This is a genomic window from Vibrio sp. YYF0003 (genome assembly GCF_036350715.1).
Lineage (GTDB): Bacteria > Pseudomonadota > Gammaproteobacteria > Enterobacterales > Vibrionaceae > Vibrio > Vibrio natriegens.
On record NZ_JAZDWA010000003.1, the window covers coordinates 57,672 to 173,014 of the forward strand.

At 46.0% G+C, this 115,343-nt stretch carries 96 protein-coding genes, 1 other RNA gene and 1 other annotated feature (2 of these 98 cut by a window edge); of the genes, 32 read left to right on the forward strand and 65 right to left on the reverse strand.

Annotated elements, in window-relative coordinates; genetic code table 11:
* The 5 genes from lysS to xerD all read right to left on the reverse strand — a co-directional run.
* On the reverse strand, positions 1-225 hold the start of the coding sequence (gene lysS, locus V1U08_RS10585) for a lysine--tRNA ligase (RefSeq protein WP_330470568.1). The gene continues 1,293 nt to the left of window position 1, outside the view; the window shows 225 of its 1,518 coding nt (coding positions 1-225); it begins with the start codon at positions 223-225; its stop codon lies beyond the left edge, outside the window.
* A 42-nt stretch (positions 226-267) separates the two neighbouring features.
* Positions 268-1,366 (reverse strand): peptide chain release factor 2 gene (prfB, locus tag V1U08_RS10590; RefSeq protein WP_118117739.1). Its coding sequence is split into 2 segments (ribosomal slippage): positions 268-1,290 and positions 1,292-1,366, totalling 1,098 coding nucleotides; the frame shifts between segments, so codons are not numbered across the junction.
* Between the two features lie 161 nt (positions 1,367-1,527).
* On the reverse strand, positions 1,528-3,267 hold the full coding sequence (gene recJ / locus V1U08_RS10595; RefSeq protein WP_014230848.1) for a single-stranded-DNA-specific exonuclease RecJ: 1,740 nt from the start codon (positions 3,265-3,267) through the stop codon (positions 1,528-1,530).
* Positions 3,268-3,311: 44 nt separating this feature from the next.
* Entirely contained in the window at positions 3,312-4,100 is a 789-nt protein-coding gene (gene dsbC / locus V1U08_RS10600) for a bifunctional protein-disulfide isomerase/oxidoreductase DsbC (protein WP_020335915.1), read from the reverse strand.
* 58 nt (positions 4,101-4,158) lie between these two features.
* A complete protein-coding gene (xerD, locus tag V1U08_RS10605; RefSeq protein WP_330470569.1) occupies positions 4,159-5,076 on the reverse strand; it encodes a site-specific tyrosine recombinase XerD in 918 nt (305 codons plus the stop codon).
* A 168-nt stretch (positions 5,077-5,244) separates the two neighbouring features.
* Here xerD and fldB point away from each other — a divergent pair, with 168 nt between their 5' ends.
* On the forward strand, positions 5,245-5,763 hold the full coding sequence (gene fldB, locus V1U08_RS10610; RefSeq protein ID WP_239949782.1) for a flavodoxin FldB: 519 nt from the start codon (positions 5,245-5,247) through the stop codon (positions 5,761-5,763).
* Between the two features lie 81 nt (positions 5,764-5,844).
* On the opposite strand, the gene brnQ is transcribed toward fldB, so the two are convergent.
* Entirely contained in the window at positions 5,845-7,155 is a 1,311-nt protein-coding gene (gene brnQ / locus V1U08_RS10615) for a branched-chain amino acid transport system II carrier protein (RefSeq protein ID WP_065296358.1), read from the reverse strand.
* 331 nt (positions 7,156-7,486) lie between these two features.
* Between brnQ and V1U08_RS10620 the strand changes: the two genes are divergently transcribed.
* Together V1U08_RS10620 and srmB are read left to right on the forward strand one after the other, a co-directional pair.
* Positions 7,487-8,206: a tRNA1(Val) (adenine(37)-N6)-methyltransferase gene (locus V1U08_RS10620; RefSeq protein WP_330470570.1), complete on the forward strand. Its 720-nt coding sequence runs from the start codon at positions 7,487-7,489 to the stop codon at positions 8,204-8,206.
* 107 nt (positions 8,207-8,313) lie between these two features.
* Positions 8,314-9,537, forward strand: a complete 1,224-nt coding sequence (srmB, locus tag V1U08_RS10625; RefSeq protein WP_330470571.1) for an ATP-dependent RNA helicase SrmB — start codon at positions 8,314-8,316, stop codon at positions 9,535-9,537.
* A gap of 66 nt (positions 9,538-9,603) precedes the next feature.
* On the opposite strand, the gene yaaA is transcribed toward srmB, so the two are convergent.
* On the reverse strand, positions 9,604-10,380 hold the full coding sequence (yaaA, locus tag V1U08_RS10630; RefSeq protein WP_014230841.1) for a peroxide stress protein YaaA: 777 nt from the start codon (positions 10,378-10,380) through the stop codon (positions 9,604-9,606).
* A 108-nt stretch (positions 10,381-10,488) separates the two neighbouring features.
* Positions 10,489-11,922: an alanine/glycine:cation symporter family protein gene (locus V1U08_RS10635; RefSeq protein ID WP_065299134.1), complete on the reverse strand. Its 1,434-nt coding sequence runs from the start codon at positions 11,920-11,922 to the stop codon at positions 10,489-10,491.
* A gap of 724 nt (positions 11,923-12,646) precedes the next feature.
* Here V1U08_RS10635 and V1U08_RS10640 point away from each other — a divergent pair.
* Positions 12,647-12,832, forward strand: coding sequence for a DUF3545 family protein (locus V1U08_RS10640; RefSeq protein WP_014230839.1), 186 nt, complete (start codon positions 12,647-12,649; stop codon positions 12,830-12,832).
* 230 nt (positions 12,833-13,062) lie between these two features.
* Here V1U08_RS10640 and V1U08_RS10645 read toward each other — a convergent pair whose 3' ends face one another.
* The 3 genes from V1U08_RS10645 to nfo form a co-directional block, all read right to left on the reverse strand.
* Complete coding sequence (locus V1U08_RS10645; RefSeq protein ID WP_330470572.1) at positions 13,063-13,614, reverse strand: hemerythrin domain-containing protein; 552 nt, start codon at positions 13,612-13,614, stop codon at positions 13,063-13,065.
* A gap of 111 nt (positions 13,615-13,725) precedes the next feature.
* Positions 13,726-14,406: a uracil-DNA glycosylase gene (ung, locus tag V1U08_RS10650; protein ID WP_330470573.1), complete on the reverse strand. Its 681-nt coding sequence runs from the start codon at positions 14,404-14,406 to the stop codon at positions 13,726-13,728.
* 277 nt (positions 14,407-14,683) lie between these two features.
* Positions 14,684-15,571: a deoxyribonuclease IV gene (gene nfo / locus V1U08_RS10655; protein WP_065299133.1), complete on the reverse strand. Its 888-nt coding sequence runs from the start codon at positions 15,569-15,571 to the stop codon at positions 14,684-14,686.
* 327 nt (positions 15,572-15,898) lie between these two features.
* Between nfo and grcA the strand changes: the two genes are divergently transcribed.
* Positions 15,899-16,276, forward strand: a complete 378-nt coding sequence (gene grcA, locus V1U08_RS10660) for an autonomous glycyl radical cofactor GrcA (protein ID WP_014230835.1) — start codon at positions 15,899-15,901, stop codon at positions 16,274-16,276.
* Between the two features lie 119 nt (positions 16,277-16,395).
* Here grcA and thrC read toward each other — a convergent pair whose 3' ends face one another.
* The 3 genes from thrC to thrA are packed head-to-tail and all read right to left on the reverse strand — an operon-like array spanning position 16,396 to position 21,109.
* On the reverse strand, positions 16,396-17,676 hold the full coding sequence (gene thrC, locus V1U08_RS10665; RefSeq protein ID WP_014230834.1) for a threonine synthase: 1,281 nt from the start codon (positions 17,674-17,676) through the stop codon (positions 16,396-16,398).
* Positions 17,673-18,629 (reverse strand): homoserine kinase, encoded by a 957-nt coding sequence (thrB, locus tag V1U08_RS10670; RefSeq protein WP_014230833.1) that lies wholly within the window; start codon positions 18,627-18,629, stop codon positions 17,673-17,675. Before thrB ends, thrC begins: the two co-directional genes overlap by 4 nt.
* A gap of 20 nt (positions 18,630-18,649) precedes the next feature.
* Complete coding sequence (gene thrA / locus V1U08_RS10675) at positions 18,650-21,109, reverse strand: bifunctional aspartate kinase/homoserine dehydrogenase I (protein ID WP_020335910.1); 2,460 nt, start codon at positions 21,107-21,109, stop codon at positions 18,650-18,652.
* Positions 21,110-21,163: 54 nt separating this feature from the next.
* Positions 21,164-21,283: a sequence feature (Thr leader region), on the reverse strand.
* A gap of 440 nt (positions 21,284-21,723) precedes the next feature.
* On the opposite strand from thrA, the gene V1U08_RS10680 reads away from it, so the two are divergent.
* Positions 21,724-22,194 (forward strand): hypothetical protein, encoded by a 471-nt coding sequence (locus tag V1U08_RS10680; protein WP_014230831.1) that lies wholly within the window; start codon positions 21,724-21,726, stop codon positions 22,192-22,194.
* On the opposite strand, the gene V1U08_RS10685 is transcribed toward V1U08_RS10680, so the two are convergent.
* Positions 22,191-22,673 carry a putative 4-hydroxy-4-methyl-2-oxoglutarate aldolase gene (locus V1U08_RS10685; RefSeq protein WP_020335908.1) on the reverse strand — a complete coding sequence of 161 codons (483 nt, stop codon included), beginning with the start codon at positions 22,671-22,673 and terminating at the stop codon, positions 22,191-22,193. The two genes, V1U08_RS10680 and V1U08_RS10685, sit on opposite strands and share 4 nt — an antisense overlap.
* Before the next feature lie 58 nt (positions 22,674-22,731).
* On the reverse strand, positions 22,732-23,139 hold the full coding sequence (locus V1U08_RS10690; protein ID WP_020335907.1) for a DUF3293 domain-containing protein: 408 nt from the start codon (positions 23,137-23,139) through the stop codon (positions 22,732-22,734).
* A gap of 360 nt (positions 23,140-23,499) precedes the next feature.
* Here V1U08_RS10690 and arcA point away from each other — a divergent pair, with 360 nt between their 5' ends.
* Positions 23,500-24,216 carry a two-component system response regulator ArcA gene (gene arcA, locus V1U08_RS10695; protein WP_020335906.1) on the forward strand — a complete coding sequence of 239 codons (717 nt, stop codon included), beginning with the start codon at positions 23,500-23,502 and terminating at the stop codon, positions 24,214-24,216.
* Positions 24,217-24,300: 84 nt separating this feature from the next.
* On the opposite strand, the gene V1U08_RS10700 is transcribed toward arcA, so the two are convergent.
* The 3 genes from V1U08_RS10700 to V1U08_RS10710 form a co-directional block, all read right to left on the reverse strand.
* Positions 24,301-24,750: a membrane lipoprotein lipid attachment site-containing protein gene (locus tag V1U08_RS10700; RefSeq protein ID WP_014230827.1), complete on the reverse strand. Its 450-nt coding sequence runs from the start codon at positions 24,748-24,750 to the stop codon at positions 24,301-24,303.
* 1 nt (position 24,751) lies between these two features.
* Positions 24,752-27,103 carry an aerobic respiration two-component sensor histidine kinase ArcB gene (arcB, locus tag V1U08_RS10705; RefSeq protein ID WP_330470574.1) on the reverse strand — a complete coding sequence of 784 codons (2,352 nt, stop codon included), beginning with the start codon at positions 27,101-27,103 and terminating at the stop codon, positions 24,752-24,754.
* Between the two features lie 339 nt (positions 27,104-27,442).
* Positions 27,443-28,402: a TIGR01212 family radical SAM protein gene (locus tag V1U08_RS10710; RefSeq protein ID WP_330470575.1), complete on the reverse strand. Its 960-nt coding sequence runs from the start codon at positions 28,400-28,402 to the stop codon at positions 27,443-27,445.
* 555 nt (positions 28,403-28,957) lie between these two features.
* Here V1U08_RS10710 and gltB (V1U08_RS10715) point away from each other — a divergent pair.
* The 10 genes from gltB (V1U08_RS10715) to V1U08_RS10760 all read left to right on the forward strand — a co-directional run bounded on the left by gltB (V1U08_RS10715) (position 28,958) and on the right by V1U08_RS10760 (position 46,123).
* Entirely contained in the window at positions 28,958-33,496 is a 4,539-nt protein-coding gene (gene gltB / locus V1U08_RS10715) for a glutamate synthase large subunit (RefSeq protein ID WP_330470576.1), read from the forward strand.
* A complete protein-coding gene (locus tag V1U08_RS10720) occupies positions 33,496-34,965 on the forward strand; it encodes a glutamate synthase subunit beta (RefSeq protein ID WP_014230823.1) in 1,470 nt (489 codons plus the stop codon). The genes gltB (V1U08_RS10715) and V1U08_RS10720 overlap by 1 nt, the downstream gene beginning before the upstream one ends.
* 451 nt (positions 34,966-35,416) lie before the next feature.
* Positions 35,417-39,880: a glutamate synthase large subunit gene (gene gltB, locus V1U08_RS10725; RefSeq protein ID WP_065299128.1), complete on the forward strand. Its 4,464-nt coding sequence runs from the start codon at positions 35,417-35,419 to the stop codon at positions 39,878-39,880.
* A 21-nt stretch (positions 39,881-39,901) separates the two neighbouring features.
* Complete coding sequence (locus tag V1U08_RS10730; protein WP_014230821.1) at positions 39,902-41,314, forward strand: FAD-dependent oxidoreductase; 1,413 nt, start codon at positions 39,902-39,904, stop codon at positions 41,312-41,314.
* Positions 41,315-41,434: 120 nt separating this feature from the next.
* Entirely contained in the window at positions 41,435-41,863 is a 429-nt protein-coding gene (locus V1U08_RS10735) for a DUF1499 domain-containing protein (protein WP_330470577.1), read from the forward strand.
* Between the two features lie 66 nt (positions 41,864-41,929).
* Positions 41,930-42,625 (forward strand): 5'-methylthioadenosine/S-adenosylhomocysteine nucleosidase, encoded by a 696-nt coding sequence (gene mtnN / locus V1U08_RS10740; protein ID WP_014230819.1) that lies wholly within the window; start codon positions 41,930-41,932, stop codon positions 42,623-42,625.
* A gap of 30 nt (positions 42,626-42,655) precedes the next feature.
* Positions 42,656-43,609 carry a cobalamin biosynthesis family protein gene (locus V1U08_RS10745; RefSeq protein ID WP_330470578.1) on the forward strand — a complete coding sequence of 318 codons (954 nt, stop codon included), beginning with the start codon at positions 42,656-42,658 and terminating at the stop codon, positions 43,607-43,609.
* Positions 43,609-44,433 carry a vitamin B12 ABC transporter substrate-binding protein BtuF gene (gene btuF / locus V1U08_RS10750; RefSeq protein ID WP_330470579.1) on the forward strand — a complete coding sequence of 275 codons (825 nt, stop codon included), beginning with the start codon at positions 43,609-43,611 and terminating at the stop codon, positions 44,431-44,433. Before V1U08_RS10745 ends, btuF begins: the two co-directional genes overlap by 1 nt.
* A 69-nt stretch (positions 44,434-44,502) precedes the next feature.
* On the forward strand, positions 44,503-45,123 hold the full coding sequence (locus V1U08_RS10755) for a TRIC cation channel family protein (protein WP_330470580.1): 621 nt from the start codon (positions 44,503-44,505) through the stop codon (positions 45,121-45,123).
* Positions 45,124-45,253: 130 nt separating this feature from the next.
* Positions 45,254-46,123 (forward strand): LysR family transcriptional regulator, encoded by an 870-nt coding sequence (locus tag V1U08_RS10760; RefSeq protein ID WP_014230815.1) that lies wholly within the window; start codon positions 45,254-45,256, stop codon positions 46,121-46,123.
* Here the strand turns inward: V1U08_RS10760 and V1U08_RS10765 are convergent.
* The 6 genes from V1U08_RS10765 to secA all read right to left on the reverse strand — a co-directional run bounded on the left by V1U08_RS10765 (position 46,050) and on the right by secA (position 56,086).
* Positions 46,050-46,829, reverse strand: coding sequence for a TSUP family transporter (locus tag V1U08_RS10765; RefSeq protein WP_014230814.1), 780 nt, complete (start codon positions 46,827-46,829; stop codon positions 46,050-46,052). The genes V1U08_RS10760 and V1U08_RS10765 overlap by 74 nt on opposite strands.
* 208 nt (positions 46,830-47,037) lie before the next feature.
* Complete coding sequence (carB, locus tag V1U08_RS10770; RefSeq protein ID WP_014230813.1) at positions 47,038-50,271, reverse strand: carbamoyl-phosphate synthase large subunit; 3,234 nt, start codon at positions 50,269-50,271, stop codon at positions 47,038-47,040.
* A gap of 16 nt (positions 50,272-50,287) precedes the next feature.
* Positions 50,288-51,427: a glutamine-hydrolyzing carbamoyl-phosphate synthase small subunit gene (gene carA / locus V1U08_RS10775; RefSeq protein WP_014230812.1), complete on the reverse strand. Its 1,140-nt coding sequence runs from the start codon at positions 51,425-51,427 to the stop codon at positions 50,288-50,290.
* A gap of 481 nt (positions 51,428-51,908) precedes the next feature.
* Entirely contained in the window at positions 51,909-52,718 is an 810-nt protein-coding gene (dapB, locus tag V1U08_RS10780) for a 4-hydroxy-tetrahydrodipicolinate reductase (protein WP_020335893.1), read from the reverse strand.
* Between the two features lie 113 nt (positions 52,719-52,831).
* Complete coding sequence (mutT, locus tag V1U08_RS10785; RefSeq protein ID WP_014230810.1) at positions 52,832-53,233, reverse strand: 8-oxo-dGTP diphosphatase MutT; 402 nt, start codon at positions 53,231-53,233, stop codon at positions 52,832-52,834.
* A gap of 126 nt (positions 53,234-53,359) precedes the next feature.
* Positions 53,360-56,086 carry a preprotein translocase subunit SecA gene (secA, locus tag V1U08_RS10790; protein WP_330470581.1) on the reverse strand — a complete coding sequence of 909 codons (2,727 nt, stop codon included), beginning with the start codon at positions 56,084-56,086 and terminating at the stop codon, positions 53,360-53,362.
* A 399-nt stretch (positions 56,087-56,485) separates the two neighbouring features.
* Here secA and V1U08_RS10795 point away from each other — a divergent pair, with 399 nt between their 5' ends.
* Complete coding sequence (locus tag V1U08_RS10795; protein WP_014230808.1) at positions 56,486-56,938, forward strand: DUF721 domain-containing protein; 453 nt, start codon at positions 56,486-56,488, stop codon at positions 56,936-56,938.
* A gap of 76 nt (positions 56,939-57,014) precedes the next feature.
* Here the strand turns inward: V1U08_RS10795 and lpxC are convergent, their stop codons facing one another.
* The 16 genes from lpxC to rsmI all read right to left on the reverse strand — a co-directional run bounded on the left by lpxC (position 57,015) and on the right by rsmI (position 75,401).
* Entirely contained in the window at positions 57,015-57,932 is a 918-nt protein-coding gene (lpxC, locus tag V1U08_RS10800) for a UDP-3-O-acyl-N-acetylglucosamine deacetylase (RefSeq protein ID WP_014230807.1), read from the reverse strand.
* Positions 57,933-58,033: 101 nt separating this feature from the next.
* On the reverse strand, positions 58,034-59,269 hold the full coding sequence (ftsZ, locus tag V1U08_RS10805) for a cell division protein FtsZ (protein ID WP_014230806.1): 1,236 nt from the start codon (positions 59,267-59,269) through the stop codon (positions 58,034-58,036).
* 30 nt (positions 59,270-59,299) lie between these two features.
* Complete coding sequence (gene ftsA / locus V1U08_RS10810) at positions 59,300-60,562, reverse strand: cell division protein FtsA (RefSeq protein WP_014230805.1); 1,263 nt, start codon at positions 60,560-60,562, stop codon at positions 59,300-59,302.
* On the reverse strand, positions 60,555-61,337 hold the full coding sequence (locus tag V1U08_RS10815) for a cell division protein FtsQ/DivIB (protein ID WP_024372778.1): 783 nt from the start codon (positions 61,335-61,337) through the stop codon (positions 60,555-60,557). The genes ftsA and V1U08_RS10815 overlap by 8 nt, the downstream gene beginning before the upstream one ends.
* Before the next feature lie 191 nt (positions 61,338-61,528).
* The gene (gene murC, locus V1U08_RS10820) at positions 61,529-62,986 is read right to left on the reverse strand and encodes a UDP-N-acetylmuramate--L-alanine ligase (RefSeq protein ID WP_065296343.1); all 1,458 of its coding nucleotides are present in this window, start codon (positions 62,984-62,986) and stop codon (positions 61,529-61,531) included.
* Between the two features lie 23 nt (positions 62,987-63,009).
* Positions 63,010-64,077, reverse strand: a complete 1,068-nt coding sequence (gene murG / locus V1U08_RS10825; RefSeq protein WP_330470582.1) for an undecaprenyldiphospho-muramoylpentapeptide beta-N-acetylglucosaminyltransferase — start codon at positions 64,075-64,077, stop codon at positions 63,010-63,012.
* The gene (gene ftsW, locus V1U08_RS10830; protein WP_014230801.1) at positions 64,064-65,260 is read right to left on the reverse strand and encodes a cell division protein FtsW; all 1,197 of its coding nucleotides are present in this window, start codon (positions 65,258-65,260) and stop codon (positions 64,064-64,066) included. The genes murG and ftsW overlap by 14 nt, the downstream gene beginning before the upstream one ends.
* Positions 65,261-65,281: 21 nt before the next feature.
* A complete protein-coding gene (gene murD / locus V1U08_RS10835; RefSeq protein ID WP_330470583.1) occupies positions 65,282-66,595 on the reverse strand; it encodes a UDP-N-acetylmuramoyl-L-alanine--D-glutamate ligase in 1,314 nt (437 codons plus the stop codon).
* 38 nt (positions 66,596-66,633) lie between these two features.
* Complete coding sequence (gene mraY / locus V1U08_RS10840) at positions 66,634-67,716, reverse strand: phospho-N-acetylmuramoyl-pentapeptide-transferase (RefSeq protein ID WP_014230799.1); 1,083 nt, start codon at positions 67,714-67,716, stop codon at positions 66,634-66,636.
* Positions 67,716-69,080 carry a UDP-N-acetylmuramoyl-tripeptide--D-alanyl-D-alanine ligase gene (locus V1U08_RS10845; RefSeq protein WP_330470584.1) on the reverse strand — a complete coding sequence of 455 codons (1,365 nt, stop codon included), beginning with the start codon at positions 69,078-69,080 and terminating at the stop codon, positions 67,716-67,718. The genes mraY and V1U08_RS10845 overlap by 1 nt, the downstream gene beginning before the upstream one ends.
* Positions 69,077-70,558 (reverse strand): UDP-N-acetylmuramoyl-L-alanyl-D-glutamate--2,6-diaminopimelate ligase, encoded by a 1,482-nt coding sequence (gene murE / locus V1U08_RS10850; RefSeq protein WP_330470585.1) that lies wholly within the window; start codon positions 70,556-70,558, stop codon positions 69,077-69,079. Before murE ends, V1U08_RS10845 begins: the two co-directional genes overlap by 4 nt.
* Before the next feature lie 61 nt (positions 70,559-70,619).
* Positions 70,620-72,413 (reverse strand): peptidoglycan glycosyltransferase FtsI, encoded by a 1,794-nt coding sequence (locus V1U08_RS10855; RefSeq protein ID WP_020335884.1) that lies wholly within the window; start codon positions 72,411-72,413, stop codon positions 70,620-70,622.
* A complete protein-coding gene (gene ftsL, locus V1U08_RS10860; RefSeq protein ID WP_020335883.1) occupies positions 72,410-72,727 on the reverse strand; it encodes a cell division protein FtsL in 318 nt (105 codons plus the stop codon). Before ftsL ends, V1U08_RS10855 begins: the two co-directional genes overlap by 4 nt.
* A gap of 5 nt (positions 72,728-72,732) precedes the next feature.
* Positions 72,733-73,683 (reverse strand): 16S rRNA (cytosine(1402)-N(4))-methyltransferase RsmH, encoded by a 951-nt coding sequence (gene rsmH / locus V1U08_RS10865; RefSeq protein ID WP_014230794.1) that lies wholly within the window; start codon positions 73,681-73,683, stop codon positions 72,733-72,735.
* A gap of 230 nt (positions 73,684-73,913) precedes the next feature.
* An RNA gene (gene rnpB / locus V1U08_RS10870) (RNase P RNA component class A) lies at positions 73,914-74,343 on the reverse strand.
* A gap of 194 nt (positions 74,344-74,537) precedes the next feature.
* The gene (rsmI, locus tag V1U08_RS10875; protein ID WP_330470586.1) at positions 74,538-75,401 is read right to left on the reverse strand and encodes a 16S rRNA (cytidine(1402)-2'-O)-methyltransferase; all 864 of its coding nucleotides are present in this window, start codon (positions 75,399-75,401) and stop codon (positions 74,538-74,540) included.
* Positions 75,402-75,469: 68 nt separating this feature from the next.
* On the opposite strand from rsmI, the gene V1U08_RS10880 reads away from it, so the two are divergent.
* From V1U08_RS10880 to V1U08_RS10895, 4 genes are read left to right on the forward strand one after another with little or no spacing between them, the layout of a single operon-like run.
* Complete coding sequence (locus V1U08_RS10880) at positions 75,470-77,284, forward strand: penicillin-binding protein activator (RefSeq protein ID WP_065299119.1); 1,815 nt, start codon at positions 75,470-75,472, stop codon at positions 77,282-77,284.
* Entirely contained in the window at positions 77,268-77,636 is a 369-nt protein-coding gene (locus tag V1U08_RS10885; protein ID WP_020335879.1) for a YraN family protein, read from the forward strand. Before V1U08_RS10880 ends, V1U08_RS10885 begins: the two co-directional genes overlap by 17 nt.
* Before the next feature lie 3 nt (positions 77,637-77,639).
* Positions 77,640-78,230 carry a phosphoheptose isomerase gene (locus tag V1U08_RS10890; RefSeq protein WP_014230789.1) on the forward strand — a complete coding sequence of 197 codons (591 nt, stop codon included), beginning with the start codon at positions 77,640-77,642 and terminating at the stop codon, positions 78,228-78,230.
* A gap of 21 nt (positions 78,231-78,251) precedes the next feature.
* Positions 78,252-78,920, forward strand: a complete 669-nt coding sequence (locus tag V1U08_RS10895) for a BON domain-containing protein (RefSeq protein WP_330470587.1) — start codon at positions 78,252-78,254, stop codon at positions 78,918-78,920.
* Positions 78,921-78,979: 59 nt separating this feature from the next.
* On the opposite strand, the gene sspB is transcribed toward V1U08_RS10895, so the two are convergent.
* The 8 genes from sspB to zapE form a co-directional block, all read right to left on the reverse strand.
* Positions 78,980-79,462, reverse strand: coding sequence for a ClpXP protease specificity-enhancing factor (sspB, locus tag V1U08_RS10900; RefSeq protein ID WP_330470588.1), 483 nt, complete (start codon positions 79,460-79,462; stop codon positions 78,980-78,982).
* Positions 79,463-79,478: 16 nt separating this feature from the next.
* Positions 79,479-80,114, reverse strand: a complete 636-nt coding sequence (gene sspA, locus V1U08_RS10905) for a stringent starvation protein SspA (protein WP_014230786.1) — start codon at positions 80,112-80,114, stop codon at positions 79,479-79,481.
* A 97-nt stretch (positions 80,115-80,211) separates the two neighbouring features.
* Entirely contained in the window at positions 80,212-80,949 is a 738-nt protein-coding gene (locus tag V1U08_RS10910; RefSeq protein ID WP_014230785.1) for a cytochrome c1, read from the reverse strand.
* Positions 80,946-82,211, reverse strand: a complete 1,266-nt coding sequence (locus tag V1U08_RS10915; protein WP_014230784.1) for a cytochrome b — start codon at positions 82,209-82,211, stop codon at positions 80,946-80,948. The genes V1U08_RS10910 and V1U08_RS10915 overlap by 4 nt, the downstream gene beginning before the upstream one ends.
* Entirely contained in the window at positions 82,211-82,801 is a 591-nt protein-coding gene (gene petA / locus V1U08_RS10920) for a ubiquinol-cytochrome c reductase iron-sulfur subunit (protein WP_014230783.1), read from the reverse strand. Before petA ends, V1U08_RS10915 begins: the two co-directional genes overlap by 1 nt.
* Positions 82,802-83,345: 544 nt before the next feature.
* Positions 83,346-83,738 (reverse strand): 30S ribosomal protein S9, encoded by a 393-nt coding sequence (gene rpsI, locus V1U08_RS10925; RefSeq protein ID WP_014230782.1) that lies wholly within the window; start codon positions 83,736-83,738, stop codon positions 83,346-83,348.
* A 15-nt stretch (positions 83,739-83,753) separates the two neighbouring features.
* Entirely contained in the window at positions 83,754-84,182 is a 429-nt protein-coding gene (gene rplM / locus V1U08_RS10930; RefSeq protein WP_005396465.1) for a 50S ribosomal protein L13, read from the reverse strand.
* Between the two features lie 251 nt (positions 84,183-84,433).
* The gene (gene zapE / locus V1U08_RS10935) at positions 84,434-85,537 is read right to left on the reverse strand and encodes a cell division protein ZapE (protein ID WP_014230781.1); all 1,104 of its coding nucleotides are present in this window, start codon (positions 85,535-85,537) and stop codon (positions 84,434-84,436) included.
* Between the two features lie 195 nt (positions 85,538-85,732).
* On the opposite strand from zapE, the gene zapG reads away from it, so the two are divergent.
* The 3 genes from zapG (at position 85,733) to degS (ending at position 88,995) form a co-directional block, all read left to right on the forward strand.
* Entirely contained in the window at positions 85,733-86,176 is a 444-nt protein-coding gene (gene zapG, locus V1U08_RS10940) for a Z-ring associated protein ZapG (RefSeq protein ID WP_014230780.1), read from the forward strand.
* Between the two features lie 189 nt (positions 86,177-86,365).
* Positions 86,366-87,733, forward strand: a complete 1,368-nt coding sequence (locus V1U08_RS10945) for a DegQ family serine endoprotease (RefSeq protein ID WP_330470589.1) — start codon at positions 86,366-86,368, stop codon at positions 87,731-87,733.
* 197 nt (positions 87,734-87,930) lie between these two features.
* Positions 87,931-88,995, forward strand: a complete 1,065-nt coding sequence (gene degS / locus V1U08_RS10950) for an outer membrane-stress sensor serine endopeptidase DegS (protein ID WP_239948807.1) — start codon at positions 87,931-87,933, stop codon at positions 88,993-88,995.
* Between the two features lie 32 nt (positions 88,996-89,027).
* On the opposite strand, the gene parC is transcribed toward degS, so the two are convergent.
* The 6 genes from parC to nudF all read right to left on the reverse strand — a co-directional run bounded on the left by parC (position 89,028) and on the right by nudF (position 96,043).
* Positions 89,028-91,313, reverse strand: coding sequence for a DNA topoisomerase IV subunit A (parC, locus tag V1U08_RS10955; protein WP_330470590.1), 2,286 nt, complete (start codon positions 91,311-91,313; stop codon positions 89,028-89,030).
* A gap of 3 nt (positions 91,314-91,316) precedes the next feature.
* On the reverse strand, positions 91,317-93,197 hold the full coding sequence (gene parE / locus V1U08_RS10960) for a DNA topoisomerase IV subunit B (protein WP_330470591.1): 1,881 nt from the start codon (positions 93,195-93,197) through the stop codon (positions 91,317-91,319).
* Positions 93,198-93,448: 251 nt separating this feature from the next.
* Entirely contained in the window at positions 93,449-94,033 is a 585-nt protein-coding gene (gene yqiA / locus V1U08_RS10965) for an esterase YqiA (protein ID WP_014230775.1), read from the reverse strand.
* Positions 94,034-94,080: 47 nt separating this feature from the next.
* Positions 94,081-94,887, reverse strand: a complete 807-nt coding sequence (gene cpdA, locus V1U08_RS10970) for a 3',5'-cyclic-AMP phosphodiesterase (RefSeq protein ID WP_330470592.1) — start codon at positions 94,885-94,887, stop codon at positions 94,081-94,083.
* Positions 94,888-94,933: 46 nt separating this feature from the next.
* Positions 94,934-95,392, reverse strand: a complete 459-nt coding sequence (locus tag V1U08_RS10975; RefSeq protein WP_014230773.1) for a DUF1249 family protein — start codon at positions 95,390-95,392, stop codon at positions 94,934-94,936.
* Positions 95,393-95,395: 3 nt separating this feature from the next.
* A complete protein-coding gene (gene nudF, locus V1U08_RS10980; protein ID WP_065296334.1) occupies positions 95,396-96,043 on the reverse strand; it encodes an ADP-ribose diphosphatase in 648 nt (215 codons plus the stop codon).
* A gap of 229 nt (positions 96,044-96,272) precedes the next feature.
* On the opposite strand from nudF, the gene tolC reads away from it, so the two are divergent.
* Positions 96,273-97,595: an outer membrane channel protein TolC gene (gene tolC / locus V1U08_RS10985; RefSeq protein WP_014230771.1), complete on the forward strand. Its 1,323-nt coding sequence runs from the start codon at positions 96,273-96,275 to the stop codon at positions 97,593-97,595.
* 156 nt (positions 97,596-97,751) lie between these two features.
* On the opposite strand, the gene hldE is transcribed toward tolC, so the two are convergent.
* The 3 genes from hldE to V1U08_RS11000 all read right to left on the reverse strand — a co-directional run bounded on the left by hldE (position 97,752) and on the right by V1U08_RS11000 (position 103,460).
* Complete coding sequence (gene hldE, locus V1U08_RS10990) at positions 97,752-99,182, reverse strand: bifunctional D-glycero-beta-D-manno-heptose-7-phosphate kinase/D-glycero-beta-D-manno-heptose 1-phosphate adenylyltransferase HldE (protein ID WP_014230770.1); 1,431 nt, start codon at positions 99,180-99,182, stop codon at positions 97,752-97,754.
* Positions 99,183-99,249: 67 nt separating this feature from the next.
* Positions 99,250-102,093, reverse strand: coding sequence for a bifunctional [glutamate--ammonia ligase]-adenylyl-L-tyrosine phosphorylase/[glutamate--ammonia-ligase] adenylyltransferase (gene glnE, locus V1U08_RS10995; RefSeq protein ID WP_065299111.1), 2,844 nt, complete (start codon positions 102,091-102,093; stop codon positions 99,250-99,252).
* A 110-nt stretch (positions 102,094-102,203) separates the two neighbouring features.
* A complete protein-coding gene (locus tag V1U08_RS11000) occupies positions 102,204-103,460 on the reverse strand; it encodes a methyl-accepting chemotaxis protein (protein ID WP_014230768.1) in 1,257 nt (418 codons plus the stop codon).
* Positions 103,461-103,527: 67 nt separating this feature from the next.
* Here V1U08_RS11000 and V1U08_RS11005 point away from each other — a divergent pair, with 67 nt between their 5' ends.
* Positions 103,528-104,301, forward strand: coding sequence for an ion transporter (locus V1U08_RS11005; protein ID WP_014230767.1), 774 nt, complete (start codon positions 103,528-103,530; stop codon positions 104,299-104,301).
* A gap of 47 nt (positions 104,302-104,348) precedes the next feature.
* Here the strand turns inward: V1U08_RS11005 and V1U08_RS11010 are convergent, their stop codons facing one another.
* A complete protein-coding gene (locus tag V1U08_RS11010) occupies positions 104,349-105,881 on the reverse strand; it encodes a CYTH and CHAD domain-containing protein (protein WP_065301946.1) in 1,533 nt (510 codons plus the stop codon).
* Positions 105,882-106,093: 212 nt separating this feature from the next.
* Between V1U08_RS11010 and V1U08_RS11015 the strand changes: the two genes are divergently transcribed.
* The 3 genes from V1U08_RS11015 (at position 106,094) to V1U08_RS11025 (ending at position 108,958) form a co-directional block, all read left to right on the forward strand.
* Positions 106,094-106,774, forward strand: coding sequence for a TIGR00153 family protein (locus tag V1U08_RS11015; RefSeq protein WP_014230765.1), 681 nt, complete (start codon positions 106,094-106,096; stop codon positions 106,772-106,774).
* 130 nt (positions 106,775-106,904) lie between these two features.
* Entirely contained in the window at positions 106,905-108,164 is a 1,260-nt protein-coding gene (locus V1U08_RS11020; protein ID WP_014230764.1) for an inorganic phosphate transporter, read from the forward strand.
* A gap of 182 nt (positions 108,165-108,346) precedes the next feature.
* Complete coding sequence (locus V1U08_RS11025) at positions 108,347-108,958, forward strand: TIGR04211 family SH3 domain-containing protein (protein WP_020335871.1); 612 nt, start codon at positions 108,347-108,349, stop codon at positions 108,956-108,958.
* Between the two features lie 65 nt (positions 108,959-109,023).
* Here the strand turns inward: V1U08_RS11025 and V1U08_RS11030 are convergent, their stop codons facing one another.
* Together V1U08_RS11030 and V1U08_RS11035 are read right to left on the reverse strand one after the other, a co-directional pair.
* On the reverse strand, positions 109,024-109,695 hold the full coding sequence (locus V1U08_RS11030; RefSeq protein ID WP_330470593.1) for a general secretion pathway protein GspB: 672 nt from the start codon (positions 109,693-109,695) through the stop codon (positions 109,024-109,026).
* On the reverse strand, positions 109,695-111,344 hold the full coding sequence (locus V1U08_RS11035; protein ID WP_330470594.1) for an ExeA family protein: 1,650 nt from the start codon (positions 111,342-111,344) through the stop codon (positions 109,695-109,697). Before V1U08_RS11035 ends, V1U08_RS11030 begins: the two co-directional genes overlap by 1 nt.
* A 136-nt stretch (positions 111,345-111,480) precedes the next feature.
* Here V1U08_RS11035 and V1U08_RS11040 point away from each other — a divergent pair, with 136 nt between their 5' ends.
* A complete protein-coding gene (locus V1U08_RS11040) occupies positions 111,481-112,701 on the forward strand; it encodes a multifunctional CCA addition/repair protein (RefSeq protein ID WP_330470595.1) in 1,221 nt (406 codons plus the stop codon).
* A 54-nt stretch (positions 112,702-112,755) separates the two neighbouring features.
* Here the strand turns inward: V1U08_RS11040 and V1U08_RS11045 are convergent, their stop codons facing one another.
* Genes V1U08_RS11045 through folB form a run of 3 tightly spaced genes read right to left on the reverse strand, consistent with a single transcriptional unit; the run spans position 112,756 to position 114,413 of the window.
* A complete protein-coding gene (locus V1U08_RS11045; RefSeq protein WP_014230759.1) occupies positions 112,756-113,559 on the reverse strand; it encodes an undecaprenyl-diphosphate phosphatase in 804 nt (267 codons plus the stop codon).
* Between the two features lie 15 nt (positions 113,560-113,574).
* Positions 113,575-114,057: a 2-amino-4-hydroxy-6-hydroxymethyldihydropteridine diphosphokinase gene (gene folK, locus V1U08_RS11050; RefSeq protein ID WP_065301942.1), complete on the reverse strand. Its 483-nt coding sequence runs from the start codon at positions 114,055-114,057 to the stop codon at positions 113,575-113,577.
* Positions 114,054-114,413 carry a bifunctional dihydroneopterin aldolase/7,8-dihydroneopterin epimerase gene (gene folB, locus V1U08_RS11055; protein WP_014230757.1) on the reverse strand — a complete coding sequence of 120 codons (360 nt, stop codon included), beginning with the start codon at positions 114,411-114,413 and terminating at the stop codon, positions 114,054-114,056. Before folB ends, folK begins: the two co-directional genes overlap by 4 nt.
* A 251-nt stretch (positions 114,414-114,664) precedes the next feature.
* On the opposite strand from folB, the gene plsY reads away from it, so the two are divergent.
* Positions 114,665-115,276: a glycerol-3-phosphate 1-O-acyltransferase PlsY gene (gene plsY / locus V1U08_RS11060; RefSeq protein WP_014230756.1), complete on the forward strand. Its 612-nt coding sequence runs from the start codon at positions 114,665-114,667 to the stop codon at positions 115,274-115,276.
* A 25-nt stretch (positions 115,277-115,301) separates the two neighbouring features.
* Here plsY and V1U08_RS11065 read toward each other — a convergent pair whose 3' ends face one another.
* Positions 115,302-115,343, reverse strand: partial view of an alpha/beta fold hydrolase gene (locus V1U08_RS11065; protein ID WP_118117685.1) — the 3' end only. 774 nt of this gene lie beyond the right edge of the window; the window shows 42 of its 816 coding nt (coding positions 775-816); its start codon lies off the right edge, out of view — the gene reads right to left on this strand; its stop codon occupies positions 115,302-115,304.

Genomic DNA, 115,343 nt, shown 5'->3' on the forward strand with positions numbered 1-115,343 from the left:
CATGATACGGCCAGCGATTGCAACAACGTGGTTAAGCTCTTCTAGCTCTTCCTTAGTCTTCTCACCGAACTCTTTTTGAAGGTCGCCCGCTAGTGCGTCACGACGGAAGTCGTTTGGGTGGCCGTTTGCTTTGCAGCTCTTACGAATCTCGTCCAGTTTCGCGCGGCGTTCTGCAATTAGCTTGTTCTCTTCTTGTGCGTTGTCGTTTTGAACAGCATCAGTCATTTTTCGATGTATCCTGTTTCGATTTGAGTGTCGGTGAAAAGCTTAAAGACCTGACTTCAGGCTAGCTTCAATAAATTTGTCTAGGTCGCCGTCAAGAACCGCCTGAGTGTTGCGGTTTTCAACGCCTGTGCGTAAATCTTTGATACGCGAGTCATCCAGTACGTAAGAACGGATCTGGCTGCCCCAACCGATGTCAGATTTCGCATCTTCATTTGCTTGCTTCTCAGCATTCTGTTTTTGAAGTTCAAGTTCAAACAGTTTTGCACGAAGCTGCTTCATTGCTTGATCTTTGTTCTTATGCTGAGAACGGTCATTCTGACACTGAACCACAGTGTTGGTTGGAACGTGCGTAATACGTACCGCAGATTCTGTGGTGTTAACGTGCTGACCACCCGCACCAGACGCTCGGTAAACGTCGATACGTAGATCGGACGGGTTAATGTCGATATCAATGTTGTCATCAATCTCTGGGTAAACAAACGCAGAAGCAAATGATGTATGACGACGGCCGCCTGAATCGAATGGCGATTTGCGCACTAAACGGTGAACGCCCGTTTCTGTACGTAACCAACCGTAAGCGTACTCACCAGAAATACGAACCGTTGCTGATTTCAGACCCGCAACTTCACCTTCAGATACTTCGATCACTTCCGCTTTAAAGCCTTTTGCTTCAGCCCAACGTAAGTACATACGTAGCATCATGTTGGTCCAGTCTTGAGCTTCTGTACCGCCCGAGCCAGCTTGCAAGTCGATGTAACAATCAGAGCTGTCGTGATCGCCTGCGAACATACGACGGAACTCAAGCTGCTCTAGCTTCTCTTCTAGCTCAGCAAGTTCTGGTTCGATTTCGTCAAACGTTTCTTGATCTTCTTCTTCAACCGCAAGCTCCAGAAGACCTTCAACATCTTCCACACCTTGCTCAAGTTGATCAATGGTTTCAACAACCGCTTCTAGCGATGCACGCTCTTTACCTAGTGCTTGCGCACGTTCAGGCTCGTTCCATACATCTGGTTGTTCTAGTTCTGCGTTTACTTCTTCTAGACGCTCTTTCTTAGCGTCATAGTCAAAGATACCCCCTCAGGACATTTGTGCGCTCAGACACGTCCTGTAGACGGTTTTTAATTGGATTGATTTCAAACATGTTTACTCAACATTTTAGAATAGAATTTAACCGAGGAATTCTACTGAAAAATGTGACGGAGATACAGGAAAATTTCGAATGGATAGGCAGATTAAGTCAAGAAAAAGTACGGTCCCGCGCGTAAAGGAGACCGTACTCGATATCTGAGAAGAACTTAGTTCTTACTTAGCTTCAATGTGATCAATCATAAGTTGCAGAGATTGATTTCCACGGAATTCGTTCACATCCAATTTGTATGCTAAACGCACCGTTTTTACCGACGCATCCGGCCAGCGACGCAAATCGACATTGAACGCGATTCCATCAATCATCACGTTGGTTGGATGACCTTTATGCAGTGGCTCTAACATTAATTTCAGGTGTTTTTCTCCCACCAGCTTTTGATGTAATACCTTAAACTCACCATCAAAAACCGGTTCAGGGAACGCCTGTCCAAACGGGCCACCAGCACGCAGCAGCTCAGCAACATGCATCGAAAATTCTTCCGGCTTAAGTTCGCCGTCCGAAAGGATCACGCCTTTTAACGCTGCGTCATCAAGCTCTTTCTTAACCACTTCATCGAATAAACGGCTAAAGCGCTCAAAGTCCTGCTCTTTAATGGTTAATCCAGCCGCCATCGCGTGGCCACCGAACTTGATGATCAACCCCGGGTTCTGTGTATCGATAAAATCGAGCGCATCACGCATGTGCAGCCCCGGGATCGAACGGCAAGAACCTTTGATCGTCCCTTCACCACCATCGGCGAACGCGATAACAGGGCGATGGAATTTTTCTTTAATTCGCGAGGCAAGAATACCAATCACACCCTGATGCCAGTCGCGCTGAAACAGAGCCAAGCCATAAGGTAACTCACTGTTTTCACCAAACTGCAGGCGCTCACAAAAGGCCATGGCCTCCTGCTTCATTCCTTCTTCGATCTCTTTACGGGTTTGGTTGAGGCCATCAAGTTCACTGGCCATTCGGCGTGCGGCATGGATGTTGTTACACATCAGCAGCTCGACCCCGAAAGACATGTCGTCCAAACGACCAGCCGCGTTAATCCGCGGGCCAAGAGCAAATCCAAAATCCGACGCAACCAGACGACGGGCGTCGCGTTTAGCCACTTCAATCAGCGCTTGAATACCCGGACGAGCTTTACCAGCACGAATACGTTGCAGACCTTGATGAACCAGAATACGGTTATTCTCATCAAGCGGCACAACATCCGCCACCGTACCTAATGCAACAAGATCAATCAGTTCCATCAGTTTAGGCTCTTGCATCCCTTGCTCGGCAAACCAGTTCAGTTTGCGCATGTGAACGCACAGCGCCATCATCAGATAGAACGCAACTCCAACTCCAGCCAAAGCTTTAGATGGGAACGCGCAGCTTTCCAAGTTTGGGTTAACCATAGCATCCACGTCAGGGAGTACTTGTCCTGGTAAGTGGTGGTCAGTGACGAGTACCGTGATGCCATTTTCTTTGGCATAGCGAACCCCTTCAATCGAAGAGACACCATTGTCCACGGTCATGATCATCTCAGCACCAAGCTCCAGAGCTTGATCAACCACTTCCGGACTAAGGCCGTAACCGTCTTCGAAACGGTTTGGCACCAAGTAATCCACATTGGCACTACCCAGCATGCGTAACGCCATCACTGACAATGCTGAGCTGGTCGCGCCATCGGCATCAAAGTCCCCTACGACGATAATGCGCTTTTGTTCTTTAATAGCCTGGAACAAAAGTGCAACCGCCTGATCAATACCACCCAGTTTTTGATACGAGTGTAAACCACGCGCTGAGGTTTCCAGCTGTGCCATATCCGTGATGCCACGATTGATATAGATGCGCTTCAAAATCGGGGGGATGGAATCCGGTAGAAGGGAAAGATCCGGTTCCGGACGTCGTTGAATTTCTATCATGCTTGAAAAGAGCCAGCTGTGCGGCTGGCTCTGCTCCTAAAGGATTATTGTTGCTCTAAACGGTTTAGTAGATCAGCAGGAGGCAGATAGCCGCCTACCATTTCACCGCCAGGTAGGAAGATTGCTGGCGTACCAGAAATACCAAGCTGTCGACCTACATTGTAATGTGCCTGAACCGTTTCTTTACACTGATTCAAGTCCTTCGCAGGGTTGTCGAAAGTACGATTTACTTTCGCATTGTGGATAGCGGCTTTCGGATCATCTGCACACCAAATTGTTGCCATTTGATCAGCAACTGGCCCCGTCGCGCCTTGGCGTGGGTAAGCCATGTAGCGGACGGTAATACCTAAATCATTATAGCCTTGCATTTGGTTATGCAGACGCACGCAGTAACCACATGTAATGTCGGTAAAGACGGTCACTGCATACTTTTCATTATCAGCCTTGAACTCAATCATGCTGTCAGAAAATTCTGCAATCTTCGCAGCATTGAGTGGTGCCTGACGCTCGGCCAGCACATCTTTATAACCACCATTTTCATCAATCGCATACAATGTGCCAGCGATAAAGTGATTGCCATCATTAGACGCGAATAAAATGCCACCATTGGTTTGGATTTCTAACAAACCTGTGACGTCTGATGGTTTGATATCCACAATGGATAAGCCAAGTTTTGAAAACTTTGCTTTTAATGCTGCTTCATCAAAATGTTGTTGCGCCATTGGGGCAACTTGTTGTGCTGGAGTTTCCGTTTTAGCCTGACTTTCTTCCGCCCCACAAGCGGTAACAAAAAATGGTAAAGTCAGCAGAGTTAGTCGGCGTAATACGCTCATTAAAATCACCTTAAAAATACGTTCTTTCGTCCAATGAGAAGGGATGAATAAACCATCACTATGCTCTTGGGTGGTGTTGACTGTGGATCTGCTTCAGTCGTTCAGTCGCCACGTGAGTATAAATTTGCGTGGTCGATAAGTCACTATGCCCTAGTAGCATCTGTACGACCCTGAGATCTGCGCCATAGTTCAGTAAATGTGTTGCAAACGCGTGACGTAACACATGCGGCGATAATTGATCGGTATCGATTCCCGCTATCACAGCATAGTATTTAATACGATGCCAGAACGTCTGACGAGTCATTTGCCGTGCGCGTTTACTTGGGAACACCACATCCGAAGAGGTATCTCCCAGCAGTGCTGGCCGACCTTGCTGAATAAAAGTTTCAATCCAGTCCACGGCGTTCTCACCCATCGGTACCAAGCGCTCTTTGCCACCTTTACCCGTTACTCGGACCACGCCCTGACGCAAACTGACGTTTTCCATCGTCAGGCTTACCAGTTCAGTAACACGAAGCCCTGTCGCGTAAAGTAACTCTAACATCGCTTTGTCGCGCAATTCTACCGGGTCATTAGGGTCAGGCGCATCCAGTAAAGCATCGACTTGCTCTTCGCTGATGTCTTTCGGTAAACGCTGCGGTAGTTTAGGGCTGACTAACAATGCACTTGGGTCATCGGCGCGTACTTTTTCGCGATGAAGATACTGAAACAGACGGCGAATCGCCGATAACATTCGTGCACGGGAAGTCTGTTTGTAATCTAAATCGACCAAGTAGCTTTGATACTCTTGAAGGCCAGCTAAGCTTATAAAATCGAGACGGTAACGCTGTTGCTCCATCCAGGTAAGAAGTTTAATTAGATCATTTCGGTATGAAGCTAGCGTGTTCTCAGACAGTCCTCGCTCCATCCACATCGCGTCTAAGAATTGCTCCACAAAAGCAAAATCTTGTTGATTGACAGGCAGCTGTGCTGTCATTCGCGCTTCCTTTTTTGTTTTTTTAATTAATCTCTGAGGGTAAGACAGCCCCTGTTTGAATGCCATAAAAAAATAGCTTAGTGCGTTAATCTAACGATATTCGCTGCATTCGCAGGCAGTTTAAGGTTAAAATCCTCTACAACAGCAACATAAAATACGACGAATATAATGAAAATCGGACTCTTTTACGGCTCTACGACCTGCTATACCGAAATGGCAGCAGAGAAAATTCGTTCCATCATTGGAGAAGATCTTGTCGACATTCACAATGTGAAAGAGACACCGCTAGCTTTGATGGCTGACTACGATTTATTGCTCATTGGTATTTCTACCTGGGACTTTGGTGAAATCCAAGAGGACTGGAGTGCTATTTGGCAAGACATCGCAACGACGCCAATAAAAGGAAAAGTGGTCGCATTATTTGGTTTGGGCGATCAAGAAGGCTACGGTGAATGGTATCTGGATGCTATGGGCCTGCTCCATGACGAGCTGAAAGAAACTGGCGCACAATTTATTGGTTACTGGCCTAATGAAGGCTATGAATTCGAAGCCTCTAAAGCACTCACTGAAGATGGCAGCCAATTTGTAGGCCTGGCATTAGATGAAGATTCTCAGTACGACTTGAGTGACGAACGCATTGAGAAGTGGTGTGAACAAGTGCTGGTCGAATTCCACGATACGCTTTAATCGCTATTCGTTTCCACGCCAAAAATAAAAAGCCCGATGAATCACTTCATCGGGCTTTTTGTTATTCGTCGTTATATAAACTTACGCCGTTTCTTCTACCAGCTCATTCTGAGGCTTAGAAATGAAGAACATACAAATGATCGCAGCCAGCGTTGGCAGAACCCAACCCATACCGATTTCAAATAGAGGTAGCATGTTGAAAGCCGATACATCCATACCTGCTACTTTTGCTGCATCTAGTAACGCAAACAACAAAGAAACAAGCAGTACTGCACGGTAAGCAAAGCGAGTGTTAGGCAGTTTGCTACGCACAAACGTTAACGCTACCAATGCAATTGCTACAGGGTACAGTGCGAACAAAACTGGTACAGACAGAGAAATCAACTGCGCAAGACCAACGTTAGCAACCAACGCACACACAGAACCGTTAATCAGAACCCAGTGTTTGTAAGACAGCGACGTTTTAGAACTGAAGAAATCAGAACACGCAGAGATAAGACCAATCGCCGTGGTCAAACATGCCAGTAATACGATCACTGAAAGTACGATTTGACCGTAAGGACCAAACAGTGCCTGAACGTATTGGCTCAGAACCAAACCACCATTATCAGCACCCGCTGCTACTGTTGCACTTGTTGCGCCTAAGTAGAATAGCGAAATGTATACGAACGCCAGACCCGCTGCTGCAATACAGCCAGCAAAAATCAGGTATTTTGTTGTTGCCGCGCGCTCTGTAATGCCTTTACCACGAAGCGCATCCACCATCAGCATACCGAACATCAGTGACGCGAAGGTATCCATGGTGTTGTAACCTTCTAGGAAGCCTTTCGTTAGCGGTTGAGTTAAGTACTCGCCTGTTGCACCGATCATTTCACCTTGAGGATCAATAAATACTGCAAGAGCAAGAACAATCAAACCAAGGAACAGGACAGGAGTCAGCACCTTACCAATCAGGTCGATCAGACGTCCCTGGAACCATGAGAATAGCATTGCGACAACAAAGAACAGCACTGAGAATGCCGTCAGGTTTGTTTGAGACGCTTCAACAAAAAATGGTTTAACAGCCATTTCGTAGGCCACAAGGCCTGTACGAGGAGCCGCAAATGCAGGGCCAATAATAATGAAGATCAACGCTGCCATCACAACCGCTGCTTTTTTCGGTAGATCTTGCGTTAGATGATCCCAAGTTCCGCCAGCTACAGCGATAGCAACGATAGTAATAAGAGGTAGACCTACCGCTGTTAGCAAGAAACCGAACATCGCTGGCATTAGGTTTTCACCAGCTAATTGGCCAGCCAACGGTGGAAAGATGATGTTGCCAGCACCTAAAAAGAACGCAAACAGCATAAAGCCTACTGCGATAATATCTGTTAGTTTTAATGTCTGTTTCACAGATAACCCTTGTCTAAAAAATGTGTGAATGTTGTGTTATGCATCGACCACTTTTGGAGTCTTTGTTATTAACAAGTACTCGTGGTTCAATCTATAAAATAGCGCCGCATAATGACGAAAGAATCATCATTTGGCAACCTATGAGAAAAAAACACCATATTAATTTATATATAGAATTAAAAACCAGTTAATCTAACCAATATAAAACAAAAATCTAGAAATTTATCTCGATCAAACAACGATACAATTTACTAACCTACAACACAACAAACCACACAATTAATAAACATTAGATGAAAGAACTGAAATATAGAGCATATATAAAATAAACATGAATAACGAAAAACATAAAACTAAGAGCTTCAAGTTTAAGCAGTTTTTCATCGAAGGTGGTGAAAGTGGCATGCCGGTCAGTACAGATGGCGTGATGCTAGGAGCCTGGGTTGAAAGCCCTGAAGAGGGTGAGATACTCGATATAGGCACAGGCACAGGTTTGTTGGCATTAATGTGTGCCCAACGCTTTAGCCGAGCGAAGATAACGGCCGTAGATATTGAAACCACAGCAATCGATGCCGCTCAGAAAAACTTTACCCACTCTTCATGGCAAGAGAGGTTATCTGTTTTTCATGTCGATGTGCTGACCTTCACACCATCTCAGTTATTCCAGCGAATCATTTGTAACCCACCCTATTTCAATAGTGGCGAGCAATCCAAACAGAGTCAGCGAGCGACGGCAAGACACACAGACTCTCTGCGCCATGACGCCCTGCTGCATCGTTGTTACCAACTGTTAGAAGAGGATGGAAAAGCCAGCTTTGTGTTGCCTGTCACCGAAGGTGAGCAGTTTATCGAGTTAGCATTGCAACAGGGCTGGTATTTATCTCGTCTTTGCCGTGTGCAGCCATCAGAGAGAAAGCCAGTTCATCGTGTGCTGTTTGAGTTAGCGAAGCAGCCTTGTGACACTCAAATATCTCACTTGATCATTCACTCATCAGACGGGTACAGCGACGATTTTGTCCAGCTAACCCGTGAGTTTTATCTTAAGATGTGAAATAACATGTGATCCTTATCACCAATCACTTTATAATGTGCGACCTTTTCGTATTTTAAGCTGTTGCGGCGAACCATTAACCAAGCCTTGCTTGTGGAGAACTCATTGTGATCAGAACCTTTGCTGAACTTGATCTAGACTCAAACTTACTTGATGCCATTGAAGATATGGGCTTCGAACGCCCAACAAAAGTCCAGGCAGAAGCAATCCCACAAGCGTTGGATGGTCGTGACATTCTAGCGTCAGCACCTACTGGCACAGGTAAAACAGCTGCATTCGTATTGCCTGCTCTGCAATACCTACAGGATTTTCCACGTCGTAAACCTGGACCTGCGCGTATCCTTATCCTAACCCCAACGCGTGAGTTGGCGATGCAGGTTGCGGATCAAGCCCGTGCACTGGCGAAAAATACTAAGCTCAATATTTTTACCATCACCGGCGGTGTTCAGTACCAAGAGCACGCTGACATTCTTGCTACCACGCAAGACATCGTTGTTGCGACACCAGGTCGTCTGCGCGAATACATTGAAGCTGAACGCTTTGATTGCCGTGCGATTGAATGGTTAATCCTAGACGAAGCCGACCGCATGCTAGACATGGGCTTTGCTCCAACAGTCGATCGTCTATCGAACGAGTGTCGCTGGCGTAAGCAAACCCTTCTGTTCTCTGCAACATTAGAAGGCAGAGGCGTTGAAGGCTTTACTGCGGACCTGCTGAATGAACCTGCAGAGATCGATGCGAAGTCACCGCTACGCGAACGTAAGAAGATCGCACAGTGGTATCACCGAGCGGACGACGCAGAGCATAAACTCGCGCTACTCAAGCACATCATCACGGAGCAAGCAGAACGTACTATCGTATTCCTGAAAACGCGTGAACGTCTGGCTGAACTGCGTAGCCAGCTTGAAAGCGCACAGATTCCATGTTCATGGATTCAAGGTGAAATGCCACAAGACCGCCGTAACAACGCGATTTCACGTTTCCGTGATGGAACAGTTAACGTTCTACTCGCAACAGACGTTGCGGCTCGTGGTATCGACCTTCCTGATGTGTCACACGTGATCAACTACGACTTGCCACGTACAGCAGATGTTTACCTGCACCGAATTGGCCGTACCGCTCGTGCTGGTAAAAAAGGTAATGCTATCTCAATTGTAGAAGCGCACGACCAGCCAATGATGGATCGCGTCGCTCGTTACGTTAAAGAAGACATCAAAGAGCGTTTCATCAAAGAGATGCGTCCAAAACACAAAAAACCTGTGTTTAAGAAGAAAAAGAAAAAAGACGATAAGAAGAAAACTGCGAAAAAGAAAGTCGCTAAAAAGAAGTAAGCTTGTAAGTCTAAAATAGCGAAAGGGTTGGCAATGCCAACCCTTTTTTGTGTCCGGAGTTTGAGCTTAGTTCTGCTCTTCTCGTTTAAAGACCAGCTCAGTTGGCGTCGACTCTTCTTCAACAAAGTAGTAACCCGCCGTATCAAACTTGGTCAGGTCAGCCACACTCTCAATACGATTTTCGATAATGTAACGCGCCATCATGCCACGCGCTTTTTTCGCGTAGAAGCTGATCACTTTGTATTGGCCATTCTTACAGTCTTTAAAAATTGGCGTAATAACCTGAGCGTCAAGGTTCTTAGGTTTCACCGCTTTAAAGTATTCATTTGATGCAAGGTTAATAAGCACATTGTCACCTTGCGCTGAAATCGCCTCATTAAGCTTGTCAGTGATGATATTGCCCCAAAACTGGTACAAGTTAGTGCCCTTGTCGTTCGCAAGCTTAGTACCCATTTCCAGACGGTATGGCTGCATCAAATCCAATGGCTTCAACAAACCGTAAAGGCCAGATAGCATACGCAGATGATCCTGAGCGTAATCAAAGTCAGCTTCAGACAAGGTTTCCGCTTCAAGACCCGTATAAACATCCCCTTTAAACGCGAGGATCGCCTGACGTGAGTTTTCAGTCGTGAAGGTTTCACTCCACTCTTGGAATCGCCCTACGTTCAGATCTGCAATTTTGTCGCTCACCTTCATTAACGACGCAACATCAGCAGGCGTCAATTTACGGCAAACTTCGATCAGCTCTTTGGAGAATTCAATCAACTCAGGTTGAGTAAACTTTTCCGTTGCTAACGGAGACTCATAATCCAGTGTCTTGGCAGGAGAAACTACGATAAGCATGACTTTGACTCTATCCTTTTAATTTTATATACCGTTAAGGGTACAAAAAAAGCCATGCGTTGTCTGCATGGCTTTATAAATCGTGCTAATAGCTTTTAACTATGACACTCAGTCTTTTTTGTCGTTGTACCAGATGCCTTCTTCCAGCTGAGATTTCAGCTCTGGGAAATCGTTAGCATCAAATGTTGGTACCTTACCAGCGTCTAGCTGACGGTTGTAGTCTTTAGCCAGCTTGATAACGATGCCCGATAGCAGAATAATTGCCACCAAGTTCACAATCGCCATTAGACCCATTGACACATCAGCCAACGACCAGACCATTGGTAACGAAGCTACCGCGCCAAACATCACCATACCCAGGAAGATGATTCGGAAAATACCGATACCCGCTTTATGGTTATGCTCAAGGAAGACTAAGTTAGTCTCAGCGTATGAGTAGTTTGCAATGATCGAAGTAAACGCGAAGAAGAAGATTGCGACAGCAACAAAAATGCCACCCCAGTCGCCCACTTGCGAGCTCAATGCGCGCTGTGTCAGTTCGATACCGGTAACCTCTGTCGCCTGACCTACGTATTCACCAGACATCAGGATGATCGCTACCGTAGATGAACAGATCACGATTGTATCCATAAACACACCCAGCATCTGAACGTAACCCTGAGACGCAGGATGCGGCGGGTACGGCGTTGCTGATGCCGCTGCGTTAGGCGCAGAACCCATACCAGCTTCGTTCGAGAACAGGCCTCGTTTTACACCGTTAATCATCGCTTGTGCGATAGCGTAACCTAAACCACCAGCCGCTGCTTCTTGCAGACCAAAGGCACTCTTAACAATCAGAGTAAGTACCGCTGGAAGCTTCTCGATGTTGGCAAACACAACCACTAGCGCGAGCGCAAGGTAAAGCAGTGCCATAAGTGGAACAATCATTTCCGCGACTTTAGCGATACGCTTGATACCACCAAAGATAACCGCAGCAGACAAGGCAACAACACCAATACCAACGTATAGAGAGTTCCAGCCAAATGCCGTACTCATCGCATTAGCAATAGAGTTAGCTTGAACGGCATTGAATACCAAACCAAAAGCGATGATTAGAAAAACCGAGAACAAGACGCCCATCCAGCGCATGCCCAAACCTTTTTCCATGTAGTAAGCAGGACCACCACGGTAGTTGCCATCATCATCTTTGGTTTTGTATAGCTGTGCCAGCGTACTCTCTGCAAACGATGTTGCCATACCCAGCATCGCGATCAGCCACATCCAGAAGATAGCGCCTGGTCCGCCCGCTGTTAGCGCCACTGCTACACCGGCCATATTACCGGTACCAACACGTGCTGCGAGACTGGTACAAAGTGCTTGGAAAGAAGAAATACCAGCTTTGTCTGCTTTGCGACTGTTCTTTAGAACCGAAAACATGTGCCCGAAGTGGCGGAACTGGATGAATCCCAATCGAAAGGTGAAGTAAATACCTACACCAACAAGAAGATAAACCAGAATCGAACCCCAAAGGAGATCGTTCATCAAATTGATTAAGTCTGTCATGCGTACCTCAAAGTGAGTTGCGCCGGTCTATGCATCCTAGCCATCCACCAGATTGCCTGCTAAGTGTCAAAGTGTGCTTAGCTAATTAAGTAGTGTTTGTTTTTAAGGGCAATCTAGAATCGTAAATGTCGCTTCATGCATCCATTTTACGTACCAGCGTATTTTTTGACGGGCGGATAATGCAACCTAGAGACACAAAAATCAATATGAAATACATTGCTTAATATTGTTATATTTCACTATAAAGTCACCAAAAAATAACATAAATAGAAGACTCAACCATCACATAACGCAACATATCTCTTACCTAAAGATAACAATGATATTCAATTTATAACCAATAGCGTTTCAGTCCATGTTTTCGGTTTAAGGCTAGTATTCATAAGGTGTAACAGAAAGTTACCTCCTTAATAAAATCGTTAGTCGACCACTATTTCACCAAAGTGGTTTTATGCAACTTTTACCTTGGCTTTATGCTCTAATTCCAGCCTTCTCGTTAACACAGAAAATCTCTTCATTTAATCGTTTTCACTGGCTCGTTTGGGCATTTTTTATGCAATAAAGACAAACTAAAGTGTGATTGTGGAAGTGTTTTTGCACGAAAATGTCATGATACAGACACAAATTCGAAATATGTCATGGCTATTCTCACAATTATTGTGGTAATTAAAAATCTCCACAAGGACTGGTTACAACAGTTTAGATAAACAAGGTAAGGTGGCTTATGGACGGCTTTCAACTAGATGACATTTTTAATCTGGATACTACCTCAACAACCAAATCTCGTGCCAAACCAATGAAACGTAAATGGCGAGAAATTGAAGAGATGAACGACAGACGCAATTTATTAAAAGAACTGCGTGAACTTGATGTCTGTAACGATTACAACCTAGACGACATCAAACTCTAATTCGAACAAAAGGCACCTTACGGGTGCCTTTTGTTATTTCGAAAAGAGCGATTCATCAAGGGGGCTAAGAGCACTTAGAACGTACTTGGCCTTCGTTCTCATATATTGAGAATTTTGAGCACGTTAAACCCATATTCAGGCTTAACTTTATTTCTCGTTAATTCTTATTAAATAAGAAAAGTGGTGAGAAAACCCGAGCAGATTCCACATTTGCCCGGGCGAATGTTACTTTAGATGTATTCCATATCGCTCTGACGCACGCGCTCCGCCAACTGTTTATAGCGGTCAGCAATGGTATCGCCAAATACCGGATCATCCTCATTTTCACTCCAGAGACTTTCTACGTACTGCCAGTCTTCAGTCGTAAACAGCTCTTCTATTAATGGCAGGATCTTCCGCTCTTCAAGTTCGAGGTGGCGTTTCTGTGAATCAATGAAATCTTCAAGATGTCTTACAAACACATCTTGAGGTACCACAGCATCTTGCAGAATCATCTCGATCACCGTTGAGAATTCTTTGGTCTTTTCGGCGAGATCTTTATGTTCCTGCTCTAGGTTCTCCATGGTTCGTTGCTTACCATAATGTTCTAGAAAGTGATGGTAGAGGATGTCCTCTTTTGGATGGTGAACTTGTTCTGAATGAGTAGAGAGGTAGTCAACAATCTCCCCCACTAACGCATAGTTAATGGCATGTTCTTGTTTTATTTCATTAAGTTTGTGGCGCAATATAGCCAACAGGCGAACCATGTAGCCGTGTTCGCGTCGAATTCTTTCGATCATCATAGCGTCTCTCCTTAACACCTGCTTCTAATAAGTGTACATGAGAAATGCATTACCAGCTTGAGCCTGCTCAAAAAAACAGCGATAAGAAAACCTTAATCGCTGTTGTTAGCTTTACACCGTCATCGGCAAATGCCAATTGATCGGCTCTTTACCTTGGGCTATAAGTAGTTGGTTTGCTTGAGAGAAGTGCTTACACCCCAGAAAGCCTCGATGGGCAGAGAGCGGAGAAGGATGAGGAGCAGTAAGGACATGATGCTTGGAACGATCAATAAATCTTCCCTTTTTCTGCGCGTGCGCGCCCCATAACAGGAATACAACCCCCTGCTGATGCATGTTTATCGCTTCAATCACTTTATCAGTGAACGCTTCCCATCCCGTTTTTGAATGTGAATGTGCTTTGCCCTGCTCAACCGTCAGCACGGTATTAAGCAGTAATACACCTTGCGCGGCCCAGCTTTGCAAGAATCCATGTTGAGGGATTTCAAAACCGTCGATATCCTGAGCGAGCTCTTTGTATATGTTCACCAATGAGGGCGGGGTTCTCACGCCTGGCAAAACCGAAAAGCACAACCCGTGCGCCTGATTCGGACCGTGATAAGGATCCTGACCTAAAATCACCACCTTAACATCGCTAAACTCGGTATAGCGAAACGCATTAAACACATCTTTGCTTGGCGGATAGATCGTTTTCCCCGCCGAACGTTCCGATTCAACAAAGTTTAAGGTGTCGACAAAGTAGCTGAGTTTTTTTTCTTCGCCGATCACATCGTGCCATGTCGGTGACTGATTCATAGAAAGTTCCTGTCCGAAAGTGTTGCTCTATTCTAACCAGCAACACTTAAACAGACAAAAACTTCCCCCAACTTGAGAGCGGTAATTCGAATTTAGTGTTTCTGCGGCGTTCGGAAGTGACCTTGGCCCGTGATATGACGGTTAGGTGCAGGTAAACGAACCGAACGTCTGGTATGTGAAAAAGGAGTAAAAGTGTTTGGTCGAGACATAATGCAATCCTTCTTTGTATGGCCCCTGTAACCACTAAGAAAGAAAAGTGCCAACTATGACAACGGCATTAATTTTTGTTGAATTCTTCCAAATGGTAACCACGAAGAGTATCAATTTCTCGATGCCAAATGTCAGGATCAATTGTCTCTAAAATCAGAGGGATACCATCAAAACGAGAGTCGCGAGCAATATACTCAAAACAATCCCAACCGATTTCACCCTTCCCTAGAGAATGATGACGATCAACCCTACTAGCAAATTCGACTTTTGAATCATTTAAATGCATCGCCCTTAAATAGTGCATACCAACGATACGGTCGAATTCCGCAAATGTGTGTTGGCAATCTTCTTTCGTTCTTAAATCGTAGCCCGCGGTAAAAGTATGACAAGTATCGATGCACACACCCACGCGCTCTTTATCGTCGACTTGCTCAATGATTTCAGCGAGATGCTCAAACTTCCAGCCTAGATTGGTACCCTGACCCGCCGTGTTCTCAATAACAGCAATAACATCTGGTACTGCTTTATGCGCAAGATTAATTGATTCTGCAATCGTCGCTAAACACTCTTGTTCAGATACTTTCTTTAAGTGACTTCCTGGGTGAAAGTTCAAAAGTGTCAGACCAAGCTGATTACAACGCTCCATTTCATCGATGAATGCCGCTCGAGATTTATCAAGCTTCTCTTCTTCTGGTGCACCTAAGTTAATCAGGTAGGAGTCATGAGGCAAAATGCTTTCAGTACCAAACCCGAGCATTTTGCAATTGGCTTTAAATGCACTGATGGTTTTAGCTTCAAGAGGTTTTGCCACCCACTGACGCTGATTTTTGGTAAATAAAGCAAAAGCATTAGCGCCAATCTCGCGCGCACGTAAAGGTGCCTGATCGACACCACCAGCCGCAGAGACGTGAGCGCCGATCAGCTTGTTCCCAAACTTGTTTTTCATGTTTGTCATTTAATCACTTCAGACTTTCAGTTTGCGTACCTAAATACAATTAGTTACACATCACAGGTTAAATTCAAATCAACAACATGTAGTAAATTAACAACATAATTACATTTAAAATATTTTTTATATTATCAAAAATAGTGTAATCAGTATGTTTTTAAACACTTTATTGATTTAACTCAACAAAACAACCTTAATAAAATTAATGTTTTTGGTTGTTTTTTGACTTAAATCAATATTAAAATAGTGGTTATTAGCTATATAATACTCAGCTCAATAAAAGTTTGAAAACTAACACCAATAAACACCACGTAAGTGGACTAGGAGACAGTAATGATCCAAGGTATCCAAATTACTAAAGCAGCAAATGACGAACTACTAAACTCTATCTGGCTACTAGATGGTGAAAAAAACGAAGCTCGTTGTATTGCAGCATCAGCAGGCTATGAAGCTGACCAAGTTATTGCAATCAGCGACCTAGGTGAATACGAAAGCCGCGAAGTAGCAATCGAAACGGCACCTAAAATTGAAGGTGGTCAGCACTTAAACGTGAACGTGCTTAAGCGTGAAACACTAGAAGATGCAGTCGCTAACCCTGAAAAATACCCTCAGCTAACCATTCGTGTTTCTGGCTACGCAGTGCGTTTCAACTCACTAACTCCAGAACAGCAACGTGATGTAATCGCACGTACGTTTACTGAGTCTCTATAATAAAGAGACACCCCGGTAAGTTTTGAAAGCGGCGCTCACTGAGCGTCGTTTTTTATTGCCTCTATAAAATAAAAAAGGTGGAGACTAAGCTCCACCTTCTTATTTAGCTTGCATTTAGCTTATTGTACGCGACGCAGTACTGTTTTTAGTGCATCAAAATCCGCATCTAAATCTTCAGACAATAGGTCCATCACAGCATGCTTAGCCAGTGGTGCTGGCAGGTCGATATCAGATTCTAAGATATCATCCACCACTTCTTTGAACTTCGCAGGGTGAGCAGTACATAGGAACAAACCAGTCTCACCGGCTTGAAGTTGCTCGTCCAGTACGCGATAAGCGATTGCACCATGCGGCTCGCATAGGTAACCCAGTGAGTTCAGCTCTTTTACTGACTCGGCACTTTGCTCATCAGAAACTGCACCTTTGCCCAGCGTTTCCAAGCCCCACTCTTTTACGCGGCAAAGCTCTTCGATACGTGGCCAGTTGTTTGGTTGGCTTACGTCCATCGCGTTAGATGTCGTTGCAACCGTTGGTTTTGGATCCCACTGTCCTGTTTCTAGGTAGCGAGGTACTGTATCGTTCGCATTTGTTGCGGCAATAAAACGTTTAATTGGTAAACCAAGCGCTTTTGCCAGCAAACCAGCGGTTAGGTTACCGAAGTTACCACTTGGTACAGAGATAACCAGGTTCTCACGCTCTTGTTTACTCATTTGCGCTGCTGCTTCAAAGTAGTAGCAGATTTGCGCCATCAAACGGCTGATGTTGATTGAGTTCGCTGAGTTTAGTCCGATTTCTTCACGCAGAGCGGCATCATCAAATGCCTGCTTAACAAGTGCCTGACAAGCATCGAAGTCACCGTTAATTGCTACTGTATGGATGTTCTTACCTAGCGTACAGAACAGCTTTTCTTGTAGCGGGCTGATTTTGCCTTTAGGGTAAAGAATCACAACGTTGATGTCTTCCATACCGTAGAAAGCATGTGCAACCGCAGCACCTGTATCACCGGATGTTGCTGTAAGAATCGTGATCTTACCACCAGTAGATACCGCAGCCAGTGATTGCGCCATAAAACGACCACCGAAGTCTTTAAACGCCAGTGTCGGACCATGGAAAAGCTCTAACGCATAAACGCCATCTTTTACTTGTTTGATAGGCGCTGGGAATTGGAAAGCCGCATCAACCATAGAGTTCACTTGGTCTTCTGTCAGCTCATCACCAATCAATGCAGAAAGAATTTTTGTACTACGCGAGACAAAGTCTTCTTCTAGCAGCGCATCAATATCATCAAATTTTGGTAATTCCGATGGAAAAAACAGGCCTTGGTTACGACCTAATCCTTGGCGAACGGCTTGGCCAAAGGAAACTTGTTCATCATTTTCTTTTATATTGTAAAGCTTCATAGCTCACTTCCTGTTACTTTCGAACCCTGTTTATCCAGACGACAAACGTGGACGAATCCTTCTTCGTTTTGTACGTAGTTTTGTTCTAACCAGCGAGCAACTCGCTCAGCGACATCTTTCTCTTTGCAAATACTGAACAGTGTTGGGCCACTGCCAGAAATACCGGTTGCTAACGCGCCTGCAGATGCTGCGTATTGGCGAGCGTTTGCAAAACCTGGTAGCAGTTTCTCACGATACGGTTCTGCGATCACGTCTTTGATCATTTTCGCCGCAAGTTCCGGTTGACCAGAATGACACGCGTGAATAAAGCCTGCAAGGTGTCGACCGTGAGCTATGATATCTTGTCGACGGTACTGAGATGGTAGGATCTCTCGAGCTTCAGCAGTAGACACTTTGATTCCCGGATAAGCCATTACCCAGTACCAATCATCAAAACATGGCACTTCCTGGCTAATGATACCAAGCTCTTCAAGCATCAACTGCACGCCACCTAAGTAACAAGGTGCAACGTTGTCATAATGGATACCACCAGAAATTTTACCTTCCATCTCGCCCATTAGCGCTAACAGCTCAGTTTCATTAAGCGGTTGTCCGTGAAAACGGTTCAAAGCATCTAATGCAGCAACAATAGAACAAGCACTGGAACCAAGACCAGAACCGATAGGCATGTTCTTCTCGAGTGTCATTTCCAGTGGTTTCAGCTCTACGCCCTTTCTATCTAGCTCGCGAGCAAATACAACCCAACAGTCGTAAACGATGTTTTCTTTTGGTTCTGTAGGTAACTTCGAGACGAAGTTACCTGCGGTTTTCAAGCTGAATGGCTCAGAACCAGATTTCACTAGGACTCGATCACCCAATAAGGTGCCATCGATAGGAGAGACAGCCGCTCCCAAAACATCAAAACCTACGCTTACATTACCAATTGATGCTGGGGCATAAACCACTACATCCATATCACTTGAACTCATTACTGTTATACCCCTAGTTTCCAACCTAAAGTACGCATCACATCTGAAAATACGCCTGCTGCGGTAACTTCCGTACCTGCACCGTAACCACGAAGCACTAATGGGATTGGCTGGTAGTAACGGCTGTAAAACGCCAGTGCGTTCTCACCATCTTTAATTTTGAACATTGGATCATTTTCATCAACAATAGCAATGCTGACTTTGCACTTACCATCATTGATTTCACCAACATAGCGTAAAACTTTACCCTCTTCAGCGGCTTTTGCGACAAGATCTTTAAAGTACGCATCAGCTTCAGGAAGTCTCGCCATAAACTCATCAACACTGCCTGAATCATCAAAGCCCGGTGGCAGCGCTTGATCAACCACAACGTCTTCCAACTCTAGCGACATTCCCGCTTCACGAGCCAGAATAAGAAGCTTACGAGCCACATCCATACCCGATAGATCATCACGAGGATCCGGTTCGGTGAAGCCGTTTTCTTTCGCGATGTTTGTCGCTTCGCTCAAGCTCATGCCTTCGTCTAGCTTACCGAAGATGTAAGATAGTGAACCAGACAAAATGCCGGTGAATCGTTCAAGCTCATCACCCGCTGAAATGAGATTCTGCAGGTTTTCGATAACCGGCAAACCCGCACCAACCGTTGTCTCGTACATCAATTTACGACGAGAGCTGCGTGCTACATCGCGAAGCTGATGGTAGTAAGCCATGCTTGCTGTATTGGCTTTCTTATTTGGAGTAACAACGTGGAAACCTGCTGCCAGGAAATCAGCGTACTGGTTAGCAATGGCTTCGCTCGAAGTACAATCAACCAAAACAGGGTTGATGATGTGGTTACGTTGCACAAGTGCAATCAGGCGCGCTAGGCTGAACTCTTCAGTAGCTGAAGACATGCGGTCACGCCAGTGTTCCAGTGGCAGTCCTTCACTATCCAGAAGCAGACCCTTACTATTTGCCAGACCACATACGCGAATGATGATGCCTTTCTCTGCCAGTTTGGCTTGTTGGCGTTCAATCTGATCCACCAGCTCACCACCAACACCACCGATACCAACAACGAAAACATCAAGGAAGTGTTTAGAATTGAACAGGTTCATATGACAGGCTTTGATTGCTTCAGAGATCTTATCTTCTGGGATAACCGCTGAGATAGCGCGCTCAGAAGAACCCTGTGCGATCGCAACAATGTTGACGTTTACTTCAGCAAGAGATGAGAAGAAACGTGACGCAACGCCGCGTGACGTACGCATGCCGTCACCAACAAGGGTCACGATAGCAACATCATCGATAAACTCTACTGGTTCAAGCAGACCGTCTTTCAGTTCAAGCTCAAATGCTTCTGCCAGAGTCTGTTGCGCTTTTGCTTTGTCTTCTGCTTCGATACAGAAGCTGATGCTGTATTCTGATGATGACTGAGTGATCAGTACGATTGAAACACCCGCTGAAGACATAGCACCAAATACGCGGCTCGCCATGCCAACCATGCCTTTCATACCTGGGCCAGAGACGTTCACCATGGTCAGGTCATTCAGTGTAGTAATACCTTTGATAGCCAGGTTATCTTCACCGGTATCTTGGCCAATCAGCGTACCTGCACCTTGCGGGTTAAAACTGTTCTTGATTAAGCATGGAATGTGGAATTGAGCAATTGGAGCGATGGTTTTCGGGTGCAGAACGGACGCACCGAAGTAAGACAACTCCATCGCTTCCTGATAGCTCAGTGATTTTAATAGTCGTGCATCTTCTACCAAGCGAGGATCACAGTTGTATACGCCATCAACGTCAGTCCAGATTTCACAACAGTCGGCACGAAGACAAGCAGCCAAAACCGCAGCCGAATAGTCAGAACCGTTACGACCTAGAGTAACCAGTTCTCCTTTCTCGTTGCCGGCAGTAAAACCAGGCATGATGTTGACATGACCTTGAGGAAGAGGCTTTTGGCGGAAGTTTTGTGTAGAAATATCAACATCAACCATCGCTTCAAGATGATCGCCTTGAGCATAAAGGTATTCAACCGGATCAATTAGGCTGGCTTTTTGACCTTTTGCTTCAAGTACCGCTTTCATTAGTTGAATAGAAACACGTTCACCTTTACTGATGATGCGCGCATTCACATTGTTTGGACACATGCCTAACAGGCTGATGCCATGGACAAATTGACGTAATTGAGAGAGCGAGGTTTTAACTTGATTGTCGTAGCCAGTCCCATCCAGATTAGGAACCAAGGCTTGGATATCGGCAAAAAGCGTTTTAAACGATTCTTCTAACTCGTTAATTTGTAATTCTGCTTCACCATTTCGTAAAGCGCCTTCAATCACAGCAACCAGTTTATTAGTTGTTTTACCCGGTGCAGAAAGCACGACTGCGACTTCTTCCTGTTGAGCATTATTCGCAATGATATCTGCTGCTCTTAAAAAGCGATCTGCATCAGCCAATGATGAACCGCCAAACTTCAATACTCGCATCCCTTCCTCCAGTGTATCTTCTTAAACTTGTCTAAATTTTGTATTAAGAAAGCATAAAAAAAGGCCTGTATCTTGTTGGATACAGGCCTTTTTTGTGAATTTCTTTCGCTCAGCAGCCTGCCCCAACAATTGTAATGTCGGTAATAATAATGGTGGTGGTCATTACAACGAGGCTGTTAACTGGCATAAATTAATATTCTACGAATTGTGTGTTTGCTTAACCCTACGTTTACCGAGTTTCTGTAACAGAGTCAACAAAAAAATTGTTTATTTTCCAGTCTTACAGAGATAAATTCTGCCATATATCGCTGAAAATAAAGAAATAAATTAAAATTCAATTTTTTAATAAATTTATCTTAGTATTTCATTCCCGAAATAGCTTTGCATAGAAAAAGTTACATTCCACCCACATTCATGGCGATCTTGGCTAAAACGGCAAAGATCAAAGAAAATGCAGAGCAACCACTCTTGCACAACAATTTAAGTGTGATCACACTCCACGAGAGTTAATTATTTGGGAAATAAATGAGCTGCATTTCATATTATATGCTTTAATATTGGGAAGCGTTGAGCACATACCAATAAAAAGTTTTGAAACACAAGGAGTGGTGAGCATGAAAAAATGGCTTTTTCTGTTACTTTTTGCCATGCCTGGTGTTTCTTTAGCGACTGAGCTACCTACCCTTCCTGGGGCAGCAATGACTTCCCCACACAAGTTATTTATCTCAAGTGACAGTTATCAAACGGATAGCTTCGATGTATGGAACATCGACGGCGGTTACTCGTACGAGTTATTTGATTCGGTTGATCTTTATGTTGGTGCACGCGTCAACAACTCCCCAGTCCAAAATCAAAGCGGCTTTTTAAGTGGCGTTAGCTACCACTTTAATGATCGTGTCACTGTTAAGAGTACGCTGCGTTCTTTCAAAGCTGACACCAACGAGCGTGTCGATGAAGAAGATACGGGCCTTGCTGCCGAGGTGTCTAGTCGTGTGAAAATTACTGACAAGTTAGATATTCACGCAACTCTAGATTATCAAGATTGGCAACAAGGCTTTGAGGTTGGATTAGGGTTTCGCTTCTAAAAATCCAGTTTTTCTTTTGAGATCAACACCCCATTCCAGTCTGCATAAACATAATGCTTCGGCTGCACTAACTGATTTTGCATCGTTACTGTCACATTGACCTCACCCAGGCCTCGCTTTTCTGTTTTAAACGGACATGTGCCAAGCGCTTGAATGCCAATATCCATTTGTGACATTTGCGCCACATCACGCACCGCACCATAGACAATAATACCTTCCCATCCATTCTCAATACCAAGGATGGCCAATTGATCACCGAGCAGCGCTTTTTGACATGAACCATGGCCATCAACAATTAACACTTTGCCTGTGCCGTCCTGCCCAAGCACCTCTCTTACCTTGGAGTTGTCGTGATAACAGCGCACTGTGACAATTTCGCCAAAAAACGCGGAACGTTGTCCAAAATTCTGTAGTGGCAGATTCAGTAACGTTACTTGGTCTTCAAATTGGTCACATATATCTGGTGTTATATCGTTCATATTTCCTCCGTGAATTTTCTCGTCCGAGTACGCTCCAACGAGTAGTATCCTGTTTTCGTTATACGAGTCGCTCACTCATTTTAGCTACTTTGTGTCGATTGCTCGGATCACCGCAGACAATAAGGTAGATGTCGTCATGAGAGATATAATAAATCGCATTCTGCTGAAACTCGTTTGCCAATGTAATCGCGTCGTCTATTGAGATCTCCGCCGCAAAACTCTCTTCGTACCATTCAAAGGTACGGTCACCTACAGTAACTGGCACATAGTTAACGTGTTTTAGACGCTTTTCTAGCTTTTGATTAATTATGCAGTTATCTTCTTTTGACCGCAAATTACTGTATGGGTTCCAAGCAGTTATCACAACATAGCTCAAAACATTCCATTTCGTTTCAAAGCGAAAAAAAGAATTTGCATAAGCATTCCATAACGATGCGTCGATGTTCGTATTATTTTTTTCTATCATAACTCTTAAATGATTAATAACAGTTAAATTTCATCAATTGATGTAAATCAACAAACTGCATGGAATTAACATTTGAGCATTGTTAGCATGCTGTTAACAATATAAAATTCGCCCCATATCTAGGGTGTTTACGTTTCCTCCCCCAATAAGAAACTGGAAATGAAAGGTAAATATCCCATTAGAATAAAAGTCGCCACGGGATGTAGGTGAGCTGGTAAATCTCCATGGAAGGCGGATAACTGAAAGAAGTGTAATTTTGATTAACTTGATTTATTATCAAAATTTCATTACCTGTATGTTATATTTTTGCCTAGAATTTATTCTATTAGCACAATTTTGTCACAAATTTAGGTACCGCCAATGCAAACCCCGCAGATTCTGATCGTTGAAGATGAGCAAGTAACTCGTAACACTCTTAAGAGTATTTTTGAAGCAGAGGGATACGCTGTTTTTGAAGCCAGTGACGGTGAAGAGATGCACCAAGTATTATCAGACAACTCTGTCAACTTGGTCATTATGGACATTAACCTTCCAGGCAAGAATGGTCTTCTACTTGCACGTGAATTGCGCGAACAAGCAAACATCGCACTGATGTTTTTGACTGGCCGTGACAATGAAGTGGACAAGATTCTAGGCCTTGAGATTGGTGCTGATGATTACATCACTAAACCATTCAACCCACGTGAGTTGACTATCCGTGCGCGCAACTTGTTGAGTCGCTCAATGAGCGCAAGTGCTGTTCAAGAAGAAAAACGCTCGGTAGAAAAATACGAGTTCAACGGTTGGGTGCTAGATATCAATAGCCGTTCACTGGTGAGCCCGTCAGGTGATAGCTACAAACTGCCTCGTTCTGAATTCCGTGCGCTACTGCACTTCTGTGAGAACCCAGGCAAAATCCAAACACGTGCCGATCTTCTGAAGAAGATGACAGGCCGTGAACTTAAACCACACGACCGTACTGTTGACGTAACCATTCGTCGTATTCGTAAACACTTCGAATCTGTATCAGGTACACCAGAAATCATCGCAACGATTCATGGTGAAGGTTACCGCTTCTGTGGTGATTTAGAAGACTAATTCTTCATTCCACGAGAAACATGAAGGGCTTGCTCATTGGAGCAAGCCCTTTTTCTATACAACTTTTTTTAGGCAGAATAAACGCTAGTAGACTTTGTTTACCTTTACATACTTTTCTACCAGCCAACGTTTTTTACCGGCATCATCCAACAGTATTGCCAGCTCAACCCACTTTTCAGTGTTAAGTTGATTTTGCCAGGTAAACGCAACTTCCCACTGGTTCTCGCTATGCGTCCGAGTTTCTAAAGCGTCTTCGTCCAGCATCCATTGCTCGTCACCTTGTTTAATTATCAAAGCTTCTACTGTCAGATTGGCCGGTAACTCCGTATCACTTTCCAAAGAGAGAGAGCCGTGAAGGTTGGGTTCCTGAGACTCACCTATTGTCGGCATCAGATTTACCCAGAGGTTACTCTTGAGTTCAATATTGACTTGATTAATTGTTATCTGGCTGTCTTGTTTCCAGTTCACTTCAGGAACAGCACTACAACCCGACAGCAGTGCAGTAGCAATGGCCACTGATGCAAGTTTCTTCATGTTATTTCCTTTGTTCTAACCAACTTTTTAGTACTTGGATATCGTTGAGGTATTCATTTTTTATTTCTTCAACCCAATCTGAAATATTCTCCCACCAGGCAGGCATATCCGGAGACTGGGCTTTTTGCGCGACACTTTGGATACGTTTCAAACCGATGGAACCTGCTGCACCTTTGATCTTGTGCGCTTCAGAGACGATGCCATCTTTATCTTTCGCGATCATATTGGAGTCCAGTACTTCAATATAATCTGGCATCATATCTTCAAACATTTTGATGCTGTCATAAACGGGCTTCGCCCCCACAATATCAACGTAAGACTCCAGCATATCGAGGTCAAGCAGATGCGTCTCAATCACAGGTGATGGCGCAGGTTCTTCCTTAACTTCAAGAATCTCAACCGGCTGTGGTTTTTCCACTCTATGCACAAAAAACTTATCAATCACAGATTGAATAGCATGCACAGCCAACGGCTTACTGATCGCATCATCCATGCCGTTTTGCAGATATTCTCTACGATCTTTCAGTACGTTTGCCGTCAACGCGACTAACGGTGGCAAGTTGTCGTAGTGCTCTCGGTAGTATTTCGCCACATCGAAGCCAGTCATATCAGGCAACTGAATATCCAGTAAAACCAAGTCATACTGATCCGGAACGAAATTGACTAACGCCTCTTGTCCCGTCATGGCAACTGTGACTGAATGGCCTAAGCTTTCCAATAGCGATTTCGCCACGGTCACGTTCAGTTCGATATCTTCAACCATAAAGATATTTAAGTGAACATTATCGCGTTGCGCGTCGATAATAGGTTCTTCTAGAGCCACAACTGGAACATGAATAGAAACGGTAAATGTACTGCCGTAGCCCTCTTCACTCGCTACGGAAATATCACCATCCATCATATTAATCAGCTGCTTAGAAACAGCCAGTCCAATGCCAGTACCAACTGCGTGTAAGTTATCTTTGCCTGACTTCACTTGGTAATACATGGCAAAAATCTTATTCAGCTCTTCTTCAGGAATACCGATACCGGTATCTTCCACTTCGATAATAATCGTCGCGAAATCATCTTCGACATCCGCACTCACCGTCATTACCACACCGCCTTCTTTGGTGAACTTCATGGCGTTGTTGACCAGGTTCCAGATAACCTGACGTAAACGGGTGGCATCAACTTCAATCGCTTTCGGTAAATCGCTCAAGCGTTCTAAGTCAAAGCGCAAACCTTTCTGCTCAGCCATCAACGCAGAGATACTCTCTATTTCTGCGACAAAGTCTTCGAAATTAAGTGGCTCAGGTAATAACTCTAGTTTGCGACGGTCAAACTTATCCATGTCGATAATATCGTTGAAAATATTTCCAAGCGTAATCGCGCTGACATTGATGGTTTGCATGTACTTACGCTGCTCTTCGGTCAGTTGAGTATCAAGCAGCATTCGGCTCAAGCCGACGATACCGTTGAGTGGAGTACGAAGTTCATGACTGATAGTAGAAATGAAAGTGGTTTTGTCTCGGCTGGCTTTTTCCAGAGACTCCTCATGGCGTTTACGTTCGGTGATATCACGACCAAAACCAACTAGGCCCAGGTGACGGCCGTCCTTACTGTAAAAAGGAACCTTACGCAGTTCGAAGTAGTGTTTACGACCATCCGGGTATTCCAGCCATTGCTCATAGGTAATGGCTTGATTATCAGTGAAAACCTTCTGGTCCGTATCAACGATTGGCTGTGCGATTTCTTTGCTGTAGACGTCCCAAGGGCTCAAGCCTACCAACTGATGCTCTTTCTTACCCGTCAGCTCTTCCATTGCTCGGTTACAACCTGAGAACACACCATCCGCATTTCGGTAGTAAATCAGATCCGGAGACGCATCAATGAAGGAGCGCAATAAGGCGGTTCGCTCCGCAAGCTCTAACTGAGTGCGTTCACGCTGAAAGACCTCATTTTCCAGATCCTTCATCGCTTCTTCGCGTGCTTCTTCGGCTTTAATACGCTCTTCAATCTCTTGATTGAGCTTTTCAATATTCTGTTGCAACTGGAAGTTCAGTTCTTGGTCGCGCGAGCGCATGTCTTTCAGCTTAGAAACCAGCTTAGTTAACCTTTGGCGAGACTCTTCCAACTGATCAACCACCACCGACAGAAAATACACCGCCCAAGGAGTAATCAGCAGACCAAAGAAAACAGAGCGTACGATATCAATATCGTCAACTCGCCCCTTAAGTGCCAAGGTAATACCAACTTGTACCACGACAGCTAACGCCACCAGCGCAAGTGCTAGCAAAATTGAAAAACGGACAATCCCCAGTTTTACCAGAAGGTCGACATAATACTGGGCAAGATTTTTCATCGGTTTCATTCACGACTCCACGGCGTAAAACTAGATATCATCCCTGAACATTAGACATGAACCTTGGTATACAACTTCAGGGTAATAATGGAAAAACACCAAGTACCAGCAGTTTAACGTGTTTGATACGGTGATTTAAACTTCTCACTATCAACTTAGAGCAAGAGGTCACAAAGCGTTGGCAATAACTTCTCTTTCATCGTTCGTATGTTTAATAATGAACGATGAAACAGACATTGGAAAAGACTTAAAAAGCGATGAGAAGCGCTAAGGGTAGAATGGTAAACCACAGACCCAAGTAGGAATGAAATACTTGGGTCTGTAGAATTTTACGCTAGCAGTAAGAAATCAGAGATGAGTAGATGCTTTAAGTTTAAGCTCAGGCTTTTTATAGATAAATGGCTTACCGGTTAAACTCCCCTGAGCACCTTCTATGTCCAATGCTCGACCAATCTCTGTCATCGCCAACCAACGATTTTCACACCAGAGTGGTGACAACAGCGTCGGGCGTCGTGCCGCAGAAGAAACCCTGTGATAAACAATCTCCGCCGGCGTCATGCGGATTAATTCACTGGCAATGGCGACATACTCTTCTAGCTCAGGAGCTTCCAGCTTCCCGGCTCGCCACGCTTTAGCCATAGTGCTGCCTTCAACAATGTGCAAACCATGCAATTTGATGCCATCCGTCCCCACTTCAAGAACTTTACTCATGGTTTCCACGTTATGTTGGCGCGTTTCTTTGGGTAAACCAACGATCAAATGCGTGCAAACCTTAATACCTAAAGCACGCGCTCGCTTGGTGATCTGCGCATAACATTCGAAATTATGACCGCGGTTAATTCGCTTCAGCGTGTCGTCATGAGCCGTTTGTAAACCGAGTTCTAACCAGATTTCGTAACCTTGCTTGACGTAACCAGAGAGTAAGTCCAACACAGCATCAGGAACGCAGTCAGGTCGGGTACCAACACATAAACCTACGATATCCGCCGCTTTGAGCGCCTCTTCATACATGTTCTTGAGAACTTGAACTTCGGCATACGTACTGGTGTACGCTTGAAAATAGGCTAAATACTTTTTCGCGCGTTGGATCTCCCCGGCACGATCACTCAGTTGCTCATGAATGCTTTTAACCTGTACTTCCTCGTCAGAAAAAGACGCAACATTACAGAATGTGCACCCTCCACGTCCGATCGTACCGTCTCTGTTTGGGCAGCTAAATCCACCATGCAATGTTAATTTATGAACTTTTTCACCATATCGGCGCTGAAGATCCTGGCCTAATGTGTTGACCAACTCATGTAACTGCATAAAATTCCACCAAACCAAAATCGCAATCAATATCACTACGATTAGTGTAAATAAATTACATCCCTGCAAGAAAAATCACAGAATATTACTCAATCCAAACGAGTCACAGACTAGTCAAAATCAATAAACCTGCATAAATACATACAAAAACTGGCAATGTTACGTAATTGTTAAACAAAATATGCATAATTAAACAAAAAAAATGGGTCACAACGTCGACTTTTCGTTGCATTCCGAAGTAACAAAATTGTAGGATACTTACGTATCCACGTGGTTTTTGTCATTTTGATTACAACACGGACTGCGGGGATTATCGGTGTTATCCCACTCCTACCTATATAAGTCACCAATAAGTGGCAAATAATAAAGAGATAACACCAAGGAATGTTTTTCTCGCAACACTTTTCCTGCGAGATACGGAAAGGAATCAAGACTGGTCAACCTCGACCGGTGGCGAATCATAAATATAAAGGACAAGACGCAAATTAAATTTCGCTAGACAGGCTTAGTCTGTCTGGGGTTTTCGCGTCTACATTGAACTGGAAGGATGTATCTATGGTAGATAGAGAGCACAATTCACAGGGTCTGTACACTCCAGAGCTGGAGCATGACGCTTGTGGTATCGGTTTTGTTGCTCACCTTAAAAACCGTAAATCTCATGAAGTAGTAACGCAAGCATTGGATATGCTGGCGCGTATGGAACACCGTGGTGGTCAAGGTTGTGACCCATGTAGCGGTGACGGCGCTGGTATCTTGCTGCAGAAACCTCATGAATTTCTATTGGAAGAAGCCGTTAAACAGGGCATTAAACTGCCTTCGTTCGAAAAATATGGTGTTGGTGTCGTTCTTTTCCCGAAAGACGAATACAAACGTGAACAGTGCCGTGACATTCTAGAGCGCAATGCCAAGCGTCTGGATCTTGAAGTTATTGGCTACCGCGTACTTCCAGTAGATAACTCTATGCTTGGTGCCGACCCGCTTAGCACGGAGCCGCAATTCGAGCACGTATTTATCTCTGGTGGCCCGGGTGTTACACCTGAGGAACTGGAACGTAAACTGTACGTTCTGCGTAACTACACTGTACGTGTCTGCCTGGAAAGCGTATCGAATATCAAAGACGAGTTTTATATCAACTCTATGTCGTACAAGACTCTGGTATATAAAGGCCAGCTGACGACAGAACAGGTACCACAGTATTTCCTTGACCTGCAGAACCCAACCATGGTGACTGCACTGGCACTGGTACACTCTCGTTTCTCTACCAATACATTCCCAAGATGGCGTCTGGCTCAGCCTTTCCGCTACATTGCTCACAACGGTGAAATCAATACAGTTCGTGGTAACCTGAACTGGATGAAAGCCCGTGAAGCGATTATTGAATCAGACCTGTTCACGCAGGCTGAAATCGATATGCTGCTGCCTATCTGTCAAGAAGGCATGTCTGACTCAGCAAACTTTGATATGGCTCTGGAACTGCTGGTTCTTTCTGGTCGTACCCTGCCTCACGCGCTGATGATGATGATTCCTGAAGCATGGCAAGAAAACAAAAACATGGATCCTAAGCGTCGTGCATTCTATCAGTACCACGCAAACATTATGGAACCATGGGATGGCCCTGCCTCTGTATGTTTTACTGATGGTGTTCAAGTAGGTGCAACGCTTGACCGTAACGGTCTGCGCCCTTCTCGCTACACAGTAACGAAAGACAACTTCCTGGTAATGGCATCAGAGTCTGGCGTAGTCGACATTGCACCAGAAAACGTTGAGTTCCGTGGTCGTCTGCAGCCTGGTCGTATCTTTGTTGCTGACCTTGAGCAAGGTCGCATCATTTCTGATGAAGAAGTGAAAGATACCATTGCTACCTCTCAGCCATACGAAAAATGGGTTGAAGATAACCTTCTCAGTCTGAAAAACTTGCCAGATGCAAGTAACCAGTTTAGCCAACCTTCTCCAGAGCGTTTGTTACACCGCCAACAAGCATTTGGCGTAAGCTCAGAAGAAGTGAACGAGATCATCGTTCCAATGGCAAACGATGGCAAAGAGCCACTATCTGCAATGGGTGCTGACTGGCCGCTAGCCGTTCTGTCTCACCAATCACAGCATTTATCAAACTACTTCAAGCAGTTGTTTGCTCAGGTAACTAACCCGCCGATCGACCCGATCCGTGAGCGTATGGTTATGTCCCTGAACACCTACTTGGGTAAAGACCAAAACCTACTGACAGAAACACCACTTCACTGTCAAAAGGTAGAACTGGAATCTCCAGTACTGGCTAACTCTGAGCTTGAGAAGCTACGTGCTATCGATAACGAGCACTTACAAGCTAAGACACTGGACATCGTATTCCAGGCAAGCGAAGAAAAAGGAAAACTTGAGCGCGCACTTAAACGTATCTGCCAATACGCAGAAGACGCAGTGATCGACGGCTACTCAATCATCCTACTGACAGACCGTGCAGTAAACTCTAACCACGCGGCTATCCCAGCAATGCTGGCAGTTGGCGCAGTTCACCATCACCTGATCCGTAAAGGTCTGCGTGCTAAGTGTGACATCGTGGTAGAGACGGGTGACGCGCGTGAAACTCACCACTTCGCGACTCTACTTGGTTATGGTGCAAACGCGGTTAACCCTTACTTGGTAATCGAAAGCATCATCGAACTACAGCGTACGAAAAAGCTCGATCCTGAAGTAAACCCAAGCGATTTGTTCAACAACTACCGTAAAGCCGTTAACGGTGGTCTGCTGAAGATCTTCTCTAAGATGGGTATCTCAACGCTGCAGTCTTACCATGGCGCACAGATCTTCGAAGCGCTTGGTATTCACAAATCCGTTGTAGACAAATACTTTACTGGTACGGTTTCTCGTATTCAGGGTCTGACTCTGGATGACATCGCAAAAGAAGTCGTGGTTCGTCACCGTATTGGCTACCCACAACGTGAAATCCCAATTCAAATGCTTGATGTTGGCGGTGTTTACCAATGGAAACAACGTGGTGAGAAACACCTGTTCAACCCAGAAACGATTTCTCTGCTACAGCAATCGACTCGTAACAAAGACTACTCTCAGTTCAAGCAGTACGCGAGCGCAGTAGATAAGCAAGGCGACAATGCTGTTACGCTTCGTAGCCAACTTGAGTTCATTAAGAACCCAGCAGGTTCTATCTCTATCGACGAAGTTGAACCAATTGAGAGCATCGTAAAACGCTTTGCAACGGGTGCAATGTCATTTGGCTCGATCTCTCACGAAGCACACTCAACACTGGCTGTTGCGATGAACCGCTTAGGCGCAAAATCCAACTCAGGTGAAGGTGGTGAAGACCCAATTCGCTTCGAGCGTAAAGAAAACGGCGACTGGGAACGCTCTGCAATCAAACAGGTTGCATCAGGTCGTTTCGGTGTGACGTCTTACTACCTGACTAACGCAGAAGAGCTTCAAATCAAGATGGCTCAAGGTGCGAAACCAGGTGAAGGTGGTCAGCTACCTGGCGATAAAGTCGATGACTGGATCGGTGCGACTCGTCACTCAACTCCGGGCGTCGGTTTGATTTCTCCACCGCCACACCACGATATCTACTCTATCGAAGATTTGGCTCAGCTTATCTACGACTTGAAAAACGCGAACCGTGCGGGCCGTGTAAACGTGAAACTGGTATCTGAAGCAGGCGTTGGTACCATCGCATCAGGTGTAGCGAAAGCAAAAGCAGACGTTGTACTGATCGCTGGTTTCGATGGCGGTACAGGTGCATCGCCAATTTCTTCGATTCGTCACACTGGTCTTCCTTGGGAGCTAGGTTTGGCAGAAACACACCAAACACTTCTGAAGAATGGTCTGCGTAACCGTATCGTTGTTCAGGCTGACGGCCAGATGAAAACACCTCGTGACCTTGCAATCGCAACTTTACTAGGTGCGGAAGAATGGGGCGTGGCAACAGCAGCATTGGTTGTTGAAGGCTGTATCATGATGCGTAAGTGTCATAAGAACACCTGTCCTGTTGGTATCGCAACTCAGAACAAAACTCTGCGTGAGCGCTTTGATGGCCGCGTAGAAGACGTAGTCACTTTCTTCCAGTACATGGCTCAGGGTCTGCGCGAAATCATGGCGGAACTTGGTTTCCGTACTATCGATGAAATGGTTGGCCAAGGCCAGAAACTGCGTGTTCGCCAAGACATTTCTCACTGGAAATACAAGAATCTGGATCTGTCTCCTGTTCTACACATCGAGCAACCACGTGAAGCCGATGGTGTATACAACCAAACAGTGCAGAACCACAACCTTGAATCAGTACTAGACCGCAAACTTATCCAAGCTGCTATTCCGGCGCTTGAGAAAGGTGAAGCAGTGAACGCTGAGTTCCCTATCGTCAACACAGACCGCTCTGCGGGTACTATGTTGTCGAACGAGATCTCGAAAGTGTACAAAGACCAAGGTCTGCCACAACCAATGAACGTGAAGTTCAAAGGCTCTGCTGGTCAGTCATTCGGTGCATTCCTTGCGAAAGGTGTGAAGTTCGAAGTTGAAGGTGACGCGAACGATTACTGGGGTAAAGGCTTGTCTGGCGGTACCTTAGTACTGTACCCAGATGCGAACTCTAGCATTGTTGCTGAAGACAACATCATCGTAGGTAACGTATGTTTCTATGGTGCAACCTCTGGTGAATCTTTCATCCGCGGTATGGCTGGTGAGCGTTTCTGTGTTCGTAACTCTGGCGCGAAAGTTGTGGTTGAAGGCGTGGGTGACCACGGCTGTGAATACATGACTGGTGGTGCAGCTATCATCCTAGGTTCAACAGGTCGCAACTTTGCTGCTGGTATGAGCGGTGGTGTAGCGTACGTATGGGATAAATCAGGTGACTTCGAGTCCAAACTGAACCCAGAACTCGTTGACTTGGATCCTATCGAACAAGAAGACAAAGATCTGTTACTAGACATGTTAACTAAGCATGTTCAATTCACAGGAAGTGAAGTTGCTCAGTCTTTCCTAGACAACTTTGAAGCTAGCCTAGCCTCTATGGTTAAGGTCATGCCGCGCGATTACAAAGCGGTACTTCAAAAGCGTAAAGCTGAGGCACAACAAACTGAAGCGGAGGCAGTGTAATGGGTAAGCCTACTGGATTTTTAGAGCATGGTCGTGAACTTCCACAGAAGATCGATCCCGCTGAACGTATCAAGAACAACAAAGAGTTCGTTCTGAACGAGGAGTTTGGTAGCAAGATCAATACTCAGGCTTCTCGCTGTATGGACTGTGGCGTGCCGTTTTGTCATAACGGCTGCCCGATTGGTAACATCATCCCAGAATTTAACGATGCGGTTTACCGCGATAGCTGGGAAGAAGCATGGAACATTCTGAGCTCGACCAACAACTTCCCTGAATTTACGGGTCGTGTATGTCCTGCACCTTGTGAAAGTTCTTGTGTACTTGGTATTAACCAAGACCCAATCACCATCTGTAACATAGAGAAAACCATCGTGGAAACGGCGTATCGTGAAGGATACGCCAAGCCAAAAACGCCACGCTCTCGTACAGGTAAAACCGTTGCAATCATCGGTTCAGGCCCTGCGGGTCTGGCTGCAGCTGAACAGCTGAACAGCGCGGGTCACTCAGTGACGGTATTTGAACGAGACGAAAAAGTCGGCGGTCTGCTACGTTTTGGTATCCCTGACTTTAAGCTCAGCATGGAAGTGATTGATCGTAAGATCAACCTGATGGCTGAAGCGGGTGTGGAATTCAAAGTGAACCAACACGTTGGTGTTGACGTGAACGCTCAGCAGTTACGTCAAGAATACGATGTAGTACTACTGACTGGTGGCTCTACGGTTCCTCGTGACCTTCCGGTACCAGGACGTGAACTAAACGGCGTTTACTTCGCAATGCAGTTCCTTGGTCAAAATAACCGCCGTGCAAACAACATGGACCTGAAAACTGAAGAAATTCACGCAGCAGGCAAGCATGTGGTAGTTATCGGTGGTGGTGATACAGGTTCTGACTGTGTTGGTACCTCAAACCGTCACGGTGCAGCGAGTGTGACTCAAGTTGAGATCATGCCAATTCCACCAGAAAAACGCCCTGCGAATATGCCGTGGCCTCAGTACCCAATGATCCTTCGTACTTCAACTTCTCACGAAGAAGGGGTAGATCGTCACTGGAACATCCTTACTAAAGAGTTCATTGGTAACGATAAAGGTGAAGTAACGGGTCTGCGTATTGCTGACATCGTATGGGAAGACGCAAAACCTGGCGAGCGCCCAAGCTTCAAAGAAGTCGAAGGCAGTGAGCGAGTAATTCCATGTGACATGGCTTTCCTAGCGATGGGCTTCTTACACCCTGAACCAACAGGTGTGCTGGCTCAGCTAGACATCGCTCTTGATGATCGTGGCAATGTAGCAACTCAGGGCTTTGCGACTAACCAAGAAGGTGTTTTCGCTGCAGGCGATATGCGTACAGGTCAATCACTTGTCGTTCGTTGTATCAACGAAGGCCGTGAGTGTGCTCGCTCTATCGATGAATACCTGATGGGCGGTACACACCTAGAAGCAAAAGCAAACTCGCTGATGCTTTCAGCATAATAGGAGGAGATGCACTCCTCCCTCTTTCTGAGTGCGAGCAGCCAATAATTATATTGTTGGCTGTTCAACAAGAAAGAAAACAATTCCTTCCAGTCTTTTTATTTTGACCAGCATTTTATGCTGGTCTTTTTTATTTCAGCCAGTAGTAAATGTTACTTTATTGTAACAATGAAATTCATATCTAATTGAAATCATTGAATAATTCCAGCCAATTAAATGGTAAATCCCTGATTAGCGTGATTATCCACTAATAACTTGACCTTTTTTACAATAACCTATAGCTTGTGAAGTTGATGAAAATAAAACAGTCAAAAATTGTTAAATATTTCACGCCTTTTATTGAATGAATATACATAAAAACAAAAAAATGACGCATAGTTAGTCATCACTATCAACATAAGCAGTGTTGATGTATCTGTCGGGATGACAGATAAGCAAAGGGAGAATTGCAATGGCTCTTTATGATCCAAGTCTTGAGAAAGACAACTGTGGATTTGGCTTGATCGCTCATATGGAAGGCGAGCAAAGTCACAAGCTGGTTCGTACAGCAATTTCTGCGCTTGACCGTATGACCCACCGTGGTGGTATTGCCGCCGATGGTAAAACTGGTGATGGTTGTGGTCTTCTACTACAAAAGCCCGATTCCTACTTACGCCTAGTCGCCGAAGAAAATGGTTTTAACCTTGGTAAGCAATATGCCGTGGGGATGATTTTCTTTAGCCAAGATCCTATCAAAGCTCAGCAAGCGCGAGAAATCGTTAACAAAGAACTCGCTCAAGAAACTCTGACTGTTGCGGGTTGGCGAGAAGTACCAACAAATTCTGAAGTGCTGGGCCCGATTGCCCTCCACTCCGTGCCAAATATCCAACAGGTATTTATCTCCGCTCCAGCGGGATGGCGCGAGCGAGATATTGAACGCCGTCTATATATAGCTCGACGTCGCATTGAAAAGCAGATCACGGAAGATCCAGATTTTTATATCTGTAGCTTATCAACCCAAGTGTTAGTCTATAAAGGACTTTGCATGCCGGCGGATCTACCGCGCTTCTATCTGGATCTTGCCGATCTTCGTATGGAATCTGCGATTTGTCTGTTCCACCAGCGTTTTTCTACTAATACGCAACCTCGTTGGCCATTAGCCCAACCGTTCCGCTATCTGGCACATAACGGTGAGATCAATACCATTGAAGGTAACCGTCAGTGGGCGCGAGCGCGAGCTTACAAATTCTCATCTCCGCTGTTACCCGATCTGCAAACTGCTGCACCATTTGTTAATGAAACAGGCTCAGATTCTTCCAGCTTAGATAACATGCTGGACCTATTCCTTGCAGGTGGTATGGACATCTTCCGTGCGATGCGCATGCTTGTGCCGCCAGCATGGCAGAACCACCCAGACATGGATCAGGATCTGCGTGCTTTCTACGATTTCAACTCCAAACACATGGAACCATGGGACGGCCCTGCGGGCATCGTATTATCTGATGGCCGTTACGCTGCATGTAACTTAGATAGAAACGGCTTGCGTCCGGCACGTTATGTGATCACCAAAGACAAGTTGATAACGCTTGCTTCAGAGGTTGGTATTTGGAATTACGCGCCAGATGAAGTAGCGCAAAAAGGTCGTGTAGGTCCGGGTGAGCTGCTGGTTGTCGATACCCGAAAAGGTAAATTGTGGCAATCAAGCGAGATCGACAACGATCTGAAAAGTCGCCACCCATATCGTGAATGGATGGCGAACAACGTCCGCAAACTAACGCCGTTTTCAGAACTGTCTGAAGATCAGGTTGGTGAACGTAATTTTGATGAAGACTTGCTTAAGACTTATCAAAAGCAATTCGCCATGACCAACGAAGAAGTCGACCAAGTACTGCGTGTTCTTGGTGAAATGGGACAAGAAGCGGTTGGCTCGATGGGTGATGACACTCCGATGGCCGTGCTGTCGTCAAAAGAGCGTCTAGTAACCGATTACTTCCGTCAGAAATTTGCTCAGGTCACCAACCCACCAATCGATCCGCTACGCGAGCAACACGTCATGTCGCTGGCAACCAGCATCGGTCAGGAGATGAACGTCTTCTGTGAAACCGACGGGCACGCACATCGTGTGACGTTCGATTCACCCGTTCTGCTCTATTCGGATATGCAGCAACTGCTGGGATTGAGTGACGATCACTATCGCAATACGATTCTCGATATCAATTACGATCCGGAAGAAAGGGACCTCGAACAAGCCATCAACTTCCTGTGTGATCAAGCGGAACAAGTGGTGCGTGAAGGAACCGTTCTGGTCGTCCTATCTGATCGCGCCTTAGTAAAAGGCAGACTACCAATTCCTGCGGCAATGGCGGTAGGGGCAGTACAAACTCGCCTCGCTAATGCCAATTTGCGCTGTGATGCAAACATTGTCGTCGAAACAGCAACGGCGCGAGATCCACATCAATTTGCAGTACTGCTTGGCTTCGGTGCCACGGCGGTTTATCCATACTTAGCTTATGAAGCGCTAGGTAAGCTGGTTGATGATGGCGTACTAAACAAAGACTACCGCGACGTGATGCAGAACTACCAGTACGGCATCAATAAAGGTCTGTACAAAATCATGTCGAAAATGGGCATCTCGACCATCGCCTCATACCGTTGCTCTCAACTTTTTGAAGCTGTGGGTTTGAGCCAACAAGTCGTAGACCTGTGCTTTAAAGGTGTGACCACTCGAATTGCCGGCGCGAACTTTGAAGACTTCCAGCAAGATCTGACTAACCTTTCCCGTAAAGCTTGGACGAAACGTAAATCACTCGAACAGGGTGGCTTGCTGAAATACGTGCACGATGGTGAATACCATGCCTACAACCCAGATGTTGTCGGTACGCTGCAAACTGCGGTGAAATCAGGCGATATCAATGACTACCATAGCTACGCGAAGCAGGTAAACCAACGTCCGGTTGCGATGCTGCGTGACTTAATGACACTGAAGAAAGCCGATTCCCCGTTATCACTGGATAAAGTGGAACCGAAAAACGACCTGTTCAAACGTTTTGACTCTGCTGCGATGTCTATCGGCGCATTGAGTCCAGAAGCGCACGAAGCACTTGCAACCGCGATGAACCGACTCGGTGGTTACTCGAACTCTGGTGAAGGTGGTGAAGATCCTCGCCGTTTTGGTACCGAGCGTAACTCGCGTATTAAACAGATTGCCTCGGGTCGCTTTGGTGTAACGCCACATTACTTAACTAACGCGGATGTGCTGCAAATCAAAGTAGCTCAAGGCGCAAAACCGGGTGAAGGTGGCCAGCTTCCTGGACATAAAGTCACGGCGGAAATCGCTAAGTTGCGTTATTCCGTGCAAGGCGTGACGCTGATCTCCCCTCCTCCTCACCACGATATTTATTCGATTGAGGACTTGGCGCAGCTGATCTTCGACCTGAAACAAGTTAACCCGAAAGCATTGGTTTCGGTGAAGCTTGTATCTGAACCAGGCGTTGGCACTATCGCTACGGGTGTGGCAAAAGCCTATGCTGACCTTATCACTATCTCTGGTTATGACGGTGGTACGGCTGCGAGCCCACTAACCTCAGTGAAATACGCTGGTAGCCCTTGGGAGCTAGGCCTAGCTGAGACTCAACAAGCTCTGGTTGCCAACGGTCTGCGTCACAAAATTCGCTTGCAGGTTGACGGTGGTCTGAAAACCGGTTTAGACGTGGTTAAAGCCGCTATTCTAGGTGCTGAGAGCTTTGGTTTTGGTACCGCGCCAATGGTAGCAATGGGCTGTAAATTCTTGCGTATCTGTCACCTAAACAACTGCGCGACAGGTGTTGCGACTCAGGATGAAACCCTGCGTAAAGAGTACTTCAAAGGCTTACCTGAAATGGTAATAAATTACTTCACCGGTTTGGCTGAAGAAGTACGCGGTCTGCTTGCAGAGCTTGGCGTCGAGAAACTGACTGACTTGATTGGTCGCACTGACCTACTTGAAGCTGTTGAAGGATTCACTGCAAAACAAACCAAACTGGATCTGTCCAATATTCTCGAAGCACCAGTTTCTCCAGAAGGACATCCGCTGTTCTGGACCGAGCCAAATGCACCATTTGACAGAGCAGAGCTGAACCAACGCATCGTTGATGACGCTATTAATGCTGTCGAAGAAGGCCGTTCAGCCAGCTTCTACTACAATGTGATCAATACCGACCGCTCGGTGGGCGCGCGCCTGTCAGGTGAAATTGCAAAACGCTACGGTAACCAAGGGCTGGCGGCCTCACCGATTAAACTGCATCTCGATGGCACGGCAGGCCAGTCATTTGGTGTATGGAACGCTGGTGGTGTAGAACTTTACCTTACTGGTGATGCCAACGACTACGTCGGTAAAGGTATGGCGGGAGGCAAGATTGCCATCAAGCCACACTTAGGTACTGCGTTCAAATGTAATGAAGCGACCATCATCGGTAACACCTGTTTGTATGGTGCAACGGGCGGTAAACTGTTTGCAGCAGGTAAAGCGGGTGAACGCTTTGGTGTGCGTAACTCTGGCACCATCGCGGTCATTGAAGGTGCGGGTGATAACGCATGTGAATACATGACAGGTGGTATTGTCGCGATTCTTGGTGCGACAGGCGTGAACTTTGGTGCGGGTATGACTGGCGGTTTTGCTTATGTGCTGGATGAAAACCAAAGCTTCCAAGGCCGTGTAAACAACGAATCGGTTGAAGCGATTTCACTGTCTGATCTGTATATACATCAAGAACATCTTCGCGGTCTGATTGCAGAGCATTTAGAAGAAACCGGCTCTAGCCACGCGGAGCATATTTTGGCGAACTTTGATGAATGGATTCCGAAGTTCTACTTGGTGAAACCTCAAGCGGCAGATTTGAATACTCTGCTTGGTCACCAAAGTCGTAGCGCTGCTGAACTGCGCGTTCAAGCCCAATAAATCATGGAGGATGTTTGAATCATGAGCCAGAACGTTTATCAATTTATCGATGTTCAACGCGTAGATCCGGCGAAAAAGCCAATTAAAATTCGTAAGATTGAGTTTGTCGAAATCTACGAACCGTTTACTAAACAGCAGGCAACGGCACAAGCTGACCGTTGCCTGGATTGCGGTAACCCATACTGTGAATGGAAATGTCCGGTACACAACTACATTCCTCAATGGCTAAAACTGGCCAACGAAGGACGTATTCTGGAAGCGGCAGAGCTGTCACATCAAACCAATAGTTTGCCAGAAGTGTGTGGACGTGTTTGTCCACAAGACCGCTTGTGTGAAGGGTCCTGTACACTGAATGATGACTTTGGTGCGGTAACCATCGGTAACATCGAAAAGTACATCACCGACAAAGCCTTTGAAATGGGCTGGAAGCCGGATATGTCTAAGGTCGAATGGACCGACAAAAAAGTCGCCATCATCGGTGCTGGACCAGCGGGTTTGGCGGCTGCCGATATTTTAGTCCGTAACGGTGTAAAGCCTGTGGTGTTTGACCGTTATCCAGAGATTGGCGGTCTGCTGACCTTCGGTATCCCTTCTTTCAAACTCGAAAAAGGGGTGATGGAAAATCGCCGCCGCGTTTTCACTGAGATGGGCGTCGAGTTCCGCATGAACGTAGAAGTCGGTAAAGACGTGCAGATGCAAGAACTTATCGATGATTACGATGCAGTCTTCCTGGGTGTAGGTACCTACAAAAACATGCGTGCCGGTTTGGAAAATGAAGATGCACCGGGTGTTTATGACGCTCTGCCATTTTTGATTTCCAACACCTATAAAGTGATGAACCTGAAAAATAGCCAGCCTTATATCGATATGGCCGGTAAAAAAGTCGTGGTACTCGGTGGTGGTGATACCGCAATGGACTGTGTACGTACTTCTATTCGTCAGGGTGCATCAAACGTAATCTGTGCGTATCGTCGTGACGAAGCCAACATGCCGGGCTCACGTCGAGAAGTCAAAAATGCCAAAGAAGAAGGCGTGAAATTCATGTTCAACCTTCAACCTCTGGGATTAGAAGTCAACGCATCGGGTAATGTAACTGGCGTGAAAGTGGTGAAAACAGCACTTGGTGAACCAGATGAAGCAGGCCGACGTCGTCCTGAGCCTGTTGAAGGTAGTGAGCATGTTTTAGCTGCTGACGCTGTGATCATGGCATTTGGTTTCCAACCGCATCAAATGGATTGGTTAACACCTTTCAATGTTGATCTTGACCAGTGGGGCCGAATTAAAGCGCCTCTGAAGCAAGAGTTTCAGTACCAAACCAGTAACGAAAAAATCTTTGCTGGTGGCGATGCGGTACGCGGCTCAGACTTAGTGGTAACCGCGATTGACGAAGGTCGAAAAGCAGCCGAAGGTATCCTCGACTACCTGGACGTCTAACGTTCAACACGTTAAATCTCTCAAAAGGACCCGATTATTGGGTCCTTTTTTCTTTTATTACATATAATTACATGACAAAAAATTTGAACGACTAAATTCCTACCACAAGGAATCAATACCATGAAAAAATTCGCTCTCCTTTCTATCGTTCTTTTCAGCTTAACCGCGTGCAGCCAAGGAGTACCAACCATGACCGATCGCTCTCAAACACCATGTGGTAATAAGCCAAATTGCGTATCAACCCAAGATTCTCGTGAAGAGCACTACCTTGAACCCTTCCTGCTGACAGAGTCCGCCACACTCGATGCGATTGAGCAAGCGGCTCTCAAACTGCCGGGGGCAAAAACGGCGGTCAAAGAAGGTGATTATCTGCGTATTGAATGTACTTCCAAAATCATGCGCTTTGTTGATGATCTTGAGCTGAAAATCAGTGACGATAAGCTCATCGTTCGCTCTGAATCGCGTATTGGATACTCCGATTTTGGCGTCAATAGAAAGCGAGCAAAACAATTACGCGCGGAACTCTTTGACGCAGGGCTCATCAAATAGAAAACTGACTCTGGTGAGTGTTATACTCTCGCCCGAATGAATATTTTATTACCCAAAGAGAGTGTTATGAAAGTTGGTATCATCGGCGCGATGGAACAAGAAGTGACCATCCTGAAAGAAGCAATGACAAACTGCCAGACGGTTAACAAAGCAGGCTGTACGTATTTCTCTGGTCAAATTAACGGTGTAGATGTAGTACTTCTGCAATCGGGCATCGGTAAAGTAGCCGCTGCTGTGGGCACGACCATCTTACTTGATGAATACCAACCTGACGTTGTAATCAACACGGGCTCTGCTGGTGGTTTCGACTCCAGCCTGAACCTGGGTGATGTGGTCATCTCAACTGAAGTTCGTCACCACGATGCAGACGTAACAGCATTCGGCTACGAAATAGGCCAAATGGCTGGCCAACCTGCGGCATTCAAAGCAGATGAAAAGCTGATGGAGCTGGCAGAAAAAGCATTAGCTAAGATGGAAAACAAACACGCGGTACGCGGCCTTATTTGTACTGGTGATGCTTTCGTTTGCACCGCTGAGCGTCAAGCATTTATCCGCGAGCACTTCCCATCAGTGATCGCAGTAGAGATGGAAGCATCAGCAATTGCTCAGACTTGCCACCAGTTCAATACGCCATTTGTGGTGGTACGTGCCATTTCAGACGTAGCAGACAAAGAATCACCAATGAGCTTCGAAGAGTTTTTACCGTTAGCGGCGAAAAGCTCCTCAGAAATGGTGTTCAAAATGCTAGAGCTAGTAAAGTAAGTCGAGTCGGTTAAATAAATCGAACCATTCATGGAAGAAACTTTTCAGCAACTTTACGCCAATGGTGCGCTCCTTGTCATGTGGGGCGCACTGTTGTTTCACCTCGTTTTACCTATCCCTCACTCCGCTCATCCTTTCACTTTATGGCGGAAAATAGCAGAGCAGCTGACCATAAAGGTGAACCGACACCATAGCTATTCGCAAAGCATACTGGCAGGCAGCCTTTCCATTCTCATCATGATATTGCCTTGTTTGGTGCTATTGATTGCGTTAAAGCCTCTGGTATGGAAAGCGCCACTATACGAGTTAGCATTATTGCTGCTCGCGTTAGATTGGCGAAGTAGTGAAAGGTTAACCAAACAGCTCGTCAGCGCTATGTCCAATGAGGACAAACCTTTATGTCGCCAACGATTAAAACCTTACCTCAACCGTGATACAAACAGCCTTTCTCTGTTAGGGATAGGAAAAGCGGGAGCGGAAACGATCATTATGGGCTACGGCCGAAATGTTGTCTGTGTTCTGTTCTGGTACGCACTTGCAGGTGGTATTGGTGCTTTCCTTTACCGACTTATCGCAGAGCTTGCTCGTACCTGGTCACCAAGCCGAAAACAATACTCTCCATTTGGCAAACCCGCCATTCAACTTCTCGCTGCACTTGAAATCATCCCGTTGCGCTTGTTCGCTCTGTTTATCGCATCTGGGAAGAGTTTATCTGCTGTGATGAGCGGAATAAGCCAACAAGCACAATCCTGGCCGTTACCCGGACCAGCGTGGTTACTGTGTAGTGTCGGGAACAAGTTACAGCTCTCTTTGGGTGGCCCAGCTATTTATCAGGGAACACGATCAGAGCGAGCCAAAATTGGAGGGCGTATTGCGCCGTCTGCTATACATCTCGCGCAGATCCAAGCCCTCTTGGTTTGGCGTATTTTTGCTTGGATTGTTATCCAAAGCCTTCTTCTAGGACTGATTTATCAAGGATTATGATGTCTAAAATTGCTGTATCAATTTCAATTTTGTTTTCATCAATCGTACTGGCTAACGAGCCAGCGCAACGTGTAATTAGCTTAGCTCCACACGCAACCGAGATTGCCTATGCTGCTGGGTTAGGAGACAAATTAATCGCCGTGAGCGAAATGAGTGATTATCCTGAACAAGCGAATAAGCTGGAGAAAGTCTCTAATTACCAAGGAATAAAGCTCGAACGTATCATTGCGCTTCGTCCGGATTTGGTCATTGCCTGGCCTTCAGGTAATCCAGCCAAAGAATTGGAAAAGCTCGCTCAGTTTGATGTACCCATTTATTACTCTACTTCCAGCTCACTGATGGACATCGCCAACAACATCGAACAATTGAGTCAGTACAGCGAAAATCCACAAATAGGCCAGAAAGCCGCTGATGACTTTCGAACCCAGTTGAAAGTCTTGCAAGACAAATACAACACCGAAGACAAGGTCCGTTATTTTTACCAGCTCAGTGAAAAACCAATCATCACGGTCGCAGGAAAAAACTGGCCGAGTGAAGTGTTTAGCTTTTGTGGCGGCGAAAATATATTTTCCAGTGCGGGCTCTCCCTACCCTCAGGTCAGCATCGAGCAAATCATCACTCGCCAACCAGACGTCATTTTTACTTCGCGTCATGCAATGAGTAGTGACGGGATGTGGTCTGAATGGAAGAATGAAGTGCCTGCTTTAAAAGATGGACATATTTGGTCATTGAATGCTGACTGGATTAACCGTCCGACACCGAGAACACTTAACGCCATCACAGAAGTGTGTGATTACTTTGAAAGCGTACGCCAAAAACGCTAACGTTTTCGTGGCAAATACCGTACAATTTGCGCCCATTTTTTATCACTTTGCTTAAAGGTACCAAGTAACATGGACTCCATGCTGCTTTACATGATCGACTTATTCGGCACTGCTATATTCGCCATTTCAGGTGTATTACTGGCTGGCCGGTTAAAGATGGATCCATTCGGCGTGATTGTGCTCGGTAGCGTCACCGCTATTGGTGGTGGAACAATCCGAGATATGGCACTGGGTGCCACACCTGTATTTTGGGTCACTGACCCGATCTACCTGTGGGTTATCTTTATCACCTGTTTATTAACCATGATGATAGTCCGCCGTCCCAAGCGCCTTCCTTGGTGGGTTTTGCCCGTTTGCGATGCTATTGGTCTTGCTGTCTTCGTCGGTATCGGAGTAGAAAAAGCCCTGGCTTATAATGCTTCAGGAATGGTCGCTGTGATTATGGGCGTGATAACTGGATGTGGTGGTGGCATCATACGTGATGTACTGGCGCGAGAGGTGCCGATGGTACTAAGAAGTGAAGTGTATGCAACAGCCTGTATTATTGGAGGGATATTCCATACAACCGCGATTGCAATGGGCTATGACCACTCAACAGCGCTGATCGCTTGTGTAAGTTCAACATTGATAATCCGTCTTGGTGCGATCCGCTGGCACTTGTCTTTGCCTACGTTCGCCATCAATCGTTAACTCCCCTTCTCCAAGAACACTTTGAAGAGCCGGTCGTAACATCGGCTCTTTTTATTTGTCCTGTTATGCTCGCTTACTGTTCTATATTTGGTTAAATTAGCTCTACTATTCCTCATTTTCATCAATTGGTATGTTACTAGAAGGCATTGAGACGTTACTTGTTCTGAGTAGAGAAAAAACCATGAGCCGAACTGGCAGTCAGTTGTACATTAGCCAGTCTGCGGTGAGTAAACGTATTGCCAACCTGGAAAAGAAAATCGGGAAAAAGCTTATTGAGCCAAGCGGCAGGCACATCAAACTGACCTCAGACGCACTTGCACTCATTGCTACCATTGAACCAACCTTCAATGAGTTAATAGGTCAAATCCACGATCAACAAGTGCTCGAAGATACGTCGCTGATTAAGCTAGATTGCTCTGAAACATTAGTCGCAGGCTACCTGAGTTTGATCATGGAAGAGCGATTTTCAGACGATCCCTATCTGCGCATCTCCACCAACCATACGCCAAGAATCATAGAAAATGTAAAGTCAGGCAAAGCAACGCTTGGGTTCTGTGCTGGCTATTTACCCCCTCATCACGGTCTGATGAGCTTTCACCTCGCCGATGAACCCTTCTCGATCATTAGTAAACATCCACTGACCACGTTACCAACAGCAGTGCTGACTAATGATTTGAGTAATCCGGCCAATACTTATCAGCAAGCCATCCTGTCTAAGTACAATATTGAACCCATCATGGAAATGGACTCCTATACCGCGGCGGCACAATTAGCATTAGCGGGTATGGCACCCGCTTTGATTCCAAAGTCCATCATCAACACACTCAAAATCGACGAAAAATACCGCTTTGAGTTCGAACAGCTAGCGCATCTTATCCGCCCAATTCACGTTTGCCTGCGCCATAACACCTATCGTAATCAACGGGTTAAAACACTGATAGAATCCATTGCTGATGTTGTTGCCAAAGAAGTTTTAGTGCCATCAACATCGACATGGTGATCACTAGGGGACGAATCCACTTTTGTCCCTTCGTCACCACCACCTTTGCCCCAAGTTGAGCACCAATAAAACCACCAACAGCCATAGTTAAGCCTATCTCCCATACGGGCAGACCAGCTAGTACAAAAAACAACAGTGCTGCAATATTAGAAGTGAAGTTGAGGATCTTGGTCCGTGCGGTAGCATCAACTAAAGAGAAATGGCCGAGAACAACAAAACAAACCGTAAAGATAGACCCGGTTCCAGGGCCAAAAAATCCGTCATAAAAACCTACGCCACCACCGATACAAAGCGCAAACATTGCCTCTGAAATCCTTGGTTCGCCGCCTGTTTTTTTCGTTGTTGGCGCAAGTAAAAAATAGAGTGAAATAGCAATGAGAAGGACCGGAATTAAGCTGGTCAGCACGCCGGCATCGACAAATTGCACCGCCTCAGCGCCAATTGCAGAACCAACAAAAGTACACAAGATAGCAATGCGCATCTCTTTTAGGCTGACGATGCCATTGCGCACAAAATACCAACTCGCGGAAAAACTACCGAATGAGCTTTGCAGTTTGTTCGTTGCCAACGCCTGAGTCGGGCTAAGCCCTGCAGCCAGTAACGCAGGAAGTGTCAACAAACCGCCTCCACCCGCCATAGCATCAATAAAGCCTGCTGCAGATGCTACAACAAACAGTGCGACTAAAACCTCAAACGTGATTTCCACTTATGCTTCCTTGTCAATGAGATACCAAAAGGAAGGCAACGGTAGCATTAATCAGACTAAGCGCAAAAGGAAAGGCAAGACACCAACCTATTCCAGACTTTCATCAATTGTAATTGCGTACGTCAAAAATAAAAAAGCCCGCTCTAATGAGCGGGCAATGAGGTTGTCATATAAGCTCTCATTAACGAGCTTACTGATTTTTTATCTATTACGCTTCTAGACTCGCTTTCACTTTAGCGTGTAGCTCTTGAACAGAAGTCACAGACGCTTTTGCATCAGCTGTGTGAGACATACACGTAGCGAACGCTGCGTTTAGCGTTGTTGTGTAGTTCACTTTCTCTGCCAATGCGCCACGACGTAGAACTTTCGAATCTTCAATCGCTTGACGACCTGCCGCCGTGTTCACGATGTAGGTGTATTCGTTGTTCTTAATACGGTCAAGAATGTGAGGACGACCTTCGTGTACTTTGTTTACTAGACGAGGGTTGATACCCGCTTCGCCTAGAATTACAGCTGTACCGTGTGTCGCATCCAACTGGTAGCCTAGTTTCACTAGCTTAGAAGCCAGGTCAACCACACGCTCTTTATCGCCTTCACGTACTGATAGTAGCGCACGGCCACCTTCAGGGTAAACGCTGCCACAGCCTAGTTCTGCTTTTGCATAAGCTTCTGCAAACGTTGCACCAACACCCATTACTTCACCTGTTGAGCGCATTTCTGGGCCCAATAGTGGGTCAACACCAGGGAATTTGTTGAACGGTAGAACCACTTCTTTCACTGAGTAGTAAGGAGGAATAATCTCTTTAGTAAAGCCTTGCGACTCTAGAGATTGACCCGCCATTACACGTGCAGCGATTTTCGCTAGTGGTGCGCCTGTTGCTTTCGAAACGAATGGTACCGTACGCGCAGCACGAGGGTTAACTTCGATTAGGTAAACGTCGTTGCCTTTCACTGCAAACTGCGTGTTCATCAGACCGCGTACACCTAGTTCAAATGCTAACTTCTCAACTTGCTCACGCATCTTATCCTGGATTTCCTGGCTTAGCGTGTAAGCTGGAAGTGAACATGCTGAGTCACCTGAGTGAACACCTGCTTGCTCGATGTGCTCCATGATACCGCCGATAACAACACGCTCACCATCACAGATAGCGTCGATATCAACTTCAGTTGCATCATCAAGGAAACGGTCTAGTAGAACTGGAGACTCGTTCGATACGCTTACAGCTTCGTTGAAGTAGCGACGTAAGTCTTGCTCGTCGTATACGATTTCCATCGCACGGCCACCTAGTACGTAAGATGGACGAACAACCAATGGGAAGCCGATTTCTTTAGACTTCTCAACCGCTTGCTCCATCGTTGTAACGGTAGCGTTTTGTGGTTGAAGAAGGCCTAGACGCTCAACAGCAGCTTGGAAACGCTCACGGTCTTCTGCACGGTCGATTGCATCAGGGCTAGTACCAATGATTGGCACGCCTGCAGCTTCTAGTGCGCGAGCCAGTTTAAGTGGCGTTTGACCACCGTACTGAACAATCACACCTTTTGGCTTTTCAACGCGAGCGATAGACAGTACGTCTTCCAGCGTTACTGGTTCGAAGTACAAACGGTCAGACGTATCGTAGTCAGTAGATACCGTTTCTGGGTTACAGTTAACCATAATGGTTTCGTAGCCGTCTTCGCGTAGTGCTAGTGATGCGTGTACACAACAGTAATCGAATTCGATACCTTGGCCGATACGGTTTGGACCGCCGCCAAGAACCATGATCTTGTCTTTGTCTGTTGGGTTTGCTTCACATTCTTCATCGTAAGATGAGTACATGTAAGCCGTGTCAGAAGAGAATTCTGCTGCACACGTATCCACACGTTTGTAAACCGGGTGAATATCGAACTGTTCGCGAGCGCGACGAATTTCGCTTTCAGCAACACCAAGCAATTTAGACAGACGAGCATCAGAGAAGCCTTTGCGCTTAAGTTGACGAAGAACGTCTTTGGTCAAGCCAGCGTAACCACCTGCTTTCACTTCCTCTTCTAGTTTCACTAGTTCTTCAATTTGAACCAGGAACCAGCGGTCGATGTTAGTCAGGTTGAAAACACCATCAACAGACATGCCCGCACGGAATGCGTCAGCAATGTACCAGATACGCTCAGCACCAGCTTCTTTCAGCTCGTGACGAATCTTAGTCAGTGCGTCTGGCGCTTCTAGATCAACCATCTCATCAAAGCCAGTCGCGCCAACTTCTAGGCCACGTAGAGCTTTGTGAAGAGATTCTTGTTGGTTACGACCAATCGCCATCACCTCACCAACTGACTTCATCTGTGTTGTCAGACGGTCGTTAGCACCTGCAAATTTCTCGAAGTTAAAGCGAGGAATCTTAGTTACTACGTAGTCGATAGTTGGTTCGAATGATGCTGGAGTTGCACCACCAGTGATGTCGTTTTGTAGCTCGTCCAGAGTAAAGCCAACAGCCAGTTTCGCTGCAATCTTAGCGATTGGGAAACCCGTTGCTTTCGACGCTAGAGCAGAAGAACGAGATACACGTGGGTTCATCTCGATGATAACCATACGGCCATCTTTCGGGTTGATACCAAACTGTACGTTTGAACCACCTGTTTCCACACCGATTTCACGCAGAACTGCTAGCGATGCGTTACGCATTAGCTGGTATTCTTTGTCAGTCAGTGTTTGTGCTGGAGCTACAGTGATTGAGTCACCCGTGTGGATGCCCATTGGGTCGAAGTTTTCGATTGAACATACGATGATACAGTTGTCCGCTTTGTCGCGAACTACTTCCATTTCGTACTCTTTCCAACCGATTAGAGATTCATCGATAAGCAGTTCGTTAGTCGGAGAAAGATCCAGACCACGACGACAGATTTCTTCGAATTCTTCTTTGTTGTAAGCGATACCGCCACCAGTACCACCCATCGTAAATGATGGACGGATGATACAAGGGAAGCCAACCATGTCTAAAACTTTGTAAGCTTCTTCCATGCTCTTCGCAGTATCTGCACGAGGACACTCAAGGCCGATAGACTTCATTGCTTTATCGAAACGAGAACGGTCTTCCGCTTTATCGATCGCGTCAGCGGTTGCACCAATCATTTCTACGCCGAACTCTTCAAGAACGCCGTGCTTCTCTAGATCTAGAGCACAGTTAAGCGCAGTCTGACCACCCATTGTCGGTAGAACCGCATCTGGACGCTCTTTTTCGATGATCTTGCGTACCACTTCCCATTGGATTGGCTCGATGTAAGTCGCATCAGCCATCTCTGGGTCAGTCATGATTGTCGCAGGGTTCGAGTTAACCAGAATAACTCGGTAGCCTTCTTCACGAAGTGCTTTACACGCTTGTGCGCCAGAGTAGTCAAACTCACATGCCTGACCGATAACAATCGGACCAGCACCAAGAATTAGAATACTTTGAATGTCAGTACGTTTTGGCATTATCTACTACTCCGAATTAAGCGCTGTGTTGTTTGATTAGTTCGATAAAGTGGTCAAAAAGCGGTGCTGCGTCATGTGGACCTGGGCTCGCTTCTGGGTGACCTTGGAAGCTAAATGCTGGCTTATCTGTACGGTGGATACCTTGCAGAGAGCCATCAAATAGAGATACGTGAGTTGCACGTAGGTTTTCCGGTAGCGTTGCTTCGTCCGCTGCAAAACCGTGGTTTTGAGAGGTAATCATTACAACGTTACGATCTAAATCTTTAACTGGGTGGTTCGCACCGTGGTGACCAAACTTCATTTTCACAGTTTGTGCACCAGACGCTAGCGCCAGGATTTGGTGACCCAGACAGATACCAAAGATAGGTAAACCTTTTTCTAGGAACACTTTTGTTGCTTCAATCGCGTAAGTACATGGTTCTGGGTCACCAGGGCCATTTGATAGGAAAACGCCATCTGGATTAAGAGCCAGTACTTCTTCTGCTGAAGTTTCAGCAGGTACAACCGTCAAGCGGCAACCACGGTCAACCAACATGCGTAGGATGTTTCGCTTTGCGCCAAAGTCGTAGGCTACAACGTGGTATGGCAACTCGCTGTCATCTTTCGCTTCAGGCAGTCCACCTTCAAGCGTCCACGAGCCTTGCTTCCACTGGTACGCTTCTTTTGTTGTCACAACTTTCGCAAGATCCATTCCTTTCAGACCCGGGAATTCTTTTGCTTTCGCCAGTGCCAAAGCTTCATCCAAGCTGTCACCTGCAACAATACAACCATTCTGCGCACCTTTCTCACGCAAGATACGAGTCAGTTTGCGCGTATCAATGTCAGCGATGCCAACAATATTTTGAGATTTAAGGTAGTCAGAAAGAGATTGTTCATTACGGAAGTTAGAAGCGATAAGAGGAAGATCGCGAATCACAAGGCCTTGTGCATGAATAGAAGAGGATTCTTCATCTTCGGAAGTGGTTCCGGTATTGCCAATGTGAGGATAAGTAAGAGTAACGATTTGCTGAGAATAGGAAGGATCAGTGAGGATTTCTTGATACCCCGTCATCGAGGTATTGAAAACGACTTCACCGACGGATACGCCATCTGCCCCAATGGACACTCCGCGGAACACTGTCCCATCTTCTAGGACTAACAGTGCTAATTTACCCAAGACAACCTCCAGAATAAAAATGCAAAAAAAATAAATCAAAGTGCAAACATGCCTTCCTTTACCTATAAAATCTACATAAATAGGTACTTCAGACAAATTGGCGGTATTCTAAAGACGGACAGGAAACCTGTCAACAAGCAATTAAAAATAAATTATGCTTTTCTAGCAAGTAAGGACGTTTAGGTAGAATAACCCCCAAAACAACAAGTTTTAGACATCTCTATATGGGAAGGGGTGACTTTTTTGTGAATTTTACAAATTTGAACTTTATACAGATCACAAAATCAGATGAGATTTTTACGCAAACGTTAACCAAGCAAAAATAACTATACTTTTTAAGCCATATAGACAGCATAGACAACAAAACCGCTAAAAACACCACTAAACTAACGTGAAAATAGTAGCGTTATTAAATCATTTATTTTACATCTATGCCTAGAGATATAAAAAAGCCGGCTTACGCCGGCGAATAATTATGTAATTAGAGTTCATTCAAACCCAGTACATCGGTCATGGTATAAAAACCTGCAGGTTTAGCACTCAACCAAACCGCAGCCTTCACCGCACCGTTAGCAAAGGTCATGCGATCCGTTGCTTTGTGTGTAATTTCAACGCGCTCGCCAATATCAGCAAACATCGCCGTGTGTTCACCAACAATGTCACCAGCACGAATAGTGGCAAAACCAATCTCATCTTTAGTACGCTCACCCGTAATGCCTTCACGAGCATAAACCGCTACGTCATTAAGATTGTTACCCATCGCACCTGCAATCGCTTCTCCCATACCAATGGCAGTACCTGATGGTGCATCCACTTTATGGCGATGATGTGCTTCAACAATCTCGATATCGCAGTAGTCACCCATGACTTTGGCTGCTTTTTCCAGCAGCTTGAAAACTAGGTTAACACCAACAGAGTAGTTAGGAGCCATTACCACAGGAACTTGCTTTGCTGCCTCATCAATAAGTGCACGTTCTTCGTCACTAAAACCAGTGGTGCCAATCACCATGCTTTTGCCATGCTGCTTGCAAAGCTCAAGGTTAGCCAAAGTGCTTACTGGTGCAGTAAAGTCGATAATGACATCAAAGTTATCCACGTCTTTAGCAAGATCATCCGTTAGAACGACATCAAATTTGCCTTCACCACATAGTTCACCGATATCGACACCGACGAGTGATGATTCCGGACGCTCAGATCCCGCTGTTACTGACGCTTCTTGATGATGGTGTGAAGCCTTAACCAAGTTGCGACCCATGCGGCCAGCTGCTCCTGCGATTGCAATACGAACCATTGCGTTTTATCTCCTTCTCTGGATAACGAGACCTATACTCGTTTCTCTCGTTTCGCTCAATCTTTTTAAACTAACAACATACCTTGCGAACCACAAGATGATTAATGTCGAAACTATGAAGAAAACTCTTGTACAACACGCTCAAGGATTGGCACATTGGCTTCCGGAAATGCATATTCAGGCAAGCTCTTGATATCAACCCAGCGCCCTTCCTGACCTTCTTTACCGTATGGTTCATTTTCAAAAGAAGTGACGGAGATAAAATCGAACTTCAGAGATTTGTCTGGATAGTCGTACTCAAGGTGCTCAAACAAAGACTGTTCTGTCACGTTGATCCCGACTTCTTCTTCCAGCTCACGAATCATCGCCTGCTCCACAGACTCTTCCGGCTCTACTTTTCCACCAGGAAACTCCCAAAATCCGCCTTTATGTTTATCGTCAGGACGTTTAGTAATGAAGATCTGCGATTTATCTTGGTTAAAAATGATCGCCGCAACGATGTGAATTCTTTTCATGGAGAACGTTTCCTAAAAATGAACTGCTTCCCGCCCTGCATTAAGATGGCACTATGGGGAGCAATAAAATTTACTTAAAAAAAGAGCCGCCTAAGCGACTCTTTATCAATATGTGACTAAACTCTGTTAGTCAATTTTTCCGTGGCACTGTTTGTACTTTTTACCACTGCCACATGGACAAGGCTCATTACGACCTACTTTACGCTCATCACGAACGACCGGTTGGTGTGCGCCTTCAGATTCTTCACCGTCAGCAAGCTGGTTTTCTGCAGCTGCATGTTGAGCTTGTGCACGGCGCGCCGCTTCTTCTGCTTGCGCACGACGTTGCTCTTCCATACGCTCAACTTCTTCTTGTTGTTGAACACGTACACGAGACAGAACGGTGATAACATCAGATTTCAACGCATCTAGCAAACCTTCGAACAGCTCAAACGATTCACGCTTGTACTCTTGTTTCGGGTTCTTCTGTGCGTAACCACGTAAGTGGATACCTTGACGCAAGTGATCCATTGCTGCCAAGTGTTCTTTCCAAAGCGTATCCAACGTCTGTAGCATGACAGATTTTTCGAAGTTACGCAGTACTTGCTCGCCAACAACTTCTTCTTTCGCTTTGTAGACTTCAACAGCCAGTGAAATGATCTTTTCACGAAGAGCTTCTTCGTAAAGTTTGTCATCTTCTTCAAGCCATTGCTTAATTGGTGCGTCCAGATCGAAGTCCGCTTTCAGGCGTTCTTGCAGACCTTCAACATCCCACATATCTTCCAGAGATTGCGGTGGAATGTATTCATCAATGATCGCCGTCATCACGTCTTCGCGGTTCTGCTCGATCATGTCGCTGATATCGTCAACGCTCATCAACTCATCACGTAGCTCGTAAACGACTTTACGCTGATCGTTCGCAACGTCATCGTATTCAAGTAGCTGTTTACGGATATCGAAGTTACGACCTTCCACTTTACGCTGCGCTTTTTCAATCGAGCGAGAAAGCATTTTAGATTCGATCGCTTCGCCTTCTTCCATACCACTTTGGATCAAACTTGCCATGCGGTCTGAAGTGAAGATGCGCAGCAGTGAATCTTCCATTGATAGGTAGAAACGTGAAGAACCTGCATCACCCTGACGACCAGAACGACCACGTAGCTGGTTATCGATACGACGAGATTCGTGGCGCTCTGTACCGATGATGTGCAGACCACCCGCTTCCAGCACTTTATCGTGTACGACTTTCCAATCCGCTTTAATCGCGTCGATTTGCTCTTGAGTCGGATTTTCTAACGTTTCAACTTTAGATTGCCAGCTACCACCAAGCACGATATCGGTACCACGACCCGCCATGTTTGTAGCGATAGTCACAGCGCCCGGCATACCTGCTTCAGAAACGATCTCAGCTTCTTTCTCGTGGAATTTAGCGTTCAGTACGTTGTGCTTAATCTTAGCTTTCTTAAGTGCATTAGATAGCAGTTCAGATTTCTCGATCGATACTGTACCTACTAGTGTTGGCTGGCCTTTTGCTACGCGATCTTTGATATCTTCAATGATTGCGGCAAACTTTTCAGCTTCTGTACGGTACACCACATCCGGCATATCATTACGAATCATTGGTTTGTTGGTTGGAATAACAACCGTTTCCAAACCATAGATAGACTGGAACTCAAACGCTTCGGTGTCGGCAGTACCTGTCATACCTGACAATTTCTCGTATAGACGGAAATAGTTCTGGAATGTAATAGATGCCAGCGTTTGGTTTTCGTTCTGAATCTTAACGCCTTCTTTCGCTTCTACAGCTTGGTGCAAACCTTCAGACCAACGACGGCCTGGCATAGTACGACCAGTGTGCTCATCAACGATGACAACTTCACCGTCTTCAGTAACGATGTAATCAACATTGCGTTCAAATAGTACATGAGCTCGCAGCGCTGCGTTCACGTGGTGAAGTAGGCTGATATTGGTTGGAGAGTAAAGCGTATCGCCCTCTTCCATCAAACCGTTCTTAACCAGAAGCTCTTCGACAAACTCTTGACCCGTTTCAGTCAGGTAAACTTGTTTCGATTTTTCGTCTAACGTGTAGTGGCCATCACCACGGTATTCTTCTGAATCTTCTTGATCTTGTCTCTCAAGATGTGGAATCAGCAAGTTGATTCGAGTGTATAGCTCAGAGCTGTCTTCAGCAGGACCAGAAATGATAAGAGGCGTACGAGCTTCATCGATAAGGATTGAGTCAACCTCATCGACTACGGCAAAGAAGCGCTCGCGCTGTACGCGGTCTTCATTGCGGAAAGCCATGTTGTCACGAAGGTAATCAAAGCCAAACTCGTTGTTGGTTCCGTAAAGGATATCAGCTTGGTACGCTTCTTTTTTCTCTTGAGGTGGCATGTTTGGCACGTTGATGCCAACGCTCATACCTAAGAATTCAAATAATGGACGGTTTGTCTCTGCGTCACGTTTAGCCAAGTAATCGTTCACGGTTACAACATGAACGCCTTTGCCCGCTAGTGCGTTTAGGTAAGCTGGAAGAGTTGCAGTTAAAGTTTTACCTTCACCTGTACGCATTTCCGCGATTTGACCTGCATTCAGGACCATACCACCAATAAGCTGTACATCGAAGTGACGCATGCCGTAAACACGCTTAGACGCTTCACGAACGGTAGCAAACGCTTCTGGAAGGAGTTGATCGAGAGTTTCACCTTTGTCCAGACGCTCGCGGAATTCAACAGTCTTTGCTTTTAGTTCTTCATCAGATAGAGCTTCAAATGTCGGCTCGTAGTTATTAATTTCTTTTACAATTTTTCTAAGGCGGCGCAGTGTTCGATCGTTGCGACTGCCAATAACTTTTGTCAGTAGCTTAGTTATCATTTTTCGTGAATCTCTCTTTCATCAGACCGTTCCCGATCTACTCGTAATGCCTTCAGTCTCTGCCAGTTTGGTACTAAGAATACTGATATAAATCATTTAACAAATGATATTGAGTCCAAACATCCATATTTCAAGGCTAAATTTAGAAACATTGGGGCTTAGTGTAAGGATTTTTAATCGATACAACCATAAATAGACCTATTTGTTTGAAGCACTCTGTAAATTTTATTGAAAGTGGTGATAGATTAGCCAAATTTTTAATTGTAACTCTCCAAATCTATCAATTTGCTTTCATTATGCGGCGTCCAAACCAATTGTAATAAAGACGCTAATGTAAACTATACCTAGATAGAAAGCTGCTCTAGAATAGCGGTATATCCACAAAATTAGATTTTACCTATGCGTGATCATCGACCAACCTCAACAGAGGATGTTATTGCTGAATCTCAGTTTAAGAAGATTCAAGAGCATGCTGGAGAAATCTTGCAGCTCAACAAAGCCTTACAGGATATCTTGCCTAAAGGCACGGCTGATCATTGCCGAGTTGCTAATGTCCGTAACGGTCATCTATTGATCGATGTGTCTAGCGCTGCCATCAAAATGAAGATCGACTACGATCGCCTAATGATCCTCAATAAACTACGAACTCAAGGCTATGCAAAGTTGATCAGCGTGGATGTCCGAATTAATCCATCCCTTTATCGCAACCGGTACGAACAAGATGATAGACCCAAGCGACCGCCGTTAACTGAGTCAGCGGCCAAATCATTAATGATTATTGCGGATATGGCGCCACCAAAAATTCAAGAGCGTCTGAAAAGGCTGGCTGACATGGCTGATAAGTCAAAGTAATAATGCGTTGAAAAGCTTGAATTTTGGATAGAAAAAAACCAGGTCGAGACCTGGTTTTTTTAAATTCAGTTTAAGCTTATGCTAGTACCATATTTGGCTCTGCAAATGCGACTGGAGAACCCGCTTCTTCTTCGAATGTAGTCCATTCCCATGCTTCCTGATCAGCCAGAACAGCACGTAGAAGTTGGTTGTTTAGACCGTGACCTGATTTGAATGCACGGAACTCACCAATAATTGGGTGTCCACACATGTAAAGGTCACCAATTGCGTCCAATACTTTATGAGTAACGAACTCATTGTCAAAACGCAGACCTTCTTCATTAAGAATTCGGTAATCATCCAGTACGATAGCGTTATCAAAGCTACCACCCAAAACTAAGTTCTGAGACTGTAGATATTCAATATCACGCATAAAACCAAACGTACGTGCACGAGAAATCTCGCGAACAAACCCTTTAGATGAGAAGTCAAACAACAGGCGCTGCTCGTCAGACTCAATTGCAGGGTGGTTAAATTCAATCTCGAAGTCCATACGGAAGCCGTTAAATGGAACAAACTCTGCCCACTTATCGCCATCTTCGAAACGAACTGGTTTTTTAATGCGGATAAAACGCTTTGGAGCATTTTGCATTTCGATACCTGCTTGTTGAAGCAAGTATACAAATGGGCTTGCGCTACCATCCATAATTGGAATTTCAGGAGCGTCTACTTCAACAACAATGTTGTCGATACCCATACCAGCGAGCGCAGCATTCAAGTGCTCAACTGTTGAAATACGCACGCCTTCGTCGTTAACTAATGCAGTACATAGCATAGTGTCACGCACAGACGCAGGATCAGCTGGAAAATCTACAGGTGGATTTACATCTGTACGACGGTAAATGATACCTGTATTTGCAGCAGCCGGGCGCAGAGTAAGCGTGACTTTACGACCAGAGTGGAGACCCACACCAGTTGTTTTCACTATTTCTTTCAGAGTACGTTGTCTGATCATCTGCTTGCCTCTCTAAAGTGTGCTACAAAACACGGTCGTCTGTAACGTCGACCGTGAATGCTACCATAATTTTGAACCATGTCAAATTTATGGGTTAAAGATTAATCAGCCTGGCGACGCAAGAATGCCGGAATATCTAAATAACCGCTCTCTTTCTCTTGCTTTGGTGCCGCAGAGCTTTGGCTCGACGAAGCAGGAGCAGAAGACGCTGTATTTGTCGGCTGAGGAGTTACCTGTGGCTTCTCTTGCACTTGAGGTTGCAGAGTTTGTGCCGGCTTCTCTTCAGCTTGAGTTGCCATTGCTTGTTGTTGTGGCTGAGCTTGTGCAGTTGGTGCTACTTTCGCTTTACCACCAGCAACAAGGGTGATATCTGGTTTTCTCTCGTTACCAATACCTGTCGCTACAACAGTTACGCGGATTTCATCCGTCATATCTGGGTCTAGAGAAGTACCGATAACCACAGTTGCATTGTCAGAAGCAAATGCTTTAACTGTATTACCCACTGTCTCAAACTCGTCAAGACGCATATCCAAGCCAGCAGTAATGTTAACAAGAACACCACGTGCACCAGCTAGATCGATGTCTTCAAGAAGTGGACTAGAAATTGCCATTTCAGCCGCTTCTTCAGCGCGGTCTTCGCCTTTCGCGATACCGCTACCCATCATTGCGTGGCCCATTTCAGACATAACAGTACGTACGTCAGCAAAGTCGACGTTGATCATACCCGGACGAGTAATTAGTTCCGCAATACCTTGTACTGCATTTTTAAGAACATCATTCGCACTTGCAAACGCTTCTAGCAACGTCACGCCACGACCAAGAACTTTAAGTAGCTTTTCGTTTGGAATCGTAATCAATGAGTCAACGTGTTTAGAAAGCTCATCGATACCTTGTTCAGCAAACGCTAAACGCTTCTTACCTTCAAAGCTGAATGGTTTAGTTACCACTGCAACAGTAAGAATGCCTAGCTCTTTGGCTACTTCAGCGATAACAGGAGCTGCACCAGTACCTGTACCACCACCCATACCTGCTGCGATAAAAACCATATCGGCACCAGTTATGGAATCTTTAATTCTGTCTCTATCTTCGAGAGCTGCCTCACGGCCGACCTGTGGATTCGCACCTGCACCCAGACCTTTGGTGATATCACCACCAATCTGAATAACATTGCCAACGCTTGTCTTACGAAGTGCTTGCGCATCAGTGTTAACGCTGATGAATTCCACACCTTCGATGGATTCACGCACCATGTGTTCAACAGCGTTACCACCGCCGCCACCAACTCCAACGACCTTGATTACTGCATCGTCAGACATTTCCATCATCGGTTCAAACATGTGTTGTCTCCGTTTATCCTGCAACTCAGGTTAAAACTCTTTTTGTATCCAGTTACGCAATTTACCGAAAAAGCCAGTAACAGATGAGCGTTTAGGTTCATTGTAATCGCTATCGTCGCTGGACTGCATGTCTCTTGCGTAATGAAGTAATCCAACTGCCGTAGAATGGTACGGCTCTTTTACATAGTCAGTTAAGCCGCTGACTTCGAGCGGTTTGCCGACCCTTACTTGGTTGCGGAATACGCGTTCCGCACATTCGACGACCCCGTCCATTTGCGCAGCGCCGCCAGTCAGTACTACACCGGCTGCCAGATGGTGCTTAATGCCCTCTGCGCGTAATTTTGCCTGAACGGTATCGATCGTTTGGTTAACCAGTCCCATAAGCTCAGAGTAGCGTGGCTCAATCACTTCTGACAATGTTTGACGTTGCAGACTACGTGAAGGTCGCCCACCTACGCTTGGAACGTTAACCGTGTCATCCTTACTGACCAGTTCACTTAAAGCACAGCCATATTTTACTTTTATTTCTTCAGCATCGCTTACTGGCGTACCAAAAGCAAAAGCAATATCGCTTGTTACCGCATTTCCCGCGTACGAAAATACTTCTGTGTGACGTAGCGCACCACCCGTCCAGATTGCAACATCCATCGTGCCTGCGCCAATATCGACCACACAAACTCCAAGCTCTCTTTCATCCTCGGTAATTACTGCATTACTTGCAGCAAGCCCAGAAAATACCAGTTGCTCTACCTTAAGGCCGCAACGTTCTACCGCCTTAATGATATTGCGCGCCATGTCATTATGGCAGGTGATAAGATGGACACTCACTTCCATTCTTACCCCAGAGAGACCAAGCGGGTTTTTAATCCCTTCCTGGTAGTCGATGGTAAACTCTTGTGGAATCACATGGAGGATTCGCTGTTCATCACCGATTTTAATTGATTTTGCAGTATGGATAGCTCTGTCCATATCCTCTTGAGAAACTTCCTCATCAGATATCGTACCCATACCTTTTTCGATTCGGCTTGCGATATGCTTACCAGACAACGAAATGAATACTCGGCTGATTTGGCACTCGGCCATTAACTCAGCTTGATCAATTGCGCGTTGTACTGATTTTACAACCGACTCCAAGTCATTCACGCCACCTTTGTCCATGCCGCGCGAAGGGCTACTACCCGCACCAATTATATTAATTTGGCCATCTGGTAAAATTTCGCCCACTAGAGCTGATACGGTTGCAGTGCCTATATCAAGACCAACAATAATGTTGTCGTCTGCGGCCTTAGTCATCTGTACTCTCTTCTAACTCTTCTTCAGGAAACCAACCGACTGCAGCTCCTGTATCGTACCTGAGATCGATATAACTGATTCTTTGCGTGTCACTACCAAGCTTGTTATAGAGTGAGAAAAAACGCTCTATACGCTCAAGAAGAGACTCTTTACCGAGCTCTAATCGAATACCGTTTTCAAGGATGATTTGCCAAGCTCGTCGCTCATTTAATACCAGAGACGATATCGCTAAACCTAGTTGCTGAAACTTAGGACTCAAATCACGGTAGGTTTGTAAAACCTCAGGGCCGCTATCTTTAGGTCCATACAGCTTAACTTTATCTTCCTTTACCAGACCAACATCCCCGTCGAATACCAAGCCGTTTTTATCTAACAACTCGTTGCCATTCCAAATGGCTTCAGGATGATGCTCTGTCAAAAAAACTTTTACTGTATCTGGCCATTGCTTTCGAATTGCTGCATGAGCAACCCATGGCAAGGCTTCAACACTTTGCTGTAATACATCGATGTCTTGTGACATAAACGTACCAATGTGGTCAATTCTGCTGAATGCAGTTTGAACATCATCAGCTTTGATATACTCCAACTCTCCTTGGAGCACTATTTTGGATAGAGGAAGTCTTTGGTCATCCCACATCCAACTGATCGCCGAGTACAAAACAGAACTAATTAAAGTCAAAACTACGACAAAAAATAGCGCACCTAAGATTTTATTTTTGCGACCACGATTATTATCCGTGTTCAGTCGCTCTTCATTTAGTGCAATATTCAACAACGTCTTCGTTTCCTGACCTTTGTCGTCTACCTTGCTCATGTTAATAACACACTAACAAAAGCAATGACTTTAACCTTGAGATTATACTGAGCTCTAATAAACTATCAAACACTGATAACAATAAATCACAACGTTGTTGGCGCAAAATCGAGATCTAGGTCTTTATCTTAAAGCTCACAACGAATTTCAGCTTATCCCATCATTTTATTAACATTTAGCTCAAGAGCTGCCAGCTGTTTAGCTACTTTACCAACATCACCAGCACCCTGAGTTAAAATTAGGTCTCCGTCTTGTATAACGTTAGCCAAAACTGACGGTAATTGCTCGATTTCTGGAACAAAAATTGGATCTAGCTTACCTCTACTGCGAATTGTGCGGCATAATGCGCGTCCATCTGCACCTGCAATAGGCTTTTCACCTGCAGAATAAACGTCCAACATAATCAGCACGTCGACCTGCTCAAGTACGTTAGCAAAATCATCATACAAATCACGGGTTCGGCTGTAGCGGTGCGGTTGGAAAATCATTACCAAGCGCTTGTCTTGCCAACCGCTGCGCGCTGCATTGATCGTTACGCCGACTTCCGTTGGGTGGTGACCGTAATCGTCCACCAGCATCGCATGGCCGTTGCCCGTATCAAATTCACCAAGGTGATCAAAGCGACGTCCCGTACCTTGCGTTCCCGCCATTGCTTTCAGGATCGCGTCATCTTCAATGTCATCTTCCGTTGCAACTGCGATTGCAGCTGATGCGTTGAGTGCATTATGACGACCCGGGATATTCAGAGTGATATCAAGATCGGCTCTGCCTTTACGAACCACTGTAAATTTACCTTGCTGGCCTTCTTGACGGTAATTCTCGATGCGTACGTCCGCATCTTCAGAGAAACCATAGGTAATCACCTGACGGCTAATACGCGGAATTAACTCGCGAACGACAGGATCATCAATACAAACAATCGCTTGACCATAAAATGGAAGATTATGCAGGAAGTCGATAAAGGTTTGCTTCAGGGTTTCAAAGTCACCACCGTAAGTATCCATATGATCGGCTTCGATGTTGGTAACAATGCTCACCATTGGCTGAAGGTGCAGGAATGACGCATCGCTTTCATCCGCTTCTGCAATAAGAATACGGCTAGAGCCAAGACGTGCGTTGGTCCCCGCACTTTTTACCAAGCCACCGTTAACAAACGTTGGATCTAGACCCGCTTCTGAATAAATTTGCGTCACAAGTGCCGTGGTTGTTGTTTTGCCATGCGTACCAGCCACAGCAATGCCATGACGAAAACGCATCAACTCGGCCAGCATCTCTGCGCGACGAACAATGGGAATACGTAACTCACGAGCCGCCATCACTTCTGGGTTTTCTTCGTTGATAGCTGTAGAAACAACAACCACACTTGCTTGCTCAACATTGCTTGCCTGATGCCCAATATAGATGGTTGCGCCTTTAGCGGCTAATCGTTCAGTTACCGCATTCTTTGCAAGATCAGAACCGGTAATTTGATAACCTTCGTTTAGGAGCACCTCAGCAATGCCGCTCATCCCCGCACCACCAATACCGATGAAGTGGATTGATTTCACGCGACGCATTTCTGGAACCATGGCGCGAATCTGAGCTAAGTCTTGTGTATGTTCAATAGTCATCTGTTTCTATTCTCGATAATTCATTAACGCTTTTCAGTCAAAGCGACGATGGCTTGTGCAACAGTTTTGTCGGCGTCCAGTTTAGCGGCGCCACGTGCATGCTGAGCCATCTCTAGTAAAGTTTTGCGATCTAACTGCTGGATTTGCTCAGTGAGTGATTCAACTGTAAACACTGGTTGTTCAATCATTTTCGCCGCTCCGCATTCGACTAAATGATCCGCATTGAGTGCCTGTTGACGGTCTTTGTGCATAAACGGTACGAAAATAGCGCCGACACCAGCAGCAGAAACTTCAGATACCGTCAAAGCGCCTGAGCGACATACTAACAGGTCTGCCCATGCATACGCTTCCGCCACATCATCAATAAATTCGGTCACTTCGGTATTAACCACATTGTGTTTCTGATAGGCGGCTTGCACCTCTTGTGCTGATCCTTTACCCGCTTGATGACGAATACAGTAGTCTTCACCTAAGTTAGCCATAACCTCAGGTAACGTTTGGTTAAGAATACGAGCGCCTTGGCTACCCCCCATTACCAAAATCCGAATCGGACCCTGGCGACCTTGCATACGCAGCGCTGGTTCAGCCAGTTGAGTCACATCTTCACGTACAGGATTACCGACAACCTCAGCTTTTGGGAAAGCACCAGGAAAAGCCTGAAATACTTTTTTAGCGATCTTAGACAGCCATTGGTTAGTCAAACCTGCAACGGCATTTTGCTCATGCAGCACAACCGGAATACCACTTAACCAAGCCGCAACGCCACCAGGCCCACTCACGTAACCACCCATGCCCAAAACCGCATCCGGTTTCCACTGTTTCATGTGAGTACGCGCTTGCATAATGGCATTGATAATTTGGAATGGCGCCGCCAGAAGACGCTTAACGCCCTGACCACGCAAACCTTTCACTTTGATGAAGTCGATTTCAATACCATGTTTTGGTACCAAATCCGCTTCCATTCGATCCGCCGTACCTAACCAGCGAATCTCCCAACCTTGTTCCTGCAATTGCTTAGCAACGGCAAGCCCCGGAAATACGTGACCGCCAGTACCACCAGCCATCACCATCAAACGTTTAGTTTTCTTCATTAGTTTGTTGTTCTGATTGTTGTTGCTCGCGTTTCAAGCGGCATTCGTGATCGATACGCAGCAATATGGATACTGCAACGGACATAATAATCAGACTGGAACCACCATAACTGATTAGCGGAAGGGTCAAACCTTTGGTTGGTACGATACCTGCGGCAGCGCCGACGTTAACCAGTGTCTGGAACGCGAACCAAATGCCAATACCGAACGCGAGGTAACCACCAAAGATTTCGCCATCTTCAAAAGCACGTTTACCTATGTAAACGGCTTTCAGTACCAGACTAAATATCAACATCAGCACCAGCACGACGCCAACAAAACCAAGTTCTTCGGCCAATACGGCAAACACGAAGTCAGTGTGCGCTTCTGGTAGGTATTCGAGCTTCTGAATGGAGTTACCCAGCCCTTGGCCAAACCATTCACCACGACCAAACGCCATCAATGATTGAGTCAGCTGATAGCCACTGCCGAATGGATCTTCCCAAGGGTCAAGAAAGGAGGTTACACGTCGCATACGGTAAGGCTCGACCAGAATCAAACCGACGACGGCGCCGATACCAGCGACCATCAGTGCGAGAAACTGGGTTAACTTTGCGCCCGCAATAAACAACATGCCGAATAAGGTCACCAGCATTACCACAACCGTTCCCAAGTCTGGCTGTCCCAGCAATAGTACGGCAAAAAATGCAAACACCATGATTGGCTTCATAAAGCCGCCAAAGAAGGTTTGACGCACTTCGTCTTGTTTTCGGACTAAATAGCCAGACATAAAGATAAACAGGGCCAGCTTCGCGACCTCGGCAGGCTGCAGGTTAAACAGCCCCAGAGGGATCCATCGAGAGGCACCATTTACAGACTTACCCGCTAGCAACACGATGATAAGCAACGTAAAAGAGAGCCAAAGCAAATAGTGACTGCGCTTGAACCATTCTTCCAAAGGCACTTGGAGAATCACTGCTGATGTGATCAACGCAAGCACAAGAAAAGTGGCGTGACGGAACATAAAATGGAAAGGCTGATCAGTCAGTCGTGAGCTGATAGGAAAAGAGGCCGACGTTACCATGATCAATCCCGTCAACATCAACCCCAACGCAATCCACACCAATTGGCGATCAAACAGTGCCTCTGGCGCAGGCTGCCTGAGCCAATTACTGATGTTGTGTTTAACGTTACCTAAACTCACGAAACGAGTGACCTTTAATTGTTATGCGTATTTTTTAGCAAGCGCGGCGAATGCATCACCTCTTGCCATAAAGTTGTCGAATTGATCAAAGCTAGCACATGCAGGAGACAGCATCACCATATCTCCCGCTTTTAACTGTGAAGATATTTGCTGAATCACATCTTCCATCGTGTCGAAACGAGTCGCAGATGGATGCAATGGTAAAAACTCATCACCATCTTTACCAAAGCAGCACAACTGTAAATTCAGCGTCGCGAAAATCGGTTCTAATGGAGTGAAATCTGCTCCTTTACCAACGCCACCAACCAGTAGATACAACTTGCCAGTCAGCTCCAACCCCGATAGTGCCGCCATCGTGCTCGCAATATTGGTTGCCTTGGAATCATTGACCCATTTAACACCTTGATTATCTTCAACAACCTGGCAACGGTGTGTCAGTCCGGTGTAATTTTTTAGTGTATTCAATGTGTTGTGACGATCAACACCCGCAGCCTTAAGCAGTGCCAATACAACCAGTACGTTCGCTAAATTGTGCTTACCGACAAGCTTGAGTTCATCACTGGCAATCACGCGCTGGCCGTGATCAAGTAACCAGGTTTTCTCACCATCGGTTTCTAAACCAAATGCTTGCTCATCACCACCAAAGGTAACCACTGGTATGTCATGATCAGGGAAGGTCTCCTGATCATCTCGATTCACTACCGCAAGCTCAGCATGATTAAAAATACGCAATTTTGCTGATCGGTAGTCGGCCATGCTTTCATAGCGATCCATATGATCTTCAGAAAGATTCAGAAACGCTGCCGCTTTTAACTTGAGGCTAGACGTCGTTTCCAACTGGAAGCTAGAAAGTTCAAGCACATACAAGTCTGCTTCTTGATCAAGTAGATCGAGTGCAGGAACGCCAATATTGCCGCCAACACCAACGCTTAACCCAGCGGCTTTTGCCATTACGCCAGTCAAATCTGTTACCGTGCTTTTACCGTTTGAGCCGGTAATCGCTACAACGGGCTTAGTGACTGCCCAGGCAAACAGTTCGATATCACCGACAACGGGGGTCCCCTGGCCTAGTACAGACTGAATTTCAGGCGTCGCAAGTGCGATACCAGGGTTCGTCACCACCAAGTCAGCCTCTGCAAGCCACGCGGCATTCCAGCCACCGCTGTGCAGTTCAACCCCTTCAGGAAGGCGTTCAGCCCCCGGAGGATTCGCTCGAGTATCAATGACTTTAACCACCAGCTGTGGCTGATATTTTCTTAGGTGTTTAACGACAGAGAGCCCGGTAATACCGAGCCCTACGACGACAACACTATGTATGTTTTGCCAACGTTCCATATTTGTTCACACTGTAACTCTTGTCTGAGAAGGCGCGATTAACGCACCTTCAGTGTAGCTAGACCAATCAGAACAAGAACAATAGAAATAATCCAGAAACGCACGATAACACGAGGCTCTGGCCAACCTTTAAGTTCATAGTGGTGATGGATAGGTGCCATGCGGAAAATACGCTGACCACGTAGTTTGTAAGAACCCACCTGAAGAATAACCGACAGGGTTTCCATCACAAATACACCACCCATGATAACTAGTACAAATTCCTGACGAACCAATACTGCGATGGTACCTAGCGCACCGCCCAAAGCAAGTGAGCCTACATCGCCCATGAATACTTGCGCTGGGTAAGTGTTGAACCACAAAAAGCCAAGGCCAGCACCAACAATCGCCGTACAGACGACTACAAGTTCAGAAGCGTGAGGAAGGTAAGGGATATGCAGGTATTCAGAGAAGTTAACGTTACCTGTCGCCCAAGAAATAACTGCAAAGCCTGCTGCTACCAGAACTGTTGGCATAATCGCCAAGCCATCCAGACCATCAGTCAGGTTTACCGCGTTACTCGTGCCGACAATCACAAAATAAGTGAAGATAATGTACAACATGCCCATTTGCGGCATGACATCTTTAAAGAATGGCACCACAAGTTGAGTTGCAGCAGTATCTTTGCCGTAAGCGTAAAGCGCGAACGCCACCACAAATGCAATTAACGACTGCCAAAAGTATTTCCAGCGCGCGATCAAACCATCGGTATTCTTACGCACTACTTTACGATAATCGTCGACAAATCCGACAGCACCATAGCCGAGTAGCACCGCAAGTACCGCCCAGACATAAGGGTTTGATAAATCGGCCCAAAGCAGGATGGTGATAGAAATTGCAGCCAAAATCATGATACCGCCCATGGTCGGCGTACCACGTTTACTAAAGTGAGATTCAGGGCCTTCGTTACGTACTACCTGACCGATTTGCAGCATTTGCAAACGCTTGATCATGATAGGTCCCATCCAAAGTGACAGGCCTAAGGCAGTTAATACACTTAGTATTGCTCGAAAAGACAGGTATTCAAACAAGCGAAAAAAAGAAAAATATGGCTGTAGCAGCTCGGCAAGCCAGATAATCATTAAAAATACTCCTTCAAAGCAGCAGCGACTTCAAACATACGAGCACCGTTCGCTCCTTTAACCAACATAGTGTGGTTTTCAGAAACGGTTTGGTCTAGATGCTGCTTGATGTAGTCAATCATATCTTGATGTGTCTCAAAGTGAGTGCCGTCGCACAGGTCACTGATTACCTTTGCGTCCGCCCCATACGTGAGAACGTGTTCAAATTTTTGTGGGGCAGCATGTTCCCCGACTTGACGATGAAGTGCAAGACTTTCCTCGCCCAATTCAGCCATATTGCCTAAAATCAACCAACGTTGTCCCTTGAAAGCAGCCAATAAGTCCACTGCGGCTTTCATCGCGGGAACACTGGCATTATAGCTGTCATCAATCAGCTTGACAGATTGACTCAGTTGCTCAACGTCTACTCGGCCTTTTACCTTATTAAGATTCAGCAGGCCAGATTGAATTTCTTCAATCGATGCTCCCATTTGTAGAGTAATAATTGCAGCCGCAATCGCATTCGCAACATTGTGTTGACCAATAATACCCAGCGATAGTTCAATTTCTTGTCTATCTTCTGCGAGGTGCAGAGTGAAGCTTGCCTTACCTTCTTCATTCATTGCTATATCGGAAGCATAGAAATCAGCTTGAGTGTTATTTTGCGAAAAAGTGATCACCTTCTTATCAGCAAGAACCGATTGCCATAATGCATCACCCTGACTATCCAGGTTAACAATTGCGACTCCGCCAGCTGATAAGCCCTGGTAGATTTCACCTTTCGCTTGCTTAACGCCTTCAATGGAACCAAATCCTTCAAGGTGTGCTGCTGCAACATTGTTGACCAGCGCGATATCCGGTTTCACTAATTGAGTGGTATAGGCAATTTCACCGATATGGTTAGCGCCCAGCTCAATGACGGCATAGTCATCGTCGGCTTGCGAACGTAAGAGCGTTAATGGCACACCGATATCGTTGTTGAAGTTACCAGCCGTAAACAACACCTGACCTTTCAACTGAAGAATACTCGCCACCATTTCTTTTACTGTGGTTTTACCGCAGCTACCCGTAATAGCAACCGTTGGCGTTTGGCAAGATTGGTGAACCCAGGCTGCGATTTCACCCAAAGCAATTTTGCTGTCAGCGACCACCACTTGTGGGACTTCCACATCGAGACGTTTTTGTACCAGCAGAGCACCTGCTCCAGCGTCAACTGCCTGCTGGCAGAAGTCATGCGCGTCAAATCGTTCACCCACTAATGCAACAAACAGGGAACCACTCTCGATTGTTCTCGTATCGGTTGAAACCGCCGCAATAGTGATGTCTTCACCGACTAATTCACCATGCGTAATTTCTGCAAGTTGAGATAAAGTTACTTTAATCATGATGACAGTCCTAATAGCTGCATTGCAGATTCTCTATCCGAATAATGGATCGTCTCGCCATTACGAATTTGATAGTCTTCGTGGCCTTTACCTGCCAGCAAGATAATGTCTTGGGCTGAGGCATTGTCGAGCGCATATGACAGAGCCTTGAAGCGGTCATGCTGAACAATCGCCTCGTCTGGTTTCGATAATCCAGCCAGCATATCTTTAATGATGAGTTCAGGGCTTTCGCTGCGCGGGTTATCGTCCGTTAACACAACCTTATCACCCAAACGCTCTGCAATTTCAGCCATCATTGGACGTTTACCTGGATCACGATCTCCGCCACATCCGACGATCGCCCAGAGCTGACCGTCACAATGCACACGCAGCGCCTGCAACGCTTTTTCTAATGCATCCGGGGTGTGCGCGTAATCAACCACGACTTTGGCTCGGTTATCTGTCTGGAACAGTTCCATTCGGCCTAATACCGGCTGTAATTGATTCGCCGTCGCCAAAAGCGCTTGTTTGTCAAAACCTAAGCTTAGCAAAGTCGCAAACGCTAACATCAAGTTAGACGCGTTGAACTCCCCAATCAAAGGGGCGTATAAGGTGCCGCTGCCAAACATACCGTCAAAATCGATAGTAATACCAGATTCGGCATATGTGACGTTGCTGGCCCATAATGCGTTTGTAAACTCAGTTGTCGGCACTAAAGAAACTGCAATCGGATTAGGAAGATCTTTAGCCCAAGCAGCACCAACTTCATCATCAACGTTAATGATGGCGTTTTTACACTGGTGTTGGGTAAAGAGGCTAAATTTAGCGCTCGCGTAATCCTCCATCGTGCCATGATAGTCGAGGTGATCACGACTCAGGTTGGTGAACACCCCAGCCGAAAATGACAGGGCTTTCACTCGTCCTTGCACTAAGCCATGAGAAGAGACTTCCAGCGCCGTGTACTTCGCGCTCTGCTCAGCTAATGACGCAAGCGTATGTTGAATTTCCACCGCGTTGCCAGTGGTGTTCGCAGCGGCTTGCAAATTATCTAAGAAACCATTTCCTGTCGTCCCCATCACGGCAGCTTTCGAACCGATGAGTTCGATCCACTGCGCAATCAGTTGGGTGATGGTGGTCTTGCCATTGGTTCCTGTAACACCAATAAGATCCATTGTTGGATAGCGATAAAGTTGACCTGCCATTTCAGACAGACACTTATCCAAAGCACTCAAATAAATAACCGGAATGTCATCAACCCACTCTATGGTGCCATGCGTTTTGTTCTCACAGGCTTGTGCAATAACTGCATTCGCACCTTGCTGAATTGCCGCCGGAATAAACTTCCTTCCATCCACGACGTGCCCAACAATCGCAACAAAAGTGGTACCGGGTTGAACTCTTCGGCTGTCGAGTTCCAGTTCAGAGACAAGAACGGACGCTAAACTTGGGCAATCAACCCAAGAGGACAGCAATGCGTCCATACTGATGGCTTTAGTCATATTTGTTCTCCGAGCTTTGGCTCAGGTTTACTCAAGTTATTTGGCAGTAAGCTAACTTTGCTTACTGCTGGAATTTATTTTCATCTGGTGCCACGTTCAGGATCTGTAGCGCCCCTTTCATAATTTCAGAAAAGACCGGAGATGCCACAGAACCACCGTAGTAATCATCACCTTGCGGCTCATTGACGATCACAACGAGTGCGATTTTAGGGTCACTAACGGGGGCGAGACCTGCGGTGTAAGTAATATACTCATCGCTGTATCCACCCGCAGAAGCTTTACGAGAAGTACCCGTTTTTGCCCCGATTCGATAGCCCGGCACGGCCGCACGGCGAGCGGAGCCACCTTGCTGAGTTACCGTTTCCAGCATATTAAGTACCTGACGCGCATGCTCAGGGCTAACGACCTGGCGAGACATATTGTTGTCGTTACTTTTTATAATATGTATCGGCTCATATTTACCAAGGTTACCCAGCGTCGCGTACGCGTGAGCAAGCTGAATTGGTGTAATGGAAAGACCATAGCCGAAAGAAATGGTCGCTCTTTCAATTGGTGACCAACGCGAACGACTAGGGAAAATACCTGTCACTTCACCCACCAGATTCAAGCCAGAAAGCTCACCAAAACCGACCGAACTGTATAAGCCCAGTAGCGCTTCAACAGGCATTTGCATCGCCAGTTTAGTCACACCGACGTTACTGGATTTTTTCAGGATCATTTCCAGGCTGGCTTTACCTACGGGAGAGACATCTTTTACCCGGCTTCCGCCTAATCGAAGTACACCGTTCCCTGTATCAACGATGGTGTCAGTATCTGCGATGCCATTTTCTAACGCTGCCAGAATTACAAACGGCTTAATGGTCGAGCCCGGCTCCATCGAGTCGGTAATCACGCGGTTACGCATTTTGTAACTTTGCCAATCACTACGATTATTAGGGTTGTACGATGGTGCGTTAACCATCGCCAGTACCGCCCCCGTTTTTACGTCCAACATCACAACAGAGCCAGAGGTTGCGCGGTGGTCGGCCACGGACTGTTTAATGGCACGATAAGCAATGGCTTGTAAACGCTGGTCAATCGTTAATTGCAACGACTTGCCTTCTTGCTTGTCCTGCCAGGCTATATTCTCTACCACTCGACCATAACGGTCTTTACGGATGGTTTTTTTACCTTCTTGGCCAGTCAGCCATTCATCATAGCTGCGCTCTACGCCTTCTAAGCCGTGGCCATCGATACCTGTCACACCAACCAGATGGGCACTGACCTCGCCAGCAGGATAATAACGACGAGACTCGGATTTAAGCCCAACGCCCGGTAGTTTCAACTCACGGATGTAATTCGCCATGGCGGGACTAACCTGACGCTGCAGGTAAATGAAACGACGCTTTTCATTGCGCTTTATCTTGTCAATAAGACCTTGACGTTCAACGCCAAGAACGTCCGCCAGCGCGTACCAACTTTGAGTCTGACTAAGCGCATTTTCTTTAAAGATGGTCGCAGGATCGGCCCAAACCGCTTCGACAGGTACACTGACGGCAAGAGGCTCTCCGTTTCTATCAGAGATAATGCCTCGTGCAGAAGGAATCGACTTAACTCGAACAGAACGAAGGTCACCTTGCTTGATCAGGTTATCAGGCTCAATGATTTGAATGTACGCCACACGCCCAATGAGGAGTGCAAACGCACAAAAGACGAAAAACAGTAACAGATGGAAACGCCAACGAATCAAAAATGACTCTTCTACCTCGACTTTTGCCGCTTTTTTTTCGATTTTCTTCTCATCGACTGCAGCTTTTGTTTTTGCGGGAACCTTCCGCTTATTTCCTTGTTTGGTACTGGTTTTCTTTCTAATCATTTTAGTGTGATAACCACTTCTTTATCGCCATCAGGTCGTTTCATTTCAAGCTCCTTTTTTGCAAGGTCTTGAACTCGACTGTGTTCTGCCAGGGCGGTTTCTTCCAACATCAGGTTGCGCCATTCGCTGTCTAGTCGCTCTCGCTCAACCAGAGTATGGTCTTTTTCGGTGATCGCTTGACGCGCATGGTGGGTAGCAAATACCACTCCCATTGCTGATGCCAGAATAAGAAGCAACAACAATAATGGCCAACGACCAACTGTGAATAAGTCCGTGGCGATCAACTTAGCAAGGTTAGGAGTGGATTTCGTCATAATAATTAAAGCTTTTCAGCAATTCTTAACACTGAACTGCGTGAACGAGGGTTTATGTCAATTTCTTGTTTACTTGGCTTAATCGCTTTGCCAATGGGTTTCATGTTCGCACTACCCAGCTCTTTGATTTGAGCTTCGGTTAGTGGAATACCATGCGGGACTTCCGGCCCTTTGCTCTCTTTGCGAATAAAGCGCTTAACCATGCGGTCTTCCAATGAATGGAAGCTGATTACAGACAGACGCCCTTGTGGTGCAAGAATACTTGCCGCCCCTTTTAGCGCGGTATCGATCTCTTCTAGCTCACTGTTGATGTAAATACGGAATGCCTGAAATGCACGTGTCGCTGGGTGTTTTTTCTCTTTAAAGCTTTTTGGCGCAGCTTCTGAAATTAGCTTCGCCAACTGGCCTGTACGAACCATTGGCTCGTTTTCTTCGTTTTCTCGGTATTCCACAATCGCGCGCGCAATACGACGGGCGTGTTTGTCTTCACCAAATTCGCGAATAACCCAGGTGATGTCATCCAAATCCGCTTCCATTAGCCACTGAGATACCGGAATGCCCGTGGTTGGATCCATACGCATGTCCAGTGGGCCATCTTTCATAAAGCTAAAACCACGCTCAGCGTCATCTAGTTGAGGAGAAGATACGCCAAGATCCAGCAATACACCGTCTACTTTGCCAACCAGATCGTAGTCTTGTGCGTATTCAGCCATGCCAGAGAATGGACCATGAATAATGGTAAAACGAGGATCGTCAATCTTACCCGCTTCTGCGATTGCCTGTGGGTCGCGGTCAATACTGTAAAGTCGGCCGTTTTCACCTAGCTTAGATAAAATCGTACGGCTGTGACCGCCTCGGCCAAATGTTCCATCGATATAGATACCGTCAGGTTTGATAGCAAGGCCATCAATGGATTCATTTAATAACACGGAAATATGTTGAAAGGTTTCGGTCATAGCTTTCTCGTTGAATAATCTTGAAGCGATTTTTAGGACGTGTTGTTCTCTCATGCTGATTTAATCAGCGAGTGAATAATAGTTCCTAGTGTACTGATTTCCCACATCATCGCCACCACAAGTCTAGAGTTAGACGTGATTTAACGCCAAGTTTATTGGTAATGACGCAGTCTGAGTCAATAAAATGCAAAAAACCCATCATTACTATAAAGTAATGATGGGTCTCGAATAGTTGGAGCCGACACATAAGCCGGGTTCTGTTCCGCTTGCGCGGCGGTAGCCATTCGTCTAGGCCAGCAATCACTCACTGGCTCGAGCAACCTACCCGCCTCCTTACGCGAGCAACGCAATGTGGAGGCCTATTTGGTCTTGCTTCAGGTGGAGTTTACCCTGCTACGAACTATTACTAGTCGCCCGGTGCGCTCTTACCGCACCCTTTCACCCTTACCTGATCCCTTACGGGCCATCGGCGGTCTTCTCTCTGCTGCACTTGTCGTAGGCTTGCGCCCCCCAGGCGTTACCTGGCACCTTGCTCTATGAAGCCCGGACTTTCCTCCCCTTTGTCAGTCTCCCGAAGGACGTCAACGTCAGTTTCCCGAAGGACCTCAACGTCAGTCTCCCGAAGGACATCAACAAAGCAGCGACTACCCAGTCAGCTCCAGAGCGGATTGTATAGAGTTCTCACTTCAGAGTCTAGTTAGATCACAGATATGATGTAAGGAATGCATCAAGTGGTGCTTTTTTGCTCTAACAACGCCCAGCATGACGTCTGGTCAGCAGAAAAAAGGGCTAATGAAAATCATCAGCCCTAATCCATTTTGCTAGGTAAACCTGTTTAGACAGAAGTCGCCTGACTAATCCAGATTTTCTAAACCCCACTTATACAGAGCATTCTTTTTAAGGTTATGGATTTCTGCCACCAACGCCGCCGCCTTTTTGAGTGGCAACTCTTTGGTCAAAATACCCAGTGTGCGCAACGCGTCATCAGGCAAAGAGTCATCCGCAGTTTCACGATGGCCATGAATCAGTAACACCATTTCGCCGCGCTGTTGGTTATCGTCGCTTTTCATCCACTCGATTAACTCTCCAAGCGGCATACCTTGAATAGTTTCAAACGTTTTGGTCAACTCTCGCGCCAAAACAACTTCTCGTTCAGGGCCAAGAACGTCTAACATATCTTGTAGAGAGTCTAAAATGCGATGTGGTGACTCATAAAAGATACAGGTGCGTTCTACCGATGCAATTTCTAAGAACTTGTCTTTACGTCCTTTGCTTTTAGGCGGTAGAAACCCTTCAAAACTGAAGCGATCAGACGGCAAACCAGAAGCACTTAACGCCGTAATAACCGCACACGCACCAGGAAGAGGCACAACTCTTACGCCCGCTTGACGACATTTTGTCACCAGATGGTATCCTGGATCGCTGATTAAAGGTGTACCCGCGTCAGAAACCAGAGCGATGGACTGGCCTGAAAGTAGCTTTTCTACCAAAACCTGTGCTTTTTGCTGTTCGTTGTGATCATGCAACGCAAAAGTTTTGGTTTGAATATTGAAGTGAGACAGTAATTTACCCGTATGTCGGGTATCCTCAGCAGCAATGATGTCCACATTCGACAGAACTTCGATAGCACGTTGGGTGATATCTGCTAAATTTCCGATTGGAGTCGGTACGATATAGAGAGTTGGCCCCTCATTCGGCAAATTATTTTTATCTGTCATTTGTTTACCATCACTTCAACGATTAATATAAAGACAATTTTGTACAAAATTATAGAGAACTCACGGCAATGATTAACCATAAGAGACTCAGTGTACCACGCATACTCACTCCTGTTGCACTAGCAATTACACTCGCCGCCTGTTCTTCAGGTCCGAGACAACCTGATGGTGTAGATGTCACACTGGAGCCTACCCAGTCAGTGCAAAGCTACATGATTCAAGCTGACAGTTCGGAAGGCAGCGTGCAAAACGACTGGTTGATCATGGCAGCCAAAGCCGCAATTCAAGCCAACCAATTTGATCAGGCTGACCTGCTGATCACGCGACTTTCTCGCCAACAGTTGTCAGAAGTGCAACAGGCAGAGTGGCAACTGGCGCGAGCGACCATACAGCAAAAGCAAGGCAATTACTCTCAGTTACTTCAACTACTGAACTTTAAGCCTTGGTGGAAACTACCAAACGACCAATGGAAGGATTACTACGCGTTACGTGCAGACGCTTACCAAAGCCTGAACCAGTCATTTGAAGCAAACCGTGAACTGGTCATGCTGGGTCATTACTCTTCGTCTCCTGAGCAACGTGAGATTTCCAGCCGTATTTGGATGAACTTCGGTAGCTACTCTGAAGCAGAATTGTCGTCGCTAAGCACCGCTCCAAACGAAGAAGTTTTGAGTGGCTGGTTGCAACTGGCGATTTACTCTAAAGCCATGTCGGGTAACCTTTCTCAGCTAAGAAATACGCTGGATCGTTGGTTAACGGAAAACCCTTCACACCCGGCTGCGGTTTACACGCCTGAAGAAATTCAAAATATTCTGTCTCTCAACATTGTTAAGCCAAATAATACGGCGTTACTACTGCCGCTGACGGGGAAATTTGCGCCTCAAGCACAGCTGATCCGTGAAGGCTTCATGTTTGCGATGATGAATGATGAGAATCGTGACGAGAGCACAAGCTTAACCGTTATCGATACGCACGCGTACAGTCCCGAGCAAATCAAGCAGCGCCTAATCAACGAGAATATTGATTTTGTTGTCGGCCCTCTGCAAAAAGAAAATGTGGAACTACTGCAAACTTCAATGGATGGCTCTGCAGCTGGCCCGACGATTCCAGCTCTAGCTTTGAACATTCCTGAAGAAATCCAACCGGGCAGTAATATCTGCTATCTGGCACTTTCTCCAGAGCAAGAAGTGGCTCAGGCAGCTAAATACCTGTTCAATCAAGGCTACAATTTCCCGCTAATTCTTGCGCCTAAAGGCAGTTACGGAGAGCGAGTAGTTGAAGCGTTTAATGAAGAGTGGAATAAATACAGCTCAAACAAAGTCGCAACTAGCTACTTTGGTGATAAACGCCAGCTACAAAAAGACATCAATGACGTATTCGGCCTGCAGGAAAGTAAACAGCGTATCGCTCAGATGCAATCGCTGATGAAAATTAAACTTGAAACGCAGCCACGTAGTCGCCGCGACGTAGATGCGGTTTACATTGTTGCAAGAAGTTCAGAGCTGACTTTGATTAAACCATTTATCGAAGTCGCGATTAACCCGGACGCCAAGCCACCACAAATCTTCTCTAACTCTCGTAGTAATAGCGGTGGCGCAACGTACGATGATTTGACTGGCATTATTTACAGCGACATCCCGCTACTGATTGATCCAGATCCGACGGTTGCAGCTGAAATGAAAGAGCTGTGGGCAGAACAATCCAATATGGAAGTCCGCCTAAAAGCACTCGGAATGGATGCCTACAAGTTGATTGGCGAACTGCCTCAGATGAAGCTTGTTCCGGGGCTATCGATACGAGGTCAGACAGGTGTTTTGAGCCTCGACAACAACTGTGTTGTACAACGTGAGCTAAGTTGGACCGAGCGTGGGGCTCTTCAGTAAACGTCAGATAGGTAATCAATATGAAACCCTGGCCAAGCAATACCTGCTTCGCCAGGGTTTACGCTTTGTCGAGCAAAATTTTCTGACAAAAGTTGGCGAAATTGATTTAATCTTCCAACAAGGTGAAACTATCGTCTTCGTCGAAGTCAAATATCGCAACAACGATCGTTTTGGCTCGGCAGCGGAAATGGTCACTCACGCCAAAATGCGTAAGCTTATAAAAACCGCCAACATTTGGCTAAGCCGCCAAAAACAGTCCATACATACAATCGATTACCGGTTCGATGTTATCGCCATTCATGACAGTGGCCGAGATATTAACTGGATACAAAACGCAATATCTGAAGGATAAGCGATGCTAGATAGCATTAAAGACAGCTTTACAGAAAGTATTCAAATTCAAATTGCAGCTGCTGAAGCGCTGCCAGACGCTATTACTCATGCGGCTCAAGCCATGGTTTCGAGTTTGCTTAATGGTAATAAAATCCTATGCTGTGGGAACGGTGGAAGTGCCGCCAATTCACAACAGTTTGTCTCTTGCCTTTTAAATCGCTTTGAGACAGAACGTCCAAGCCTGCCGGCGATGGCGCTGACCGCTGATAATACTACCCTTACAGCCGTTGCTAACGACTACCATTATCAGGAAATCTTCTCTAAGCAAGTCCGTGCGTTTGGCCAACCGGGTGATATTCTTCTGGCGCTGTCGACCAGCGGTAATAGTAAGAACATTATCAAAGCAATGGAAGCGGCGGTAACACGCGACATGACCATTATTGCTCTGACAGGCAAAGACGGCGGTGAAATGGCGGGGTTACTGGGTGAAAATGACGTCGAGATTCGAATTCCATCTCATCGTACGGCACGCATTCATGAGGTTCACATGGTGACCTTACATTGCTTATGTGACCTTATAGACCAAGTGCTTTTCCCTGCTCACGAAGAATAACTCAGATTGAGAGTCAGAATCATGCTACGTAGCCTCATCCTTTTACTTACCGTGTTTAATCTCAGTGGTTGTGCGGGTTTGTTCATTGCTGGCGCCGCAACGACAGCCAATATCGTCACGGACACCCGTACTACCAAACAGATCTGGCAAGATAACAACATTGAGTTTGAAGTCGCCGCCATTGGTAACAAACAGCCATTTAAAGGCCAGGCTCGTGTTTTTGCCAGCTCATACAATGGTACCGTGGTGCTAATGGGTCAGGCTCCAACTCAGGACTTAATCAGTGATCTTGAGAAAAGAACCCGTGCAATCACCGGCGTGAAAGTGATTCACAACCAAATGAAGCAAAAAGAGCCGCTGACAGTGACGCAAATCAGCAATGACAGTTGGATCACGACGAAAGTAAAATCCTCACTGCTTACTGATGAGCAGCTTAATGCTGTTAAAGTGAAAGTGATTACTGAAGATAGTGAAGTTTTTCTGTTTGGCTATGTAACAGAAGCACAGAGTCAGAGAGCAATAGAAATCGCACGTAACGTTTCTGGTGTAAAGCAAGTGATTAATGGGTTCCAGTACGGAAAGACAGAGCCCGTTGAAGTTGACTTACCGAACGATGGTACACAGCCAATTCAAAGTGACACAGACGAAGATAACGAAGAAAATGTTGAAGTGTTCACGATAACTCATTGATTGCTAAAGCATCAACTCAAGTATCAAGCAATAAAAAAGCAGCGGAATCGCTGCTTTTTTTATTTAATAACTCTTAAGCTTGGTTTGCCTTTCGGACGAGGTGCTTCACTTTCGCTGTCACCTGATTCCGAGTCCGCAACTTGAGCGTCATCACTAACCGTAGTAAACGACGGAGATTGCTCTTCTTCCATCGTTTCTTCTTCGATATTGGTATAAGCCTCTTCAGGTTCAAACATCGTGCCTGCACCATTTTCACGTGCATAGATAGCTTGAACCGCATAAACAGGCACAATTACCGAGTGCGGACGACCGCTAAAACGAGCATTGAAAGTAATCGCATCATTGCCCAACTCAAGATTACCAACGGCACGAGGGGCAATATTCAGGATAATCTGACCATCTTGAATAAACTCAACAGGTACACGTACACCTGGCATGGTTGCATCAACAACCAAATGAGGAGTTAAGTCATTGTCTACCAGCCAGTCATAAAATGCTCGAAGCATATATGGGCGGCGGGCAGTCATTTTTGCAATATCCATAATGTATCTAAATCGCTTAACGAACTAGACGCATTTCACGTTCAGCTTCAGTCAAAGAAGCAAGGAATGAATCACGTTCAAATACGCGGTTCATGTAAACCTTGATCTCTTTAGAGCCAGGACCAACAAGCTCAATACCAAGTTGAGGTAAACGCCACAACAATGGTGCCAAGTAACAATCGATCAAGCTGAATTCTTCACTCATGAAGTACTCATATTCAGCAAAGATTGGCGCTAGAGTCAGAAGATCGTTACGAAGTTTCGTACGCGCTTTTTCTGATTCTTCAGCGTTACCTTTCATTACTTTTTCAGCTAGTGAGTACCAATTACGTTCGATACGGTACATCATCAAACGGCTGTTACCACGGGCAACAGGGTAAACCGGCATTAGAGGTGGATGAGGAAAACGCTCGTCCAAGTACTCCATGATAATTTTTGAATCGTAAAGCGCGAGCTCACGATCCACAAGAGTTGGCACTGATTTATATGGGTTTAGCTCGATAAGTTCAGCAGGAAGGTTAGCTTCATCAACAAGCTCAACTTCAACACTTACACCTTTTTCAGCCAGTACAATGCGAACCTGATGGCTATACAAATCTGATGCACTTGAGAAAAGAGTCATCACAGAACGTTTATTGGCAGCTACAGCCATGGAGCCCTCCAGTACACTTACAAATAAAAACAATGGAGGCTAAGCCTCCATTGTACAGTCAATTAAAATTGGGAATTAGCACGATATTTTAGCACAATTAATGCACATCACGCCAATACTCTTTCTTAAGCAACACAACGATGATAGTCAGGATGACTAAGAAGCCCATCACCCACCAACCAATTGCGTGACGCTCTAGTTGTACCGGGTCACCAGAGTAAACTAGGAAGTTAACCAGATCACCCACTGCTTTGTCGTATTCGCCTGTGCTTAGTTCGCCAGTACCATCCGTTTCAGTACCAATAACGACTTTAACTTCTTCACCATCAACGTGGTGAGTCTCATAGACTGGCGTTGGGATACCTTGTAGTTCTTCAAGTACATGTGGCATACCAACACTTGGGAATACAATGTTGTTTACGCCAAACGGACGTGATGGATCCACATAGAACGAACGTAAGTAAGTGTATAACCAATCCGCACCACGAACTCGAGCAACCAGCGTCAAATCTGGCGGTGGAGCACCAAACCAGTTTGCCGCTTGCTTAGGTGGCATAGAGTTAACCATCAGATCACCGATTTTCGCTTCTGGATTGAAAATCAGGTTCTCTTTCATTAAGTCTGTTGGAATTTCCAAATCTGTTGCGACACGCTCATAACGCTGGTACTGCGTAGAGTGACAGCCAAAACAGTAGTTCATGAATAACTTCGCGCCGTTTTGCAGCGAAGCTTTATCCGACAGGTCCACGTGTGCTTTATCAAGCGGCACACTGGCCCCAGCTGCCATCGCTAGAGATGGCAACATAGCAAATAGAATTACAATCCACTTCTTCATTTGAATGTCACCCTCTCTGGTAATGGTTTAGTTGCTTCATTTTTGCTGTAGAAGAACAGCAGTACAAAGAACATGAAGTAACCCAAACTAAAGATTTGTGCTAGTAGTGTGTATGTTGGCGTTGCAGGTAACGCACCCAAAATACCTAGCGCAATGAAGCTGATAGTGAATTGGATAATATTCAACAGATGAAGTTTGCTACGGTAACGGTAAGAACGCACTTTACAACGATCTAACCACGGTAGTACAAACAGAACTGCAATCGAAGCACCCATCAGGATTACGCCCAACAGCTTGTCTGGAACCGCACGCAAGATTGCATAGAACGGTGTGAAGTACCATACAGGCGCGATGTGCGCAGGTGTCTTAAGCGGGTTCGCTGCTTCAAAGTTAGGCGGCTCAAGGAAGTAACCCCCCATTTCTGGGTTGAAGAACAACACGTAACAGAAGAAGAACAAGAAGCCAGCTACACCCACCAAATCTTTTACCGTACCGTAAGGGTGGAACGGAATAGAGTCGATGATGTCGTATTTCTTCGAGTAATAATCGTGGAACTTGAATTGCGTTTGGTAATCATCGCCCATAGTGCCTTTCGGTAGTTTAGTCTCGATACCGTCAGGGTTGTTTGAGCCAACTTCGTGCAGTGCCAATACGTGAAGTACGATAAGCAGAAGCAGTACGATTGGTAGCGCAATAACGTGAAGCGCGAAGAAACGGTTCAACGTTGCACCAGAGATGATGTAGTCACCACGGATCCAAAGTGTTAGATCGTCGCCAATAACAGGAATCGCACCAAATAGAGAAATGATTACCTGTGCACCCCAGTATGACATCTGACCCCATGGTAGTAGGTAACCCATGAAAGCTTCAGCCATAAGAACCAAGAAGATCAACATACCGAAGATCCATAGTAGTTCACGAGGCTTTTGGTACGAACCGTAGATCAGACCACGGAACATGTGCAGGTATACAACCACGAAGAATGCTGAAGCACCGGTAGAGTGCATGTATCGCAACAACCAACCGTACTCAACATCACGCATGATGTATTCGATAGAAGCAAATGCACCTTCGCCAGAAGGAACGTAGTTCATCGTTAACCAAATACCCGTTAGGATTTGGTTAACAAGAACCAACATAGCCAGAGAACCAAAAAGGTACCAAAAGTTGAAGTTCTTCGGCATTGGGTATTCAGATAAATGCTTTTTATAAGCATTCATGGCTGGAATACGTTTTTCTACCCAGTCTAACATTGCTTGCATTATGCATCCCCCTCATCAACACCAACTATGAGCTTCGTGTCACTCAGATACATGTGCTTAGGAATCACAAGGTTCAACGGCGCAGGAACACCCTGGAACACTCGGCCAGCCATATCAAACTTAGAACCATGACATGGACAAAAGAAACCAGATTTCACACCCTGAACTTGCTCTGAGAAAGAATCAGGCAGGTAGCTAGGTGAACAGCCTAAGTGAGTACAGAAACCAACTGCAACAAAGAACTCCGGCTTAATTGAGCGGTACTCATTCTGAGCGTAAGCAGGTTGCTGCTCCATTTCAGACTTAGGATCACGAAGTTTATCGTCGATAGTTTTGAGGTTATCTATCACTTGCTGAGTACGGCGTACAATCCATACAGGTTTACCCTGCCACTCAACACGAACCAATTGGCCCGGTTCGATTTTACTGATATCCACTTCCACCGGTGCACCAGCAGCTTTTGCTTTAGCACTCGGATTCCATGATTTTATAAAAGGAACGGCGACGGCAGCTGCCCCTAACCCACCCACAACTGCCGTTGTAGCGGTTAGAAAACGCCTGCGACCGTTATTTAAAGGCGCGTTGCTCATCCAAACATTCTCCCATTTGCTCCCTTGGATCGTTATTATTCCGCTTATAAGAGCATGGCTAACACATAATGAATTTCGTTATATTTATTGGGAGGAAATGATAAAGAAAACCCTACTTTTTGACAAGATAAAGCTACCTTTTTGTAACATTTGTGAGGCAAATCGCCCGTGTCGTCACAAAAGCAGTAAAATAATAAATGTTTGATGTGATTTGTAACAAGAAAGCGAAAGGAAGAGACACGAAATAACGAGGTTTATCCCTTTTATATCGGTTGTTTTCAGTAAATTAAGTCTACTGAAGAAGAAATAAAATAACCGGACTACTGACGAGAGTTATTAAAATTTTGTAGCACATGAAATTAAGAAAAAACTTAATAATGGCTCAGCTAAATATTGCGTGGGTATTAAGTTAGGTCCGGGATAAAAATATCAAATTAATGGCGTATTTTTCAGCCGTATAAAAAACAAAAAGCTCGGCATATAGCCGAGCTTTTGGTGCACAGTATCCAGAATAACTCTGGAAAGCATAATTCCCGTAAGGAAATTAACGCTTAGAGAACTGTGGACGACGACGTGCTTTACGTAGACCAACTTTCTTACGTTCAACGCAACGAGCGTCACGAGTAACGTAACCAGCTGCACGTAGAGCAGGACGTAGAGACTCATCGTATTCCATAAGCGCGCGAGTGATACCGTGACGGATAGCACCAGCTTGACCAGAAATACCGCCGCCTTTAACTGTTACGTAAAGGTCTAGCTTGTCAGTTAGTTCAACTAGCTCTAGAGGTTGTTGTACAACCATGCGTGCTGTTGGACGACCGAAGTATTCGTCAAGGTTACGCTTGTTTACTACAATGTTGCCGCTGCCTGGTTTGATGAAAACACGCGCAGCTGAGCTTTTGCGACGGCCAGTGCCGTAGTATTGATTCTCTGCCATTTTCGAAATCCCCAATTAGATGTCTAGTACTTGTGGTTGTTGAGCAACATGGTTGTGCTCAGCGCCTGCGTAAACTTTAAGCTTACGGTACATAGCACGGCCTAGAGGACCACGTGGAAGCATGCCTTTAACTGCAAGCTCAAGAACCATCTCAGGTTTACGATCGATCAACTTTTCAAAAGTGATAGATTTTAGACCACCTGGGAACTCAGAGTGACGGTAGTACACTTTGTCTTTAGCTTTGTTACCAGTTACAGCAACTTTCTCAGCGTTGATAACGATGATGTAGTCACCAGCGTCAACGTGAGGAGTGTATTCAGCTTTATGTTTGCCACGTAGGCGAGATGCAATTTCACTTGCTAGACGGCCAAGAGTTTTACCTTCAGCGTCTACAACGTACCAGTCGCGTTTTACAGTTTCTGGTTTAGCAACGAAAGTTTTCATGCTAATAATAACCCGTTAATTAAAATTTAAACTTTAAAGGAACACCCTTCTGGTGCTCCCACACTGTCTAAGAGCCCAGTCATCACCCCTTCGAGTCGGTGGTACTCTCGACCTTCATTGTCGAAATAACTTCGATAATCAGGTCTGCAGTAACGGTGGGTCGCAGGATTATAGAGAAGACCGAAGAAAAAATCACCTTTTTTTGCGCCAAATCACTAATTTTTTCTTCAGTTTTTTTGAAACAAGTAGATTTAAGCCAAATGCTCTCTTGCGAGATACTCATGACTCTGCATCTCAGTTAAACGAGATAGACAGCGCTTAAATTCAAATTCAAGCTGGCCTTGAGTATATAAGCTATCCATCGGCACTTCCGCAGAAATAATGAGCTTTACATGACGCTCATAGAACTCATCGACCAGAGCAATAAAACGTCTCGCTGCGTCGTCTATTTTGCCGCTCATCTGCACAACATCAGCCAGCAATACGGTGTGATAAATGCGTGAGAGTTCTATGTAATCATTCTGGCTTCGAGTCGTTTGACATAACTGAGCAAAAGAAGCATGCAATACACCGTCGCTGGCTTCGATAACCTCGATATTACGGTGGTTAATTTCTATCTGGTGCGCCACGTGCTGCCGCTCACCTGTCAGTTGCTGGTAGTACTTATTCAGGTTAATGGTCGCTTGTTCGTCTAAAGGATGATGATAGATTTCTGCCTGCTCGAGCGTTCTTAAACGGTAATCCACTCCACTGTCGACATTCAAAACATCGCATCGAGCCAGAATCATATCGATTGCAGGCAAGAATCGCGCTCGCTGTAAACCGTTACGGTACAAATTTTGCGGTTCAATATTCGACGTCGCAACTAAGATCATCTGACGCTTAAACATTTCTTGTAGCAATGTAGCCAGAATCATTGCATCGGTAATATCAGAGACAAAGAATTCATCAAAGCACACCACGTCCGCTTCTTTTTTAAACTTGTCAGCCACTTTCGATAATGGGTTTTCAACATCACCCAGTTGCTTCAGTTCATCGTGTACTCGGTACATAAAGCGATGAAAATGCACTCGCATCTTTCTTTCTGTTGGCAACGCATCAAAAAAAGCATCCATCAAATAGGTTTTACCTCGACCGACCCCTCCCCAAAAATACAAACCTTTCGGTGGTTCAGGCAATTCAACCTTTTTACCCATGAGTTTTTGCCATTTGGAAAGTTGAGGTACAGGTGCAGACTGAAAATTGACAATAGCGTGGTAGAGCTTATCTAAAGCAGTTACTGCCTGATGTTGGGCTTCATCACGCTGGAATCCATGTTCTGCTATATCTTTTTGATATCGTTGTAGTGGTGTCATCGCATTAAGTCGTTTTAGAGGTACAAAGGAAAGTGTCACCTCGGGGGCAATGTCTGATTACAGAGAATTAGTTATCAGTCCCCGAAGACATACTGCTATTTTTCTTTATCGGCTGTTCAAGCCATAGTAACATGGACGAGCACCGCGTGTAACTAAGTAGTAAAAGACTTGTTAAAACAAATATAAGGAGCAGTTATGCCTTGGATTCATGCCATTGTGGGTTTGCTGGTCGGTACAATCGTAGGCGTAGTCATTAGTAGACTAACCACACCTGAATACAAAAAACAGAAGTCTGTACAGAAAGAATTAGAGTCGGCGAAGTTTGAACTAGAGCAACAACGCCAAGAGCTCGTCGACCACTTTGCCCAAACCGCAGAAATGTTGGATACCTTAGGTAAAGATTACACCAAGCTGTATCAGCATTTAGCGAAGACGTCTTCAGAACTTTTGCCTAATCTACCTGAGCAAGATAACCCGTTTGATAAGAAGACAGCGATGGCTTCAGAGCAGATCAAAGAAGATCAGCCAAATGTCAACGAACAACCTAAAGACTACGCCAATGGCGCAACAGGTCTTTTAAAAGATCAAGAGAAAGAAGTAATTACAGCACCTGAAGCGGTCACCGCCAAAGCATCATAACACCTCTTATCTCCCCTATCAGGCCGATACAAATCTCATTTTGTATCGGCCCTTTTTGAACTTTTCTGAAACAGCCATCTCTAACTTACTTGTGAACTGCTACCCCTTTTGATTATCCCAACTGAACCTTATATTACTAATAGTTAGGATATTTCTTTTTGGCAGACATGTTTCAAGAGGAGTTATTGGATGAAAAAACCACTGCTTGCACTGACCGTTCTATCTCTAAGTTTGAGTTCTATCTTCACGCCAATCCAGGCGACGGCAGCCTTGCCGCTCAGCATGGATGGTCAGCAACTACCTAGCCTCGCACCAATGCTGGATAAAGTGACCCCAGCGGTAGTCAGCATTGCGGTAGAAGGCAAACAGGTGCAAACCAGCCGTATTCCCGAGCAATTTCAATTTTTCTTTGGCCCAGATTTTCCAATGGAACAAACGCGAGAACGTCCGTTCCGAGGTTTAGGGTCAGGTGTCATCATTGACGCGAACAAAGGTCATATCGTAACGAACTATCACGTAATAAAAGGGGCGGATGAGATTCGAGTACGCTTATATGACGGACGAGAGTATGACGCCGAATTAGTCGGTGGTGACGAAATGGCCGATGTGGCACTGCTCAAATTGGAAAAAGCAAAGAACCTGACACAAATTAAAATTGCCGACTCCGACAAGTTGCGCGTCGGTGACTTTACCGTTGCGATTGGTAACCCGTTTGGTCTGGGTCAAACCGTCACTTCAGGTATTGTTTCCGCACTTGGCCGTAGCGGCTTAAATGTTGAAAACTTCGAGAACTTCATTCAAACCGATGCAGCGATTAACAGCGGCAACTCAGGTGGTGCCTTGGTCAACTTAAATGGTGAGCTGATCGGCATCAACACCGCTATTTTGGGTCCAAATGGTGGTAACGTCGGCATTGGCTTTGCTATTCCTTCCAACATGATGAAAAACCTTACCGAGCAAATTTTAGAGTTTGGTGAAGTGAAACGCGGTATGTTGGGTGTTCAAGGCGGCGAAGTCACGTCGGAGCTAGCAGAGGCACTCGGCTACGAGTCCAGCAAAGGCGCATTTATTGGTCAAGTAGTGCCTGACAGCGCTGCTGATAAAGCGGGCTTGAAAGCAGGTGATATCATCGTTTCCGTGAATGGTAAGTCGATTGACACCTTCTCTGAGCTACGTGCCAAAGTCGCAACATTAGGTGCAGGTAAAAAGATCACGCTCGGTGTGGTGCGTGATGGTAAAAACGAAACCTTTGACGTGACGCTTGGTGAGTCGACCAATATCAAAGCGAAAGCAGAAACCCTGCATGATGGTCTAAAAGGTGCTGAGTTAAGTAACACAAACCCGAGTGACTCCGTTCAAGGCGTGAAGGTGACAAGCGTTACTGAAAACTCACCTGCAGCTCAATACCAGTTGCAAGAAGGTGACATCATCATCGGAGTGAACCGTCAGCGCGTGAAAAACCTTGCTGAACTTCGAGCCATTGTTGATAAGCAAAAAGGCGTACTCGCACTCAACATTCAGCGCGGAGACCGTACCATTTATCTGGTAATTCGATAACGGTATTGGCCCAAAGGTGGTTAGGTAAAAGTGCTTTGGATACACAACATTCGGTGACAGAGCTCTAATACTTTGACTAACTTTTAGTCGGACAATTAAAAGGACAGCACAATCACGTGCTGTCCTTTTGTTATTTTTCAATGTAATGCTATTCTTCACCTTCTTATGCCACTTTGGCGTTCACACATGGAGAGGATATGCTTAGCTTTTTATTACGTTCTGTCTTTCTAGGCTTGGCAACCGCCGCCGTTGTCCTACTTGCGGTTCCATCTTTACGTAATAACGTAATTCCAGCTGCGCTTGATCCACAACCAAGCAACATCGCCTCTCTTGAACTCTCTTTCAATCAGGCTGTTAGAAAAGCCGCTCCAGCCGTGGTGAATATTTACAGCCGCAAGTATGTAGAAAATGATCGTAGCAAGCTTTCTACACAAGGGCTGGGATCTGGTGTGATTGTCAGTGAGAAAGGCTACATCATTACCAATTACCATGTTGTTGCGCAGGCTGACCAAATCGTCGTAGCACTGCAAGATGGCAGAGCTGCCGCGGCACAACTTGTCGGTACCGACAAACGTACCGATATCGCCGTGCTGCGTGTTGAGGGTACCAATCTCCCCGTGATACCTCTGAACTCAGAATACAAACCTCAAGTTGGTGATGTGGTACTGGCCATTGGCAATCCATACAACTTAGGACAAACCACGACCTTTGGTATTATCTCCGCGACGGGACGTTCTTCTATCAGCGACGGACGACAAGCCTTCATTCAAACCGATGCGGCAATCAACGAAGGTAACTCTGGTGGTGCATTGGTTAATACCCAGGGTGAGTTAGTCGGAATTAATACCGCCTCCTTCCAGCAAGCAACCGATTTGGAAACTTACGGCATTTCATTCGCGATTCCGGCACCACTCGCGAGCAAGATCATGCAAAAGATCATTGCGGATGGCCGTGTGATCCGTGGCTATATCGGCATTGATGGTCAAGATATTAATGCGGTCACCGCCCGATTATTGGGTAATCAACATATCGGTGGCATTGTCGTTCTCGGTATCGACCCTAATGGTCCGGCCAGCGCAGCAGGCTTCGAGAAACAAGACATCATAATTAGTATTGATGGCAATAAAGTTCAGGGACGACAAAGTGTGATGGATATTGTCACTGATTTACGTCCCGGTACCACTGTTGAAGTGGGCATTATTCGTAAAGGCAAAGAGATAACGTTAAAAGTCACTATTGCCGAAGACAAACAAGAAGCATAAAAAAATCCCAGCCACTGGCTGGGATTTTTGTTTTATTCGCTTTCGCTCGATTCTTCAGTGTTGCTCGACTCACCGAGCTCAACGTCGATTCGAGTCACTCGCTGTAAGCCTCTTGGCAGCAGACTGCCTCGACGGCCACGCTCTCCACGGAAATTATCCAAGTCAGTTGGTTTCAAGCCCAGCTTACGCTTGCCAGCATAAAGTGTCAGAGAAGCTCCCTGTGGCAGAGCCATCAGATGAGATAATACTTCTTCACGATCTTTCGCTTTCGCCGCAGGAATGTTGATGATCTTATTCCCCTTACCTTTTGCTAATTGCGGCAGGTCTTTAATTGGGAACAACAACATACGTCCCTGGTTAGTGATCGCCAGAATTTCATCAGAGTCTAAATCTTCAACTTCTTTAGGCGTCATCACTTCCGAGTTCGCAGGTAAGGTGACCAGAGCTTTGCCGCTGCGGTTCTTCGACAACAGATCGGAACCTTTACATACAAAGCCGTAACCCGCGTCAGAACCCACCAGCCATAGCTGATCTTCTTCACCCATAATAACTTGGCGAATGCTGCTGCCTGCGGTGATGTTCAGGCGGCCGGTAATTGGCTCACCCTGACTACGAGCAGACGGTAAAGAGTGCGATTCAAGCGAGTAGCTGCGACCATCACTACCAAGGAAAACGGCAGGTTGGTTACTCTTACCTCGTGCATGCGCCAAGTATTTATCACCAGACTTGTAGTTCAGACCTTCTGCTTCAACTTCATGGCCTTTCGCGTGACGAATCCAGCCTTTTTCAGACAGAACAACCGTAATCGGTTCACTTGGCACTAGGTCACGCTCAGTTAGCGCTTTCGCTTCTGCACGCTCTACCAGTGGTGAGCGACGATCATCGCCGTATTTCTCTGCATCTGCTTTGATTTCTTTCTTCAGCAATGTATTCAGACGGCGCTCAGAACCTAATAGCTGCTCTAGCTTCTCACGTTCTTTTTCCAGCTCTTCTTGCTCACCACGGATCTTCATCTCTTCCAGTTTGGCAAGATGACGAAGTTTGGTATCCAGAATCGCGTCGGCTTGGATATCAGTGATACCAAAACGCTCCATCAGCACCGCTTTTGGATCGTCTTCAGTACGGATGATCTCAATCACTTCATCAAGGTTCAGGTACGCAACCAACAAACCTTCTAAGATGTGCAGGCGAGCCATCACTTTGTCTAAGCGATATTGCAAACGTCGGCGAACCGTCGTGCGGCGGAACTCAATCCACTCCGATAGAATCTGAACCAGACCTTTAACCTGAGGACGGTTATCCAGACCAATCATGTTCAGGTTAACGCGGTAGCTACGTTCTAGATCAGTAGAAGCGAACAAGTGATTCATCAACATATCGCAATCGACTCGGTTAGAACGAGGAACGATAACGATACGAGTTGGGTTCTCGTGGTCCGATTCATCACGAAGATCTTCGACCATTGGTAGCTTCTTCGCACGCATTTGGTTTGCGATTTGCTCAAGTAGCTTAGAGCCTGACACTTGGTGCGGAATCGACGTAATGACGATGTCCGACCCTTCTTTATGCCAGACAGCACGCATCTTGATACTGCCGCGTCCGTTACGATAGATCTTTTCAATTTCCGCTTGCGGGGAAATGATCTCAGCTTCCGTTGGATAATCCGGGCCTTTCACGTACTGCATTACGTCCGGCAGTTCCGCTTTAGGGTTATCAATCAGATGGATTGTTGCGTCAGCTACCTCACGCACGTTGTGCGGAGGAATATCAGTCGCCATACCAACCGCGATGCCCGTTACGCCGTTAAGCAGGATATGAGGCAGACGTGCTGGCAGCATTTGCGGCTCTTTCATCGTGCCGTCAAAGTTTGGCTGCCATTCAACCGTGCCCTGACCTAGTTCACCCAGTAATACTTCAGCAAACTTAGACAGTTTCGCTTCGGTATAACGCATCGCTGCGAAGGATTTCGGGTCATCCGGCGCACCCCAGTTACCCTGACCGTCAACCAATGGGTAACGGTAAGAAAACGGCTGCGCCATCAATACCATCGCTTCGTAACACGCAGAGTCACCGTGCGGATGGTATTTACCCAACACGTCACCGACGGTACGTGCTGATTTCTTGTATTTTGCGGATGCCGAGAGACCTAGCTCCGACATTGCGTAGATGATACGTCGTTGAACCGGCTTCAAACCATCGCCAATGTATGGCAATGCGCGGTCCATAATTACGTACATCGAGTAATTCAGATAAGCGTCTTCGGTGAACTTGCGCATCGGCAACTGTTCAACGCCATCGTAAGTAATTTCTGTAGACATTCGTTAAACCTCTGCCAAATCGCCGTTGTTTTGTAACCAAGAACGACGGTCATCTGCACGCTTCTTACCAAGCAACATGTCCATCATTTCCATGGTCGCTGCAGAGTCGTCAATGGTTAACTGAACCAGACGACGCGTATTCGGATCCATGGTGGTTTCACGCAGCTGTAATGGGTTCATCTCACCCAGACCTTTGAATCGCTGTACGTTGATTTTGGCTTTCTTCTTCGACAAGCGCTCTAGTACGCCATCTTTTTCATCGTCATCAAGCGCGTAGAACACTTCTTTACCGCAGTCGATACGATACAGTGGCGGCATGGCAACATAGATATGACCCGCTTCCACTAGTGCGCGGAAATGACGAGTAAATAAGGCACACAGCAGCGTCGCGATATGAAGACCATCCGAGTCCGCATCGGCAAGGATACAGATCTTACCGTAACGAAGGCCGTCGAGGTTGTCGTTATCCGGGTCGATACCCAACGCAACAGAAATGTCGTGTACTTCTTGAGACGCCAGAACTTGGTCAGCAGATACTTCCCAGGTATTCAGAATCTTACCGCGCAGTGGCATAACCGCCTGGAACTCACGATCACGAGCCTGTTTTGCCGAGCCACCCGCCGAGTCACCCTCCACGAAGAAGATTTCGGTACGATTTAGGTCTTGCACAGAACAGTCGGTTAGCTTGCCTGGCAAGGCAGGGCCTGACGCAACTTTCTTACGTACGACTTTTTTGCTCGCACGCATACGACGGTGCGCGTTAGCGATACAAACTTCAGCAAGTTGCTCTGCCAGTTGCGGCTTTTCGTTCAGCCATAAACTGAAGGCATCTTTCACCACGCCTGAAACAAATGCCGCCGTTTGACGAGATGAAAGACGTTCTTTGGTCTGGCCAGCAAATTGCGGATCTTGGATTTTCACCGATAGCACGTATGAACAACGGTCGAAGACATCATCGCCGGTCAGTTTGACGCCACGTGGAAGCAAGTTACGGAATTCACAGAACTCACGCATTGCATCCAGCAAACCTTGGCGCAGGCCATTTACGTGTGTACCGCCCTGAGCCGTAGGGATCAGGTTGACGTAACTTTCGGTGATCATCTCGCCGCCTTCTGGCTGCCAGATCACGGCCCAGTTTGCGGCTTCAGTTTCTGCAGAGAATTCACCAGTAAACGGTTCTTCTGGCAGAACGGTGTATCCTTTAACGCCTTCAGCCAGATAGTCTTTTAAACCATCTTCGTAGTGCCACTTGTAGTCTTTGTTGTTCACTTTGTCTATGAACGTGATTTCTAATCCCGGACAAAGAACGGCTTTCGCACGTAGGTTATTGACCAGGCGCGTCACAGAGAAGTTTGCAGAGTCAAAGTACTTCGCTTCTGGCCAGAAGTGCACACTGGTACCACGATTACGGCGGCCACATGTGCCGGTTACGGTTAGATCCGAAACTTTATCACCGTGCTCAAAGGCAATCTCATAGACCTGACCATCACGGCGAACCGTCACTTCAACACGCTTAGACAGCGCGTTTACTACCGAAATACCTACCCCGTGGAGACCACCGGAGAATTGGTAGTTTTTGTTCGAGAATTTACCACCCGCGTGAAGCTTACATAAGATCAGCTCAACACCAGAGACTTTCTCTTCTGGGTGGATATCAACAGGCATGCCTCGACCATCATCGATCACTTCAAGTGATTGGTCAGCATGTAGGATGACTTGTACTTTTGAGGCATGTCCGGCTAGCGCTTCATCGACACTGTTATCGATAACTTCTTGGCCCAGGTGGTTCGGGCGCGCTGTATCCGTATACATCCCTGGTCGGCGACGTACTGGCTCTAAGCCATTCAGTACTTCAATGGCCCCAGCATTATATTGTTCAGTCATAATACGGAATTGTTCTCAAAGTTTATTTGTTACCTGTAAAACACGGTTCAGAATGTGTTTACTCAGGAAACGAAAAAGCCACCCTGTTAGTATCTTTAAATGTTTGTAAATCTGATACATAACAAAGTAGCCAGAGTCTATGACCCTTAAGATCTTTCAGCAAAATATAGTCGGAAAGCAAACCGCCTATGTCAAGCAACGGTTGGATATATCAGCAAAAACTATGAGCGTATTCCAATCGTTCCTATCCATTACAGTTCTAGAAATTCGATAATCTTTGCAGGATAACGCTCAAAGCCCACAAAACTGTGATCACCGCCTTGTTCTACCGTTTGCTTGGATTGCGCAAACTTATTTACCGCCTGGCGATAGTCCAGAACCTCGTCTTCGGTTTGCTGCAGTAGCCAAAACGCGTCTGGCGATGCGATGCTTTGTACATCAAGAGCTTTCAACTCGTCAATATGGCAAGTCTCAAGTGTATAAGTTTCATTCGTGTAGGGGTTAGTTTGTTCACCTAAATAGTCGACTAGCAACTCATAAGGTTTGACGGCCGGATTGACCACCACAGCTTTGAATCCAAATTGGCTGTTCAACCAAGTAGACATAAAGCCTCCTAACGAACTGCCTACTAATCCAATTCGGTAATCATTTTGATATTGCTCGACGATGTCCAGTAATAGTTGAGCGGCTAGTTGCGGAAAACACGGCAACTGCGGAATGATCACTTTGATGTCCGGGCGATGCTGCTGACAATACTCTCTCATCAGATTCGCTTTCATTGAGAGTGGTGAGCTATTAAAACCGTGGATGTACAGCAATAATGAAGGTTTCATCATAAAAGTCTCACATAAAAAGAAAGCCCGAACATAATGTTCGGGCAGGATTAGTATCCGTTCGAGGAGAAATCTGGTTGGAACTGACCTTCCGGCAATCGATTAACCTGGGTCGTAATCTCGCCAGTCGCATGCAGCTCTAATTCTCGCCAGCCTGGCGAAGTGGTATCTAATGCAAAGTCATCTGAGTTAGGCTTGAATTGCACACACGTAGAAGGTGTCGCCATGACTCGAATGCCTTGATGTAGCACATTCATATCTTGATGAACATGCCCGCACAGGATCCCTTTAACACCATCAAAACGTTCGACAATCTGCCAGAATGCTTCTGCATCTTTCAGAGTGTGTTGGTCTAGCCACGCGCTACCAACAAGAATTGGGTGGTGATGCAATAATACCAGCGTATAACGCTCAGGGTACTCGGCTAATTTTTCTTCAAGCAATGCCAGCTGCTTATCGCTTAAACGACCGTGCGGAACGCCGACTACTTGAGAATCAAGCAGGATCACTTGCCACTTATCACCAAGCAACACATGCTCCGTCGCTTTGATCTGTTGTGATGGAAGTACACTGCCCATATTGGGTTTGTAGTCATGATTGCCCGGCAGCCAGAAACAATCTTTCTCGAGTGGCGCAATACCTGCGGCGAATCGTTGATACGATCCCGCGCTGTGATCTTGCGAAATATCCCCGGTTGCTAAAATGTAATCAAACCCCACTTCGCGGCGCAAAACCTCACCAACCACAGCAGAAAAGCTGTCGGCCGTTTTTACGCTCAGCAAACTTCCCTCATCTGCCTCAAACAGATGAGTATCCGTGATTTGTAAAAGTTTGATGCTGTCACTAGATGATTGCAAAATGAAAACCTGATTCGTCCACTATATTGTTATTTGTTATTTTCCTTTAGCGACGCGACGAGCAATTGAAGGCAAGTGGTGTTCTACTGATTCCACTTCTTAAACAAAACGTCAGCCATTCACCAAGGAACGTGTTTAGTTGATGCTTTTCATCTCGTTGCATCAATTTGTCGTTGGGATAATCATATTTAGCTTTGATACGAGAGAAGTCTCCGCTTGAGCATACTTCCGCTACTCTCGCATCGTGGTAAAGCCTGACAGACATTGTCGGTAAAGGAAACACTGGTGTTTCATCACTCTGACATATCTCAACAACTGTGGTGTATTTTGTGACTTCATTCACGGTCAATTGATAAACCATATGTGCGGCTTGATAGCAGCGCACGTCACCAACCTCAGCAGAGACAGGCAGCAGAGCATTTAATTTAGCGTAATTGGTCTCATAGGTTCTCATTAGACCCGCTAAATCAACATGATATCGCTGTTTTTCAGCTATCTGCGCCATTACTTACTCTCCACCGTTATGGGGGCTTACCCACTGTGATTTCAACTCAAGATGGTTTAATTGCAACCATTGCACTGCAATAATTGAAGCAGCATTTTCAAGTTTTCCATCTTTCACCCATTGATATGCTTCTTCACGGCTGATGACGTGAACTCGAATATCTTCATCTTCATAGTCTAAACCATGAATGCCTTCCGCTTTAGAAGCATCGACTTCTCCGACAAAAATATCCAACTTTTCTGAGCATCCGCCTGAAGAGGGATAGTAAGACGTCATCGGAATCACTCGCCCCACCTCAAGCCCCGCCTCTTCGTGAGCTTCGCGGCGGATCACATCTTCAACGGACTCATCTCGATCAATCATGCCGGCAACAATTTCAAGCTGCCAAGGATGATCGTGTTCTAATGCACCAACTCGTATCTGTTCAATGATAACAACCTGATCCTGTATTGGATCATAAGGCAACATCGCCGCAGCGTGTCCACGTTCGAACATTTCTCGCTCGACAACATCACTCCAACCACCAGCAAAGAGCCGATGTTTGAAACGGTACTTCACCATTTTAAAGAAGCCCTTGAAGAGGGTCTCTTTCGAGATGATTTCCACATCTTGTGAAGTAAACTCGTCTTGTCGCTTGTCACACTGTTGCATTAAACACCTCTCTGAGTGAATCTTGTAGTGTACTCATTGTTAATCACTTGCTCAAAGGACTTGGCTCAACTTTTTGTATAATAGTTATAATTTATTTTAAGTATTGTACAAATTTTTATTGCACAACTGGATAATTACGTGTAAAAAAATGCAAAGTTTAGAGTAAATATCGTCCAAATTGAGTTAAACTACTGAGAATTAACCAATCTATTGACCGCGGGAATAGAAAATGAAAAAATTGCTTCCACTTTTTATCAGTGCAGCGCTAGGTAGCATAAGCGTATCGGCTTATGCGGACTCATTAGCTGACATCTACGACTTAGCAAAACAAAACGATCCACAATTGCTTAGCGTAGCAGCACAGCGTGACCAAGCTTTCGAAGCAATCACCTCAAGCCGTAGTGCCCTTCTACCACAAATCAACTTAACAGCAGGTTACGATGTGATCCGCGGTGATATCGATTACGATTCAGCGGGTAAAACGACTTATGATAAGAATGACCTGACCGCTGGTATCAACTTCACTCAAGAACTTTACAACCGCGCATCTTGGATTACGTTAGACACGGCAGAGAAAACAGCTCGTCAAGCAGACGCGACTTATGCGGCAACACAACAAAGTTTAATCCTTCGAGTGTCGCAAGCTTACTTTGAAGTACTACGTGCTCAGGATAACCTAGTGTTTGTCCGTGCCGAAAAAGCCGCTGTTGGCCGCCAACTTGAGCAAACTAAACAACGTTTTGAAGTGGGCCTTTCTGCTATCACCGACGTACATGATGCACAAGCTCAATACGATGCAGTACTTGCTGATGAAGTATTGGCAGAAAACGATCTGATCAACAGCTACGAATCATTGCGTGAAATCACTGGTCAGGAACACAAAAATCTGAACGTGCTTGATACAGCTCGCTTCTCTGCAAGCCGCTCGGATAGCCCTGCTGAAGACCTAATTGAAATTGCAAAAGAGCAAAACCTAAGTTTGCTGTCTTCTCGCATTTCACAGGATATCGCTCGTGACAATATTTCCCTGGCTAGTTCTGGTCACTTACCAACGTTGAGCTTGGACGGTGGTTACAACTATTCTGACCGTGGACAGAGTTCAGCAGACTATGATCTTGACGCATTGAGTGTTGGTATTAACCTATCGGTTCCTCTATACACCGGCGGTAACGTAACTTCGCAAACTAAACAAGCTGAGTACGCTTATGTTGCTGCAAGTGAAGATCTCGAAGCTCAGTACCGTAGCGTAGTGAAAGATGTTCGCGCGCAAAACAACAACATCAACGCATCAATCGGTGCATTGAAAGCTTACGAGCAATCTGTAGTTTCTGCTCGCTCTGCACTAGAGGCGACAGAAGCAGGTTTTGATGTAGGTACTCGTACGATTGTTGACGTACTGGACGCAACTCGCCGTTTATACGATGCAAACCGCAACCTATCTAATGCTCGTTACGACTACATCATCAGTGGTCTGCAACTGCGTCAGGCGGTAGGTACACTGAATGAGCAAGACATTCTAAATATCGATGCGGGTCTGAAAGCTGTAAACTAATCAGGAAACAAGACAAGCAAAACGCCAGTTGCTAAACAACAACTGGCGTTTTTTATTGCCTGTAAAAAAAGCGGAAGATTAGGTATCGCAGGCAGATGCAAAAAAGGCCACCCTAGGCAGCCTTCTCATTACGATTTAGTTTAGATGTTAAAGGACTTAGCCTTTGCCACCTTTAATCGCATTAATAATTTCACTAGTTGAACAACCATCTTCAAAGTTCAGTACACGAACTTCACCGCCAGCAGCAATCACCTCTTTACCACCTGCAATCTCTTCTGGTTTGTAGTCTCCGCCTTTCACCAATAAGCTTGGCAGCACTTCTGAGATCAAGCGTTGCGGCGTATCTTCACTAAATGGCACCACCCAATCAACTGCACCCAAACCAGCCAATACTGCCATACGACGATCAGTTGGGTTTACCGGACGGCCAGGACCTTTAAGACGCTTAACCGACTCGTCAGTATTCACAGCAACAATAAGGCGATCGCCCAATTCAGCCGCATGGTTTAAGTAAGACACATGGCCTGCGTGAAGAATGTCAAAACAGCCATTGGTCATCACAACCTTCTCGCCTTTAGCACGTGCTTTCTTCACCGCTTCGATCAAAGCTTTTTCTGAAATCACACCAAAGTCGGTATCTTTACTACCATGCACCGCTTCAGCCAGTTCAATTTCAGACAAGGTTGATGTTCCTAGTTTACCAACTACAACGCCAGCAGCCGCATTCGCAAGAGCACACGCTTCTTCAAATGATTTACCCGCAGCAACTGAAGCCGCTAGTACAGAAATCACTGTGTCGCCTGCACCCGTTACGTCATACACTTCTTTTGCTTGTGTTGGCAGGTGGAACGGTTCCGCACCTCGGCGAATTAACGTCATACCATGTTCACTTCGGGTAACCAGCAGCGCATCAAAGTCAAATTCTTCCACAAGCGCCAGTGCTTTTTCCACCAGCTCCTGATCAGATTTCACTTTGCCAACCACATCTTCGAACTCTTTCATATTTGGCGTCAGAAGTGTCGCACCACGATAGCGTTCAAAGTCGGCACCTTTTGGATCGATGAATACAGGAACGTTGGCAGCGCGCGCTTTCTGAATGTACGCCTGTACATGTTCAAGAGAGCCTTTTGCGTAATCTGACATGATCACGGCTTTGACAGTTGGCAGAGCAGAATCCATGCGCGTAAGCACAGGCTCTGGGTCTGTATTTTCGAACTTGTCTTCGAAGTCCAGACGAATCAACTGCTGACCGCGGCTCATTACACGTAACTTAGTGATCGTTGGGTACTCTGGCAGCGGCACAAAGTCACATTTTACTTTGAGCGAGCTGAGTTTTTCTGTCAGAACTTTGGCAGGTTCATCCATTCCTGTCAGACCAACAATGTGAGCGTGACCACCCAATGACGCGATGTTCATCGCAACGTTTGCAGCACCACCCGGACGCTCTTCATTGTTTTCTACTTTTACAACAGGAACTGGCGCTTCCGGTGAGATACGTCCAGTTGGGCCATACCAGTAACGATCTAGCATGACATCACCGATGATAAGCACACCAGCGTTGTTGTAATCAGGTAGAATTGGTTTCATTATTGGTCTCCAAAAATTAAATCGTGCAGAGTTTACCACAGCGCTTGGCGTGGCTAAATAACTCGCCTTAACTGAACCACTGATTCCATGCCTGTTTCACCCACTCTCTTTCCGCAACAAATTTATTCTCGGCAACATCAGCGTCCAGATTGAGTAAGTTTCTATGGTGTATCTCATTACGCATGGAGGTATAGGCGTTTATCAGCTGCATCGCTTGGTCTTCGTCCATCACCTGTTGTGCAATTAGCGTTTCAAAAATTCGTACGTTATCGCACCAACGCGTAAGTTTAGGTTTATCATGGCTGTAGTTGAGCACCAGATACTGAGCCAGGAATTCAATGTCGGTGATGCCGCCAACATCTTGTTTAAGCATAAAACGCCCGGCTTTCTTTCCACCGAGATGATCGCGCATTTTTTCACGCATCTCGACGACTTCTTTTTTGAGCGTCGCTTGGTCGCGCGATTTACACAGCACATCATGTCGAGTGTTATGGAAAGCGATAGCCAAAGGTTCGTCTCCATAGATCATTCGGGCACGAACCAAAGCTTGGTGTTCCCATGTCCAGGCTTCCTGATGCTGATATTCGTCAAATGCGTCAGTAGGACTCACCAGTAAACCCGAGGCTCCAGACGGACGTAAGCGAGTGTCCACTTCGTACAGAATCCCTGATGCGGTGCGGGTTGAGAAAATATGGATAATGCGCTGTGCTAAACGAAGATAGAACTGGCGACCATCGATTTCTTTCTTACCATCAGTGTATACGCTGACCGGACAGTCATGCATAAATACGATGTCCAAATCAGAGTTGTACCCCAGCTCCCAGCCGCCAACTTTTCCATAGCCAATAACCGCAAACCCTCGGCCTTCACGATCTTTAACATGAGTAGGCTCACCGTACTTTTCTGATACCTGCAACCAGGCCTGACTGACAACCGCTTCCACGATAGCTTCTGCCAGATAAGTTAAGTGGTCACTCACTTTCATGACAGGCAAAGCACCAGCAATGTCTGCCGCTGCAATACGCAGAATACAAATTTGCTTGAATTGACGCAGTGCTTCCATCTGCTGTTCCATGTCATCTTCTGGAATTCGCGCCAGAAAATCACGCAGCTCAGTTCGGTAACTGTCTAAAGGAATCGGATTATACAGTTGCTGCGGATCAATCAGCTCATCAAGCAGGATTGGATAACGCGATAACTGCTCCGAAATCATCGGACTTGCCGTACACAACCTCACGAGTTGCACCAGAGCAGCCGGGTGTTCATCCAATAACTCTAAGTACGTGGTTCGGGTACAGATTTTGTGCAGCAAGTGCAACACTCTAGGTAAACCAAATTGGGCGTCTGGATGAGCGAACACCGCATCGAAGACTTTAGGCATCAGTCTGTTGAGCACTTCTCGACCGCGTGGACCCAGTGTTTTCTTGGCAATGTCTTGTTTGAAATCGATAATGGTTTTTGCGCAGGAGGAAAAATCTTCCACCTGAATATCTTGTTGCAGGATATGTTCTAGTACATCTTGCTTTTTAGCCATATCCCATAGCTCATGGAAATGGCGCGCAACATTACTGCCTTCATCTTCTTCATCATCGCCAATCAAAGAATCGAATACCTGATGAACCTTGCCCATGTGCAGCTGAGTCTGAGTGATCAACTCATCCCAGGAGTCAAATCGCATTGCAGTCGCCAGCTTCATGCGCTCAATCTCGCAGTCTGGCAGTGTCTGCGTCTGCTTGTCCGCCATGGCTTGCAGTAAGTTCTCTAGTTGGCGCAAATACTTATACGCGGCTTCCAGACTTTGCACATCTTGTGGTGTTAGCAAGGCAAGTTCTTCAATCCCTCGCAGGGTTTCCAGCAAGCCTCGATTGCGCAGAGAAGGCTCGCGTCCACCGCGGATCAGCTGGAACACCTGAGCGATAAATTCAATTTCACGAATACCGCCCGCACCCAGCTTGATGTTGTTATTCAGCCCACGACGACGCACTTCGCTGCTTATCATCGACTTCATACGGCGTAAGGACTGAATCGCACTGAAGTCGATATAACGTCGGAACACAAATGGACGCAACATTTTACGCAGCTCTTGATACTGTGGGTACATTTCGCATCCCATCACACGAGCTTTAACCATTGCATAGCGTTCCCAGTCGCGGCCTTGTTCCTGATAATAGTCTTCCAACGCCGCATAGCTCATCACCAGGGGACCACTTTCACCAAATGGACGTAAACGCATGTCAACGCGGTAGCAGAAGCCATCAAAGGTTTGCTGGTCTAATGCTTTAATAATGCGCTGGCCAAGGCGGGTAAAGAATTGCGCATTGGCAATGCTGCGGCGCGCACCCTGAGTTTCACCGTTATCTGGATAGGTAAAAATAAGATCAATATCGGAAGAGAAGTTCAGCTCGCCACCACCAAGCTTACCCATACCAATGACTAGCATCGGTTGAGCTTCACCTTCAGCATTGGTTGGTGTCCCCCACTCTTTACAACAAGCCTGATATTGCCATTGGTAAGTTTCGAAGATCAGCGCCTCTGCCAGTTGAGAAAGGTGACTCAGTGACTCTTCCAGTGTCCAGGCATGAAGGAAATCTTTCCACGCAATATAAACCATCTCACGATTACGGAACTGACGTAATACACGATGGCCTGACACTTCATCCTGACAATCTGCCAATAACTCCGCGAGTCTTGTCCGGTAAGACGCTTGTCGGCTTGGCTCCGCCACCATCTCAGGCAAGTCCTGAGCGAGCTTTTCATCTCGATGAATAGTTTCGGTTATGAACTGGCTCAGGCCAGATACATAGTAAAATTGCTCTGCGATTTCACTTGGCCACAATTGAAAGTAGCCAGCTTGCTGAGCATTTTGAACGGCAGATTCAGCGACAGAAATCAAAGACGAAGGCAGCTGCATTTTTCTTCCTTGTGAAAAGCACGATGAATGAGCTTTAAGTTATACCAGAGTTGCAGCAAATAAAAACGCCCACAAAAGGTTTGTGGGCGTATTATCAAAAGCTATGTGCATTAAACACTGAATGACTTGATTTTCTTGTCTAATTCTCCAGCATTATTTTGCATGGTTTCAGACGTTTCCAGTAACTCGGTCACCACAATCACAGATGCTTCAACCAGCTCTCTTACGTTAGTCAGGTTTTGGCTCATTTCCTCTGCGACACTGCTTTGCTGACCAGAAGCCGTGGCGATTTGGAAGTTCATGTCATTGATTTGAGTAACTTGAGTCACAATACCGTCTAACTCTGTCCCTGCATTCGAGACCAGTTCATTGCCTTCCGCGGCCTCAACCACGCTTTTCTCCATCAGCTCAACGGCTGATTCTGCACTGGTTTGCAGGTGAGTAATCATTTCCTGAATCTCTATCGTCGCCTGTTGCGTGCGCTGTGCTAAGTTGCGAACTTCGTCTGCGACTACCGCAAAACCGCGTCCCGCTTCACCCGCTCGAGCGGCTTCAATCGCGGCGTTAAGTGCCAATAGGTTGGTCTGTTCAGAAATGCCCTGAATGGTTCCTACAACACTGCCAATCGCTTCCACGCGTTCTTCCACCTGATTAACAGCCTGAGCAGAAGAGGCAATGTCCTTAGAAAGTTCACTCATCTTAGCGACAGTGCTCTGTAAGAATTGTTGGCCAGAAACCGCTTGAGACGACGCCTGTTCAGTGAGAATCGATGCCTGCTGGGCATGTTCTGCCACCGTTTGAACCGTAGAAGACATTTCACTCATGGCGGTCGCAAGCTGGTCTATTTCATTGAACTCTTCCTGAGCCGACTCTTTGGTTTCAGACATGCTTATTGTCATCACTTCAGTCAGCGCTGAGAGCTCATCTGAGGCGTTGATTTGCATTTGGATTACGTCATGTAATTGGCGACGTGTTTTTTCCAGCTCGCGTGCCACGTCTCCGTATTCATCCTTACAATCCATACCAAATGGTACCGATAAGTTTTTGCTCGCCATCAGTTTTATCGCATCATTCAGGTATTGAGTTTGACGTAACATGACACGTGCTGCGGCTAACAACAAAACAACAAAGACAATGATGAGCAGCGCTGTCTGCCAAACAACCTGAGTCAGGTAGGCCTCATAATGCTGCTGAGCAATATCCGTATTCTGCGTCGCAGCCAACAATGAATCGTAAAACGTGTTGGCATCCCAAAGTTGCTTTGCCACAATCAAAATAGTACTGAAGACCATCAACATGACCATCTTTGGTACCAGTCGAATGTCGGATATGACTCTTTCCCACGGCTTAAATGCCAGTTTTTCCATTGTCAGTTCTCCACCGAGTCTTATATAGTTTTTGTCATTCTGTTACGCGAATTAATTCGAGATTTGTATGAAAAACAACGATATCAAAGACAGCACCCGCCCAATGGGACTTTTGTCATTAGTCCTGTCCTTTCTGGCATTATTTGTAACCTCAGGTCTGTTATTTTTTTCGATCGATCGCGAAACCCGTCAAGTACTTATCGGTCTCGACTTCATAATCTGTAGTATTTTTCTCTTACAACTGACCATTGATTTGATCCGCGCCACAAATCGGTGGAACTTCCTTAAACTACACTGGATAGATTTTGTGGCCAGTATCCCAATGATCGAGCCACTACGCTTTGCCAGAGTTTTTCATATTTTGCGCATGGTACTGGTACTGCGCTCTTCTAGATTCATTCTCCACCAACTCAAAGAGAATCGCCGAGAAACAACCGTTGCTTCCATTCTGTTACTAATGGTGATTTTAATAACTCTGGGTTCCAGTACGATGCTGTTCATTGAAGCCAAAGATCCTGCGGCCAACATTCGGACAGGGGCCGACGCTTTGTGGTGGGTGTTTGTCACTATCTCTACCGTAGGATATGGGGACCATTATCCGGTAACCAGTGGTGGCAAATTTCTCGCCGTAGTGATCATTGTTTGTGGTGTGGGGATCTTCGGCATGATCTCTGGTTTGGTCACGTCAATCGTGACGGCTCCAACGAAGAAAGAAGATCATCGAACCAAGCATACAGAGCATATGTTGAACAAACTCGTTGAACAGCAGGAAACGATCCTTAATCGGATAAATGAGCTTGAACTGCGACAACAAGAGCAACAGAGCCAAAAAGAAAAATAGGGCCTGGAGGCCCTAATTGCATTCAATACGCAGTTGATGAGGTGCTATCACTCTCGCCAGTAAGGCTGTGTCTCAACGCTGATGGCTCGGGTTTGATCCATAGCATGTAGGATAGAGCGCTCTTGACGGTGCAGCCATCGCTCTAGCTGCTCTTTTTCATCGGCTTCCAGCATATCCACCAGCGGCAACAAATGATTCAGCATCAACAAATCATCGATACCGTGAACCAGATCCGCCCATGGAAGACGGAAACTATTACGCTCGTCGCTGTTATACAGGCTCGCGAATCCGATTCCGGTGTAGAGATTGCGAAGTAAGCGATAACGCTGGTCAACATAATCCTGCGCAGACAAATCACGCTCTGCGGGGAACGCTTCCATCAGCTCAGCCCAAGTGCGATCCAGTTGCGTGACAGAAAATGGCAAGATGTTGCTCGCCATTTTTTCTCGTGCTTTTTCATCTAAAAATGGCTGCCAGCCGCGAGCAAGGATCCAACGGCTCAGATCAAGCAATAAGCCGGTGTAACGAGCTGAACTTAACAGCTCTAGCACTTCTTCACGGCTTGGGAGTTCTTGCAGTTGCTGGGTTAGCTCCGAAACCAAGAACTTGCGGGCATCAAGCTTACGCAACACGTTACCTTTGTCATCAAGTAACTCTTCAAGGTGAGCATGTTCGTCTAACCATGTAAGCTCTTCTTCCAACCATTTTAGTTCCTGACGCAGAATAGCACTGGCTCGACGTGGGACAATGCCACCAAATATGGTTAAGGTCTGACGAATAAATCGAAGCGCATTGCTGATTTCGCGAAGTGCTTCGACACAATCACGTTCCGAATAGATTTGCTCATGGTAGTGCCAGTGGGACAACGCGTGCTCTAACGAGTTGATCAGACAATATTCCACGGTGTCTGTGCTGCTGCTGTCGACTAAAGCCAGCGGTTTTACCTCATCACCCGTGTATCCGGTTGCCAAGCGATAGCCTTTGGCCGCTTTGCTTAAATTCCCGAGACGCATGCCACCTTGCTCGCAAAAGCTACGCGCCAATGTAAACAGAGCATCGGTTTGTCCCGATTTGAGTTCTAGTTCGACTTCGCAAATCGGCTCTTGTCTGTCTTCTCCATCATCACCTTTCGCGATAACCATACCTTGGTCAAAGGCGACTTCAACCTGGCTGCCATCAGGCATACCAATTAGCCACTGCTCGCGAGTGAAATTAGTCGAAAATAACGGAGTGAGTTCGGATTGTAAGGTCTCGACATCTTTACCAGCAGGCCAGATATCAGAAGGATGAAGTGTGAGATCGGGCTCATCGCTCGTGTGCTCAGCATTGTATTCTGGTCTTTGGTGTAAACCAGCGACGACGCGTCCTGCGGTTTTCACTGTTTGAACAAATACATCATCAAAACGGCGAATTCTTAAACCAATGTCATGCTTTCTTAACCATTTATCGGCAGTATCAAAGTAGGTGTTACCCAAGTCACGACAACTATGCTGAAGTACTTTTGTCTCAGAAATTTTTTCCTTTAAAGTTTCTGAAAATTCAGGAGAAACAAAAAACTTCAGTTCTATTTCGGTTTCCATAGCTATACCTTTCAAAGCAGATAGAAACAGGATATTGCGTATTTTCTTACACGGCAAGAAAGAAATATCACTCGAATGATGATCTAAAACAGTTTTAAAGAGCGATTTAATGCGTTAACATGCGCGCCTTTATAGCCATCGCTCAACATTTCGCCAAGACCAAAGAAATGGTGTATGTTTTTTTTAGGTTATAGTTATTAGGTTGAATGACCATGCCAGTAAATACAATTATGGGGTTATTTGCAAAGTCCCCTATTAAGCCTTTGCAACGCCACGTTGTGTGTGTCAACGAATGTTGTTCACACCTGGTGAAGTTCTTTGAAGTTTCTTCAAAGGGAGACTGGGAAAAAGCAGCAGAGATCCGTGCTCAAATTTCTCACCTTGAGAAAGAAGCGGATGTTCTGAAACGTGAAATCCGTCTAAAACTGCCTCGCGGTTTGTTTATGCCAGTAGACCGTACTGACATGCTTGAGCTTCTGACTCAACAAGACAAACTTGCCAACTTGGCGAAAGACATTGCTGGCCGTGTATATGGTCGTCAACTTGTCATTCCTGAGGCTCTCCAGCCAAATTTCCTCGCTTACGTTCAACGTTGTCTTGACGCGGCTAATCAGGCGCAAAAGGTAATTAATGAACTTGATGAACTATTAGAAACAGGCTTTAAAGGCCGTGAAGTAACACTCGTTGCTGAAATGATTCATCAGTTAGACGTCATCGAAGATGATACCGATGCTATGCAGATTGAACTTCGTCAACAATTGATGGCGATTGAATCTGACATGAACCCTATCGATGTCATGTTCTTGTATAAGATTCTTGAATGGGTAGGTGGTATTGCCGACCAAGCGCAGCGCGTAGGTGCTCGTTTGGAAGTCATGCTATCTCGATCTTAAAACATAAGTTAACGACATAACGAAGAGCATAATACACACGTGTCATAAGGACGATGACTGTTTTCATCGTCTTTCGATTTGGCGCGCGTAAAATTTTGTTCCGCTTGTTATAAAACAACTAGGTATTACGATGGATATCCTTGCGAACTACGGCACTGTCCTGATTATTGTTGCAGCGATTTTTGGTTTCATGATGGCGATTGGTATTGGCGCGAACGACGTTGCCAATGCGATGGGTACATCGGTAGGTTCAAAAGCGCTAACCGTAAAACAAGCTATCATCATTGCGATGATCTTTGAATTTGCGGGTGCATATCTTGCAGGCGGTGAAGTAACCGACACTATCCGTAAAGGTGTTATCGAAACATCTCTATTTGCTCACCAGCCTGACGTTCTTGTCTTCGGTATGATGTCTGCGCTACTTGCTGCCGGCACATGGCTACTGCTAGCGTCTTACATGGGCTGGCCAGTATCAACCACTCACTCTATCATCGGTGCGATCATCGGTTTTGCGTGCGTATCTGTAGGTACAGAAGCCGTGGACTGGGGCAGCGTTCAGGGCATTGTGGGTAGTTGGATCATTACACCAGTTATCTCCGGCTTCTTTGCATACGTGATTTTTGTCAGCGCACAACGCCTGATTTTTGATACAGAAAATCCGCTATTTAATGCAAAACGCTTTGTGCCTGTTTACATGTTTATCACCACAATGGTGATTGCACTGGTTACTATCAAAAAAGGTCTTAAGCACGTTGGTCTTCACCTGAGCAATGGTGAAGCCTGGATGTGGGCGGCTGCGGTATCGGCAATTGTAATGGCTGGCGGCTACTTCTACATTCAGAAGAAATTTGCTAACCGCGAAGATGACCACAGCTTCTCAGGTGTTGAAGGCATCTTCAGTGTGCTAATGGTTATCACGGCTTGTGCGATGGCATTTGCACACGGTTCGAACGACGTAGCAAACGCGATTGGCCCTCTTTCTGCGGTAGTATCAACTGTTGAGCACATGGGTGAAATCACATCTAAGAGCACAATCGCATGGTGGATTCTTCCACTAGGTGGTATCGGTATCGTTGTAGGTCTTGCGACTCTGGGCCACAAAGTAATGGCAACCGTTGGTACAGGTATTACTGAACTAACACCAAGCCGTGGCTTTGCAGCGCAGCTAGCGACGGCATGTACTGTTGTTCTGGCGTCTGGTACAGGTCTGCCAATTTCAACCACTCAAACACTTGTTGGTGCGGTTCTGGGTGTAGGTTTTGCTCGCGGTATTGCAGCACTAAACCTAGGTGTGGTTCGTAACATCGTTGCTTCATGGATTGTTACTCTACCAGCGGGTGCACTATTGGCAGTGGTCTTCTTCTACGGCATTCAAGCAATGTTTTCGTAATTAAGACATCCGTCAATAGAATGTAAGCGCTTTGTCATTATTGACCCAAACGCACAGAAAGGGAGGCTTTGCCTCCCTTCTTTGTTGCACCAAAGTTTGAAACTGCATACTATTCGTCTAATTCCGGCTCCAATAATTCGGTGCCAACGCTGTATCCAAGAAAAATCGTTAAGGGATTTACTGTGAAAAAACTAATCATCACGGTTTTGTTTACTTTGCTAGCAGCGCCAACGGCCCTAGCTGCAAACCGTTATATTTCTGATGACCTATTCACTTTTATGCACTCAGGTCCAAACAACACTTACCGAATTATTGGTAGTGTCGACGCAGGTTCGCAAGTACAACTACTAAGCGCGAATAAAGAGACCGGCTATACACAAGTTCGTGACTCCCGCGGCCGTACTGGCTGGGTGCAAAGCAAATTTGTCACTAACAAAGAAAGCATGGCAATTCGCCTACCTCGTATTGAAAAAGAGCTTGCTGAAGTGAAAGAACAACTGGCCAATGCTCGCCAGACTTCAGACACAGAAAAAGCGGGCCTTGTGACCTCACTAGAAACACGTAATCAACAAATCTCTGATCTTGAGAACAAGTATTCAGAGATCAGCGACCAACTGACTTCGATTGAAACAGAAAATCGTGAGCTGCGCGCTAAACTTGATACGCAAAAAGATGACATGCTGCTGAAGTACTTCACCTACGGTGGTGGTGTTGCAGGTCTTGGCCTGCTGTTTGGTTTGGTCTTGCCTCATCTAATGCCACGCAAAAAGCGTTCTCCAGCAGGTTGGGCATAATCGCTCCCTCGTATTGAATACTAAAAAGGCCACATGATTGTGGCCTTTTGCTTATTTGGACTGAGTTACCCTTCCCACTCATAAAGTGCCGGGATCCGGATCTGTTCTCCCTGAAACTCAACAATCACCGCTTGTGGCTGAATCTCTTTCAGTGTGACCTGACCATCCACCACATCACCTTGGTGATATTCCACATTATTGATTTTCACCCAACGTCGTTGGGAATCACTGGCGTACATGTGTGTTTGTAAGTTGAGTGCTGGAAGACGACCCTGCCACTGCTGGGCATTCCCCTCCAAATCGTTAACTGGCGTTGAGCGCTGCGACGTTGCACTTCCGCTCTTGGACAGTGCGTTCTCCACCTTCATTGCCAAATCCGGCGACAGTGACGATAAATCGATATCATCCAAAGTGAAGTCTAAATCGTCATCGCTGGCTTGATTTTGTGCCACCGGGGATGAAGTGCCCTGATTGCTGCTGACATACTCTTCTGATGGCATGTAGCTTCCCGTATCACCTGATAATTCCGCGCTAGGCCACTCTCTTGGCAGTTGCGCCAGTTGTCTGACATCTGGATAGTCCAATACCTCAAACGGCTGTACAACCTCAGCTACGGCAACAGCCACTGGTGTCGCAGCTTGAGTTTTAGGAGTCAGCTTTTCCAGATACCAGGCAGTGCCAAGGGCAGAAATACCTATAGGCAAAAGCAGCAAGCTTGCATGCTTGGCTAAAGACATTACGCATCCTCCTTATCTATGCTTGCCAGAGTTGGCGCGTTAGGCTGCACATTTTGCTGTAATCGCTCTAGCGTGCGCTGACCCGCGATACCGTCAACACCAATGCCTTGCCAGCGTTGAAACAGTTCGACGCGTTCTTTCATTTCTGAATCAAAAATGGAGGTGCCTAATGGTAATTCGCTGACCGCCTCAGCAAGTAGCTGGTCTAAAACTTCTATAGCAGGCCCTTCCATATCTAACCGCAAGGTTTCTTTAAGCGGCGATTGCCACAGCTCGATAATATTTCCCTGCCACATCGGTTTTAACCAGGAGAGAGGGAGGCGCAAACGCTGCTTACCGTTAAGTACTTCGACTTTATCGTTCCCTACCGCGTAGAGAATCACATAACCAATATCGCCTTGATAATTCAGCTCCAAGATCACGGGTCTATTTTGCTTCATCAACAGCGGCCAAGTCGCCATTTTCCTCTCACAAACCATGGTCGATTGTGCCTCAGATAAACAGAGGTTATCGCGCACCGAAGCTCGGTAGCCCCACAGTTTATACAGATCGTTCACGGCAAGGTTCGATTGTTTTTGTGAAAGCAGTAACTCGCGTTGCTCATTGCTTAGCTGATCGCGCACGACGACAGGTTCAACTGACTCAACCGGCTCAGGAGCACTGATGGCAACGGTCTCTTCGACAAACTGGGAAATGGGCTTCATCGACATATGATTAATGACCGCCCAACCGACTCCAAGCGCGGCAGCTACCCCAATCGCAGCGGTTCCCCAAGCTGGCCAGCTAAATGGACGACGAGATACCATTTGTCCAGATTTGTTGTCTTGCTGATAAATATCGGCCTGAAATTGCATAACCTCTTCACAAGCGCGCAGAACGGTCTGTTTGTCTACAACTGTGCTGCCCTGGTGATAGCTCATGTTAAGAGCTTTATCGCAAATGAGGTTAATCAGCCTGGGAATACCATGACTGTACTTGGCGATCAGTTTGGTCGAACTACGATTAAATAACTGTTGATTGCCCCCCGCAGTATGAAGCCGGAACGCGATGTAATCCTCGGTTTCTTTTTCATCCAAAGGCAAGAGGTGGTAACGACCGGTAATTCGCTGAGCTAGCTGGCGTAGCTGGGTGGTTTGTAATAAGCGTTGTAACTCTGGCTGCCCCACCAAAAGGACTTTAAGCAGCTTTCGGGTCTCTGTTTCTAAATTCGTCAGCAATCGAAGTTGCTCTAACACATCCGCGACCAGATGCTGCGCTTCATCAATAACCAACAAGGTTTGCCAGCCAGCATTATGGTTGTGCAGCAGGTATTGATGAATCACTTGGTTTAACTGTTTTAACGTCGCATCTTGCGGATAGACAATTTTAAATTCATCACAAATCGCCTCCAGAAGATCTCGAGTCGAAAACGTTGGATTAAGAATCAAACCCGCCTTGGTGGTCTCGTCCAAGTTGGCCAACATGGCTTTCGCCACGGTGGTTTTCCCCGTCCCTACTTCTCCGGTCAACATGGCAAATCCGCCCCCATCACCCAATCCGGCTTTGAGGTGCGTAATCGCTTCTTTATGACGTTGACTCAGATACAAATAACGAGAGTTTGGAACAATCGAAAAAGGTTGCTCTACAAACCCAAAAAAGTCCTTATACATAGGATCTCCAGCTAAAAACCCGCCCACTTTGAAACTGCCCCTAATAAACATAGATGCATCTTCTATTGGGAGTAAAGAAAAGTACCATTGCTTGCTACAATGTCCAACGACATATCAGTAAATTAAGAGGTTGTTCGTGCAAGTTTACTTAGTAGGTGGTGCAGTCCGGGATCAATTACTTGGAATTGATCACTATGACAATGATTGGGTGGTGGTTGGTGCAACCCCAGAAATGATGCTTGAACAGGGGTATACCGCCGTCGGTAAAGATTTCCCTGTGTTTCTTCACCCTAAAACCAAAGAAGAACATGCACTAGCACGAACGGAGAGAAAATCAGGCTCGGGTTACACCGGTTTTGAGTGCTTCTTCGATCAAAGTGTCACCTTGGAAGAAGATTTGATTCGTCGAGACTTAACCATCAACGCCATGGCAATGGATGACCAGGGAAAGCTGTACGATCCCTACGGCGGCCAAGACGATCTCAACAACCGCCTCCTACGCCACGTCTCTGATGCGTTTATCGAAGATCCGCTTCGAGTCCTGCGTGTGGCCCGCTTTGCAGCCAAGCTCGCGCCATTGGGTTTTAAGGTGGCAGACGAAACCATGCAACTGATGCGTGATATGTCTGCATCCGGGGAGCTCGACACACTGACACCAGAACGGGTGTGGCAGGAATGGCATAAATCTTTGTCTTCTCCTCGACCGGATGTCTTTCTTTCCGTACTGCGTGAATGCGGAGCTCTGGCGGTTGTCCTGCCAGAAATTGACGCCCTGTTTGGGGTGCCTCAACCTGAGAAATGGCACCCTGAAATCGACACCGGTATTCACACCTTAATGGTCGCCGAACAAGCCGCGAAACTCAGCGCTTCTCTGCCGGTACGCTTTGCGGCACAAGTGCATGATCTCGGTAAAGGCGTGACGCCAAAGCGTGAATGGCCAAGTCACAAAATGCACTGCCATACAGGCCTCAAGCTGATTAAAAAACTGTGTGAACGCGTTCGCGTACCCAATGAGTTTCGTGATTTAGCCTTAATGGTCTGCGAACAGCATTCCAATATTCACCGAGCAGCAGAGTTAAAACCGCAAACCATCATCAAAGTTCTCAACAAATTTGATGTATGGCGTAAAGCCGATCGACTGCAAGATATTTTAATCTGCTGTCAGGCTGACCATGCAGGTAGAAAAGGCTTAGAAGATCTGCCTTATCCTCAAGCGGAGATTTTTACCCGAGCCTATCAAGCCGCAGTAGCCGTGGATGTTCAGGCTATCATTCAAGACGGATTTAAAGGGCCAGCGATTCGAGATGAACAAGAAAAGAGACGGATTGAAGCGGTAAGAGTCGCGCTTAATAAATAGCGACCAAACAAAAACGCCCGCTCAACATGGAGCGGGCGTTTTATTAAATAAGGATTAAGCACTAAGTAAGAAAGCAAATAGGCCCACACCCAGAATCAGACGGTAAATAACGAATGGTGTCATCCCCATACGTGAAATCATCTTGAGGAAGAAGTGGATACAAATGTACGCACTCACAAAAGACGTCACGATGCCCGTCAGTAAAAACCCAATGTGCACGGGTTCGCCACTGGTAACCAGCTTCATACCAAGGTAGCTACCTGCAAGCGCGATGATTGGAATCGACATCAGGAACGAGAAACGCGCAGCGGCCTCACGAGTAAAGCCAAGGTACAGCGCTGCGGTAATCGTCGCGCCAGAACGAGAGGTTCCCGGAATCATCGCTAATGCTTGAGCGATACCAATAAATAGCGCTTTCTTCCAGCCTGTCTGATATTCGTTTGCCACTTGTTTGGCGTGTTTATCCGCCCACCACAGCAATAAACCAAACACTATTGTCGTCGTCGCTATCACATAGGCACTGCGCAGGTACACTTCGATGATGTCTTTCATCAGTAGACCAAACACACAAGCCGGAATCGTTGCCAGTACGATCATCCACGCCAGTTTCGCTTCTTTGCCACGATCACCTTTAAAGATAGAGGCAAACAACGCCCGAAATAACGTGATCACTTCATAACGGAAATAGATCACCACGGCCATCAAGGTTCCGACGTGAACGGCAACATCAAATGCAAGACCTTGGTCTTCCCAACCAAGAATAGCGGAAGGCAGGATCAAGTGTGCGGAGCTGGAAATCGGCAAAAACTCCGTCAGACCCTGAATCAGAGCCAAAATAAAGGCTTCCAAATAACTCATGTAAACAACTCAAATTTAAAGTGAAAAAGAAACTGGTTTGAGAGAATCAACTGGTTGCATCGCGTACCATATATCCGCGACCGTGCGTCCATCACCAGGAATAACCAAATGTGGGTTGAGATCATACAAAGGCTTTGTGACAAAAGGATATTTGTAGATATCACTGCGAGGCAGTTCGGGCTTTTGCGTAGAGATGAGCTCACCGAACAACACTATATCGAGATCGAGTGTTCGATCCTGATACTTTTGCGCATTTTCTTCTCGCCCCCACTTAAATTCAATCTCACGAAGGCGATGGCTAAACTCTTCTAATGACAACGCAGTGCGAAGAGTAATCACAAAGTTGTAGAAATTCTGGCTGCTGAAACCAATTGGTTCACATTCATATATCGGGGATACAAGAAGATCTTCTCCAAGCTGTTGCAGCTCGTTGTAAGCAACCTTTGCGTGTTGCTCTCTGTCTATGTTCGTACCAACACCGATATAAGCGGTGATCATGCCTGACCTCGCTCAATAACGACGCCAACAGCGCGAGCTTGTGGAACCGCGCCTGGTTTTGCCAAGCGAATTTTAATCCAAGGCACCGAGAAACGTTGCATGATCAACTCTGCTATTTCTTCCGCCACACGTTCTACCAGTAAGAAACGGCCGTTCTCTATGTGATTTAATACCGCTTCACTCACTTGCGAGTAATCTAATGCATCTTGAACATCATCACTTTTGCCAGCTGGCTTATTGTCATGTGCCATTTCGATATCAAGTACCAGCTTTTGTTTAATTTGCTGTTCCCAATCGTACACGCCAATTGTGGTGATCACTTCTAATTGTTCAATAAACACTTTATCCAGAGCCATCTTATGTCCTTCTATTTCAGAGGTCGGATACCCATTGAGGGTAATTTGATCGTAATATTCTATACCTAAGCAACTTATGATCGGGTCAGCATAAAGTTGCTTAGGTATAAAAACTGCAAAACACCTTTATATACAGGAACTCACATAATGCAAGCTCCTTCGTAGAGAGTGTTTCTGCTAGCAGCAGATTCACGCTATGATAGCAATTACGCTGGAACTGAGCATTAAATTCCAATCCATCAAGGACTTCTATGGACGCACTGGCACTGATAATGACGATGGCCGCCTATTTACTGGGTTCTATTTCCAGTGCGGTGTTGATTTGTCGTCTCTTAAAATTGCCAGATCCGCGCAAAGTTGGCTCTAATAACCCAGGCGCAACCAATGTATTACGCATTGGTGGTAAAGGTGCCGCCATCTCTGTCCTGCTATGTGACATGCTCAAAGGCACCATTCCTGTGTGGGGAGGCTACTTCCTTGGGATTAACCCGATCATCCTTGGTGTCATAGCGATCGCCGCCTGCCTTGGCCATATGTACCCTATTTTCTTCCATTTCAAAGGCGGAAAAGGCGTTGCCACTGCGTTCGGGGCAATTGCACCAATCGGGCTCGACCTTACAGTTTTAGTGATGCTGACCTGGCTCTGCGTTGCGGTTATATTCCGCTATTCGTCCCTTGCAGCACTCGTCACTGTATTGCTCACGCCATTTTATACCTGGATGTTCAAGCCACAGTACACTTTACCTGTAGCGATGTTGTGTTGCTTGATCGTATTCAAACATCACCAGAACATTCGGCGTTTACTGTCCGGCGAAGAGCCTAAAATTGGCCAAAAGAATCTGACAGAAAAAAACTCGGCATAGTGCCGAGTTTTTGTTGAATGCAACTTTAAGAGTGAACTTTGTTTAAAAAGTTCAACAACATCTGATT

Excerpts from the sequence above, each read along its gene's own strand:
- degS (WP_239948807.1), top strand. The coding sequence starts at position 87,931 with ATGCTTAGCTTTTTATTACGTTCTGTCTTTCTAGGCTTGGCAACCGCC.
- V1U08_RS10685 (WP_020335908.1), bottom strand. The coding sequence starts at position 22,673 with ATGAACGATATAACACCAGATATATGTGACCAATTTGAAGACCAAGTA.
- V1U08_RS10645 (WP_330470572.1), bottom strand. The coding sequence starts at position 13,614 with ATGATGATCGAAAGAATTCGACGCGAACACGGCTACATGGTTCGCCTG.
- recJ (WP_014230848.1), bottom strand. The coding sequence starts at position 3,267 with ATGATAGAAATTCAACGACGTCCGGAACCGGATCTTTCCCTTCTACCG.
- xerD (WP_330470569.1), bottom strand. The coding sequence starts at position 5,076 with ATGACAGCACAGCTGCCTGTCAATCAACAAGATTTTGCTTTTGTGGAG.
- V1U08_RS10640 (WP_014230839.1), top strand. The coding sequence starts at position 12,647 with ATGGACGGCTTTCAACTAGATGACATTTTTAATCTGGATACTACCTCA.
- tolC (WP_014230771.1), top strand. The coding sequence starts at position 96,273 with ATGAAAAAATTGCTTCCACTTTTTATCAGTGCAGCGCTAGGTAGCATA.
- secA (WP_330470581.1), bottom strand. The coding sequence starts at position 56,086 with ATGATAACTAAGCTACTGACAAAAGTTATTGGCAGTCGCAACGATCGA.
- btuF (WP_330470579.1), top strand. The coding sequence starts at position 43,609 with ATGTCTAAAATTGCTGTATCAATTTCAATTTTGTTTTCATCAATCGTA.
- murG (WP_330470582.1), bottom strand. The coding sequence starts at position 64,077 with ATGAAGAAAACTAAACGTTTGATGGTGATGGCTGGTGGTACTGGCGGT.
- ftsA (WP_014230805.1), bottom strand. The coding sequence starts at position 60,562 with ATGACTAAGGCCGCAGACGACAACATTATTGTTGGTCTTGATATAGGC.
- nudF (WP_065296334.1), bottom strand. The coding sequence starts at position 96,043 with ATGCAACAGTGTGACAAGCGACAAGACGAGTTTACTTCACAAGATGTG.
- V1U08_RS10795 (WP_014230808.1), top strand. The coding sequence starts at position 56,486 with ATGCGTGATCATCGACCAACCTCAACAGAGGATGTTATTGCTGAATCT.
- V1U08_RS10720 (WP_014230823.1), top strand. The coding sequence starts at position 33,496 with ATGGGTAAGCCTACTGGATTTTTAGAGCATGGTCGTGAACTTCCACAG.
- V1U08_RS10855 (WP_020335884.1), bottom strand. The coding sequence starts at position 72,413 with ATGATTAGAAAGAAAACCAGTACCAAACAAGGAAATAAGCGGAAGGTT.
- V1U08_RS10745 (WP_330470578.1), top strand. The coding sequence starts at position 42,656 with ATGGAAGAAACTTTTCAGCAACTTTACGCCAATGGTGCGCTCCTTGTC.
- parC (WP_330470590.1), bottom strand. The coding sequence starts at position 91,313 with ATGTCTACAGAAATTACTTACGATGGCGTTGAACAGTTGCCGATGCGC.
- V1U08_RS10890 (WP_014230789.1), top strand. The coding sequence starts at position 77,640 with ATGCTAGATAGCATTAAAGACAGCTTTACAGAAAGTATTCAAATTCAA.
- V1U08_RS10895 (WP_330470587.1), top strand. The coding sequence starts at position 78,252 with ATGCTACGTAGCCTCATCCTTTTACTTACCGTGTTTAATCTCAGTGGT.
- V1U08_RS10975 (WP_014230773.1), bottom strand. The coding sequence starts at position 95,392 with ATGGCGCAGATAGCTGAAAAACAGCGATATCATGTTGATTTAGCGGGT.
- ftsZ (WP_014230806.1), bottom strand. The coding sequence starts at position 59,269 with ATGTTTGAACCGATGATGGAAATGTCTGACGATGCAGTAATCAAGGTC.
- petA (WP_014230783.1), bottom strand. The coding sequence starts at position 82,801 with ATGAGCAACGCGCCTTTAAATAACGGTCGCAGGCGTTTTCTAACCGCT.
- fldB (WP_239949782.1), top strand. The coding sequence starts at position 5,245 with ATGAAAATCGGACTCTTTTACGGCTCTACGACCTGCTATACCGAAATG.
- yaaA (WP_014230841.1), bottom strand. The coding sequence starts at position 10,380 with ATGCTTATCGTAGTTTCTCCTGCCAAGACACTGGATTATGAGTCTCCG.
- V1U08_RS10760 (WP_014230815.1), top strand. The coding sequence starts at position 45,254 with ATGTTACTAGAAGGCATTGAGACGTTACTTGTTCTGAGTAGAGAAAAA.
- V1U08_RS10755 (WP_330470580.1), top strand. The coding sequence starts at position 44,503 with ATGGACTCCATGCTGCTTTACATGATCGACTTATTCGGCACTGCTATA.
- V1U08_RS10880 (WP_065299119.1), top strand. The coding sequence starts at position 75,470 with ATGATTAACCATAAGAGACTCAGTGTACCACGCATACTCACTCCTGTT.
- gltB (WP_330470576.1), top strand. The coding sequence starts at position 28,958 with ATGGTAGATAGAGAGCACAATTCACAGGGTCTGTACACTCCAGAGCTG.
- dapB (WP_020335893.1), bottom strand. The coding sequence starts at position 52,718 with ATGGTTCGTATTGCAATCGCAGGAGCAGCTGGCCGCATGGGTCGCAAC.
- mraY (WP_014230799.1), bottom strand. The coding sequence starts at position 67,716 with ATGATTATCTGGCTTGCCGAGCTGCTACAGCCATATTTTTCTTTTTTT.
- mutT (WP_014230810.1), bottom strand. The coding sequence starts at position 53,233 with ATGAAAAGAATTCACATCGTTGCGGCGATCATTTTTAACCAAGATAAA.
- yqiA (WP_014230775.1), bottom strand. The coding sequence starts at position 94,033 with ATGATGAAACCTTCATTATTGCTGTACATCCACGGTTTTAATAGCTCA.
- thrB (WP_014230833.1), bottom strand. The coding sequence starts at position 18,629 with ATGGATGTAGTGGTTTATGCCCCAGCATCAATTGGTAATGTAAGCGTA.
- dsbC (WP_020335915.1), bottom strand. The coding sequence starts at position 4,100 with ATGAGCGTATTACGCCGACTAACTCTGCTGACTTTACCATTTTTTGTT.
- V1U08_RS10710 (WP_330470575.1), bottom strand. The coding sequence starts at position 28,402 with ATGCAGTTACATGAGTTGGTCAACACATTAGGCCAGGATCTTCAGCGC.
- glnE (WP_065299111.1), bottom strand. The coding sequence starts at position 102,093 with ATGCAGCTGCCTTCGTCTTTGATTTCTGTCGCTGAATCTGCCGTTCAA.
- murE (WP_330470585.1), bottom strand. The coding sequence starts at position 70,558 with ATGACTAAAGCCATCAGTATGGACGCATTGCTGTCCTCTTGGGTTGAT.
- plsY (WP_014230756.1), top strand. The coding sequence starts at position 114,665 with ATGGACGCACTGGCACTGATAATGACGATGGCCGCCTATTTACTGGGT.
- V1U08_RS11005 (WP_014230767.1), top strand. The coding sequence starts at position 103,528 with ATGAAAAACAACGATATCAAAGACAGCACCCGCCCAATGGGACTTTTG.
- rpsI (WP_014230782.1), bottom strand. The coding sequence starts at position 83,738 with ATGGCAGAGAATCAATACTACGGCACTGGCCGTCGCAAAAGCTCAGCT.
- sspB (WP_330470588.1), bottom strand. The coding sequence starts at position 79,462 with ATGGATATTGCAAAAATGACTGCCCGCCGCCCATATATGCTTCGAGCA.
- V1U08_RS10700 (WP_014230827.1), bottom strand. The coding sequence starts at position 24,750 with ATGAAGAAACTTGCATCAGTGGCCATTGCTACTGCACTGCTGTCGGGT.
- rsmH (WP_014230794.1), bottom strand. The coding sequence starts at position 73,683 with ATGACCGAAACCTTTCAACATATTTCCGTGTTATTAAATGAATCCATT.
- V1U08_RS10915 (WP_014230784.1), bottom strand. The coding sequence starts at position 82,211 with ATGCAAGCAATGTTAGACTGGGTAGAAAAACGTATTCCAGCCATGAAT.
- folK (WP_065301942.1), bottom strand. The coding sequence starts at position 114,057 with ATGATCACCGCTTATATCGGTGTTGGTACGAACATAGACAGAGAGCAA.
- V1U08_RS10735 (WP_330470577.1), top strand. The coding sequence starts at position 41,435 with ATGAAAAAATTCGCTCTCCTTTCTATCGTTCTTTTCAGCTTAACCGCG.
- V1U08_RS11000 (WP_014230768.1), bottom strand. The coding sequence starts at position 103,460 with ATGGAAAAACTGGCATTTAAGCCGTGGGAAAGAGTCATATCCGACATT.
- grcA (WP_014230835.1), top strand. The coding sequence starts at position 15,899 with ATGATCCAAGGTATCCAAATTACTAAAGCAGCAAATGACGAACTACTA.
- zapG (WP_014230780.1), top strand. The coding sequence starts at position 85,733 with ATGCCTTGGATTCATGCCATTGTGGGTTTGCTGGTCGGTACAATCGTA.
- ung (WP_330470573.1), bottom strand. The coding sequence starts at position 14,406 with ATGAATCAGTCACCGACATGGCACGATGTGATCGGCGAAGAAAAAAAA.
- lpxC (WP_014230807.1), bottom strand. The coding sequence starts at position 57,932 with ATGATCAGACAACGTACTCTGAAAGAAATAGTGAAAACAACTGGTGTG.
- ftsL (WP_020335883.1), bottom strand. The coding sequence starts at position 72,727 with ATGACGAAATCCACTCCTAACCTTGCTAAGTTGATCGCCACGGACTTA.
- V1U08_RS11035 (WP_330470594.1), bottom strand. The coding sequence starts at position 111,344 with ATGTATAAGGACTTTTTTGGGTTTGTAGAGCAACCTTTTTCGATTGTT.
- V1U08_RS10910 (WP_014230785.1), bottom strand. The coding sequence starts at position 80,949 with ATGAAGAAGTGGATTGTAATTCTATTTGCTATGTTGCCATCTCTAGCG.
- V1U08_RS10620 (WP_330470570.1), top strand. The coding sequence starts at position 7,487 with ATGAATAACGAAAAACATAAAACTAAGAGCTTCAAGTTTAAGCAGTTT.
- hldE (WP_014230770.1), bottom strand. The coding sequence starts at position 99,182 with ATGAAACCAATTCTACCTGATTACAACAACGCTGGTGTGCTTATCATC.
- sspA (WP_014230786.1), bottom strand. The coding sequence starts at position 80,114 with ATGGCTGTAGCTGCCAATAAACGTTCTGTGATGACTCTTTTCTCAAGT.
- murC (WP_065296343.1), bottom strand. The coding sequence starts at position 62,986 with ATGACTATTGAACATACACAAGACTTAGCTCAGATTCGCGCCATGGTT.
- arcA (WP_020335906.1), top strand. The coding sequence starts at position 23,500 with ATGCAAACCCCGCAGATTCTGATCGTTGAAGATGAGCAAGTAACTCGT.
- mtnN (WP_014230819.1), top strand. The coding sequence starts at position 41,930 with ATGAAAGTTGGTATCATCGGCGCGATGGAACAAGAAGTGACCATCCTG.
- gltB (WP_065299128.1), top strand. The coding sequence starts at position 35,417 with ATGGCTCTTTATGATCCAAGTCTTGAGAAAGACAACTGTGGATTTGGC.
- V1U08_RS11010 (WP_065301946.1), bottom strand. The coding sequence starts at position 105,881 with ATGGAAACCGAAATAGAACTGAAGTTTTTTGTTTCTCCTGAATTTTCA.
- V1U08_RS10680 (WP_014230831.1), top strand. The coding sequence starts at position 21,724 with ATGAAAAAATGGCTTTTTCTGTTACTTTTTGCCATGCCTGGTGTTTCT.
- V1U08_RS10635 (WP_065299134.1), bottom strand. The coding sequence starts at position 11,922 with ATGACAGACTTAATCAATTTGATGAACGATCTCCTTTGGGGTTCGATT.
- rplM (WP_005396465.1), bottom strand. The coding sequence starts at position 84,182 with ATGAAAACTTTCGTTGCTAAACCAGAAACTGTAAAACGCGACTGGTAC.
- V1U08_RS11045 (WP_014230759.1), bottom strand. The coding sequence starts at position 113,559 with ATGAGTTATTTGGAAGCCTTTATTTTGGCTCTGATTCAGGGTCTGACG.
- thrA (WP_020335910.1), bottom strand. The coding sequence starts at position 21,109 with ATGCGAGTATTGAAGTTTGGCGGTTCATCATTGGCTGATGCAGATCGC.
- thrC (WP_014230834.1), bottom strand. The coding sequence starts at position 17,676 with ATGAAGCTTTACAATATAAAAGAAAATGATGAACAAGTTTCCTTTGGC.
- murD (WP_330470583.1), bottom strand. The coding sequence starts at position 66,595 with ATGGAACGTTGGCAAAACATACATAGTGTTGTCGTCGTAGGGCTCGGT.
- V1U08_RS10845 (WP_330470584.1), bottom strand. The coding sequence starts at position 69,080 with ATGATTAAAGTAACTTTATCTCAACTTGCAGAAATTACGCATGGTGAA.
- rsmI (WP_330470586.1), bottom strand. The coding sequence starts at position 75,401 with ATGACAGATAAAAATAATTTGCCGAATGAGGGGCCAACTCTCTATATC.
- V1U08_RS10945 (WP_330470589.1), top strand. The coding sequence starts at position 86,366 with ATGAAAAAACCACTGCTTGCACTGACCGTTCTATCTCTAAGTTTGAGT.
- zapE (WP_014230781.1), bottom strand. The coding sequence starts at position 85,537 with ATGACACCACTACAACGATATCAAAAAGATATAGCAGAACATGGATTC.
- arcB (WP_330470574.1), bottom strand. The coding sequence starts at position 27,103 with ATGAAACCGATGAAAAATCTTGCCCAGTATTATGTCGACCTTCTGGTA.
- nfo (WP_065299133.1), bottom strand. The coding sequence starts at position 15,571 with ATGACAAACATGAAAAACAAGTTTGGGAACAAGCTGATCGGCGCTCAC.
- V1U08_RS11020 (WP_014230764.1), top strand. The coding sequence starts at position 106,905 with ATGGATATCCTTGCGAACTACGGCACTGTCCTGATTATTGTTGCAGCG.
- V1U08_RS10690 (WP_020335907.1), bottom strand. The coding sequence starts at position 23,139 with ATGATAGAAAAAAATAATACGAACATCGACGCATCGTTATGGAATGCT.
- V1U08_RS11015 (WP_014230765.1), top strand. The coding sequence starts at position 106,094 with ATGCCAGTAAATACAATTATGGGGTTATTTGCAAAGTCCCCTATTAAG.
- V1U08_RS10730 (WP_014230821.1), top strand. The coding sequence starts at position 39,902 with ATGAGCCAGAACGTTTATCAATTTATCGATGTTCAACGCGTAGATCCG.
- carB (WP_014230813.1), bottom strand. The coding sequence starts at position 50,271 with ATGCCAAAACGTACTGACATTCAAAGTATTCTAATTCTTGGTGCTGGT.
- V1U08_RS11030 (WP_330470593.1), bottom strand. The coding sequence starts at position 109,695 with ATGTCTTTAGCCAAGCATGCAAGCTTGCTGCTTTTGCCTATAGGTATT.
- parE (WP_330470591.1), bottom strand. The coding sequence starts at position 93,197 with ATGACTGAACAATATAATGCTGGGGCCATTGAAGTACTGAATGGCTTA.
- folB (WP_014230757.1), bottom strand. The coding sequence starts at position 114,413 with ATGGCTCTGGATAAAGTGTTTATTGAACAATTAGAAGTGATCACCACA.